General features: G+C 68.3%; 111 protein-coding genes, 1 tRNA gene and 1 pseudogene (2 of these 113 cut by a window edge). 36 read left to right on the forward strand and 77 right to left on the reverse strand.

Translation table 11 applies throughout. The annotated features are described in order from the left end of the window. Both ACH5AO_RS11910 and ACH5AO_RS11915 read left to right on the forward strand, forming a co-directional pair. On the forward strand, nucleotides 1-87 hold the 3' end of the coding sequence (locus tag ACH5AO_RS11910) for an ABC transporter ATP-binding protein (RefSeq protein ID WP_398924107.1). The gene continues 1200 nt to the left of window position 1, outside the view; only the last 87 of its 1287 coding nucleotides appear in the window; its start codon lies off the left edge, out of view; the stop codon is at nucleotides 85-87. Continuing rightward, complete coding sequence (locus ACH5AO_RS11915) at nucleotides 84-956, forward strand: ABC transporter permease subunit (protein WP_398924108.1); 873 nt, start codon at nucleotides 84-86, stop codon at nucleotides 954-956. Before ACH5AO_RS11910 ends, ACH5AO_RS11915 begins: the two co-directional genes overlap by 4 nt. A gap of 6 nt (nucleotides 957-962) precedes the next feature. Here ACH5AO_RS11915 and ACH5AO_RS11920 read toward each other — a convergent pair whose 3' ends face one another. Further along, on the reverse strand, nucleotides 963-1295 hold the full coding sequence (locus tag ACH5AO_RS11920; RefSeq protein ID WP_398924109.1) for an ATP/GTP-binding protein: 333 nt from the start codon (nucleotides 1293-1295) through the stop codon (nucleotides 963-965). A 244-nt stretch (nucleotides 1296-1539) separates the two neighbouring features. Between ACH5AO_RS11920 and ACH5AO_RS11925 the strand changes: the two genes are divergently transcribed. Beyond that, nucleotides 1540-2568, forward strand: coding sequence for an LLM class flavin-dependent oxidoreductase (locus ACH5AO_RS11925; protein WP_398924110.1), 1029 nt, complete (start codon nucleotides 1540-1542; stop codon nucleotides 2566-2568). Nucleotides 2569-2653: 85 nt separating this feature from the next. Here the strand turns inward: ACH5AO_RS11925 and ACH5AO_RS11930 are convergent, their stop codons facing one another. Further along, nucleotides 2654-3046: an SCO5389 family protein gene (locus ACH5AO_RS11930; protein ID WP_398924111.1), complete on the reverse strand. Its 393-nt coding sequence runs from the start codon at nucleotides 3044-3046 to the stop codon at nucleotides 2654-2656. 289 nt (nucleotides 3047-3335) lie between these two features. On the opposite strand from ACH5AO_RS11930, the gene nucS reads away from it, so the two are divergent. Continuing rightward, on the forward strand, nucleotides 3336-4007 hold the full coding sequence (gene nucS, locus ACH5AO_RS11935; RefSeq protein ID WP_073932513.1) for an endonuclease NucS: 672 nt from the start codon (nucleotides 3336-3338) through the stop codon (nucleotides 4005-4007). 64 nt (nucleotides 4008-4071) lie between these two features. Here nucS and ACH5AO_RS11940 read toward each other — a convergent pair whose 3' ends face one another. The 4 genes from ACH5AO_RS11940 to ACH5AO_RS11955 form a co-directional block, all read right to left on the reverse strand. Then, complete coding sequence (locus ACH5AO_RS11940; protein ID WP_398924112.1) at nucleotides 4072-6624, reverse strand: ATP-binding protein; 2553 nt, start codon at nucleotides 6622-6624, stop codon at nucleotides 4072-4074. 261 nt (nucleotides 6625-6885) lie between these two features. After that, nucleotides 6886-7209, reverse strand: coding sequence for an STAS domain-containing protein (locus ACH5AO_RS11945; RefSeq protein ID WP_217131069.1), 324 nt, complete (start codon nucleotides 7207-7209; stop codon nucleotides 6886-6888). A 155-nt stretch (nucleotides 7210-7364) separates the two neighbouring features. Further along, on the reverse strand, nucleotides 7365-8213 hold the full coding sequence (locus ACH5AO_RS11950; RefSeq protein WP_398924113.1) for a 3-hydroxyacyl-CoA dehydrogenase family protein: 849 nt from the start codon (nucleotides 8211-8213) through the stop codon (nucleotides 7365-7367). A gap of 209 nt (nucleotides 8214-8422) precedes the next feature. Beyond that, nucleotides 8423-9058, reverse strand: coding sequence for a TetR/AcrR family transcriptional regulator (locus ACH5AO_RS11955; protein ID WP_398924114.1), 636 nt, complete (start codon nucleotides 9056-9058; stop codon nucleotides 8423-8425). A 91-nt stretch (nucleotides 9059-9149) separates the two neighbouring features. On the opposite strand from ACH5AO_RS11955, the gene ACH5AO_RS11960 reads away from it, so the two are divergent. The 3 genes from ACH5AO_RS11960 (at nucleotide 9150) to ACH5AO_RS11970 (ending at nucleotide 11465) form a co-directional block, all read left to right on the forward strand. Further along, a complete protein-coding gene (locus ACH5AO_RS11960) occupies nucleotides 9150-9932 on the forward strand; it encodes an ABC transporter ATP-binding protein (RefSeq protein WP_398924115.1) in 783 nt (260 codons plus the stop codon). 10 nt (nucleotides 9933-9942) lie between these two features. Then, nucleotides 9943-10692: an ABC transporter permease gene (locus tag ACH5AO_RS11965; protein WP_398924116.1), complete on the forward strand. Its 750-nt coding sequence runs from the start codon at nucleotides 9943-9945 to the stop codon at nucleotides 10690-10692. Between the two features lie 200 nt (nucleotides 10693-10892). Beyond that, nucleotides 10893-11465, forward strand: a complete 573-nt coding sequence (locus ACH5AO_RS11970) for a cob(I)yrinic acid a,c-diamide adenosyltransferase (RefSeq protein WP_398924117.1) — start codon at nucleotides 10893-10895, stop codon at nucleotides 11463-11465. A gap of 3 nt (nucleotides 11466-11468) precedes the next feature. Here the strand turns inward: ACH5AO_RS11970 and ACH5AO_RS11975 are convergent, their stop codons facing one another. Further along, entirely contained in the window at nucleotides 11469-11666 is a 198-nt protein-coding gene (locus tag ACH5AO_RS11975) for a DUF5708 family protein (protein ID WP_398924118.1), read from the reverse strand. Further along, nucleotides 11663-12244: a hypothetical protein gene (locus ACH5AO_RS11980; RefSeq protein WP_398924119.1), complete on the reverse strand. Its 582-nt coding sequence runs from the start codon at nucleotides 12242-12244 to the stop codon at nucleotides 11663-11665. Before ACH5AO_RS11980 ends, ACH5AO_RS11975 begins: the two co-directional genes overlap by 4 nt. A gap of 151 nt (nucleotides 12245-12395) precedes the next feature. On the opposite strand from ACH5AO_RS11980, the gene ACH5AO_RS11985 reads away from it, so the two are divergent. From ACH5AO_RS11985 to ACH5AO_RS11995, 3 genes are all read left to right on the forward strand, one after another. Then, on the forward strand, nucleotides 12396-13589 hold the full coding sequence (locus tag ACH5AO_RS11985; protein ID WP_398924120.1) for a sensor histidine kinase: 1194 nt from the start codon (nucleotides 12396-12398) through the stop codon (nucleotides 13587-13589). Beyond that, nucleotides 13586-14227 (forward strand): response regulator, encoded by a 642-nt coding sequence (locus tag ACH5AO_RS11990; RefSeq protein WP_398924121.1) that lies wholly within the window; start codon nucleotides 13586-13588, stop codon nucleotides 14225-14227. Before ACH5AO_RS11985 ends, ACH5AO_RS11990 begins: the two co-directional genes overlap by 4 nt. A gap of 160 nt (nucleotides 14228-14387) precedes the next feature. After that, on the forward strand, nucleotides 14388-16211 hold the full coding sequence (locus ACH5AO_RS11995; protein WP_398924122.1) for a glycosyl hydrolase family 18 protein: 1824 nt from the start codon (nucleotides 14388-14390) through the stop codon (nucleotides 16209-16211). A 65-nt stretch (nucleotides 16212-16276) separates the two neighbouring features. Here ACH5AO_RS11995 and ACH5AO_RS12000 read toward each other — a convergent pair whose 3' ends face one another. From ACH5AO_RS12000 to ACH5AO_RS12115, 24 genes are all read right to left on the reverse strand, one after another. Continuing rightward, nucleotides 16277-16723, reverse strand: a complete 447-nt coding sequence (locus ACH5AO_RS12000; protein ID WP_030860426.1) for a DUF2550 domain-containing protein — start codon at nucleotides 16721-16723, stop codon at nucleotides 16277-16279. Between the two features lie 128 nt (nucleotides 16724-16851). After that, nucleotides 16852-17229 (reverse strand): F0F1 ATP synthase subunit epsilon, encoded by a 378-nt coding sequence (locus ACH5AO_RS12005; RefSeq protein ID WP_030860424.1) that lies wholly within the window; start codon nucleotides 17227-17229, stop codon nucleotides 16852-16854. Between the two features lie 131 nt (nucleotides 17230-17360). Further along, a complete protein-coding gene (atpD, locus tag ACH5AO_RS12010; protein ID WP_030860422.1) occupies nucleotides 17361-18797 on the reverse strand; it encodes a F0F1 ATP synthase subunit beta in 1437 nt (478 codons plus the stop codon). Continuing rightward, on the reverse strand, nucleotides 18797-19714 hold the full coding sequence (locus tag ACH5AO_RS12015) for a F0F1 ATP synthase subunit gamma (protein WP_398924123.1): 918 nt from the start codon (nucleotides 19712-19714) through the stop codon (nucleotides 18797-18799). Before ACH5AO_RS12015 ends, atpD begins: the two co-directional genes overlap by 1 nt. Before the next feature lie 21 nt (nucleotides 19715-19735). Beyond that, nucleotides 19736-21325: a F0F1 ATP synthase subunit alpha gene (gene atpA, locus ACH5AO_RS12020; protein WP_398924124.1), complete on the reverse strand. Its 1590-nt coding sequence runs from the start codon at nucleotides 21323-21325 to the stop codon at nucleotides 19736-19738. A gap of 126 nt (nucleotides 21326-21451) precedes the next feature. Next, on the reverse strand, nucleotides 21452-22267 hold the full coding sequence (locus ACH5AO_RS12025) for a F0F1 ATP synthase subunit delta (RefSeq protein ID WP_398924125.1): 816 nt from the start codon (nucleotides 22265-22267) through the stop codon (nucleotides 21452-21454). Beyond that, the gene (locus tag ACH5AO_RS12030) at nucleotides 22264-22812 is read right to left on the reverse strand and encodes a F0F1 ATP synthase subunit B (protein WP_398924126.1); all 549 of its coding nucleotides are present in this window, start codon (nucleotides 22810-22812) and stop codon (nucleotides 22264-22266) included. Before ACH5AO_RS12030 ends, ACH5AO_RS12025 begins: the two co-directional genes overlap by 4 nt. 39 nt (nucleotides 22813-22851) lie before the next feature. After that, the gene (gene atpE / locus ACH5AO_RS12035) at nucleotides 22852-23088 is read right to left on the reverse strand and encodes an ATP synthase F0 subunit C (protein ID WP_093768138.1); all 237 of its coding nucleotides are present in this window, start codon (nucleotides 23086-23088) and stop codon (nucleotides 22852-22854) included. Nucleotides 23089-23164: 76 nt separating this feature from the next. Then, nucleotides 23165-23935, reverse strand: coding sequence for a F0F1 ATP synthase subunit A (gene atpB, locus ACH5AO_RS12040; RefSeq protein ID WP_398924408.1), 771 nt, complete (start codon nucleotides 23933-23935; stop codon nucleotides 23165-23167). A 273-nt stretch (nucleotides 23936-24208) separates the two neighbouring features. Next, the gene (locus tag ACH5AO_RS12045; protein WP_398924127.1) at nucleotides 24209-24646 is read right to left on the reverse strand and encodes a hypothetical protein; all 438 of its coding nucleotides are present in this window, start codon (nucleotides 24644-24646) and stop codon (nucleotides 24209-24211) included. A 312-nt stretch (nucleotides 24647-24958) separates the two neighbouring features. After that, nucleotides 24959-26281 (reverse strand): MraY family glycosyltransferase, encoded by a 1323-nt coding sequence (locus tag ACH5AO_RS12050; protein ID WP_398924128.1) that lies wholly within the window; start codon nucleotides 26279-26281, stop codon nucleotides 24959-24961. Nucleotides 26282-26420: 139 nt separating this feature from the next. Beyond that, nucleotides 26421-27659: a serine hydroxymethyltransferase gene (gene glyA, locus ACH5AO_RS12055; protein WP_398924129.1), complete on the reverse strand. Its 1239-nt coding sequence runs from the start codon at nucleotides 27657-27659 to the stop codon at nucleotides 26421-26423. Nucleotides 27660-27814: 155 nt separating this feature from the next. Next, nucleotides 27815-28492 (reverse strand): protein-tyrosine-phosphatase, encoded by a 678-nt coding sequence (locus ACH5AO_RS12060; protein WP_398924130.1) that lies wholly within the window; start codon nucleotides 28490-28492, stop codon nucleotides 27815-27817. Beyond that, a complete protein-coding gene (locus ACH5AO_RS12065) occupies nucleotides 28489-29136 on the reverse strand; it encodes an L-threonylcarbamoyladenylate synthase (protein ID WP_398924131.1) in 648 nt (215 codons plus the stop codon). The genes ACH5AO_RS12060 and ACH5AO_RS12065 overlap by 4 nt, the downstream gene beginning before the upstream one ends. A 53-nt stretch (nucleotides 29137-29189) precedes the next feature. Further along, nucleotides 29190-30035: a peptide chain release factor N(5)-glutamine methyltransferase gene (gene prmC / locus ACH5AO_RS12070; RefSeq protein ID WP_398924133.1), complete on the reverse strand. Its 846-nt coding sequence runs from the start codon at nucleotides 30033-30035 to the stop codon at nucleotides 29190-29192. A 27-nt stretch (nucleotides 30036-30062) separates the two neighbouring features. After that, nucleotides 30063-31130, reverse strand: a complete 1068-nt coding sequence (gene prfA / locus ACH5AO_RS12075) for a peptide chain release factor 1 (protein ID WP_398924134.1) — start codon at nucleotides 31128-31130, stop codon at nucleotides 30063-30065. A gap of 106 nt (nucleotides 31131-31236) precedes the next feature. After that, a complete protein-coding gene (gene rpmE / locus ACH5AO_RS12080) occupies nucleotides 31237-31458 on the reverse strand; it encodes a 50S ribosomal protein L31 (RefSeq protein ID WP_030042685.1) in 222 nt (73 codons plus the stop codon). Between the two features lie 629 nt (nucleotides 31459-32087). Further along, nucleotides 32088-34112 carry a transcription termination factor Rho gene (rho, locus tag ACH5AO_RS12085; RefSeq protein WP_398924135.1) on the reverse strand — a complete coding sequence of 675 codons (2025 nt, stop codon included), beginning with the start codon at nucleotides 34110-34112 and terminating at the stop codon, nucleotides 32088-32090. A gap of 402 nt (nucleotides 34113-34514) precedes the next feature. Beyond that, the gene (gene thrB / locus ACH5AO_RS12090; RefSeq protein WP_398924136.1) at nucleotides 34515-35432 is read right to left on the reverse strand and encodes a homoserine kinase; all 918 of its coding nucleotides are present in this window, start codon (nucleotides 35430-35432) and stop codon (nucleotides 34515-34517) included. A 351-nt stretch (nucleotides 35433-35783) separates the two neighbouring features. Further along, entirely contained in the window at nucleotides 35784-36842 is a 1059-nt protein-coding gene (gene thrC, locus ACH5AO_RS12095) for a threonine synthase (RefSeq protein WP_398924137.1), read from the reverse strand. Nucleotides 36843-36848: 6 nt separating this feature from the next. Further along, complete coding sequence (locus ACH5AO_RS12100) at nucleotides 36849-38141, reverse strand: homoserine dehydrogenase (RefSeq protein ID WP_398924138.1); 1293 nt, start codon at nucleotides 38139-38141, stop codon at nucleotides 36849-36851. 208 nt (nucleotides 38142-38349) lie between these two features. After that, nucleotides 38350-39741, reverse strand: coding sequence for a diaminopimelate decarboxylase (gene lysA / locus ACH5AO_RS12105; protein WP_398924139.1), 1392 nt, complete (start codon nucleotides 39739-39741; stop codon nucleotides 38350-38352). A 15-nt stretch (nucleotides 39742-39756) separates the two neighbouring features. Continuing rightward, the gene (gene nrtL / locus ACH5AO_RS12110; protein WP_398924140.1) at nucleotides 39757-40728 is read right to left on the reverse strand and encodes an ArgS-related anticodon-binding protein NrtL; all 972 of its coding nucleotides are present in this window, start codon (nucleotides 40726-40728) and stop codon (nucleotides 39757-39759) included. Between the two features lie 112 nt (nucleotides 40729-40840). Next, entirely contained in the window at nucleotides 40841-41323 is a 483-nt protein-coding gene (locus ACH5AO_RS12115) for a response regulator (RefSeq protein ID WP_398924141.1), read from the reverse strand. Nucleotides 41324-41459: 136 nt separating this feature from the next. On the opposite strand from ACH5AO_RS12115, the gene ACH5AO_RS12120 reads away from it, so the two are divergent. From ACH5AO_RS12120 to ACH5AO_RS12130, 3 genes are all read left to right on the forward strand, one after another. Then, nucleotides 41460-41531, forward strand: a tRNA-Arg gene (locus tag ACH5AO_RS12120). Nucleotides 41532-41792: 261 nt separating this feature from the next. Then, the gene (locus tag ACH5AO_RS12125; RefSeq protein WP_398924142.1) at nucleotides 41793-43310 is read left to right on the forward strand and encodes a restriction endonuclease; all 1518 of its coding nucleotides are present in this window, start codon (nucleotides 41793-41795) and stop codon (nucleotides 43308-43310) included. Between the two features lie 28 nt (nucleotides 43311-43338). After that, nucleotides 43339-44382, forward strand: coding sequence for a Shedu anti-phage system protein SduA domain-containing protein (locus tag ACH5AO_RS12130; RefSeq protein WP_398924143.1), 1044 nt, complete (start codon nucleotides 43339-43341; stop codon nucleotides 44380-44382). Between the two features lie 54 nt (nucleotides 44383-44436). Here ACH5AO_RS12130 and ACH5AO_RS12135 read toward each other — a convergent pair whose 3' ends face one another. The 16 genes from ACH5AO_RS12135 to ACH5AO_RS12210 form a co-directional block, all read right to left on the reverse strand. Continuing rightward, complete coding sequence (locus tag ACH5AO_RS12135; protein WP_398924144.1) at nucleotides 44437-45900, reverse strand: tyrosine-type recombinase/integrase; 1464 nt, start codon at nucleotides 45898-45900, stop codon at nucleotides 44437-44439. Beyond that, a complete protein-coding gene (locus ACH5AO_RS12140; RefSeq protein ID WP_398924409.1) occupies nucleotides 45897-46067 on the reverse strand; it encodes a helix-turn-helix transcriptional regulator in 171 nt (56 codons plus the stop codon). The genes ACH5AO_RS12135 and ACH5AO_RS12140 overlap by 4 nt, the downstream gene beginning before the upstream one ends. A gap of 4 nt (nucleotides 46068-46071) precedes the next feature. Continuing rightward, on the reverse strand, nucleotides 46072-47247 hold the full coding sequence (locus tag ACH5AO_RS12145) for an AAA family ATPase (protein WP_398924145.1): 1176 nt from the start codon (nucleotides 47245-47247) through the stop codon (nucleotides 46072-46074). After that, the gene (locus tag ACH5AO_RS12150; RefSeq protein ID WP_398924146.1) at nucleotides 47244-48143 is read right to left on the reverse strand and encodes a bifunctional DNA primase/polymerase; all 900 of its coding nucleotides are present in this window, start codon (nucleotides 48141-48143) and stop codon (nucleotides 47244-47246) included. Before ACH5AO_RS12150 ends, ACH5AO_RS12145 begins: the two co-directional genes overlap by 4 nt. Nucleotides 48144-48229: 86 nt before the next feature. Continuing rightward, nucleotides 48230-48709: a single-stranded DNA-binding protein gene (ssb, locus tag ACH5AO_RS12155; RefSeq protein WP_398924147.1), complete on the reverse strand. Its 480-nt coding sequence runs from the start codon at nucleotides 48707-48709 to the stop codon at nucleotides 48230-48232. A gap of 5 nt (nucleotides 48710-48714) precedes the next feature. Continuing rightward, a complete protein-coding gene (locus ACH5AO_RS12160; protein WP_398924148.1) occupies nucleotides 48715-48900 on the reverse strand; it encodes a hypothetical protein in 186 nt (61 codons plus the stop codon). Nucleotides 48901-48903: 3 nt separating this feature from the next. Further along, complete coding sequence (locus tag ACH5AO_RS12165) at nucleotides 48904-49512, reverse strand: hypothetical protein (RefSeq protein WP_398924149.1); 609 nt, start codon at nucleotides 49510-49512, stop codon at nucleotides 48904-48906. 11 nt (nucleotides 49513-49523) lie between these two features. After that, nucleotides 49524-49712 carry a hypothetical protein gene (locus ACH5AO_RS12170; protein ID WP_018087415.1) on the reverse strand — a complete coding sequence of 63 codons (189 nt, stop codon included), beginning with the start codon at nucleotides 49710-49712 and terminating at the stop codon, nucleotides 49524-49526. Nucleotides 49713-49746: 34 nt separating this feature from the next. After that, nucleotides 49747-49998 (reverse strand): hypothetical protein, encoded by a 252-nt coding sequence (locus ACH5AO_RS12175; RefSeq protein ID WP_398924150.1) that lies wholly within the window; start codon nucleotides 49996-49998, stop codon nucleotides 49747-49749. Nucleotides 49999-50139: 141 nt separating this feature from the next. Continuing rightward, nucleotides 50140-52395: a cell division protein FtsK gene (locus ACH5AO_RS12180; protein ID WP_398924151.1), complete on the reverse strand. Its 2256-nt coding sequence runs from the start codon at nucleotides 52393-52395 to the stop codon at nucleotides 50140-50142. Between the two features lie 83 nt (nucleotides 52396-52478). Then, complete coding sequence (locus ACH5AO_RS12185) at nucleotides 52479-53300, reverse strand: phosphoadenosine phosphosulfate reductase (protein WP_398924152.1); 822 nt, start codon at nucleotides 53298-53300, stop codon at nucleotides 52479-52481. Next, nucleotides 53297-53653: a hypothetical protein gene (locus tag ACH5AO_RS12190; protein ID WP_398924153.1), complete on the reverse strand. Its 357-nt coding sequence runs from the start codon at nucleotides 53651-53653 to the stop codon at nucleotides 53297-53299. Before ACH5AO_RS12190 ends, ACH5AO_RS12185 begins: the two co-directional genes overlap by 4 nt. After that, entirely contained in the window at nucleotides 53650-54300 is a 651-nt protein-coding gene (locus ACH5AO_RS12195; protein ID WP_398924154.1) for a GGDEF domain-containing protein, read from the reverse strand. Before ACH5AO_RS12195 ends, ACH5AO_RS12190 begins: the two co-directional genes overlap by 4 nt. Next, on the reverse strand, nucleotides 54297-55295 hold the full coding sequence (locus ACH5AO_RS12200; protein ID WP_398924155.1) for a DUF2637 domain-containing protein: 999 nt from the start codon (nucleotides 55293-55295) through the stop codon (nucleotides 54297-54299). The genes ACH5AO_RS12195 and ACH5AO_RS12200 overlap by 4 nt, the downstream gene beginning before the upstream one ends. Beyond that, nucleotides 55292-55615: a hypothetical protein gene (locus ACH5AO_RS12205; RefSeq protein WP_398924156.1), complete on the reverse strand. Its 324-nt coding sequence runs from the start codon at nucleotides 55613-55615 to the stop codon at nucleotides 55292-55294. The genes ACH5AO_RS12200 and ACH5AO_RS12205 overlap by 4 nt, the downstream gene beginning before the upstream one ends. Next, nucleotides 55612-55908 carry a hypothetical protein gene (locus ACH5AO_RS12210; protein WP_398924157.1) on the reverse strand — a complete coding sequence of 99 codons (297 nt, stop codon included), beginning with the start codon at nucleotides 55906-55908 and terminating at the stop codon, nucleotides 55612-55614. The genes ACH5AO_RS12205 and ACH5AO_RS12210 overlap by 4 nt, the downstream gene beginning before the upstream one ends. Nucleotides 55909-56317: 409 nt before the next feature. Between ACH5AO_RS12210 and ACH5AO_RS12215 the strand changes: the two genes are divergently transcribed. Then, on the forward strand, nucleotides 56318-56713 hold the full coding sequence (locus ACH5AO_RS12215) for a GntR family transcriptional regulator (RefSeq protein ID WP_100109133.1): 396 nt from the start codon (nucleotides 56318-56320) through the stop codon (nucleotides 56711-56713). Nucleotides 56714-56929: 216 nt separating this feature from the next. On the opposite strand, the gene ACH5AO_RS12220 is transcribed toward ACH5AO_RS12215, so the two are convergent. Together ACH5AO_RS12220 and ACH5AO_RS12225 are read right to left on the reverse strand one after the other, a co-directional pair. Then, a complete protein-coding gene (locus tag ACH5AO_RS12220; RefSeq protein ID WP_398924158.1) occupies nucleotides 56930-57493 on the reverse strand; it encodes a flavoprotein in 564 nt (187 codons plus the stop codon). Next, the gene (locus ACH5AO_RS12225) at nucleotides 57490-58725 is read right to left on the reverse strand and encodes a helix-turn-helix domain-containing protein (protein ID WP_398924159.1); all 1236 of its coding nucleotides are present in this window, start codon (nucleotides 58723-58725) and stop codon (nucleotides 57490-57492) included. Before ACH5AO_RS12225 ends, ACH5AO_RS12220 begins: the two co-directional genes overlap by 4 nt. Nucleotides 58726-59030: 305 nt before the next feature. Here ACH5AO_RS12225 and ACH5AO_RS12230 point away from each other — a divergent pair, with 305 nt between their 5' ends. Then, nucleotides 59031-59702, forward strand: a complete 672-nt coding sequence (locus ACH5AO_RS12230; protein ID WP_398924160.1) for a hypothetical protein — start codon at nucleotides 59031-59033, stop codon at nucleotides 59700-59702. Between the two features lie 54 nt (nucleotides 59703-59756). Here ACH5AO_RS12230 and ACH5AO_RS12235 read toward each other — a convergent pair whose 3' ends face one another. The 3 genes from ACH5AO_RS12235 to ACH5AO_RS12245 all read right to left on the reverse strand — a co-directional run bounded on the left by ACH5AO_RS12235 (nucleotide 59757) and on the right by ACH5AO_RS12245 (nucleotide 62701). Next, a complete protein-coding gene (locus ACH5AO_RS12235) occupies nucleotides 59757-60677 on the reverse strand; it encodes a hypothetical protein (protein ID WP_398924162.1) in 921 nt (306 codons plus the stop codon). Nucleotides 60678-61661: 984 nt separating this feature from the next. Further along, nucleotides 61662-61943, reverse strand: coding sequence for a hypothetical protein (locus ACH5AO_RS12240; protein WP_398924163.1), 282 nt, complete (start codon nucleotides 61941-61943; stop codon nucleotides 61662-61664). Nucleotides 61944-62161: 218 nt separating this feature from the next. After that, a complete protein-coding gene (locus tag ACH5AO_RS12245; RefSeq protein ID WP_398924164.1) occupies nucleotides 62162-62701 on the reverse strand; it encodes a GNAT family N-acetyltransferase in 540 nt (179 codons plus the stop codon). Nucleotides 62702-62814: 113 nt separating this feature from the next. Here ACH5AO_RS12245 and ACH5AO_RS12250 point away from each other — a divergent pair, with 113 nt between their 5' ends. The 3 genes from ACH5AO_RS12250 to ACH5AO_RS12260 all read left to right on the forward strand — a co-directional run bounded on the left by ACH5AO_RS12250 (nucleotide 62815) and on the right by ACH5AO_RS12260 (nucleotide 64404). Beyond that, nucleotides 62815-63015: a hypothetical protein gene (locus ACH5AO_RS12250; protein ID WP_398924165.1), complete on the forward strand. Its 201-nt coding sequence runs from the start codon at nucleotides 62815-62817 to the stop codon at nucleotides 63013-63015. A 19-nt stretch (nucleotides 63016-63034) separates the two neighbouring features. Further along, nucleotides 63035-63760 (forward strand): 5-formyltetrahydrofolate cyclo-ligase, encoded by a 726-nt coding sequence (locus tag ACH5AO_RS12255; RefSeq protein WP_398924166.1) that lies wholly within the window; start codon nucleotides 63035-63037, stop codon nucleotides 63758-63760. A 242-nt stretch (nucleotides 63761-64002) separates the two neighbouring features. Continuing rightward, complete coding sequence (locus tag ACH5AO_RS12260) at nucleotides 64003-64404, forward strand: hypothetical protein (protein WP_398924167.1); 402 nt, start codon at nucleotides 64003-64005, stop codon at nucleotides 64402-64404. Nucleotides 64405-64423: 19 nt separating this feature from the next. Here ACH5AO_RS12260 and ACH5AO_RS12265 read toward each other — a convergent pair. The 4 genes and pseudogenes from ACH5AO_RS12265 to ACH5AO_RS12280 form a co-directional block, all read right to left on the reverse strand. Further along, nucleotides 64424-65232 (reverse strand): IS5 family transposase gene (locus ACH5AO_RS12265; RefSeq protein WP_398924168.1). Its coding sequence is split into 2 segments (ribosomal slippage): nucleotides 64424-64912 and nucleotides 64915-65232, totalling 807 coding nucleotides; the frame shifts between segments, so codons are not numbered across the junction. Between the two features lie 258 nt (nucleotides 65233-65490). Then, a complete protein-coding gene (locus tag ACH5AO_RS12270) occupies nucleotides 65491-66444 on the reverse strand; it encodes an HNH endonuclease (protein WP_398924170.1) in 954 nt (317 codons plus the stop codon). 5 nt (nucleotides 66445-66449) lie between these two features. After that, nucleotides 66450-68156, reverse strand: coding sequence for a hypothetical protein (locus ACH5AO_RS12275; RefSeq protein WP_398924171.1), 1707 nt, complete (start codon nucleotides 68154-68156; stop codon nucleotides 66450-66452). Nucleotides 68157-68643: 487 nt separating this feature from the next. Beyond that, nucleotides 68644-68888, reverse strand: a pseudogene (locus ACH5AO_RS12280) (transposase); the annotation flags it as partial. A gap of 72 nt (nucleotides 68889-68960) precedes the next feature. On the opposite strand from ACH5AO_RS12280, the gene ACH5AO_RS12285 reads away from it, so the two are divergent. From ACH5AO_RS12285 to ACH5AO_RS12300, 4 genes are all read left to right on the forward strand, one after another. After that, entirely contained in the window at nucleotides 68961-69287 is a 327-nt protein-coding gene (locus ACH5AO_RS12285; protein ID WP_398924172.1) for a transposase, read from the forward strand. Then, entirely contained in the window at nucleotides 69284-70021 is a 738-nt protein-coding gene (locus ACH5AO_RS12290; RefSeq protein WP_398924173.1) for an IS3 family transposase, read from the forward strand. The genes ACH5AO_RS12285 and ACH5AO_RS12290 overlap by 4 nt, the downstream gene beginning before the upstream one ends. A gap of 200 nt (nucleotides 70022-70221) precedes the next feature. Continuing rightward, nucleotides 70222-71301 carry an IS110 family transposase gene (locus tag ACH5AO_RS12295; protein ID WP_398924174.1) on the forward strand — a complete coding sequence of 360 codons (1080 nt, stop codon included), beginning with the start codon at nucleotides 70222-70224 and terminating at the stop codon, nucleotides 71299-71301. 31 nt (nucleotides 71302-71332) lie between these two features. Next, nucleotides 71333-71554 carry an IS3 family transposase gene (locus ACH5AO_RS12300; protein WP_398924175.1) on the forward strand — a complete coding sequence of 74 codons (222 nt, stop codon included), beginning with the start codon at nucleotides 71333-71335 and terminating at the stop codon, nucleotides 71552-71554. A gap of 102 nt (nucleotides 71555-71656) precedes the next feature. On the opposite strand, the gene ACH5AO_RS12305 is transcribed toward ACH5AO_RS12300, so the two are convergent. From ACH5AO_RS12305 to dndB, 11 genes are all read right to left on the reverse strand, one after another. Next, entirely contained in the window at nucleotides 71657-74005 is a 2349-nt protein-coding gene (locus tag ACH5AO_RS12305) for a UvrD-helicase domain-containing protein (protein WP_398924176.1), read from the reverse strand. 50 nt (nucleotides 74006-74055) lie between these two features. Next, the gene (locus tag ACH5AO_RS12310) at nucleotides 74056-76650 is read right to left on the reverse strand and encodes a hypothetical protein (protein WP_398924177.1); all 2595 of its coding nucleotides are present in this window, start codon (nucleotides 76648-76650) and stop codon (nucleotides 74056-74058) included. Between the two features lie 149 nt (nucleotides 76651-76799). Continuing rightward, nucleotides 76800-77264 (reverse strand): DNA phosphorothioation-associated protein 4, encoded by a 465-nt coding sequence (locus ACH5AO_RS12315; RefSeq protein WP_398924178.1) that lies wholly within the window; start codon nucleotides 77262-77264, stop codon nucleotides 76800-76802. Next, on the reverse strand, nucleotides 77264-79321 hold the full coding sequence (locus ACH5AO_RS12320; protein WP_398924179.1) for an AAA family ATPase: 2058 nt from the start codon (nucleotides 79319-79321) through the stop codon (nucleotides 77264-77266). The genes ACH5AO_RS12315 and ACH5AO_RS12320 overlap by 1 nt, the downstream gene beginning before the upstream one ends. Continuing rightward, nucleotides 79318-79482, reverse strand: coding sequence for a hypothetical protein (locus ACH5AO_RS12325; RefSeq protein ID WP_190152738.1), 165 nt, complete (start codon nucleotides 79480-79482; stop codon nucleotides 79318-79320). The genes ACH5AO_RS12320 and ACH5AO_RS12325 overlap by 4 nt, the downstream gene beginning before the upstream one ends. Before the next feature lie 46 nt (nucleotides 79483-79528). Beyond that, complete coding sequence (locus ACH5AO_RS12330; protein WP_398924410.1) at nucleotides 79529-81673, reverse strand: DEAD/DEAH box helicase family protein; 2145 nt, start codon at nucleotides 81671-81673, stop codon at nucleotides 79529-79531. Next, the gene (locus ACH5AO_RS12335; protein WP_398924180.1) at nucleotides 81673-83652 is read right to left on the reverse strand and encodes a hypothetical protein; all 1980 of its coding nucleotides are present in this window, start codon (nucleotides 83650-83652) and stop codon (nucleotides 81673-81675) included. Before ACH5AO_RS12335 ends, ACH5AO_RS12330 begins: the two co-directional genes overlap by 1 nt. A gap of 915 nt (nucleotides 83653-84567) precedes the next feature. Continuing rightward, nucleotides 84568-84948 carry a DNA sulfur modification protein DndE gene (gene dndE / locus ACH5AO_RS12340; RefSeq protein WP_398924181.1) on the reverse strand — a complete coding sequence of 127 codons (381 nt, stop codon included), beginning with the start codon at nucleotides 84946-84948 and terminating at the stop codon, nucleotides 84568-84570. Then, on the reverse strand, nucleotides 84938-86965 hold the full coding sequence (gene dndD, locus ACH5AO_RS12345) for a DNA sulfur modification protein DndD (protein ID WP_398924182.1): 2028 nt from the start codon (nucleotides 86963-86965) through the stop codon (nucleotides 84938-84940). The genes dndE and dndD overlap by 11 nt, the downstream gene beginning before the upstream one ends. After that, on the reverse strand, nucleotides 86952-88532 hold the full coding sequence (dndC, locus tag ACH5AO_RS12350) for a DNA phosphorothioation system sulfurtransferase DndC (RefSeq protein ID WP_398924183.1): 1581 nt from the start codon (nucleotides 88530-88532) through the stop codon (nucleotides 86952-86954). Before dndC ends, dndD begins: the two co-directional genes overlap by 14 nt. Next, nucleotides 88529-89668 carry a DNA sulfur modification protein DndB gene (dndB, locus tag ACH5AO_RS12355; protein ID WP_398924184.1) on the reverse strand — a complete coding sequence of 380 codons (1140 nt, stop codon included), beginning with the start codon at nucleotides 89666-89668 and terminating at the stop codon, nucleotides 88529-88531. Before dndB ends, dndC begins: the two co-directional genes overlap by 4 nt. Before the next feature lie 245 nt (nucleotides 89669-89913). Between dndB and dndA the strand changes: the two genes are divergently transcribed. Continuing rightward, nucleotides 89914-91068 (forward strand): cysteine desulfurase DndA, encoded by a 1155-nt coding sequence (gene dndA / locus ACH5AO_RS12360; RefSeq protein WP_398924185.1) that lies wholly within the window; start codon nucleotides 89914-89916, stop codon nucleotides 91066-91068. A gap of 6 nt (nucleotides 91069-91074) precedes the next feature. Here the strand turns inward: dndA and ACH5AO_RS12365 are convergent, their stop codons facing one another. From ACH5AO_RS12365 to ACH5AO_RS12375, 3 genes are all read right to left on the reverse strand, one after another. Continuing rightward, nucleotides 91075-92511 carry a DNA phosphorothioation-associated putative methyltransferase gene (locus tag ACH5AO_RS12365; protein WP_398924186.1) on the reverse strand — a complete coding sequence of 479 codons (1437 nt, stop codon included), beginning with the start codon at nucleotides 92509-92511 and terminating at the stop codon, nucleotides 91075-91077. Nucleotides 92512-92615: 104 nt separating this feature from the next. After that, nucleotides 92616-93272, reverse strand: a complete 657-nt coding sequence (locus ACH5AO_RS12370; protein WP_398924187.1) for a DUF6308 family protein — start codon at nucleotides 93270-93272, stop codon at nucleotides 92616-92618. A 606-nt stretch (nucleotides 93273-93878) separates the two neighbouring features. Then, the gene (locus ACH5AO_RS12375; protein ID WP_398924188.1) at nucleotides 93879-94292 is read right to left on the reverse strand and encodes an ATP-binding protein; all 414 of its coding nucleotides are present in this window, start codon (nucleotides 94290-94292) and stop codon (nucleotides 93879-93881) included. 255 nt (nucleotides 94293-94547) lie between these two features. Here ACH5AO_RS12375 and ACH5AO_RS12380 point away from each other — a divergent pair, with 255 nt between their 5' ends. Both ACH5AO_RS12380 and ACH5AO_RS12385 read left to right on the forward strand, forming a co-directional pair. Then, a complete protein-coding gene (locus ACH5AO_RS12380; protein WP_398924189.1) occupies nucleotides 94548-95399 on the forward strand; it encodes a helix-turn-helix domain-containing protein in 852 nt (283 codons plus the stop codon). Nucleotides 95400-95410: 11 nt separating this feature from the next. Then, nucleotides 95411-95602: a hypothetical protein gene (locus ACH5AO_RS12385; RefSeq protein WP_398924190.1), complete on the forward strand. Its 192-nt coding sequence runs from the start codon at nucleotides 95411-95413 to the stop codon at nucleotides 95600-95602. A 29-nt stretch (nucleotides 95603-95631) separates the two neighbouring features. Here the strand turns inward: ACH5AO_RS12385 and ACH5AO_RS12390 are convergent, their stop codons facing one another. Continuing rightward, nucleotides 95632-96282, reverse strand: a complete 651-nt coding sequence (locus ACH5AO_RS12390; RefSeq protein ID WP_398924191.1) for an HNH endonuclease — start codon at nucleotides 96280-96282, stop codon at nucleotides 95632-95634. Here ACH5AO_RS12390 and ACH5AO_RS12395 point away from each other — a divergent pair. The 4 genes from ACH5AO_RS12395 (at nucleotide 96275) to ACH5AO_RS12410 (ending at nucleotide 100832) form a co-directional block, all read left to right on the forward strand. Continuing rightward, nucleotides 96275-96892 carry a hypothetical protein gene (locus ACH5AO_RS12395; protein ID WP_398924192.1) on the forward strand — a complete coding sequence of 206 codons (618 nt, stop codon included), beginning with the start codon at nucleotides 96275-96277 and terminating at the stop codon, nucleotides 96890-96892. The two genes, ACH5AO_RS12390 and ACH5AO_RS12395, sit on opposite strands and share 8 nt — an antisense overlap. A 252-nt stretch (nucleotides 96893-97144) precedes the next feature. Continuing rightward, entirely contained in the window at nucleotides 97145-98614 is a 1470-nt protein-coding gene (locus tag ACH5AO_RS12400) for a DUF4157 domain-containing protein (protein WP_398924193.1), read from the forward strand. Nucleotides 98615-98685: 71 nt separating this feature from the next. Continuing rightward, complete coding sequence (locus ACH5AO_RS12405) at nucleotides 98686-99021, forward strand: YnfA family protein (protein WP_398924194.1); 336 nt, start codon at nucleotides 98686-98688, stop codon at nucleotides 99019-99021. A gap of 233 nt (nucleotides 99022-99254) precedes the next feature. Further along, nucleotides 99255-100832 carry an SDR family oxidoreductase gene (locus ACH5AO_RS12410; protein ID WP_398924195.1) on the forward strand — a complete coding sequence of 526 codons (1578 nt, stop codon included), beginning with the start codon at nucleotides 99255-99257 and terminating at the stop codon, nucleotides 100830-100832. Between the two features lie 146 nt (nucleotides 100833-100978). Here the strand turns inward: ACH5AO_RS12410 and ACH5AO_RS12415 are convergent, their stop codons facing one another. Beyond that, on the reverse strand, nucleotides 100979-101557 hold the full coding sequence (locus ACH5AO_RS12415) for a Dps family protein (protein ID WP_398924196.1): 579 nt from the start codon (nucleotides 101555-101557) through the stop codon (nucleotides 100979-100981). 231 nt (nucleotides 101558-101788) lie between these two features. On the opposite strand from ACH5AO_RS12415, the gene ACH5AO_RS12420 reads away from it, so the two are divergent. After that, nucleotides 101789-102010 carry a CarD family transcriptional regulator gene (locus ACH5AO_RS12420; RefSeq protein ID WP_398924197.1) on the forward strand — a complete coding sequence of 74 codons (222 nt, stop codon included), beginning with the start codon at nucleotides 101789-101791 and terminating at the stop codon, nucleotides 102008-102010. 124 nt (nucleotides 102011-102134) lie between these two features. Here the strand turns inward: ACH5AO_RS12420 and ACH5AO_RS12425 are convergent, their stop codons facing one another. Continuing rightward, complete coding sequence (locus ACH5AO_RS12425) at nucleotides 102135-102926, reverse strand: hypothetical protein (RefSeq protein ID WP_398924198.1); 792 nt, start codon at nucleotides 102924-102926, stop codon at nucleotides 102135-102137. Then, nucleotides 102916-103431, reverse strand: coding sequence for a SigE family RNA polymerase sigma factor (locus ACH5AO_RS12430; protein ID WP_398924199.1), 516 nt, complete (start codon nucleotides 103429-103431; stop codon nucleotides 102916-102918). The genes ACH5AO_RS12425 and ACH5AO_RS12430 overlap by 11 nt, the downstream gene beginning before the upstream one ends. 146 nt (nucleotides 103432-103577) lie before the next feature. Between ACH5AO_RS12430 and ACH5AO_RS12435 the strand changes: the two genes are divergently transcribed. Beyond that, nucleotides 103578-104726, forward strand: coding sequence for a sigma factor-like helix-turn-helix DNA-binding protein (locus tag ACH5AO_RS12435; protein WP_398924200.1), 1149 nt, complete (start codon nucleotides 103578-103580; stop codon nucleotides 104724-104726). After that, nucleotides 104723-106438 carry a transglycosylase domain-containing protein gene (locus ACH5AO_RS12440; RefSeq protein ID WP_398924411.1) on the forward strand — a complete coding sequence of 572 codons (1716 nt, stop codon included), beginning with the start codon at nucleotides 104723-104725 and terminating at the stop codon, nucleotides 106436-106438. Before ACH5AO_RS12435 ends, ACH5AO_RS12440 begins: the two co-directional genes overlap by 4 nt. A gap of 150 nt (nucleotides 106439-106588) precedes the next feature. Here ACH5AO_RS12440 and ACH5AO_RS12445 read toward each other — a convergent pair whose 3' ends face one another. Together ACH5AO_RS12445 and ACH5AO_RS12450 are read right to left on the reverse strand one after the other, a co-directional pair. Then, nucleotides 106589-107656 carry a Ku protein gene (locus ACH5AO_RS12445; protein WP_398924201.1) on the reverse strand — a complete coding sequence of 356 codons (1068 nt, stop codon included), beginning with the start codon at nucleotides 107654-107656 and terminating at the stop codon, nucleotides 106589-106591. A 210-nt stretch (nucleotides 107657-107866) separates the two neighbouring features. Then, nucleotides 107867-108670, reverse strand: a complete 804-nt coding sequence (locus tag ACH5AO_RS12450) for a nuclease-related domain-containing protein (protein ID WP_398924202.1) — start codon at nucleotides 108668-108670, stop codon at nucleotides 107867-107869. A 100-nt stretch (nucleotides 108671-108770) separates the two neighbouring features. Between ACH5AO_RS12450 and ACH5AO_RS12455 the strand changes: the two genes are divergently transcribed. The 4 genes from ACH5AO_RS12455 to ACH5AO_RS12470 form a co-directional block, all read left to right on the forward strand. Further along, nucleotides 108771-109277, forward strand: a complete 507-nt coding sequence (locus ACH5AO_RS12455) for a dual specificity protein phosphatase family protein (RefSeq protein ID WP_398924203.1) — start codon at nucleotides 108771-108773, stop codon at nucleotides 109275-109277. A gap of 116 nt (nucleotides 109278-109393) precedes the next feature. After that, on the forward strand, nucleotides 109394-110341 hold the full coding sequence (locus tag ACH5AO_RS12460) for an SH3 domain-containing protein (RefSeq protein ID WP_398924204.1): 948 nt from the start codon (nucleotides 109394-109396) through the stop codon (nucleotides 110339-110341). A 43-nt stretch (nucleotides 110342-110384) separates the two neighbouring features. Continuing rightward, nucleotides 110385-111746: an FtsW/RodA/SpoVE family cell cycle protein gene (locus ACH5AO_RS12465; protein WP_398924205.1), complete on the forward strand. Its 1362-nt coding sequence runs from the start codon at nucleotides 110385-110387 to the stop codon at nucleotides 111744-111746. A gap of 37 nt (nucleotides 111747-111783) precedes the next feature. Next, nucleotides 111784-111875, forward strand: the 5' end (the start) of a protein-coding gene (locus tag ACH5AO_RS12470) for a penicillin-binding transpeptidase domain-containing protein (RefSeq protein ID WP_398924206.1). 1372 nt of this gene lie beyond the right edge of the window; only the first 92 of its 1464 coding nucleotides appear in the window; it begins with the start codon at nucleotides 111784-111786; its stop codon lies off the right edge, out of view.

Here is a 111875-nt window from a genome sequence, read left to right on the forward strand (position 1 = left end):
GCCGCGCCCGCGGCCGCTCCCGCAGCGCCCGCCGCGCCCCCCACCGCTCCCGCCGCCGACCTGACCAAGCCCGAGGACGCCCGATGAGCACGCCCCCGCCCCCGATGCCGCAGACCGCCGCACCCGACTGGCAGGCGGCGCCCGGCTCCCCGTACCCGACCTACACCTCGCCGATCCCCGTGGTCCGTACGCACCTCGGGCACGCGCTCGCCTCCGAGTGGACGAAGATCAGGTCCGTGCGCTCGACGATGTGGACGCTGGGCGTGTTCGTGCTGCTCGTGGTCGGCATCGGCCTGCTGGTCGGCCTGGTGGTCTCCGGATCCGACCCCGACATGGGCGGCGAGAGCCCGCTGGCCCTCGGCTTCTTCGGGCTGCTCCTCGGCAGCATGTGCGTCATCACGCTGGGCGTGCTGACCACGGCGTCGGAGTACGGCACCGGCATGATCCGCACCACGATGGTCGCCTGCCCCTCGCGCGGGCGGGTGCTCATGGCGAAGGCCCTGGTGTTCTTCCTGCTCGCCTTCACGGTGGCCCTGGTGTGCGCGACGCTGGTCGGCTTCCTGCACGTGGCGCTGCTGGGGGACCACAACGCCAAGGACCCCTCGGGCGAGGAGTGGCTGAAGGGCACGGTCGGCGTCTCGCTCTACGTGGCGCTGCTCGGCACGCTGTCGCTGGCGCTCGGGTCGGTCGTCCGGCACTCGGCGGGCGCCATCACCCTCATGATCGGTGCCGTGCTCGCCCCGCTGGTGATCGCGCTGTTCATGTTCTCGTCCTCGCTGGCGGACGTGCAGGAGGCGCTGTTCGAGTACTCCATCCCGAACCAGATGGGCGTCTTCTATTCCAGCTCGCTGACCGAGTCCGGCCCGTCGGGCTGGGACCCGCTGTGGATCATGCTGGTCGTCACGGCGGCAGCGCTCGGCGGCGCCTTCGCCCTGCTGCGGAAGCGGGACGTGTAACGGAGTTCAGAACCTCGGCGCGTCACGGGACCGCCGCACCCGCGTGGTGCGGCGGTCCCTGGCGTTCCAGCACGCCTTGTGCCAGTGCCGGCGGTCGTCGACGCCCGCGTGCTCGGGCCAGGCCACCACGTGCGGCACCCCGTCCGGGATCAACTGGTCGCAGCCGGGGCACCGGTAGGCCTTGCCCCGGGCGCTGGAGCCGGCCACGTGCCGCACGCTCCACTCCTCGCCCTGCCAGCTCTCCGTGGACTGCCAGCCGCCGTAGCGGCCGGAGCCGTCCTCTTCGGCGCTCCGGCCGGACGGACCGGCTCCCTTGGGTCGGTTGCGACGCGGGGACACAGGACACCTCACGGGGCTATACAGGATGCTGGGGCCGTCTCCAAGCCTACGCGGCGCGCGCAGGGGTACGCGTACGGCACCAATCGTCACAAGTCCCCTCCGTGACGGTGCGGCACTCCCTTCCTGAGCAGCCGATTCTGCAGACAATCCGCAAAGTCCCTCGCCCAGCCGTGTCCTCGGCACGTGTCGGACGGTTATGCCCTGCGGGGGAGCTCCGCGTCGGAGCCAAGGAAGCAGGAAAGCAATGCGCGTTGGAAGTTTCGTGTTGGCCGCCCGGTTCCCCGGGCAGGGCGAGGGAGAGGCGCTGCACCGCGCCGTCCGCTCGGCCGAGGTCGCCGAGGAGGCGGGGCTCGACACGGTCTGGCTGGCCGAGCACCACTTCGTGCCCTACGGCACCTGCCCGTCGGCCGTCACCCTGGCCGCGTTGCTGCTCGGCCGCACCCGCCGGCTGCGGGTCGGTACGGCGGTCAGCGTGCTGCCCACCGTCCACCCCGTGGCCCTCGGCGAACAGGCCGCGCTGCTGCACGTCACGAGCGGCGGCCGGTTCTCGCTGGGTCTCGGACGCGGCGGGCCGTGGGTCGACCTGGAGGTGTTCGGGACCGGCCTGGAGGCGTACGAGAAGGGGTTCCCGGAAGCGCTCGATCTGCTGGTGCGCTGGCTGCGCGAACCGTCCGTGGGTGCCGAGGGCGAGCGGTTCCGCTTCCGCGAGGTGCCCGTCGTGCCGCGCCCGTCGGAGGCCCTGCACGAGGTCGAGGGACCGGAGGTCGTGGTCGCCTGCACCTCCCCGGCGAGCGTACGGCTGGCCGCCGAGCGCGGGCTGCCGATGCTGCTCGGCATGCACATCGGGGACGAGGAGAAGGCCGAGATGGTCGCCCTGTGGCGCGATCACGCCCGCGCCTGCGGGCGGCCGGCCCGGGAGATCCACCGCGCGGCCCATGTCTCGGCCGGTGTCTGCCAGATCGCGGACCGGCGCGCGGACGCGGCGGAGACCCTGATGAAGGCGATGCCCGGCTGGCTGAAGCAGGGGCTCGAGGCCCATGTCACGGTGGACGGGCGGCAGCGGCGGATGCGCGACCCCCTGGAGTACACCGAACTCCTGTGCGGACTGCACCCGGTGGGCCCCCCGCGGCTGTGCGCCGACCGGCTCGCCGCGACCAGCGAGCGGACCGGTATCTCCCGCTTCGCCCTGCTCGTCGAGGGCTCCGGTGACCTGGCGGCGACCGAGGAGAACGTACGGCGGCTCGGGGCCGAGGTCCTGCCCCGACTCGGCTGAGCGAGCCGGGAGTTCCGCTGAGGCTTGCCGCCCCGGTACTACCGCACCCCCCGCGTACGGAGCGGCAAGCGAACGATGGAACGCGTCAGCAGTCGCGCAGTTCCGGTGACTGGTTCAGCACCTGGGCACGCACCGAGGTGAAGCGGGCCAGCCTCTCGTCGACCGAGGAGTCAAGCGGGAACACGGCCACCCGGTGGCAGTTCTGGAAGGCCAGCCGTACACCGAAGTGCCGTTGCAGCGCGCCGCGTATCGCGTCACTCGCGAGCGCACGCAGCAGCTGACCGCGTGCGTGCTCGTCCGGCGGGGGCGTCTGGTTGTCGGCGAAGGGTCCGCCGTCCACCTTCAGCTGTGCCACCAGGGAGCTGATCATCTCCCATGCGAAGGGCAGGGAGGTCCGGACGCAGTCGACGAATTCCGCTTCGTCGACCTCGCCTCGCTCGGCCTGTTCGAGTAGGGCCGGTGAGACGTCGAGCGACATGGGTTCTCCTCTCGCACCCCCAACGATCAGGGGTTGCCTGACAGATAAGGGAGTGCGCGTTATCGGACACGCTGCGTACACAGTTCGCGACCTCCCGTTCAATACCGTAAGCATCCGACGATGGCGGCACCAGGCGAATGGCCGGATGCGGGACTTCCTGTGGGCCGGTAATCGGCCATCGCCGAAACAAGCGCTTTCCCGGAGATTCAGGACGCGCCCGGTGGGGCCCGAGATGCGTGTGTGACGGCGAATCGCGCCGACCCCGGCCGGTCGAGTAGCGTTGCCGACCATGCGTCTCGTCATTGCCCGCTGCTCCGTGGACTACGCCGGGCGGCTCACCGCGCACCTGCCGTCGGCACCCCGTCTCATCCTGGTCAAGGCGGACGGCAGCGTCTCGATCCATGCCGACGACCGGGCCTACAAGCCCCTGAACTGGATGTCGCCGCCCTGCACGCTGAAGGAGGGCACCGGCGACGAAGAGGGTGTCTGGACCGTCGTCAACAAGGCGGGTGAGAAGCTCATCATCACGATGGAGGAGATCCTCCACGACTCCTCGCACGAACTGGGCGTCGATCCCGGCCTGATCAAGGATGGCGTGGAAGCGCACCTCCAGGAACTGCTCGCCGACCGCATCGAGATCCTCGGCGAGGGCTACACCCTGATCCGCCGCGAGTACATGACGGCGATCGGCCCGGTCGACATCCTGTGCCGGGACGCCGAGGGGCGGACCGTCGCGGTGGAGATCAAGCGGCGCGGCGAGATCGACGGCGTGGAGCAGCTCACGCGCTATCTGGAACTGCTGAACCGCGATCCCCATCTCGCCCCGGTGCGGGGCGTGTTCGCCGCGCAGGAGATCAAGCCGCAGGCCCGGGTCCTCGCGACCGACCGGGGCATCGGCTGCCAGGTCCTCGACTACGACGCGATGCGCGGCATCGAGGACGACAAGCTGCGGCTGTTCTGAGCCGCGCCCGTACGGCCGAGGGCCGGGTTCCGTCGGGAACCCGGCCCTCACGCGTGCCCGCGGGTCAGATCACGTTCTCCGCACCGGCGGGCGTGTCCGCGCCGCTGCTCTGCGGGGCGCTCGCGCTCGTCTCCACGGGGGCGGAGGAGACGGAGCCGCTCGCGGAGTCGGTGGTGGACGGCTCCTCCGGAGGCGTGGGCTCCGTCTCGGTGGGCTCCGGTGTGGTCTCGGTCTCGGTCGGCTCCGGCTCGGTCGTGTCGGAGGAGGGGGGCGGCTTGGGCGTCGTGGGCTTCTCGGTCGGCGACTTCGAGGACGACGCGGAGGGGGACTCGGCCGGATCGTCCGGCTCCGTCGTCCCACTCGGTTCGTCCGACGGCTTCTCCGACTCACTGGCCGTGGGCGTCGGGTCGTCGGCGGTGCCCGGGGTGCCGTCCGGGCCCGGGTCGGTCGGCCGGCCGGGGACCTCGCCGGTGTCGCTGTCCTCCTCCTCGGCGGCCCGTTCGGCGCCGAGGCTGCCGTCGTCGACGCCCTGGCTGGCGGAGGGGTTGACGCCGACGTTCTCCGACGGGGTGCCGGCGTCGTTCTCCGAGGTGGCGCCGAGCGTGACCACCGTGCCCAGTACGGCGACGAGCAGCGCGCCCGCGCCGGCCGCCACCAGGTTGCGTTTGGCCAGTGCCTTGAGGCCGCTGACCGGCCTCGTCCGCGGTGCGGCCGGCGCGGGTGCCGCGCGGGGGACGATCAGGGCGGTGTCGGCGGGCGGTTGGAGCTCCGGGAACGCCGTGGGCGCCTTGCGGGGCGGTGGGGCCGACTCCTCGTAGTGGGCCTCGGGCACCTCCTCCCCCGCGGTCGGCACGAGCGGCAGCGGGGTTCCGGAGCGGTCGGCGACCAGGGCCAGTGCCCTGCGCCCGGCGACGGTGCCGCGCTTGTCGGCGAGGGCGCCGCGCAGCCCGATGGACGCCTCCAGTTCGGCGCGTGCCCGGTCGAGCTGTCCGGCGCACAGTGCGTGGATGCCGAGTTCGTGGTGGAAGTAGGCCTGTTCCGCCACGTCCCCGGCGAGCCGGGCGGCCTCCGCGCCGGCCCGCAGCGCCTTCTCCCAGGCGCTCCAGTGCAGTCCCGAGGCGAACGCGGGCGCGGCGGTACGGGCCAGCCGTACGGCCGTGTCCTGTTCGTCCTCGGTGGGGGCGGGGGTGAGCGGCGACAGCACCGTGAGCGCGGCGAGCACCGCGTCGGCCTCGGCGCAGACCCTCTCCGGGGTGACCGAGGGGTGCCCGGTCCACCAGGCGTAGTGCCGGGCGGCGGCGCGGGCCTGGTCCTCGGCCTCGTCGGCGTATCCGGCGGCCTCCAGCTGGGCCGGCACTCCGGCGGCGAGCCGGTAGCGGGCGCCGGCTGGGGAGACCAGTCCGCAGGCGGCCAGTTCGCCGAGCGCGGCGTCGGCGTGGGTGTCGCCCACCAGGGCGGGCAGGTGCGCCTGGTGGGGTACTTCGCCGCCGAGCGCGACGGCGAACCGCAGGGTGGCGCGGGCGGAGGCGCTGAGCCGGGAGGCGAGCAGCGGGGCGGGGGCGGCGGCCTCGCCGAGCGAGGGCAGCGGCACCTCGTCGCCGTCCACGGGGTCGTGGGAGGACGCGTCGGGCCGTACGTCCTCGAAGACGCCGAACTCGTCGACGGCGTCGGCGCCGGCCCGCAGCCGGTCGCGCTGCCGCAGCAGGGCACCGGCCTGGACGAAGCGCAGCGGCAGGCCCTCGGACTCGAACCAGAGGTCGCCGGCCCAGTTCGCCTCGTCCTCGGTGAGGGGCCGGCCGACGGCGTGCTCGAGCAGGTCGAGACCGGCCGCGCGGTCGAGGCCGGGGAGGGTGACCTCCTCGACGTCGGCGTCGGCGGACGGTTCGGGCACGTCCGGGGTGGCGCCGAACAGGAAGGCGCACTCGGGGGTGGCGTCCAGCAGCTCGTCGAGGGCGGCGCCGCCGAACTCCAGGTCGTCGAGGACGACGACGGCGCCGATCTCGCGGAGGCAGTCGGCGAGTCCGTCCCGGTCCGGACGGTGCAGGGGGGCGTCGTGGACGGCGTAGAAGAGGTCGTGCAGCAGGTCGTCGACCGAGCGGCGGTGGCCGTTCAGGCGGACGACGCCGTCGGGGGCGAGGTCCGCGCAGTCCTCGGCGACGACGTCGAGGAGCCGGGTGCGGCCGGAGCCGGCCGGGCCGGTGAGGCGCACGGAGCGGCCGCGGGCCAGCAGCCGGACCAGTTTCTCGCGCTCGTCCTGACGGGCCAGCAGCGGCAGCGGGAGCTGCGCGGGCCCCGGCGGGACGGGCGGCCTGGCCGCCCGCTCGACCTCGGCCCGCTCGGCCTCGGTCAGTTTCACGGGGCGGCCCGGCCGTTCGGCGGGCGGGCAGGCCTCGATCTCGCTGCCGTCGACGGGGTTGACGGTCAGCAGGAAGTCGCCGGAGACGAGCTGCACCGTGCGGGCGAGGGCGGGCGCGTGCTGTCCGAAGTCGGACGTGAGGGATTCCCGGGGCGGACGCTGGCGCGGCGCCGGGTCTCCCCCGGTCTCGAATGTGCTCGGCCGGGGGGTACCCCCACCCTCGTGGCCGTACTCCTCGGGTCCCGGGTTGTTCGGGTCCATAGGTCCTAGCCCCCAAAAGCGTCGTGTGGTGGAAGCCCCTCCCGACCTCGCCGCACACCGCGCTGTCGCTTCTGGTCCGGGCCCGCTCAGGGTTTGCAGGACAGCGGGCAGCCGAACCCTAAACCTTCGCTCAGTATCCACGACAGTCCGGGGTACCGCGCGGTCCGAGACGTCACAGTCTCGTGAGGATTGCGTGCGTCGCACCGTTCACCGAGGTCGGTCCGGGTTCTGCGGGGGCGTCCGCCCCGCACCCGTACGCCCTCATACGCGGGGCAGCGTGTCCACCCCGATGCCTCCCTCGATCGCCAGGATCCGGTGCAGCCGGGTGGCCACCAACAGGCGCTGCATCTGCGGCGGCACGTCCCGCAGCACCAGGCGCCGGCCGCAGCGGCCGGCCCGTCGGTGGGCCCCCATGATCACGCCGAGTCCGGTGGCGTCCCAGGAGTCCAGATCGGACAGGTCCAGCACCAGGTCGCCGACTCCGTCGTCGACGGCCGAGTGCAGGACCGTACGGGCGTCCGCCGCGCTGCGGATGTCGAGGCGGCCCTCGACGACCAGCTCGGCGTGGTCGCCCCTGATATACATATGCGCTCCCCGTGTTACGTCTCGTGCTCCGCGGTTTTCTGACGACTGGTCACGCACCCTCTGACCGCGCGGCGGCGGCCGAGGTTGCTGCCCGTGAGCGAACCGATACCGAATTCACCCCGGCGTGTGATGCGCGCCGGGGCGGGTGCTCGGTGTCAGTGCTCGTAGAAGCCCTGCCCGCTCTTGCGGCCGATGTCACCGGCGTCAACCATCCGGCGCATCAGCTCGGGAGCGGCGAATTTCTCGTCCCGGGACTCGGTGTAAATGTTGTCGGTGGCGTGCAGCAGGATGTCCACGCCGGTCAGGTCGGCGGTGGCCAGCGGTCCCATGGCGTGGCCGAAGCCCAGCTTGCAGGCGAGGTCGATGTCCTCGGCGCTCGCCACGCCCGACTCGTACAGCTTGGCGGCCTCGACGACGAGGGCGCTGATGAGGCGGGTGGTGACGAAGCCGGCGACGTCGCGGTTGACGACGATGCAGGTCTTGCCGACCGACTCGGCGAACTCCCGTGCCCTGGCGAGGGTTTCGTCGCTGGTCTTGTGACCGCGGACCAGTTCGCACAGCTGCATCAGCGGCACCGGCGAGAAGAAGTGGGTGCCGACGACCCGTTCCGGACGCTCCGTCACGGCCGCGATCTTGGTGATCGGGATGGCGGAGGTGTTGGAGGCGAGCACGGCGTCCTCGCGCACGATCGTGTCGAGGGTGCGGAAGATCTCGTGCTTGACCTCGAGCTTCTCGAACACCGCCTCGACCACGACGTCCGCGTCCGCGCAGGCGTCCAGGTCGGTGGTCGGGGTGATCCGGGCGAGGGCGGCGTCGGCGTCGTGCGCCTCCAGTTTGCCCTTGCTCACGAACTTGTCGTACGACGCCTTGATGCCGTCGGTGCCACGCGTGAGCGCCTCGTCGGTGACGTCCCTCAGGACGACCTCCCAGCCCGCCTGGGCGGAGACCTGGGCGATGCCGGACCCCATGAGGCCGGCTCCGATGACGGCGAGCTTGCGTGCCACTGTGCGACTCCCCTGATACGCGCTGTCGTTGTTCTCTACGGGCGGACATTAGCGGTCGCGAGGGGCCGTGTGAGCGACTTAGTAACGCGTTTCACGTCTCACCTGGTGAGACCCCTGTCACGTCTCCCCCTCGCGGGCCCTGCTGTCCGACGGCACGCGCACGGGGTCTGCGGGGCGTCCTGTGCGCGGCCCCGTCGGCACAGCCCGGTTCAGTCGCGTACCGCGTAATCGAGGACCCGGTCGCTCAGCAGTTCCTCGATGTCGTCGACCAGGACGAGGGCCTCGCGCGAGACCTCGGCCGGTGCGCGGCCCTTCATCATCTCCCGGCCGATGGTGACGAACACCGTGCTGTGGATCCAGCAGATCTGACCGGCCACCAGGCCCGGCAGCGGGTCGCCGGGGGCGGCGCCCGTCTCCTCGCGGAGCGCCGCCTCGAGGTTGTCCTGGGTCTCCTGCTGCATGCTCCACAGCCGGGAGCGCAGCGGCGGGGAGTCGTGGATGACGCGCATGAAGCGGTCGTAGCCCTCCATCAGGCCGACCCGGGGCGACACCGCCTCGATGTCGGCGCGCAGTTCGCGCAGGACGGCGCGGGCGGCCGACTCCCCCGCGTCCCGGGCCCGGACCCAGCGGGCGAGCTGGTCGACGACGCCCTTGGAGCGGTCGAAGAAGAGGTCCTCCTTGGCGGGGAAGTAGTTGTAGACCGTGTTCACGGAGACGTCGGCGGCCTCCGCCACCTCCGCCATCGTCACGGTCACGAAGCCGTGCTCCAGGAACAGTCCGGTGGCGATGTCCGAGATCCGCTGCCTGGTCTCGCGCTTCTTCCGCTCCCTGAGCCCCTCTGCCATGCCTCTCATCGTAGGTCGGCCCGGTGATCACTGGTGTCCCTGCATTTTTGGGGTGGTTGCAAAGTTTCAATGTCTCTGTTTTTCTGGGGTCATGGCAATCATCAGTACGGCCGGACTGGCCCGTACCTTCCAGACGAAGCGCGGCCCGGTGGAGGCCGTGCGCGGGGTCGACCTCACCGTCCGCGAGGGCGAGATCCTCGGCCTCCTCGGCCCCAACGGCGCCGGCAAGACCACCACCCTGCGGATGCTCACCACCCTGCTCGCCCCCACCGGCGGCGCGGCCACCGTCGCCGGACACGACCTGGCGACCGACCCGGCCGGGGTGCGGCGGGCCTGCGGCTACGTGGCGCAGTCCGGCGGGGTCGATCCGCAGATCACGGTGCGGGAGGAGCTGGTCACCCAGGGACGGCTCTACCGGCTCACCCGGGCGCGTGCGGTGGAGCGCGCCGAGGAGCTGGCCCGCGACCTGGACCTGACCGAGCTGCTGGACCGCAAGTGCGCCGCGCTCTCCGGCGGCCAGCGGCGCCGCCTGGACATCGCGATGGCGCTCACCCACCGCCCGAAGGTGCTGTTCCTGGACGAGCCGACGACCGGACTCGACCCCGGCAGCCGCGCCGGCCTGTGGGACCTGGTGCGGCGGCTGCGCGACGAGCACGGCACCACCGTGTTCCTGACCACCCACTACCTCGACGAGGCGGACGCGCTCGCGGACCGGCTGGTCGTCGTCGACCGGGGCACGGTCGTCGCCGAGGGCACACCGGCCGCCCTCAAGCTGGAGTACGGCGGCTCGGCCGACGCCTCGCTCCAGGACACCTTCCTCGCCATCACCGGCCGCGACGCCACCCCGGCCGACGCCGCCCCCGTAGCCGTATAGGACCCCCACGATGCTGCTCCACGACACCGCGCTCATCTACGGGCGCTATCTGCGCCAGTCCCTGCGCTCCCGCTTCGCCCTGCTCTTCGGGGTGCTGATGCCGCTGCTGTACCTGCTGTTCTTCGGCCCGCTGCTGACCGACCTGCCGCTCGGCGGACGGGGCAGCTCCTGGCAGCTGCTGGTGCCGGGGCTGCTGCTGCAACTCGGCCTGTTCGGGGCCTCGTTCGCCGGTTTCTCGATCATCATCGAGAAGGGGCAGGGGGTGGTCGAGCGGATGCGGGTCACGCCGGTCAGCCGGCTCGCCCTGCTGCTGGGCCGGGTGCTGCGGGACGCCACGCTGTTCGTCTTCCAGGCGGTGCTGCTGGTGCTGGCGGCGCTGGTGATGGGGTTGCGGGCCCCGCTGGCCGGGGTGCTGATCGGCTTCGCCTTCGTCGCCCTGCTGAGCGTGTCCCTGGCCGCGCTGTCCTACGCGCTCGCCATGAGGATGGACACCCCGCAGACGTTCGGGCCGACGATCAACGCCCTGACCATGCCGTCGATGCTGCTGTCGGGCCTGATGCTGCCGATGTCCCTGGGGCCCGCCTGGCTGGACGTCCTCTCCCACCTGATGCCGTTCCGCTATCTGGTGGACGCGGTGCGGGACGCCTACGTCGGCTCCTACGCGACGGCCTCCATGCTGTACGGCACCGTCGTCGCCGTCGGTTTCGCGGTCCTCGCCGTGGCGGTGGGCACACGCGTGTTCCGGACGGCCGGGGCCTAACCAGGGGGTGTCGTTTGGATCTTGCCGAGGTCGCGGGGCCTGGCACCGCACCTCGCCGCGTTGTCGTCGGTTGCCAGGGCTCCGCCCTGGCGCCCTCCTCCGCCTTGCGATGCACGGCACCAGACCCCGCTCGGCTTGAGCCGCAGGGCACCGCTCCCTGGAGCCGGCCTGATCCAAACGACACCCCCTAGGCTGGCCCCATGGTCAACCTGACGCGTATCTACACCCGGACCGGCGACAAGGGCACCACGAACCTCGGTGACATGTCCCGGGTCGCCAAGACCGATCTGCGGATCTCCGCCTACGCCGACGCCAACGAGGCGAACGCGGTGATCGGCACGGCGATCGCGCTGGGGGGTCTGGAGGACGAGGTCGTCCAGGTCCTCACCCGCGTCCAGAACGACCTGTTCGACGTGGGCGCCGACCTGTCGACGCCGGTCGTGGAGAACCCCGAGTACCCGCCGCTGCGGGTGGAACAGTTCTACGTCGACCGGCTGGAGGCGGACTGCGACCGCTTCAACGAGCGGCTGGAGAAGCTCCGCTCCTTCATCCTGCCCGGCGGCACGCCCGGCGCGGCCCTGCTCCACCAGGCCTGCACGGTCGTCCGCCGCGCCGAGCGCTCCACCTGGGCGGCGCTGGAGGCCCACGGCGACACCATGAACCCCCTCACCGCCACCTACCTCAACCGCCTCTCCGACCTGCTGTTCATCCTGGCCCGCGTCGCGAACAAGGAGACCGGCGACGTGCTGTGGGTGCCGGGCGGGGAACGCTGAGCCCTACCGGAGCTCCGCCCGGCCGCGCACGGCCCGGTGGAGGCCCAGCAGGGTCTCGGCGCCGCCGACGCACATCAGCACCACGCCGACCTTGACGGGGTCGACCGCCGGCAGGTCCACTCCCTGGGCGAACAGCCACAGCGCCAGGCCCGCCACCAGCGTGGCGGGCCCCGCGAGAAGGTTCCTGGACGCCCGTGTCATCGGCCGACACGCTCCTTGCCCGCGCCGACGACGTCCCGCTCGTCCGCCGGGGCCTTCTTCGGCCAGATCCAGTAGGCCAATGCCACCAGGCCGTGGATGCCGGCGATCCGCCACGCGGTGAAGCGCCAGGACTCCAGGGACGTGACGCGCCCCGGGTCGTCGACGTACCAGATGGCGAACTGGAGCAGCGCGGTCGCCACGACGGCGGCGGTCAGCGTGCCCAGCCAGACCTTGGCCTCGTGCCGGGCGCGGGCCATCCCGTAGCGGGGCGGGCCCAGCGGCTTGGGGGCGCCGCCCAGCCGGTGGGCGGCGTGGCCGTCGAGCCACTTCACCGTGCGGTGGCCGTGGCCCACGGTGTAGCCGATGTAGAGCGCGGCCAGGCCGTGCGTCCAGTTCGGCTCGGCACCGTTCTTCAGGTCCAGCGCGGTGGCGACCAGCAGGACGACCTCCAGCAGCGGCTCGCACAGCAGCAGCGCCAGGCCGGTGCGCGGCATTCTCAGCAGGTAGCGGCAGGCCAGTCCGGCGGCCAGCAGTACCCAGAAGCCGATCTCACAGGCGGCGATCAAGGCGACGATCACGGTTACTCCCTTCGGTCACCTTTTCAGGCTCCCGTGCGGAGCGGCCCCTTTCGTCGTCGCCGCCGATGAACTCGCGGTACATCGAAAGATGCAGTCCAGGACCGTCCGCGGGGATCAGGTGCCGGGTGCGCGCAGCGTGTTGGATGGTGCCATGGCCGTACGACCGCCCCGCCCCCACCGCTTCGACGTGTGGACCGCGCTGGCCGGACTCTCCGGCGGACTGCTGCTATGGGGGCTCGGGCTGGGCGTGCGCGGGGGCGACGACCCGATCGTGCTCTTCGACGGCCGCCGGCCCCTCCTCGTGCCGCTCGCCGTGATCGCCGGCTGCGAGCTGCTGCGCCGCACCGCTCCGCGCGCCGCGCTGCTGACCGGCACGCTGGCGCTGGCCGCGGACACGATGACCCGGGGCAGCATCGCCACGATCGTGATGTACACCGACCTGATGTACGCCGCCGTCCTGTACGGGACACCCGCCACGGCCCGCCGCCTGCCGTGGATCACCGGCATGCTCACGATCGCCGCGACGCTGGTGCCGTACGCCGTGTGGCGGGTGCCGGAGGCGCTGCTGGTCGGTCTCGTCGTCGGCGGTGTGGCGTTCACGCCCGCGTCGACCGGACTGATCGTGCGCAACCACCGCGACGCCGCCGAGGCGGCCCGGCTGCGGGCCGAACAGACCGCGCTGCTCGCCGAGATGGACCGCACCCAGGCGGTGAACGCGGAACGCGCCCGGATGGCGCGGGAGTTGCACGACATGGTCGCCAACCACCTCTCCGCGATCGCCATCCACTCCACGGCCGCGCTCTCCCTGGACGACGAGAAGACCTCCCGCGACGCGCTCACCGTGATCCGGGAGAACAGCGTCCAGGGACTGTCCGAGATGCGACGGCTCATCGGCATCCTGCGCGACGGAGCCGACGACCGGGAGCCCGCCGCGACCCCCACCCTCGACGGCCTCGGCGCCCTGGTCGAGGGCGCCCGCGCCAACGGCCTGGACGTCACCCTCGACGCCACCCCCACCTCCGTGCCCGCACCGGTCGAGCTCGCCGCGTACAGGATCGTGCAGGAGTCGCTGACGAACGCGCTGAAGCACGCCGCTCCGGGAAGGGTCACCGTGCTGCTGCGCCGCCTGGACGACGGCCTCGACATCCGGGTGGCCAGCCCGTACGGCGGCCGGGACACCCCGCGCGCACCGGGGTCCGGGGCCGGGCTGATCGGCATGCGGGAGCGGGTGGCCCTGCTGGACGGCACGTTCGAGGCCGGCCCGGTCAGCGGCCCGGACGGCAAGCTGTGGGTCGTCCGCGCGTCCCTTCCCGTCACCGACATCACCCAAGGAGAACTGGAATGATCCGGGTCCTGGTCGCCGAGGACCAGTCCGCCGTCCGCGCCGGACTGGTGCTGATCCTGCGCAGCGCGCCCGACATCGAGGTGGTCGGAGAGGCGGGCGACGGCGAGCGGGCGGTGGAGCTCGCCCGTGAACTCCGTCCCGACCTGGTGCTGATGGACGTACAGATGCCGCGCCTGGACGGAGTGTCGGCGACCCGGCGGGTGGTCGGGGAGGGGCTCGCCGACGTGCTGGTGCTGACCACCTTCGACCTCGACGAGTACGTGTTCGGGGCGCTGCGGGCCGGGGCGGCCGGGTTCCTGCTGAAGAACACGGACGCGAAGGACCTCATCACGGCGGTGCGTACGGTGGCGCGCGGAGAGGGCATCGTCGCCCCGGCCGTCACCCGGCGGCTGATCGCGGAGTTCGCCGCGAAGCCCGCCCCCCGGCCGGGTGCCGATCCGGCGGTCCTTGACGCCCTCACCCGGCGCGAGCGCGAGGTGCTGTCCTGTCTGGGCGAGGGGCTGTCCAACGCCGCCATCGCGGTCCGTCTCGACATGGCGGAGGCGACGGTGAAGACGCACGTCAGCCGTCTGCTGGGCAAGCTGGAGCTGCGCAGCCGGGTGCAAGCGGCGGTGCTGGCGCAAGAGTTGGGGATCTGACGGAAGTACAGGGGGGGACGGCCGGAAGCACAGGGGGACGGCGAGGACAAGTGGTCCAGACCTATTGACCCGTGGTCCAGACCTTTCTATTCTCGCGGCACTGCGGGTGTGATGGCTCAGTCACACCCCCGACGGCTTCTCCCCCCTAAGGAGGCGCAGCATGCGCTTCAGACACAGAGCCGCCGCAGGGTTCGCGACCCTGCTGCTCCCCCTCTCCGGCCTCGTCGCCCTCGCGAGCCCCGCCCAGGCCGCCACCTCGGCGACCGCCACCTACGCCAAGACCCAGGACTGGGGCACCGGCTTCGAGGGCAAGTGGACGGTGAAGAACACCGGCACCACGGCCCTCAGCTCCTGGACCGTCGAGTGGGACTTCCCCTCCGGCACCAAGGTCACCTCCGCCTGGGACGCCACCGTCACCAACTCCGGTGACCACTGGACCGCCAAGAACGTCGGCTGGAACGGCACCCTCGCCCCCGGGGCGTCCGTCTCCTTCGGCTTCAACGGCAGCGGCTCCGGCGCCCCGACCGGCTGCAAGCTCAACGGCGGCAGCTGCGACGGCGGCCCGCAGGTACCCGGCGACGCCGCCCCCTCCGCGCCGGGCACCCCCACCGCCTCGAACATCACCGACACCTCGGTGAAGCTGTCCTGGTCGGCCGCGACCGACGACAAGGGCGTCAAGAACTACGACGTGCTGCGCGACGGCGCCAAGGTCGCCACCGTGACCGGCACCTCGTACACGGACACCGGCCTCAGCAAGGGCACCGACTACTCGTACACCGTGCGGGCCCGTGACACCGCCGACCAGACCGGCCCGGCCAGCGGCGCCGTGAAGGTCCGCACCACCGGCACCACCGAAGAGCCGCCGCCCGGCGACAAGGTCAAGCTCGGTTACTTCACCGAGTGGGGCGTCTACGGCCGCAACTACCACGTCAAGAACCTGGCGACGTCCGGCTCGGCCGCCAAGATCACCCACATCAACTACTCGTTCGGCAACGTCAAGAACGGCCAGTGCACCGTCGACGACACCTTCGCCGCGTACGAGAAGGCCTACACCGCCGACCAGTCCGTCAGCGGCACCGCCGACACCTGGGACCAGTCGCTGCGCGGCAACTTCAACCAGCTGCGCCAGCTGAAGGCGAAGTACCCGCACATCAAGGTGCTGTACTCCTTCGGCGGCTGGACCTACTCCGGCGGCTTCGGCCAGGCCGCGCAGAACCCGGCCGCGTTCGCCAAGTCCTGCAAGCAGGTCGTGGAGGACCCGCGCTGGGCCGACGTCTTCGACGGCATCGACATCGACTGGGAGTACCCGAACGCCTGCGGTCTGACCTGTGACAGCAGCGGACCCGCGGCCTTCAAGAACCTCTCGCAGGCCCTGCGCGCCGAGTTCGGCAAGGACTACCTGGTCACCGCCGCCATCACCGCCGACGGCTCGAACGGCGGCAAGATCGACGCGGCCGACTACGGCGGCGCCTCGCAGTACCTCGACTGGTACAACGTGATGACGTACGACTACTTCGGCGCCTTCAACGCGCAGGGCCCGACGGCCCCGCACTCGCCGCTCACCTCGTACAACGGCATCCCGCAGGCCGGCTTCAACTCGGCCGACGCGATCGCCAAGCTGAAGTCGAAGGGCGTCCCGTCCGCCAAGCTGCTGCTCGGCATCGGCTTCTACGGCCGCGGCTGGACCGGCGTCACCCAGTCCGCCCCCGGCGGCTCGGCGACCGGCCCGGCCCCGGGCACCTACGAGCCGGGCATCGAGGACTACAAGGTCCTGAAGAACTCCTGCCCGGCCACCGGCACCATCGCCGGCACGGCGTACGCCCACTGCGGCAGCAACTGGTGGTCCTACGACACCCCGTCCACCATCAACAGCAAGATGGCCTGGGCGAAGAGCCAGGGCCTGGGCGGTGCCTTCTTCTGGGAGTTCAGCGGCGACACCACCAACGGTGAGCTCGTGACGGCCATCGACAGCGGCCTGAAGTAACCCTCGGGAAGTACCACACGACATTCGCCCTCCTCCGGACCTCGTCCGGAGGAGGGCGAATGTGTCTAGGCCACGTTCACCCGCTGCCCGGGCGGGGCCGCCTCGAGCCAGGCGAGGAAACCGGTCAGCGCGTCCTCGCTCATGGCGAGCTCCAGACGCGTGCCCCGGTGCAGACAGGCGAGGATCACCGAGTCCGACAGCAGCGCCAGCTCCTCCTCGCCCTCGGGCAGCCGGCGGCCGGCCACCTCGATCGCGGAACGCTCCAGGACGCGGCGCGGACGGGGCGCGTAGGAGAAGACGCGGAACCACTCGACCCGGTCACCGTTGTAGCGTGCCACCCCGTACGCCCAGCCCTTGCCGCCGGAGTCGCCCGACTCGGGCGCGTCCCAGCGCAGGCTGCAGTCGAACGTTCCGCCGGAACGCTGGATGAGGCGGCGGCGCAGGCCGAAGACGAAGAGCCCCACCACCACGAGGGCCACCACGATTCCGCACACAGTCAGAGCGAGGACCATCGACACCGACCTCCTCGTCTCCTAGGTAACGGAACGGAAAAATCATCCAGATCTGCCTCAGCCGCGACCGGCTCCGGATCGCTCCGGTGCCGGCCGCGGCTGAGTGACGTCATCTCACCGCGCTGGAATCAGCGCCCCGCCGACGCCGCCCGCAGACGGACGTCCGCGCGGCGCTCGGCCTCCGCGTCGTCCTCCGCCTTCGCGCGGGCGAGTTCCTGCTCCGCGCTCTGGACGTCGATCTCGTCCGACAGCTCGGCGATCTCGGCCAGCAGCGACAGCTTGTCGTCCGCGAACGAGATGAAACCGCCGTGCACCGCGGCGACGACCGTCCCGCCCTCACGCGTGCGGATGGTCACCGGGCCCGACTCCAGCACACCGAGCAGCGGCTGGTGACCGGGCATGACGCCGATGTCGCCGGACGTGGTGCGCGCGACGACCAGGGTGGCCTCGCCGGACCAGACCTCTCGGTCGGCCGCGACCAGCGCGACGTGCAGCTCAGCAGCCAAGGTGGCTCCTCGGGTCACCACCCGGCGGTTGTGCCGGGTGTTGGTTACAAGTCTAAGGGGCGTGGATGAGGGGGCGGGACGCGCCCGCCCCCTCGGGTGTGAACCTCAGGGGTTCACGGTGAGCCTGATGCTCAGGAGACGCCCAGCTCCTTGGCGTTGTTCTTCAGGTCCTCGATGCCACCGCACATGAAGAACGCCTGCTCCGGGAAGTGGTCGTACTCGCCGTCGCAGATCGCGTTGAAGGCCGCGATCGACTCGTCCAGCGGGACGTCCGACCCGTCGACGCCGGTGAACTGCTTGGCGACGTGGGTGTTCTGGGACAGGAAGCGCTCCACGCGACGGGCACGGTGGACGACGAGCTTGTCCTCCTCGCCGAGCTCGTCGATACCGAGGATCGCGATGATGTCCTGCAGGTCCTTGTACTTCTGCAGGATGTTCTTCACGCGCATGGCCGCGTTGTAGTGGTCCTGCGCGATGTAGCGCGGGTCCAGGATCCGGGACGTGGAGTCCAGCGGGTCCACGGCCGGGTAGATGCCCTTCTCCGAGATCGGACGGGAGAGCACCGTCGTCGCGTCGAGGTGGGCGAAGGTGGTGGCCGGGGCCGGGTCGGTCAGGTCGTCCGCGGGGACGTAGATCGCCTGCATCGAGGTGATCGAGTGACCACGGGTCGAGGTGATGCGCTCCTGGAGGAGACCCATCTCGTCGGCCAGGTTCGGCTGGTAGCCCACCGCGGAGGGCATGCGGCCGAGCAGGGTCGACACCTCGGAACCGGCCTGGGTGAAGCGGAAGATGTTGTCGATGAAGAACAGCACGTCCTGCTTCTGCACATCGCGGAAGTACTCCGCCATGGTCAGACCGGCCAGGGCCACGCGCAGACGGGTGCCCGGGGGCTCGTCCATCTGGCCGAAGACGAGCGCGGTCTTGTCGATGACACCGCTCTCGCTCATCTCGTCGATGAGGTCGTTGCCCTCACGGGTGCGCTCACCGACGCCGGCGAACACCGACACACCGTCGTGGTTGTTGGCGACGCGGTAGATCATCTCCTGGATGAGCACCGTCTTGCCGACGCCGGCACCGCCGAACAGACCGATCTTTCCACCCTTGACGTACGGGGTGAGAAGGTCGATGACCTTGACGCCGGTCTCGAACATCTCGGTCTTCGACTCGAGCTCGTCGAAGTTGGGCGCCTTGCGGTGGATCGGCCAGCGCTCACCGGTGTACTGCTCGTCGACGTTCAGCACCTCACCGAGGGTGTTGAACACCTTGCCGGTGGTGAAGTCGCCGACCGGCACCGAGATGGAGGAGCCCGTGTCGGTCACCGGGGCCTGGCGGACCAGACCGTCGGTGGGCTGCATGGAGATGGTACGGACCAGGCCGTCACCGAGGTGCTGCGCGACCTCGAGGGTCAGCGTCTTGAGCGCACCCTCCTGGGCCGGGTCGGCGACCTCGACGTGGAGGGCGTTGTAGATCTCCGGCATCGCGTCGACGGGGAACTCCACGTCGACGACCGGGCCGATGACCCGGGCGACACGGCCCGTGGCCGCCGCGGTCTCAACAGTGGTGGTCATTAGTTGTCACTCCCCGCGTTCGCGTCGGCCAGGGCACTGGCGCCACCGACGATCTCGCTGATTTCCTGGGTGATTTCGGCCTGGCGGGCCGCGTTGGCAAGACGGGAGAGCGTGTTGATCAGCTCGCCCGCGTTGTCGGTGGCCGACTTCATCGCGCGCCGCGTGGCGGCGTGCTTCGAAGCGGCCGACTGGAGCAGCGCGTTGTAGATCCGGCTCTCGACGTACCGCGGCAGCAGGGCGTCGAGGACGTCCTCCGCCGACGGCTCGAAGTCGTACAGCGGCAGGATCTCGCCCTTGGTGGACGTCTCCGCCGCGACCTCTTCGAGGCGCAGCGGGAGCATCCGGGAGTCGACCGCCGTCTGCGTCATCATCGACACGAACTCGGTGTAGACGATGTGGAGCTCGTCCACGCCGCCGTCCGCCGTCTCCGTCTGGAGCGCCTCGATCAGCGGGGCCGCGACCTTCTTGGCGTCCGCGTACGAGGGCTCGTCGGTGAAGCCCGTGAACGTCTCCGCGATCGTGCGCTCGCGGAAGTTGTAGTGGGCGACACCGCGCCGGCCGACGATGTACGTGACGACCTGCTTGCCCTCGCGCTCCAGGCGCTCGGTCAGCTGCTCCGCCGCCTTGATGGCGTTGGAGTTGAAGGCGCCGGCCAGGCCGCGGTCGCTCGTGAGGAGCAGGACCGCGGCACGGGTCGGGTTCTCCGCCTCCGTGGTGAGCGGGTGCTTGGTGTTCGACCCGGTGCCGACCGCCGTGACCGCGCGGGTGAGCTCCCGCGCGTACGGCGTGGAGGCCGCCACCTTGCGCTGCGCCTTGACGACGCGCGAGGCGGCGATCATCTCCATCGCCTTGGTGATCTTCTTGGTCGCGGTGACGGATCGGATGCGACGCTTGTAGACCCGGAGCTGGGCTCCCATGAGTCAGGTCCCTTCCTTACGTCACTTGGCGGCGGACGGGGCGTCCTCGCCGAGCAGCTTGCCGTCGCTCGTCTCGAACTGCTTCTTGAAGGCCGCGATCGCCTCGGCCACGGCCTGCAGGGTGTCGTCGGACATCTTGCCGCCCTCGCGGATGGAGGTCATGAGGCCCTGCTCGCTGCGGTGCAGGTACTCGAGCAGCTCCTTCTCGAAGCGGCGGATGTCGGCGACCGGCACGTCGTCCATCTTGCCGGTGGTGCCGGCCCAGACGGAGACGACCTGGTCCTCGGTGGACATCGGCTGGTACTGGTCCTGCTTCAGCAGCTCGACCATGCGCTGACCGCGCTCCAGCTGCGCCTTGGACGCGGCGTCCAGGTCGGAACCGAAGGCGGCGAACGCCTCCAGCTCACGGAACTGGGCGAGGTCCACGCGCAGACGGCCGGAGACCTGCTTCATCGCCTTGTGCTGCGCGGAACCACCGACTCGGGAGACGGAGATACCGACGTTCAGCGCGGGGCGCTGACCGGCGTTGAACAGGTCCGACTCCAGGAAGCACTGGCCGTCGGTGATGGAGATGACGTTGGTCGGGATGAACGCCGACACGTCGTTGGCCTTGGTCTCTACGATCGGCAGACCGGTCATCGAGCCCGCGCCCATGTCGTCGGAGAGCTTGGCGCAGCGCTCCAGCAGACGGGAGTGCAGGTAGAAGACGTCACCCGGGTAGGCCTCGCGGCCCGGCGGGCGGCGCAGCAGCAGGGAGACGGCGCGGTAGGCGTCGGCCTGCTTCGACAGGTCGTCGAAGATGATCAGGACGTGCTTGCCCTCGTACATCCACTGCTGGCCGATGGCCGAACCGGTGTACGGCGCCAGGTACTTGAAGCCGGCCGGGTCGGACGCCGGGGCGGCGACGATGGTCGTGTACTCCAGCGCGCCGTTCTCCTCCAGCGCGCGGCGGACCGACGCGATGGTGGAGCCCTTCTGGCCGATGGCGACGTAGATGCAGCGGACCTGCTTCTTCGGGTCGCCGGAGCGCCAGTTGTCGCGCTGGTTGATGATCGTGTCGACGGCCAGGGCGGTCTTGCCGGTCTGGCGGTCGCCGATGATCAGCTGGCGCTGACCACGGCCGATCGGGGTCATGGCGTCGACGGCCTTGTAGCCCGTCTCCATCGGCTCGTGCACCGACTTGCGCTGCATGACCGTGGGGGCCTGCAGTTCGAGGGCACGGCGGCCCTCGGTCTCGATCTCGCCGAGGCCGTCGATCGGGTTGCCGAGCGGGTCGACCACGCGGCCGAGGTAACCCTCGCCGACGGCGACGGACAGGACCTCGCCGGTGCGGGTGACCGGCTGGCCCTCCTCGATGCCGCTGAACTCACCGAGGACGATGGCACCGATCTCGCGCTCCTCGAGGTTGAGGGCGAGGCCGAGGGTGCCGTCCTCGAACTTCAGCAGCTCGTTGGCCATGGCCGAGGGGAGACCCTCGACCTTCGCGATGCCGTCGCCGGCAAGGGTGACCGTACCGACCTCCTCGCGCGAGGCCGCGTCCGGCTTGTACGACTGGACAAAGTTCTCCAGCGCGTCCCGGATCTCCTCCGGCCGGATCGTGAGCTCCGCCATCTGAGTTCCCTGCTCTCCTTGTTGGGCCCGAAGTTTCACTTGGGGGGTCTGGGGGCGACCCCCAGGAATCCTCTGCACGGCCCAACCAGGGCCGTAAGTACGTACTGCCTATTCAGAATGTGCTGCTCAGCCGGCCAGCCGACGGCTCGCGTCCTCGAGCCGGTCCGCCAGGGAGCCGTTGATGACCTCGTCACCGACCTGCACCCGGATCCCGCCGACGACCGCGGGGTCGACGTCGAGGTTGAGGTGCATCCGGCGGCCGTAGAGCTTCGCGAGGGCGTCGCCCAGGCGCTGCTTCTGCCGGTCGCTCAGCGGCACCGCGGAGGTGACGACGGCCACCGTACGGTCCCGGCGCTCGGCGGCGAGCTTGGACAGGGACTCCAGTCCCGACTCCAGGCTACGTCCCCGCGGCGCGGTCACGAGACGGGTGACCAGACGCTCGGTGGCCGTGGCCGCCCTGCCGCCGAGCAGGCTGCGCAGCAGCTCGCCCTTGGCGGAGGCGGTGGCGCTCCGGTTGGTCAGCGCGGCACGCAGCTCGGTGCTGGAGGAGACGATCCGGCCGAACCGGAACAGCTCGTCCTCGACGTCGTCGAGCGTGCCCGCCTTCTGGGCGGCGGTGAGGTCGGCGGTGTTCGCCAGCTCCTCCAGCGCGTCCACCAGGTCGCGGGACTGCGACCAGCGGGAGCGCACCATGCCGGACACCAGGTCCGCGGCCGGGCCGCTGACCTGCGAGCCGAGCAGGCGCTGGGCCAGTTCGGCCTTGGCCTCACCGGCCTGCGCCGGGTCGGTGAGGACCCGACGCAGCGACACCTCGCGGTCGAGCAGCGCGGTGACGGCCGCCAGCTCGTCGGCGAGCGAGCCCGCGTTCACGGACGTGGAGTCCGTCAGCGCGTCGAGACGCTCACGTGCGGCTGCCAGGGCCTCGCGGCTCGCTCCGTTCATCGCGCGGCCTCGGCCTTCTGGTCGAGCTCGTCGAGGAAGCGGTCGATCACGCGGCTCTGCCGGGCGTGGTCCTCGAGGGACTCGCCGACGAGCTTGCCGGCCAGGTCGGTGGCGAGCTTGCCGACGTCCTGGCGCAGCGAGGAGGCGGCGGCCTTGCGGTCGGCCTCGATCTGCGCGTGGCCGGCGGCGACGATCTCCTCGCGCTGACGCTGGCCCTCGGCCCGCATCTCGGCGATGAGCGCGGCACCCTGCTCCTGCGCCTCCTGGCGCAGACGCGCGGCCTCGTGCCGGGCCTCGGCGAGCTGAGCCTTGTACTGCTCAAGGACGCTCTGGGCCTCGACCTTCATGGCCTCGGCCTCTTCGATACCGCCTTCGATCGCCGTGCGGCGCTCCTCCAGAACCTTGTTGATGTTCGGGAGCAGCTTCTTCCAGAAGAAGAAGAACACGATGGCGAAGGCGATGGTGCCGACGAGCAGCTCGGGGCCCGGAGGAACGAGCGGGTTCTGCTCCTCCTCGGCCGCCAGCTGTACCAGGTTGGCGATCACATCAGTGCCTTTCGTCGAAACGTGCCGGGTAAGGAGTGATTACTTACCGAACACGAACGGCATAACGATGCCGATGAGGGCGAGCGCCTCACAGAAGGCGAAGCCGAGGATCTGGTTGGCACGGATCAGGCCGGCCGCCTCGGGCTGACGGGCCAGGGCCTGGGTGCCGTTGCCGAAGATGATGCCGACGCCGATGCCGGGGCCGATGGCGGCGAGGCCGTAGCCGATGGAACCGAGCGAACCGGAGACAGCGGCGAGGGTCTCAGTGGCAGCCATGCTGAATCTTCCTTCTCTTTCATGGACCGGCGGGGGTTGGCCACCGGACGTTCTGGGGCTGAAGGGCGGGAGGTGCTCAGTGGTGCTCGGCGAGCGCGCCCTGGATGTACGAGCAGGCCAGCAGTACGAAGACGTACGCCTGGACGGCCTGCACGAAAAGCTCGAAGAGGATCATGGCCATCGTCATGGCGAAGGAGACGCCGGCGGCCGGGATCATCCAGCTGTTCAGCAGGTACCAGGAGGCGACGGTGAACATCACCAGCATCAGGTGACCGGCGAACATGTTGGCGAACAGTCGCACCGCGTGCGTGAACGGCCGGACCAGCAGGTTCGAGAAGAACTCGATGACCATGACGAGCGGCAGCACGGCGCCCAGCGACTTGTCGTAGCCTGTGAAGTTCTTGAAGGCGCCCACGAAGCCGTGCCGCTTGAAGGTCAGTCCGACCCAGATGACATAGACGATCGCGGCCAGCACCATCGGGTACGCGATGATCGACGAGACCGGGAACTGGGCCAGCGGGATCACGGACCAGATGTTCATGATCCAGATGAAGAAGAACAGCGAGACCATCAGGGGGACGTACTTCTCGCCCTCCTTCTTGCCGAGGGTCTCGTAGACGATCCCGCGGCGGACGAAGTCGTAGCCCGCCTCACCGACCATCTGCAGCTTGCCCGGCACCACCTTGGCCTTGCCGAAGGCCGCGTAGAAGAAGCCGATGACGAGGACGGTGGTGATGAGCGCGAGCAGCATCACCTTGTTGAACTCGAACCCCCCGACCGTGGCGATCGGCTGGAAGAGGAACGAGTGCAGGCCCGGAGCCGGAAAACCACACCCGTTGTCGGACATGATCCGACAGCTCCAGTCAAAGGCGAGCTGGGTCTGGTCAGCACTCACCACGGGCTCCTTCGGCGTGACGCATAGGTACGGCAACCTCGTTGTGTCGGCGCGGCACAGGTCCGCGGGTCGGCACCGGACAGGTGTTACGGATGTGGGGGCGGCTGAGGGGCATCGAGCCTCGCGATCGCTCAGGCGTCAGCTCGGATGCCCGCGCCCGCGATGCCGCAGTTGGCACCGGACGATAGCAGGAGTTCTCACCGGTCTTTATCGCGCCCCTACCCGTCACGACGACGGCCCCGTCTTCTCGGACTCGTCGCTCTTCGCGGAGTCCGGGTCGACGTAGAAGAGCTTGGCCTTCATGTGCGCACGGGCCTGCGCGCCCATCCACACGAGCGTCGCCACGACGAGCGAGATCGCGAACGCCTTCGGGTCGAAGAGCGAGGTGTCCTTGAAGATCGCGACGAAGATCATCAGCAGCAGGAGCTGTGCCACGTAGAGCATCAGCCCCATGGCCTGGAACAACTGCGGCAGCGACTTCGCCGTCCACTGCAGGACGTACAGGCCGATCCCCATGAACAGGATGGCGAGCACGACCCCCACGACCGCACCGATGGCACCCTTGCCGCCGGCCACCGCGGCGCTGACGGCAACGGCGACCGCACCGGCAGCCGCTGTGGGCACAGCGCACTGCAGAAGGTTCCGGACGTCATGGGACGGCATGGCGGCAACTCCGCTTTTCGCAGGGGGCAGGGTGTCGTCATGGACGAGCGTAGACCCCCGGGCCGAGTGAGAATTCCTCGCGCCGGTGAACCGTCGCACTGCGGTTCCGTGGCTGTATCCGGGGTTCTCGTGAACGGTATCACAAACTATTTGATGCAGTCTTTACCTGTCCGGCGTGCTCACCGTCACACATGAGAGTGAATCTGCACGCCCGAGCGAGAACTCGACCTCTTTGTCTGATATTGGGGCGGTTCGCACACCCAACGATGCCCCATAGGAGCCCCACGACTTGGCAATGCTCTAGTCGGATTCTTACCTTGACCGTGATCGGTCGGCCAGGTGTGCGCGAGGGCCGACGGCGGTCGCGCCGTTGACACCGGAGACACCCGCGGCGACCGGGGTGCGGTGGCCGTCGGCGGGCTCCGGGTCCGCCGGGGCCGACGCGTCCGCGGCGGTGACCGGGACCGTCCGGCGGCGACGGCGGTAGCGCGGGGGCACGACGGCCTCCGCCCAGCGCGGGGCGCGCGGCGTGAAGCGGGGCAGCAGGAGCAGCACGAGGCCGAGCGCGGAGAGGATGACGACGCCCAGCACGATCCACATCGACGCCGAGTTCACCGAGTAGGTCAGCGCGCCGAAGCCGATCAGCGCCGACCAGAAGTACATGATCAGCACCGCCCGGCTGTGCGAGTGGCCGATCTCCAGCAGCCGGTGGTGCAGATGCCCCCGGTCCGCCGCGAACGGCGACTGGCCCCGCCAGGTGCGCCGCACGATCGCCAGGATCAGGTCGGCGGCCGGGATCGCGATGATCGTCAGCGGCATCACCAGCGGGATGTAGACCGGCACCATCTGGTGCACCGTGCTGCGCTCGGACCCGCCGAACAGGCTGTCCGGGTCGACCTGTCCCGTGATGGAGATCGCGCCCGCCGCCAGGACCAGACCGATCAGCATCGAGCCCGAGTCACCCATGAAGATCCGCGCGGGGTGCATGTTGTGCGGCAGGAAGCCCAGGCACATGCCCATCAGGATGGCCGCGAACAGCGTCGCGGGGGCGGCGGCCTCGATGCCGTACGAGTACCAGATGCGGTAGGCGTACATGAAGAACGCGGCCGCCGCGATGCACACCATGCCGGCCGCGAGGCCGTCGAGGCCGTCGACGAAGTTGACCGCGTTGATGGTGATGACGACCAGCGCCACCGTGAGCAGGGTGCCCTGCCACTGGGTCAGCGCGACCGTGCCGACGCCCGGGACGGGCAGCCACAGGATCGTCAGACCCTGCATGACCATCACGCCGGCGGCGATCATCTGGCCGCCCAGCTTGATCAGCGCGTCGATCTCGAACTTGTCGTCCAGCACGCCGATCAGCCAGATCAGCGCGGCCCCGGAGAGCAGCGCCCGCGGCTCGTTGGACTTCTCGAAGAGCTGGCCGAGGTTGGTGAGGTGGTCGGCGGCCAGCAGGCCCGCGCACAGGCCGAAGAACATGGCGATACCGCCGAGCCGCGGAGTGGGTTCCCGGTGCACGTCACGTGCCCGGATCTCCGGCATCGCCCCGGCCACGATCGCGAACTTCCGTACCGGCCCTGTCAGCAGGTACGTCACCGCGGCCGTGATGCAGAGCGTCAGCAGGTATTCACGCACGGGCTTCCCCACAGGTCTCGCTGGCCATCACAGCCCCACACCCTAGCGAGGCGCGCATACGGGTGAGGACTTCCGGGTATCCACGATGGTTGCACGCGTGACGGTGCGTCCGTGACGCCAACCCCGGAAACCGGCCCGTTCAGTGGGGGTACGGCGGGAACGCCGCGGCCAGTTCCCGTACGTCCTCCCGGGCCCGCGCGGGCTCGGTGCCGCCCCGCAGGACGCTCGCCAGCAGCCCCGCGACGAACGTCATCTCCCTCGCCCCCATGCCCTGCGTGGTCACCGCCGCCGTGCCCAGCCGCAGCCCGCGGCCGTCGTCGTGCGGGAGCGCGCAGCAGTCCAGGACGAGCCCGGCCGCCGCGAGCCTGCCGCGCGCGGTGCGCCCGTCGACGCCGAGCGGCGCCGGGTCGGCGACGATCAGGTGGGTGTCGGTGCCGCCGGTGGTGACCGCCAGCCCCTCGGCGGCCAGCGCGGCGGCCAGCGCCCGCGCGTTGGCGACCACCTGGTGCGCGTACGCGGCGAACGCCGGTGTCGCCGCCTCCCCGAACGCGACGGCCTTGGCCGCGACGGCGTTCATCTGGGCGCCGCCCTGGCTGAAGGGGAAGACGGCGCGGTCGACGCGCTCGGCCAGCTCGCCGCCGCACAGGATCATCCCGCCGCGCGGACCCCGCAGCACCTTGTGCGTCGTCGCGCACACGATGTCCGCGTACGGCACCGGGCTGGGCGCCACTCCCCCGGCGACCAGGCCGATGGGGTGCGCGGCGTCGGCGATCAGATACGCGCCCACCTCGTCGGCGACCTCGCGGAAGAACGCGTAGTCGATGTGGCGGGGGTAGGCGATGGAGCCGCAGACGATCGCCTTGGGGCGGCGGGTGTGCGCGAGGGCGCGGACCTGGTCGTGGTCGACGAGTCCGCTCTCCGCTTCCACGCCGTAGCCGACGACGTCGAACCAGCGGCCGGAGAAGTTGGCGGGCGAGCCGTGGGTGAGGTGGCCGCCGTAGGGCAGGCCGAGGGCGAGGACGGTGTCGCCGGGGCGCAGCAGGACGGCGTACGCGGCGAGCACGGCGGACGAGCCGGAGTGCGCCTGCACGTTGGCGTGCTCGGCGCCGAACAGCGCCGTGGCCCGCTCCACGGCGAGGCGCTCGGCGACGTCGACGACCTCGCAGCCGCCGTGGTGGCGGTTGCCGGGGTACCCCTCGGCGTACTTGTTGGCCAGCGGCGAGCCGAGGGCGGCCAGCACGGCCGACGACATGAAGTTCTCGGCGGCGATCAGCTGGAGCGTGCTCGACTGCCGCTCGCGTTCCGCGAGCAGCACATCGGCGAGCTCGGGATCCTGCCGCCGCACCACATCACCCTCAAGCACACGCCCGACCGTCATACCGCCCAATGTAGGACGCATCAGCCCGTACGTCGCTGTGGGCAGTCGTTCCGCAGGGCGGTGGGGGTACCTCCCGTGCCTTTCGGGCAATGGGGGAGGGTGGGCACAGCGGAACAACGCCGGAGGCCTTGAAACCCACCCCGACAGCAGCCGGCCTACGCCCGAGCAGGCACCCCGGTCAGCGCCGTCACCACAGGATCCAGCGCCTCGAATATCTCGTCCCCGATGGACCGGAAGAACGTCAGCGGCGCCCCGTACGGGTCGTACACCTCGTCCGCCTCGGCCGTCGGCGCCAGCAGCCACCCGCGTAGAGCCGCCGCAGCCCGCACCAGCGCCCGGGCGCGCATGACCAGCCCCTCGTCCAGCGGAGGCAGCGTCGCCGGATCGATCGCGTCGACCAGCCGCGTGAACTCCTTCAGCGTGAACGTCCGCAGCCCCGCCGAATGCCCCATGGAGATGACCTGCGCCCGGTGGTCCCGCGTGGCCGTCAGCACCAGGTCCGCCCGGATCACGTGCTCGTCCAGCAGCTCACGCCCCACGAACCCCGACGCGTCCGCCCCGTACTCCTCCAGCACGGCCTCCGCGTTGGCCTCCATCGGCGCGCCCTCGTGCCCCCAGGTGCCCGCGCTCTCCACGATCAGCCCGCCACCCAGGATCCCCAGCCGCTGGCTCACGAAATGCCGGGTCAGCCGCTCGGTGATGGGCGAGCGGCACACGTTTCCGGTACTGACGTGGAGGATGCGGAAGGTGTCGCGCGGAAACCCGAAGGTGGTCGTGATCTCCGCGCTGGATTCCCCGTTGCCTATGCCACGCCCCGACTCGGGGGCCGTCAATTCGCCACCTCGAGGTCGGGTACCACCTTGCGCAGCTCCTCCGGCGAGAGCGCGCCCTCGCGCAGCAGCACCGGCACGGGCCGGGTGACGTCGACGATGGAGGAGGGCACGTTGCCGGGCGTCGGGCCGCCGTCGAGGTACACGGAGACGGAGTCGCCGAGCATCTCCTGCGCGGCGTCGCAGTTCTCCGGCGCCGGGTGGCCGGTCAGGTTCGCCGAGGACACGGCCATGGGCCCGACCTCGGTGAGCAGTTCGATGGCGACCGGGTGCAGCGGCATCCGTACGGCGACCGTGCCCCGGGTGTCCCCGAGGTCCCACTGGAGCGACGGCTGGTGCCGGGCGACCAGCGTCAGCGCGCCCGGCCAGAACGCGTCGACGAGTTCCCAGGCCAGCTCGGAGAAGTCGGTGACCAGGCCGTGCAGGGTGTTCGGGGAGCCGATGAGAACGGGCGTGGGCATGTTGCGGCCCCGGCCCTTGGCCTCCAGCAGGTCGGCGACGGCCTCCGAGGTGAACGCGTCGGCGCCGATCCCGTACACGGTGTCCGTCGGCAGCACCACGAGCTCGCCCCGGCGGACGGCGGAGGCGGCTTCGCGCAGACCGGTCGTGCGGTCGGTCGCGTCGTTGGTGTCGTATCGGCGAGCCATCTAGCGGGCCTCCTCGTACGGGTGCTGCTGGGGGGATGAAGTATGCGGGACGCTCACGGCAGCGCCTTGCGGGCGGTGGCGAACCGGGGGCGGTTGTTCAGGTCGGGGTGGTCGGCCGCGTCGGCCCACCCGCGTTCCTCGGCGAAGATCCACGGGACCTGTCCGCCCTGGGTGTCGGCGTGCTCGACGACGACCACCCCGCCGGGGCGCAGCAGCCGGTGCGCGGTGCGCTCCAGGCCGCGGATCAGGTCGAGGCCGTCCTCACCGGAGAACAGGGCCAGGTCGGGATCGTAGTCGCGGGCCTCAGGGGCGACGTACTCCCACTCGGTGAGCGGGATGTACGGCGGGTTGGAGACGACCAGGTCGACCTGGCCGTCGAGGTCCGGGAAGGCCGTCCGGGCGTCTCCCTGGCGCAGTTCGACCCTGGACCCCTCCATGTTCTTGCGGGTCCACTGCAGGGCGTCCTCGGACAGCTCCACGGCGTACACGCGCGAGCGCGGCACCTCCTGGGCGAGCGCCAGCGCGATGGCGCCCGAGCCGGTGCACAGGTCGACGATGCAGGGCTCGACGACGTCCATCGCGCGGACGGCGTCTATCGCCCAGCCGACCACCGACTCGGTCTCGGGCCGCGGCACGAACACCCCGGGGCCGACCTGGAGCTCCAGGTAGCGGAAGTACGCGCGCCCGGTGATGTGCTGGAGCGGCTCGCGGGCCTCGCGGCGGGCGATGACCTCCCAGTACCGGGCGTCGAAGTCGGAGTCCTTCACGCGGTGCAGCTCGCCGCGCTTGACGCCGTGCACGAACGCGGCGAGCTCCTCCGCGTCGGTGCGCGGCGAGGGCACGCCGGCGTCGGCGAGCCGCTGGGTGGCCTGGGCCACCTCGGCGAGCAGCAGGTTCACGACGGTCCTCCGGGCTGTCTACGGGGTTTACGCGGCGGCGAGCTTGGCGGCCGAGTCAGCGTCGACACAGGCCTGGATCACCGCGGCGAGGTCGCCGTCCAGGACCTGGTCGAGGTTGTACGCCTTGAAGCCGACGCGGTGGTCCGAGATGCGGTTCTCCGGGAAGTTGTACGTGCGGATCTTCTCGGAGCGGTCGACGGTGCGGACCTGGCTGCGGCGGGCGTCGGCCGCCTCCCGCTCCGCCTCCTCCTGCGCCGCCGCGAGGAGCCTGGAGCGCAGGATGCGCATGGCCTGCTCCTTGTTCTGGAGCTGGCTCTTCTCGTTCTGGCAGGAGGCGACGACCCCGGTCGGCAGGTGCGTGATGCGCACGGCGGAGTCGGTGGTGTTGACGGACTGCCCGCCGGGCCCGGAGGACCGGTAGACGTCGATGCGCAGGTCGTTCGGGTTGATCTCGACGTCGACCTCCTCCGCCTCGGGGGTCACCAGGACACCGGCGGCGGAGGTGTGGATGCGGCCCTGCGACTCGGTGGCCGGCACGCGCTGCACGCGGTGCACGCCGCCCTCGTACTTCAGCCGCGCCCACACGCCCTGGCCGGGCTCGATCTGCCCGCGGGCCTTCACGGCCACCTGGACGTCCTTGTAGCCGCCCAGCTCGGACTCGGTGGCGTCGATGATCTCGGTCTTCCAGCCGACGCGCTCGGCGTAGCGCAGGTACATGCGCAGCAGGTCGCCGGCGAACAGGGCGGACTCGTCGCCGCCCGCGCCCGCCTTGATCTCGAGGATGACGTCCTTGTCGTCGCTGGGGTCGCGCGGGACCAGCAGCAGGCGGAGCTTCTCAGTGAGCTCCTCGCGCTGCTTCTCCAGGTCCTTGACCTCGGCGGCGAAGTCGGGGTCGTCGGCGGCCAGCTCGCGGGCGGTCTCGATGTCGTCACCCGTCTGCTTCCAGGAGCGGTACGTGGCGACGATCGGGGTGAGCTCGGCGTAGCGCTTGTTCAGCTTGCGCGCGTTGGCCTGGTCGGCGTGGACCGACGGGTCGGCGAGCTTCTTCTCCAGGTCGGCGTGCTCGGCGACGAGTTCCTCGACGGCCTCGAACATCTTGGGCTCCTGCGATTGCGTGGGTGAAGGGGCGGGCGACCAAAAACGCCGGTCCCGGCCCGCCCCCGGGTGGGGACGCGGCCGTGGACCGGCGATATGGGGCTCGCTACTTCTTGGAGCCGGCGGCCTTGCCGAAGCGGGCCTCGAAGCGGGCCACACGGCCACCGGTGTCGAGGATCTTCTGCTTGCCCGTGTAGAACGGGTGGCACTCGGAGCAGACCTCGGCACGGATGGTGCCGCTGTCGATCGTGCTACGGGTGGTGAACGACGCGCCGCAGGTGCAGCTGACCTGCGTCTCGACGTACTCGGGGTGGATGTCGCGCTTCAAGGTGTCTCCTAGGTTCGGGAGGGCACCGGGTCGCATCCGCGGGGTGCGGGAGCGTGAACCGGGGCCGACTCACCAGTCTGCCAGGACTGGGGTCCTCTCCCAAAACCGGGGGCCACCGTCATTTGTTCCCCGCGGGCCGACGGGCCTCGCCGCACCCGCGCGACGGAGCCGCACACCGCCACGGTCCCGCGCCCCCGCCCGGTGTCGACCACGCCCTTCACCTCACCGGTGACCGCGCCCTCGGCGCGGGTGTCCGGCGCCGGTGCCGACGAGGGCGACGGTGCCGGCGGCGGGCCGGGCCGCGGCCTTCAGGCCCGTGCGCCGACGCCCCTCGCCCCGGCGGCCCGGTGTGCTCTCGGCGGACCTGTGCGTGTGCTCCTCGGCTCGTCCTGGCCGGTCACCCCCGCACCCGGTGCCGGACCCGGCCCTCACGGCCGTACGGCCCCCGTCGTCCCGCCGTCGGGGCGGGCGGGGGAACGCGGGACAGGACGGAAGGGATTCCGCCCGGTCCCGGCCCGGCGGACGTCCTGGTGGCGAAGCCTCCGGGAGCGCCGTGGTGGCGAAGCCCCCGCCGTACGCGAAAGGGCCGCTCCCCGGCGGGAGCGGCCCTTTCGGCGGAAGGTGTGACGTCAGTCGCCGTTGCCCGGCGTCGGCGTCGTCTTCTGGATCTGCATCAGGAACTCGGCGTTCGACTTGGTCTGCTTCATCTTGTCGAGAAGCAGTTCGACCGCCTGCTGCTGGTCGAGGGCGTGCAGCACCCGGCGCAGCTTCCAGACGATGGCGAGCTCGTCGCTGGCGAGCAGGATCTCCTCCTTGCGGGTGCCGGACGCGTCGACGTCCACCGCGGGGAAGATGCGCTTGTCGGCGAGCTTCCGGTCGAGCTTGAGCTCCGCGTTGCCGGTGCCCTTGAACTCCTCGAAGATGACCTCGTCCATGCGGGACCCGGTGTCCACCAGGGCGGTGGCGAGGATGGTCAGCGAGCCGCCGTCCTCGATGTTGCGGGCCGCGCCGAAGAAGCGCTTCGGCGGGTACAGGGCCGTCGAGTCGACACCACCGGAGAGGATGCGGCCGGAGGCCGGGGCGGCGAGGTTGTACGCACGGCCCAGACGGGTGATCGAGTCGAGCAGCACGACGACGTCGTGACCCAGCTCCACCAGGCGCTTGGCGCGCTCGATGGCGAGCTCGGCGACCGTGGTGTGGTCCTCGGCCGGGCGGTCGAAGGTCGAGGAGATGACCTCGCCCTTGACCGACCGCTGCATGTCGGTGACCTCTTCCGGACGCTCGTCGACGAGGACGACCATCAGGTGGCACTCGGGGTTGTTGTGCGTGATCGCGTTGGCGATCGCCTGCATGATCATGGTCTTGCCGGTCTTCGGCGGGGCCACGATCAGACCGCGCTGGCCCTTGCCGATGGGCGCGACGAGGTCGATGATGCGGGTGGTGAGGACGCCGGGGTCCGTCTCCAGGCGGAGGCGGTCCTGCGGGTACAGCGGGGTGAGCTTGTTGAACTCCGGGCGGCCGCGGCCGTGTTCGGGCGCCATGCCGTTGACGGAGTCCAGGCGCACCAGCGCGTTGAACTTCTCGCGGCGCTCGCCCTCCTTGGGCTGGCGCACGGCGCCGGTGAGGTGGTCGCCCTTGCGCAGGCCGTTCTTGCGGACCTGGGCGAGGGAGACGTACACGTCGTTCGGGCCGGGCAGGTAGCCGGAGGTCCGGATGAACGCGTAGTTGTCGAGGATGTCGAGGATGCCTGCGACCGGGATCAGGACGTCGTCGTCGGTGAGCTGCGGCTCGGAGGCCATCTCGTCGCGGCCGCGACGGCCACGGCGGTCGCGGTAGCGGCCGCGACGGCCACGGCGGCCGCCCTCGAAGTCGTCGTCGTCGTGCTGCTGGCGGTCCTGCCGGCCGCCGCCCTGCTGGCTCTGCTGGCGGTTCTGGCCGCCCTGGCCCTGCTGGTCGTCGCCCTTGCCGCGACGGTCACCGCGCTCACCGCGGTCGCCACGCTCGCCGCGGTCACGGTCGCGGCCGCGCTCACGGCGGTCGCGGCGGCGGCCCTCGCCGCCGTCGTGGTCGGCCCTGGCGTCGCCCTGCGGCTGGGCCGGGGTCTCGGCCTTGGGTTCGGCCTTCGCCTCGGTGGTGACCGTCTCGGTCGCGGTGGCGGCCGGGGCACCGGCCTCGGCGGTGGCGCGACGGCGGCGGCGCTCGGCGGGAGCGGCCTCCTCGGCCGGCTCGGCCGAGCCCTTCGGGGAGGGCTGGCCCGGGATCTCGATCTGCTGCTGGGCCGTGGCCTTCTCGGCGGGGGCCTGCTCGGCCTTGGCGTCGGCCTTCTTCTCGGCGGCCTCGCCCGTACGGGTCCGGGAGGTGGCGCGGCGCTTGGGCTTGGTCTCTGCGGACTCGGCCTTGGCCGGGGCGGGGGCGCCTCCGGCGGCCTGCGCCTCCTTGATGACCTCGATCAGCTGGCTCTTGCGCATGCGCGCGGTGCCCCTGATCCCGAGGCCGGACGCGACCTGTTGCAGCTCGGCCAGCACCATGCCCTCGAGGCCGGTACCGCGGCGCCGCCGGGAGCCGGCACCGGTGGCAGGCGCGGAAGCGTCCGTGGCGGGCGCGGCAGCGGTCTCCTCGACACGTGCGCCCATCAGATCGGTGGTGTCGCTCACGAAGGGTCCTTCCCTGGAGCGGACGTCGGCCTGTCTGGCTCGGCGACCGGTTGTGCTGTCCGGCATCGGTCCTTGCTGTGTGAACCGTGCCGGGGCGGTTGTCCGCCTGAGCGGCGGAAGAGATATCTGGTGATGGCGCTTCCCCGAGCCGTGGCACCCAGTGTCACGTGGCGTGGTCGCACCGGTTCCGAAGCCTGCCCCGCGGGCCGCTCAGTGTCCGCGTGCGACGTACTGCCCGCGTACGTAGCAGAGAACACAATGCGACTTGGGGGGCTCCCGGAAGAATGTCTGTCCCGGACGGGGACACGAGGCACCTCGCCATGGTGGGGTCGGGTGCAGACTTGAGGTTAACACTACCGGATCCAACAAACATTCCCCCTCTCGAAATCCGGCGACCGTGTGTCAGGTGGCGAGCGGAAGCACGCTCGCGCCCCGCACGTCGAGACCGAGCCGGTTGGCGGCCCAGTCGGTGCCGGCCAGTGCTTCGACCTTGTCGGCGCTTTCCGCGTCGGCCAGCGCCATGACCGTGGGTCCGGCGCCGGAGATCACCGCGGGGATCCCGTCCCCCCGCAGCCGCTCCACCAGGGCGGCGCTCTCGGGCATGGCCGGGGCGCGGTACTCCTGGTGCAGTCGGTCCTCGGTGGCGGGCAGCAGCAGCTCGGGGCGCCTGGTCAGGGCCTCGACGAGCAGGGCGGCGCGGCCCGCGTTGGCGGCGGCGTCGACGTGCGGCACGGTGCGCGGGAGCAGGCCGCGCGCGGTCTCGGTGAGGACCGGCTTCCCGGGCACGAAAACCACCGGAACGATGGAATCGGCGGGCTCCATCCTGATCGCGCGGGCCGCGCCGCTCTCCATCCAGGACAGGGTGAAACCGCCCAGCAGGCAGGCCGCGACGTTGTCGGGGTGGCCCTCGATCTCGGTGGCGAGTTCGAGGAGCGCGGTGTCGTCGAGCCTGGCCTCGGCGCCTATGGTCACGGCGCGGGCGGCGACGATCCCGGCGCAGATGGCGGCGGAGGAGGAGCCCAGGCCGCGGCCGTGCGGGATGCGGTTGGCGCAGACGATCTCCAGGCCGCGCGGCTGTCCGCCGAGCAGGTCGAAGGCGGTGCGCAGGGAGCGTACGAGCAGGTGGCTCTCGTCGCGCGGGAGGGTCTCGCCGCCCTCGCCGGCGATGTCGATGTGCAGCCCGGAGTCGGCCACCCGGACGACCACGTCGTCGTAGAGCCCCAGCGCGAGGCCGAGGGCGTCGAAGCCCGGGCCGAGGTTGGCGCTGGTGGCGGGGACGCGCACCCGGACGGCGGCGGCGCGGAACGCGGGACCGGCCATCGCTCGAAGACTCTCCTTGAGCTGCGTGACTGTCGAATGACATTCGATGGACGTACGGGGGACATGTGAGGGCGTACGAAACCCCTGGGATCGCCGCCGGCCGGGGTGGCCGGCCGCTTTCCGGGCCGCTCCGGGCCGCTTTCCGGACCACGGAGACGCCGCGATACCGCGGCATATGCGGCGGGCGGGTTCGGTACAGCCTATCGAAGGAAGGTTCACTGGCGACATAGGGCGCACAGGAGGCGCACGATGCGTGTCGTAAGCCCCCTGTGCATCCACTGTAGGGAACTTCCCCAGGTGGACGCGCCCTTACGCCCGTTGCGCGGACGAGGTCGCGGGTCGCCGTCCCCGTCAGGCGAGGCCGAGCCGCTCGGCGGCGGTCGCGGCGTCCACCGGGACGGTGACCGGCTGTGGGGCGCCGGCGACGGCCCAGTCCGGGTCCTTCAGACCGTTGCCGGTGACGGTGCACACGATCGTCTGCCCCGGGTCGACCTTGCCCTGCTCGGCGGCCTTCAGCAGACCGGCGACCGACGCGGCGGACGCGGGCTCGACGAAGACGCCCTCCTGGGAGGCCAACAGCCGGTAGGCGCGCAGGATCTCACGGTCCGTCACCTCGTCGATGGCGCCGCCCGACTCGTCCCGCGCGGCGAGCGCGAAGTTCCAGGAGGCGGGGTTGCCGATGCGGATGGCGGTGGCGATGGTCGACGGGTCCTTGACGACCTCGCCGCGCACGATCGGCGCGCTGCCGGAGGCCTGGAAGCCCCACATGCGCGGCGTCCTGGTGCTGATCCCGTCGGCGGCGTACTCCTTGTACCCCTTCCAGTACGCGGTGATGTTGCCCGCGTTGCCCACCGGCAGGACGTGGATGTCGGGGGCGTCGCCCAGCATGTCCACGATCTCGAAGGCGGCGGTCTTCTGGCCTTCTATCCGTACCGGATTGACCGAATTGACCAGCGCCACCGGGTAGTTGTCGCTCAGCGCGCGGGCCAGCGTGAGGCAGTCGTCGAAGTTGCCGTCGACCTGGAGGATCTTCGCGCCGTGGACCAGCGCCTGACCCATCTTGCCGAGCGCGATCTTGCCCTGCGGCACGAGGACGGCGGACACCATCCCGGCCCGCACCCCGTACGCGGCGGCGGAGGCGGAGGTGTTGCCCGTGGAGGCGCAGATGACGGCCTTGGCGCCCTCCTCCTTCGCCTTGGAGATGGCCATGGTCATGCCCCGGTCCTTGAAGGACCCGGTCGGGTTCGCTCCCTCGACCTTGAGGTGCACCTCGCAGCCCGTGCGCTCGGAGAGCACCTGCGCGGGCACGAGCGGCGTACCGCCCTCGCGGAGCGTCACGACCGGCGTGGTGTCGGAGACCGGCAGCCGGTCCCGGTACTCCTCGATGATTCCGCGCCACTGGTGGGTCATTGCTGGTTACTCTCCTTCAACCCGCATGATGCTGGCGACACCGCGCACGGTGTCGAGCTTGCGCAACGCCTCGACGGTCCCGCCGAGGGCCGCGTCGGACGCACGGTGCGTGACGACGACGAGGGAGGCCTCACCGTCCTTGCCCTGCTGGCGCACCGTGTCGATCGAGACACCGTGCTCGGCGAACACGGTCGCGACCTGGGCGAGAACGCCCGGTTTGTCGGCCACGTCGAGGCTGATGTGGTAGCGCGTGACGACCTCGCCCATCGGGGAGACGGGCAGCGCCGCGTACGCGGACTCGCCGGGCCCGGTCGTCCCGCCGATCCGGTTGCGCCCCACGGCGACCAGGTCCCCGAGCACGGCGGAGGCGGTCGGCGCGCCGCCCGCGCCGGGCCCGTAGAACATCAGCTGCCCGGAGGCGTCCGACTCGACGAACACGGCGTTGTAGGCGCCGCGCACGGAGGCGAGCGGGTGACTGAGCGGGATCATCGCCGGATGCACCCGCGCGGTGACCGACGCGCCGTCCTCGGCCCGCTCGCAGATGGCGAGCAGCTTGATGGTGCAGCCCATCTCCTTGGCGGAGGCGAAGTCGGCGGCGGTGACCTCGGTCATGCCCTCGCGGTGCACGTCGTCGAGGCGCACCCGCGTGTGGAAGGCGATCCCGGCGAGGATGGCGGCCTTGGCGGCGGCGTCGAACCCCTCGACGTCGGCGGTGGGGTCGGCCTCGGCGTACCCCAGCGCGGTGGCCTCGTCGAGCGCCTCCTGGTAGCCGGCGCCGGTGGTGTCCATCTTGTCGAGGATGAAGTTGGTGGTCCCGTTGACGATGCCGAGCACCCGGTTCACCTTGTCGCCGGCGAGGGACTCCCGCAGCGGCCGGATCAGCGGGATGGCGCCGGCGACGGCGGCCTCGTAGTAGAGGTCCTTGCCGTGCTCCTCGGCGGCGGCGTGCAGCGCGGCGCCGTCCTGGGCGAGCAGCGCCTTGTTCGCGGAGACGACGGACGCGCCGTGCTCGAAGGCGGTGGTGATCAGCGTGCGGGCGGGCTCGATGCCGCCGATGACCTCCACGACGATGTCGATGTCGCCGCGTTTGACGAGCGCGGTGGCGTCGGTGGTGACCAGGGCGGGGTCGATGCCCTCGCGGACCCGGTCGGGCCGCCGCACGGCGACCCCGGCGAGCTCCACCGGGGCTCCGATGCGGGCGGCGAGGTCGTCGGCGTGCGTCGTCATGATGCGCGCCACCTCTGAGCCGACCACTCCACAGCCCAGCAGCGCCACCTTCAGCGGACGCGTACGCATCATCCGACCTCGATTCCTGATTACCGTCTAGGTTGCACCAGTCTCACTCACCGGACGGGGGTTTCTTCCCCTGGTCCGGATTGTGAGACATCTATTTCATTTCCATGACCGTCGCGACAGAAGATCTTCCGCCGTCGGCCCGTCCTGCGGCCGACCGCCGCTCATCCGGCCTCACCCGGCCTCCCCCGGCCCCATCTGACGTCATCCGGCGTCATCCGACGTCGAGGCGGAGGAGGTCCTCCTCCGTCTCCCGCCGCACGATCACCCGCGCCTCGCCGTCCTTGACGGCGACGACGGGCGGACGCAGCACGTGGTTGTAGTTGCTGGCCATCGACCGGCAGTACGCCCCCGTCGCGGGGACGGCGATGAGGTCACCGGGTGCCAGGTCCCCCGGCAGGAAGGCGTCCTTCACCACGATGTCCCCGCTCTCGCAGTGCTTGCCGACGACCCGGCACAGCATCGGCTCGGCGTCGGAGACCCGGGAGGCCAGGGCGACGCTGTACTTGGCGTCGTACAGCGCGGTCCGGATGTTGTCCGACATCCCGCCGTCCACGGAGACGTACGTGCGCAGCCCGTCGAGCGGCTTGACGGTGCCGACCTCGTAGAGCGTGAAGGCGGTGGGCCCGACGATGGCGCGCCCCGGCTCCACGGAGATGCGCGGCGTGGCGAGCCGGGCGGCCTCGCACTCCCGGGTGACGATCTCGGTCAGCGCCTTGGCGATCTCGTGCGGCTCGCGCGGGTCGTCGTCGCTGGTGTACGCGATGCCGAGCCCGCCCCCGAGGTCGATCTCGGGCAGCTCCACCCCGTGCTCGTCACGGATGTCCTTGAGCAGCCCCACCACCCGGTGCGCGGCGACCTCGAACCCGGACATGTCGAAGATCTGCGACCCGATGTGGGAGTGGATCCCGATGAGTTCGAGCCCGTCGAGCTGCAACGCCCGCCGTACGGCTTCCGCGGCCTGCCCGCCGGCCAGCGGGATGCCGAACTTCTGGTCCTCGTGGGCGGTGGCGATGAACTCGTGCGTGTGCGCCTCGACGCCGACGGTGATGCGGATCTGCACCCGCTGCCGCGTGCCGAGCTCCCGCGCGATGTGCGCGACCCGGACGATCTCCTGGAACGAGTCGAGCACGATCCGCCCGACCCCGGCCTCGACGGCCCGCCGGATCTCGCCGGTGGACTTGTTGTTGCCGTGGAAGGCGATCCGCTCGGCGGGCATCCCGGCGGAGAGCGCGGTGGCGAGTTCGCCCCCGGAGCAGACGTCGAGGTTCAGCCCCTCTTCGTCCAGCCACCGTACGACGGCCCGGGAGAGGAACGCCTTGCCGGCGTAGAACACGTCGGCGTCGCCGCCGAAGGCGGTGCGCCAGGCCCGCGCCCGGCTCCGGAAGTCGTCCTCGTCGAGGACGTAGGCGGGGGTGCCGTACTCCTCGGCGAGCCGCTTGACGTCGATCCCGCCGACGGTGAGCACACCGTCCGTGTCGCGGGTGACGGTCTCGGCCCACACCTTGGAGTCGAGGGCGTTGAGGTCGGTGGGCGGTGCGGAGTAGTGCCCCTCGGGGAGGACGTCGGCGTGACGGGGCCCGGCGGGGTGGGCGGAACGGCTCATTGTTCGCGTGCTCTCTCAGAGATGGTCGGGTGCGTCGATGCCGAGCAGGGCCAGGCCGCCGGCCAGCACCGTCCCGGCGGCGTCGGCGAGCGCGAGCCGGGCACGGTGGGCGGCCGAGGGTTTCTCGTCGCCGAGGGGCAGCACGGCGGGAAACAGGGGCGTCGCGGCATCGGCGACGGTGACCAGATGCCGAGCGAGCCGGTCGGGCGCGCGGTGGGTGGCGGCGGCCGCGAGAACACGGGGGTGGTCGGCGAGGACCCGGCACAACGACGTGGCCTCCGCCACGGGACCGGCCTCGGGCCCGAACCCGAGGTCGGCGGCGTTGCGCAGGAGCGCCCGGGTACGGGCGTGGGCGTACCGGACCCGGAACAGCGGATTGCCCTCCCGCTGCACCAGGTGCTCACCGTCTATGTGGGGACGGTCGTGCGGAGCGGGGTACAGCAGGGCCCAGCGGGCGGCGTCGGGGCCGAGCGGGAGGGGGTCGGCGGGCGCGGGGACGGGACGGACGACGATGCCGTCGTGATCGTCGGTGTGCACCACGGCACCCTGCGACCGCAGGATGCGGACGAGGGCCTCGACCTGGACGACGGCCCGCACCTCACGGGCCGGCCGCAGCCGGACGGTGTGCCCGTCCAGGGCGTCACCGTGCCCGTACCGGGAACCGCGCCGCAGGATCTCGCGGACGAGCCCGGCAGCCCCTTCCGCGTCGGCGAGGCTGATGTTGAGGAACCCGGGCCCGGTGACGACGACGTCACCGATGCCGGGAGTCCTCAGAAGACGGGGCCGGAGGATCTCGGCGACCCGCCGGGCCGGCTCCCCGGCCGGCCGCGCGAGCTGAAGGGCGACATTGGTCGCGTAGTCCCCGCACCCTCCGGGCCCGGGAGGCGCGACCCGCACCTTCTCCGGCAACGCCACCCTCAGCTCCCCCTCGTCGACGGCACGGCGCACCGCGTGCAGCACGGTGCGGGAGAGCTCGACGGGGGTCACGGGACAAGCGTAGGCGAGGAGGGGGTCAGGTGGACGAATGCATTAGACCGCGGTCCCGAGATATGGACGACCACCGGTCCCCCTCCCACTCCGCCCTCTCCCGCTTCCCTCTTCACCCTCCCGCGTGCCCGGCGGCGGGCTCGGCGTCCCCGGACCCGCGAAAACGCCCGAGGGGCCCCAGGATCAGCCGCTGGACGACCCGGACGAGCTCCCCGGGCTCGAAGGGCTTGGAGAGAAACGCGTCCACCCCGACGTCGAGCCCGCTCTCGATCTCGTACTGAGTACAGGCACTGACGATGACGAGCGGGAGATGACTGGTCCGAGGATCGGTACGCAGCCGACCGGCCGTCCTGAGCCCGTCGAGCCGCGGCATGACGACATCGAGGGTGACGAGATCGGGCCGCACCTGATGGACGACTTCCAGACACTCGGCACCATCGGCCGCGGTCACGACCTCGATGCCCTCCAGCTCGAGATTGACCCTGATCAGCTGCCGGATGACCTTGTTGTCGTCCACAACGAGGACCCGGCCCGACGCCCCTGGCACAACTCGAGAGTAGGTCTCCACCGGCCACCGCGTCCGGCGTTTCCCCACTTCCACCCCGCACGGGCGACACCCCGCACTCCGGACCGACCCCGGCCTACCACCACCCGCCACGGAAACGGGTTCATGACCACCCCCGGAGAACTGGTAGTGTTCTACCCGTCGCCGCGATCACCGCGACGGACACGCCCCCGTAGCTCAGGGGATAGAGCAACGGCCTCCGGAGCCGTGTGCGCAGGTTCGAATCCTGCCGGGGGCACTCGCCGAAGATCAGCAGAAATTATGCGCTGACCAGGGCGAATGCCGACAGAAGAGAGCGGGAACCAGTCTCACTGGGTCCCGCTCTTTCTCATTGCTGATCACGGTTCACGCGTGAGTGGCGTGTGAGACCGAGGGGCCTCGCGTCACCGCTCAAGTCGACCGAGGGGAACGGGCAGGACCTCGGCGGTTCACACCAAGGGCACTGTCTGTTGCCTGTGGCAAGCCACCCACTAGGATCGGCGCAGTTCCAGGGGGGGTAATGACGGAATCATTGGGGTCAGCTGCGCCAATCGGCCTCAAGGTCAGTGACGTATTTTCCGTGATGCGTGGCAGGTCCTATCGCGATCCCAAGGCTCCGCCCGGGAAGAGCGGCACCGTCCGAATTCTTAGGCTCCCCGACCTCGGCCGCAGCGGTGGTGTCGGCCCGCCCAACGACAGGACCGAGTGGGTGCCGGCAGGGCGGGAGGCTGAACTACTTCAGCCTGGCGACATCCTCGTGACGCGCACCTTCGCACCCGGTCTAGGCCGGGGGGCGGTGGTCCGCGAGGCCGATCTACCTGCCGTTGCCAACGAATACCTGCTCTACCTACGCCCGAAATCCGAGGTTCCGGAGCTATACGTTCAACTCATCCTCACCTACCTGCGATCTGGCGTGCTGGACCGCATCGCCACTCGAACGGCGAATCTGTCACGCGTGAGTGTGCCTTCGTTGGCGGATGTTCGTCTCCCGGAAAGAGACGACACTCTCACGGAGGCACTCGAAGAGATCGTTGTTGCTGGTGAGGAGCTACGGCGCTGGAGCGAGGAAGCCGGAGCCGTCGTCGGAGGGATCTTCGGCTTCGATGGCAGCACTCGCCCCCGAGCCCGAGGCAGAGTTATTGAAGCTGGACAGCTGCTACGCCTTCGAGCCGACGCTGCCAGCCAACTGGATGACTTCGGGTACACCGTACGCACGCGCTTCCCTTACCCAATCGCGCTGCGATGGCGTGAGGTGGAGGCAAGGGTCAGCTCCGAAGACCTTCGCCGGGCCTACACCGCAGTGCTGGCAGCGGCAGAGATCCTCTTGGCTTACTGCGCCCTACTCACCGCGGCGCTCGCACGGGAGGCTTCGATCGAGCTGTCGAACGTTGCTGCCCTACGCAACAAACTCATCGGCCGGGGCGGCGGAGGGCCGGGAATCGGCGAGTGGACGGTCATTCTGCAGGAGATCAGCGGAGAGAGGAAGCGTCGGGGCCTTCCCGATGAGCACCCGCTCCACGACCTCGGGCAACTGCTCAACGATGACGATGCCGAGGAGGCGCGGAAGAGGCTCGCGAAGCGTCGCAACAACGAGTCGCATGAGCGCCGGGTCGATGATGTCGACCTGCCAACAGCACTGGCCGGAGCCTTGGAGGATCTGAAGCTGCTGCTACGGCGCGCCATGTTCCTCGCAGACATGCCGCTGATCGAAGTCACCTCGGTCGACTGGAACTCATTCCGCAACGAAGCTTCACTGGGCTTCCGCCGCCTGATGGGCGATCACCCGGTCGTACCCACGGAGACAATGAAGCACGGCAGCAGTGCGGTCGAGAGACACAGCCTGTACCTCGTCGGGCGTGATCGGAGCCTGCACCTGTTGAGACCGTTCCTCGTCGGCAAGGTCTGCTCTGAGTGCCGGACTTGGTCCACCTTCCACGTCGACAAGGTTGAGGGCAAGATCGTGATGAAGACCCTGGAGCACGGACACCTTCAGCGTGAAGCTGACGAGGTATCCCTACAGGAGGCCGGACTCCTGTAGCGGAGCCCAGCGCGGCCAAAGGGGGGGCATGGAACTCACACCAGAGCCATATAACCACGACGGCACAGAGCTTGACATTCTTGAACAGTACGGAAGTTTCGAAGCCTTTTGGAATGCACAGCGTGCTGGGCTTCATCAGCATTCAACAAACAACCAACCGGACGTCGAGACGGAAAACACCGACGTTGCTGACCGCTGGAACCAGGATCGCCCACAGCCGCTGGCATGGGAAGTCTATGAGCACTGGCTTGTGCAGGAGTGGCGCCGACTGCTGGATTCAGAACCAAGTGAGCTTGAGGTTCAGAGATTTTTAGAGCAGCACCCCTCACTCCTGCCAGGAGCCAGCAACGACGTTGGGCGAGGGCACCACGGCCCATGCTGGGACGCAGTCATCACCCAGCCGTCATTGAAGGGCGTTGGTCGAGAGCGGGTACCTGACTTCATGTGGGTGAGGAGCGACACTTCTACGGTGTATGCGCTTTGCATCGAAATAGAAGCCCCGACGAAGCCGTGGTTCACTTTGGACGGTCAGTCAAGCGCCCATCTGACGCAAGCCCTTGACCAGATATTGGAATGGAAGGTCTGGTTCTCACTGCCGGAAAATATGCTGGCCTTTCGCCATGCATACATTCCCGTCGATCTCGGTTACCAAAGAATTGAAGTGCAGTTCATACTTGTCTATGGACGCGACAGAGAGTTCCGACAGGACGAGAGTCGCCACAGAGACCCTCTATATCTCAGAAGGAAACGCGATCTCATACCCCGATCCTCGGAGTACCTGTACACCTTCGATCAACTCCGGCCAGAACGGGACGCCGTAGATGCGGTCACGATCAGTGGACGACGCGACAGCTTCAACGCCGTTGCCGTGCCCCCTACTTTCACCACAGGACGAGGAACCAAGCAGCTCGCTTCCCAAATTCCTGATATCTCGTCGGCTTTGACGAAAACCCCTCTGATCTCTGAAGAGCGCAAGGTATATCTGGCCAGCCGGTGGGATTATTGGCGACGTAGCGCAGCACCCCACCCAAGTCTTCGCTTTAATAATGCTCGGGAACACTCCGGCGAGTAGCTTTTTGTCAACGGTGCGGACTTCGACGCCAAGCGGAAGTCCGCACCGCACTCACTACTTCGGGCTCCAGCCCATCGCCATCTCTATCTTCTTGTTGTTCTCCTCTTCGCTGTCGTCGATACAGCCGGCATAGCGTCGGTGGATGACCTCCGGCGAGTTACCGGCACGGCGGGCTACTTCAGCTACCGGCAGGCCAGCTCGGAGCCAGTTCGTGATGCACGTAGCCCTGAGGTGGTACGGCTTGCGGGCCAAGGGCGAGCCAACCTTGTCCGGCGGGAGCGCCAGCGGTCTCGCTTCCTGCCACACTCGCCAGTAACTGGACGTGCCGAGCAGGTCCCCCCGCTCGTTGGGGAAGAGTCGTCCATCCTTGGCCGTCCCGAATTCCTCCCGGTGTGCCCGGAGCATCGCCACGAGGACAGGCGGAATCGGTACGGGCCGGTCTGTGCCAGGATCCCTTGACTTCAGCCCCCGTTTGTCGTGACGGTCTCCTGAGTCAGTCCACTTCTTGCCTGAGATAGGACGCGTCTCGCGAAGTGTGAGAGTTCCCCACCCCTGTTCGGGAAGGTGGCAGTCCTCCAATCGGAGCCCGACTACTTCCGCCGGCCGCATCGCGGCGTACAGCATGCAGCCGAAGAAGGCGACAAGGCGCCTTCCACGATTGCGATGCACCGAGCCGATATAGGAGACGGCCGTGAGGAGTTGCCGCGCCTGCACATCGTTGACCAAGACTCGGGGGTCTACGGCGTCATTGCCTTGGGAGTTGGGCCGCTTCACTCCGGTGAGGGGGTTTTCGTCGAGGTATCCCTCTTGGATGGCGTACTCCATCGCGGTGTTGAAACCGCGGCGGCGGCGCTTGTACGTGTCCGTGGCGGCCGGAGTGTCGTCGAGCCTGAACGACAGCCGGTAGTGGATGTCTCGAACGACACGGGAGTCCCTGAAGGCCGAAAGAGGCAGAGAGTGAGCGGCGAGCCACGAGCAGGCTTTCTCCAACTCCGCAGGGGGCTCTTCGACTTTGTGAGCCGGAACGACGGCCCAGCGCACCGCCCGCCGTACGTCTTCCGGCTCCGGAGCGCCGGGGCTCTCCCCCAGCATGCCGAGGGCCACGGTGGCGAGGCTGTCAGCCAGTCCCTCACGGGTCTTCGCTGCTGCCGTGCACCAACGGACCGCCATGTACTCGCGGGAGAAGTCCCACCAGGACGGGTCTGGTCGGGTACTCGCTTGCGCCGCTGCCGCTCGGAGTTCGGACTCGGGAAGTCCTGTCTCGACGTCGAAGGCCTCACCTTTGCGCATCGCTTGCCACAACTCCGACCGGCGGCTCTCGGCAAGCGCCGACGTTGTGAACGTGGCGTGCCGCATTTTTCCGGCGACCACCCAGCGGAGTTGATAGGGAGCGGTCTTGCTGGATATCCGGCTGACCTTCCAAACCCGGACGTCCGTGGAGAGTGTGGGTTCTTCAGGCCCGGCCGGGCGCTCGCCGTTGCGAGCGCCCGGGATTGCGCTGGTCTTACGGTCGTTCACGCGGCTTCCTCCAGAGCGGCAATCCAGCGCTCCAGCTCAGAACGGCGAATCCGTACGGCACCGTTGGGGAGCTTGATTGCCCTCGGTCCCTTCTTGAGCTGTCGCCAGCGATAGAAAGTCGACAGGGGTACGCCGATTTCCTCGACCACCTCAGAGATCGTGAGCATCTCTTCACGCGCCACGGTTGGCCTCCCCCGAGTTCTCGTCAGCGGGCTGGGAGTCGGACATGTGGGACAGTCCCGATTCCGGCTGTCCCACCTGTTTGCGCAGGTCAGGTGATGGACTGGGACAGTCGGACACCTGGGACACCCCCGGCGTGCCCTCTGTCCGGGTCCCGGTGTCCGGGTAGTACCGGCCGGTGCCGTCCTTGGTGAGCTGTCCGTCCGCAGCCATGCGGGAGCAGGTGCGGCGGACGTTCTCGGCATCGAGCTGCGGCAGCGCGGCGACGATGTCCTTGGGCCGGGCGCCGGGATGGGCGCGAACGTGGCGGAGGATCGCGGCGCGGGTGTCGCCCATGGTGTGGTCGGTTACCGGGCCATCGAGCATCTGCCAGGCGCCGGAAACAGCTTGGAACTGAAGCGCGTACTCGGCTTCGTCAACGTCGCGTCCGGTGACGTGCAGGATGCCGTCCGCCTGCCCGCGTGCCCGCTTGAGGACGAGCGTGGCGTCCGCAGCTCCGGCGATGCCGTTGGTGCCGGATACCTCGGTCAGGAAGTCGTCCGAGCCTGCCTTGCGGACGTGGTGGACGAGCACCACGGCGATCCCGTAGTGGTCAGCGATCCGCTTGGCGTAGCCGACGGCGACATAGTCCGCGTCGTAGGCGGACACGCCCTGCGGAGCGGAACCACGCATCTTAGCGAACACGTCGATGACGACCATGCGCGCATCCGGGTTGCGCTCCAGCCAGTTGGCGATGGCGTCGCTGCCGCCCTGGGGGAAGGGCGGACATTCGGTGACCAGCGTCAACCCGGCCGGGGCCGGTTGGCCCCCGAGCATCTTGCCCATGCGGGTCTGGAGACGGCGCGGGGTGTCCTCCAGGGCGAGGTAGAGCACCGGGCCACCGTCGACCGGCACCGTATCGAAGGCGTGCCCGCCGGCCGCGACCGCGAGTGCCAGACCGAGGGACAACCACGACTTGCCCACCTTCGGGGGCCCGGCGAGCAGGTTGACGCCCTCAGCGAGGATGCCGGGCACGGCCCACTTCGGCTCCGGGAAGTCCGCGGCCATGAGCTGATCCGCGGTCCACGCCGTCCGTGGGCGCTCCCGCTTCGGCAGCTCCCGCGGGGCCGCCTCTGGGTCGCTGGGCACGGAGTACAGGTGCAGAGGGGGGATCGGGTTGGCGCTCATGCTGCGACCTGCCGGGGGCGGTTGGCTCCGGCACGCAGGCCGGAGGCGATAGTGCGGCGTGCCTCGCGCTCGCCCTGGCCAACGCTGAGTGCCGCTTCGACGAGCTGCTCGGTCACCGCGTACGCGTCCAGCTCTCCCCCGGCGACCAACTGCCCGAGGGCGACGGAGGCGATGTAGAGGGCGTTGTTGTGCTCGTGCGGGCCGGAGTTGGTGACGCGGGCCAACTCGCCGTTGACCGCAGCGTTCAGGAACCTGCCGCGCCGGTCGCGGGCCGTGAGCGGGACCGTGACCGGACGCTGCGGGGGCAGCGGCGCCGGGCGCAGCAACTCGGCGAGCCAGCCCGGCAGCGGGGCCGGGGGGACCATGTGAGCCACCAGGTACGACACTCCGGCGAAGGTGCTGCCCGCGCCGACGACGAGCCCGCCGACGGCGCGGGTGTCGACTTTCCAGCCGAGCCCGCGGGCGCTATCCCCGGCGGTGTTCCGCAGGGACTCGCCCGCAGGTGCGGCAAAGTACAGGTGCGTGCCGCCGCTCCAGGTGCGGACCGTGTACGTGTAGGCGGGGAAGGGCTCACTGTGGCGCTCGCAGAGCAGGGCGAGCACGTCGGCTCCGTCGGTGACGCCGTGCGCGGTCCATTCGGCCGGCGGGGTGTCGTCTGGCCCCTTGGGGGTGTCGAGGTCAACGACGACCAGGCCGGAGGGACCGGTGGCGATGCCGACGTTGTATGGGGCGTGCGTCCAGCACCGGGTGATGCGCTCGGGGTCGGTGGTGGCGCGGGTCTCCCAATCGCGGACGGCGGGACGCTTGGCGCCGGGGATGAGGGGGAAGACGTGCCAGCCGCGCGACGCTGCGTCAAGCGCCGCGGTGAGCTGGGCAGAGCCGTCCAGTTGAGGCATGCTGGAGGTTCTCCTGTTCTGTCGAAGGGACAAGGGAGCCGGGGCGGGCGCGGTCTTGTGGTGAGAGGCGCCCGCCCCGGGCGTGTCTAGAACGGGGGTTCGTCGCTGAACCCGGAACCGGAGCCCTTAGCGGCTCCGGCCGCGGCGGGGGCGGCAGTGCTCCACGCGTCGGTGGCCGGACCGGAGGCGGCACCGTTGCGCTGGACGCGTTCGACCTTGGCCGTGGCGAAGCGCAGCGAGGGGCCGATGTCGTCGACTTCCAGGGCGAGCATGGAACGGTTCTCGCCCTGCTCGTTCTGCCAGTTGTGCTGACGCAGACGGCCGGTGACGACCACGCGCGTGCCCTTGGTCAGGCTCTCAGCGACGTGGTTGGCCAGGTCGCGCCACGCGGTGCAGCGCAGGAACATCGCGGTGCCGTCCCGCCAGTGACCGGTGGCCTTGTCGTAGGTGCGCGGGGTGGAGGCGACGGAGAACCGGGCGATGGCGTCGCCCCCGGTGGTGAAGCGCAGTTCGGGGTCAGCGGCGAGGTTGCCGACGATGGTGATGGGGGTCTCTCCCACGGACATATGGATCACTCGCTTTCGGTGTGGTTCGGGTTGGTGCTGGAGTCGCGGTGGTCGGCCGTGAAGTACAGCCGGGTGCGTTTGCCGTCGCGGGTCGAGTACTGGCGTGCCGGGCCGGTGTCGAACGCGGCGGCCAAAGCGGTGCTGACGCGCTCGGCGTCGTCCTGCGTGCAGATGACGCGGATCTCGAACACGGCTCAGTGCTCCTTGCTCGTGTCGAGGGCGGGCAGCTCGGGCAGTCCCGCGCGTTCCAGGGCTGCGGGGTCGAAGCCGGGCAGCGCGGCGCGGGTGACGAGGGCCTGCGCGAGCTGTTCGGCGTAGGCGGCGCCGGTGCGGGCCACCTCGATCTGTGTCGTGCCGCGGATGGTCTCGACACGCTCGATGTGGGCGCGTTCCTCACGCCGGTCGCTCACGTGCCGCTCGTAGGCGACGCGTTCGCGCCGGTCGGTGCGCCAGTAGCGCGCGGCGAGCCCGTAGGCGACGGCGGTGGCCAGCGCCCACAGCAGCAGCGGCAGCGACCACCCGTCGGCGTATCCGGCGACCCCGGCAAGGGCGAGCCCGCCGGAGGCGGCGAACGCGGTCCCGGCAAGCACAGGATCTCCGGCGCGGCCGACGCTCGCGCACGCGCCGGCCGCGGCGGCGGCCAGAGACAGGGCGGTCATGAGCACGGCGTTGCCGACGGAGTGTTCGGCGCCGTTGGCGTTCCAGATCCGGGCCAGTGCGAGCACGGTCGTGGTGGCGATGGCGGGCGCGGCCTTGGGTGCGGCGATGGCGAGCCAGTGCCGGGCGACGATGGGTTCGTTCACGGCCGTACTCCTCACAGGTCCGGGAGCGCGTTGACGATGGCGCTCATGAGCTGGTTGACGGTGTCGGCGGCTCCGGTGGAGGCGAGGTAGAAGCCGAACATCACGGCCACGAACGCGCTGCCGGGTCCGAGGGTCTTGGAGCGCAGCAGCATGAAGAGCACGAAGCCGAAGAGCAGGGCGAGGGAGATGGTCACGGCCATGCCGCAACCTCCTTTCTGCGGGGTGGGGGTGGGGTCAGCGGGTGCCTGCGCGGTAGGTGCGGGCGGCGCGGTTGTAGAGCCAGCGGCCGACGCGTATCCGCTTGCCGTGGCCCTTGCAGCGGCGGCAGTTCTTGCCGCGCTTGGGCATGCCCTTGCGGTCGGTGGTCATGGCGAAGCCGAACCCGTTGCACTTGCGGCAGGTGCCGAACGGGCTCGCTGCACAGACCGACATGTAACCAAGCGTGACGAACAACAGGAGTGCGATAGCGAGCAGGGTCGGGGTCACGAGAGCCCTCCCAGGGCGGTTTTCGGGGGTTTCCGCATGTGGGGACCTATCGGCTAGCTTGCTGATCAGGGCCCGTATGGGGCGCTAGCGAGATCTCTAGCGCTAGAGGGTTTGGCCCCTAGCGCTAGAGGTCCCTCGGCGTCAACCCGCGTCCCGGTTTCGGTCACGCTCCGCAATCGCCGTGACGATGTGGGCGCGCTCGAAGCCGGTCCGGTTGACGGTCTTGCCGTTGATCCGCCGGGCCACCTGGCCCGTGGTGACGCCATACGGCTTAAGCGCGGTGGTGAGCTGCCGCGCCTTGTCCGCCGGGGCCATCTCGCCCCACGCGCCGTACTTCTCCGGCCGCAGCTCGGCGAGCCGGTCGACGGTGACGTCGTTCCACGGCTTGGCCTCATCCGCCGGGACGACGGCGAGGATGTCCTCAAGCAGCGGATCGACCGCCTCGCGGCGCTCCGGCGTCTGGCCTGCGGCGATGCCGCGCAGCGTGCCCGCGTCGATGCGCGTCTTGCGGGCGCGCTCGCAGATGGCGTCCGCGGCCGGGTTGTCGAGGTAGTAGCCGCGCACGATCTGCGGGTCGTCGGCGGCGCCGACCAGGTAGCCGATGCCCTTGTCCGACTTGGTGAACGACGTGGCGCGGATGCCGTTGCGGTACATCGACGTGCCCAGGATCATGTCGTTCTCGATCTGGCCCATGACCCGCAGGCAGAACCGCGTGCCCACGTTCGCGCTGATCGCGGGCGGGAGCGAGTCCTTGTCGGGGCGCTGCGTGGCCAGCAGCAGGATCACCCCGAGTGCCCGGCCGCGCTTGATGATGGCCGTGCACAGCGCCCCGGCTTCCTTGCCGTACTTGTCGTGGCTGAACAGTTCCTGGCACTCGTCAATGGCGAGCACGAGCGGGTGCAGGCCGAGGGAGCGGTTCGCGGCCAGGGGCGGGATGACCTTGTTCTCCGGGCACTTGTCCTTGGGCAGGGAGCTGATGACCTTGGCCCGGCGCTCCAGGTCCTTGTAGACGTAGCGGATCGAATCCAGCGTGGCCGCGCACGTGTCGTCGTCCGGGCCGGAGCCGTAGTCGGCCGCCACCTTCTTCAGCGGGTCCAGGTCGCCGGTGCCCTTTAGCTCCCAGATCAGCAGCTCAGCCGTGGGATCCAGGGCCGCGGCGAGCAGCGGCGTGCGCAGGCTGAACGTCTTGCCCATGCCGGGCATGGCGCCGATCAGGACGTTGTCGTACATCAGCGTCAGGTCGACGTTCCGGCCGCGCTGGTCGGTGCCGAACGGCAGCGGCTTGAACAGCGACGCGGCACCCGACTTGGCCAGCGGCCAGGCGGGAGCGGGCACCTTGTTCAGCGCCCGGTCCCCGACCCACAGCATCATCCGGCCGGCGTGCTCATCGGCCACCGGCTCCGGCCACACGCAGCCCAGCGGGCGACGCAGACCAGAGGCCAGCTTCTCCCGCCGGTCGAGGATGTCCGGCACGGTCACGCCGTAGGGCAGGTCGACGTCCGCGCGCCAGCCTGGGCCGTCGCGGGTGATCGGGGCGGGGAACTTGATGCCCTCCCCGCCCTTGGCGAGCGCCTTGTTGATCTCGGCAATGCCGAGCGCTCCCAGGGCCCGTTCCACGATGCCGCTCGTCAGCCGCTCGACTTCGGTCGTGACGACCGCGCGGGAGATGACGGGCTTGTCGGACGGCGCCCCGAGGAAGCCGAACCCGGCTGTCAGCAGTGCCAGCGTCAGGGCTTCGATCCAGGTGGGGGCGAGCACGAACAGCACCAGGGCGAGCGGCAGGCCGACGACCAGGGCGAGCAGCATCAGGATGCTGCGCAGCTTGACCCGGTTGTCGCGCTGCCGCGACAGCTTTAAGTACTCCTCGACGTTCTCGCGTCGGGCCGCGACCTGTCGCAGCGGCTCGCCCTCGGTGTCGGCCACCCACCGCATGGCGCCGCCGATGAACTTCGCGGCCCCGGCCGGGGCCTGGAAGGCGAGGCGGAGGGAGTACCAGGGCAGGCGCACCACGTGGTAGGCGGTGGTGTGCCAGGCGTAGCCCCCGAGCCAGCCGAGCGCGGTGACGAACTCCGGCTTGGACTTCGCCCATGCCGGGATCACCTCGCGTCGCTGCCCGGACCGGAGTCGGTCCATCAGGCCCGGACCGGCCGGGGCCGGATCGTCGACCATCACGGTCGATCGGTCGTCGGTGTCGTCGTCGACCGAGTCGGCCGACCGGTCGGCGCTCGGGTCGGCCGACTCGGTCGGCTCGGAGTCGGGTGCCGAGTCGGGGGCGGGGTCGGCCGACTCGCCGCGCGCCGATCGGGCTTTGTTGAGGTCGACTACCTCGGCGCCGGAGTCAGCGGCCATCTCGGCTTCGAGTCGGTTGAACAGTTCGTTGTCTTCGGGGTGGTTCACTGAGGGGTTCCTTCTCTCTGGGAGGGATACCGGGCCCGGCCGCGTGCTTTGGAAGGTGAGCGGCCGGGCCCGGTGGTGATTGCTCAGGTCATGCACCAGCCGGAGTCACAGCCGGTGTCGGTGTCGTCGAACGGCAGCGTGTCGACCCCGTCCGGGATGGCGTCGGCCAGCGGCCGGAGTAGGCGGGTGAGGTATACGTGGTCCTTGCCGAGCGCGTCCCGGCGCCGGTTGAGCAGCGCTTCGAGGTCGCACGCCTTGGCGAACAGCTCCGGCTCGTCCCGGCGCATGTCGTGCCAGTTCTCCGGCCGGTGGAACGGGCAGAACCAGCACGCCGACTTCGGTGGCACCGGAAGCCCGACGCTGCGGATGATGCGCGGGCAGTCCGCCCGGCGGATGCCGAGATCGAGCAGCGGGTATTCGATGCGCTCGTGCGGCTCGCAGCGCCGGGTGTTCGCCCGGCCGATCTCGTCCAGGCTGATGCCGATGCCGACGGTGGCCGGGTTGTCCCGGGACGCGCCGCGCCGCTTCAGCTCCTTGCCGATGACCTTGATTTTGAAGTCGCCGGTGCAGGCGCGGGTGCCCGGCGCCCCGGACGGCGAGAGCCGCACGGGGATGGGCAGCGACCGTGAGCCCTCCCGGGTGATGCGCCCGTACAAGGTCTCGCTCGTGCCGTCGCGACGTACCCGGCCGACGGTGACCAACTCCAGCCCATGGGCCTCGGCGAACGGGCGCGCGTACTCCTCAACGTAGCGCAGGGTGGCAGGCTTCTCGGAGTCGTCACCGACGTTGGCGAAGATGAACGTCCGGTAGTCCAGCTCCCCGCGCGCGGCCAGCACCAGGGCGGCCGTTGACTGCCAGCCACCGCCGAAGCTGAACGCCTTCACCGGCTCGGTTGTGGTCGTCATGCGTGGTCCTCTCCGGCGCTCAGGTCGAACAGTGCGCACTGATCCGCAGGGGCCGCGGGGAGTTGCTTCCTGGCCTGGCGTGCGGCGGCTTCGTGGCAGTCGGGGCACCATGCGCGCAGCGCGCTCGCCGGGAGGCGAGCGGCCGTCACGTTGCTGGCGAGCGGGTCGCCGGGGGCGGCCATCAGGCGCACCCGGCGCCCGTGCTTGCTGGTGTAGTGGTCGTGCTCGTGCGGGCACCGGCCGCTGCCCTTGGCGTGCGCGTTGCCGCACTCGCCGCTGCACTGGCAGCGGAACCCGGCCGCCTCCATGACCGCGGTGAACACGGCGGCGCCGACGATGGGTTGTGACCTCATGCGACCACCCCCACCGCGGGAGCGCTGGTGCGGGCGCCGGTCCGGCCGGCGCGGCGTCCGGTGACGGTGGCGAACAGCCAGCCGAGCCCGGCGCGGCGGGTTCCGGCGCGAGCTCGCTTGGCCGCGTACATCGCTTCATCCGCTCGCCGCAGCAGGCCGGAAAGGTCGTCGGCGGGGAAGTCCGCGGCACGCACCCAGCCCAGCGAGACCGTGGTGCGTACGGCCGGGTCCTGGCCATCGACCGGCCCGGCGAGCACGCTATGCAGTACGGCGAGCAGGTCCTCGGCGGTGCCGTGGTCGTCGATGAGGACGGCGGCGAACTCATCGCCCCCGAGCCGCCCGGCGACCCCCGTACGGCCGACGTGATGGGCGAGCCGATCGGCGGTCGCCTTCAGCAGCACGTCCCCGGCCGCGTGCCCGTAGGTGTCGTTGATGTGCTTGAACTTGTCGACGTCAGCCAGCACCACGACCGCGCGGGGGTCTTTGAGCAGGGCCGTGGCGCGGCGGGTGAAGCCGTCGCGGGTGCGTAACCCGGTCAGCGGGTCACGCCGGGCGGTGTTGAGGCAGCCTCGCAGCCACCACACGTGAACCGCCCAACCCGCGGCGAGCGGCAGCGCGGACAGCAGGACCGTTGCCAGGGTGTTCACGCTGCCACCCCCTCGGCTCCGTCGCCGGGCTCCGTGTCGTCGGGCGCGTCCACCGGGTGCAGGGCGCGGCCGTCGGCTCGCTCGGCAAGCAGAGCGTCACGCACCTGCCGGGCGGGGCTGGAGCCGCAGTGCAGTTCCTTGCGCAGCGCTTCGGCGTTGATCTGGCTGTCCTGCCAGTCGGCCGTGATCGTGCGTGCCTCGGCGAACAGATCGGCCGTTGTGCGCTGCGCTGCCTTGCCCTTGGCGGGCCGCTTGCGCGGCGGCTTGGTCGGCTCGCGCTTCGGCTCCTCCGGAGCCTGCGACGGCTCCGGGGCGGCGGGCACGTCGGCGCCGGCGGGGGCGAGTTCGCCCATGCGCAGCATCACGCGCTCACGCCGCGGAGTCCTCCAGCGCCACGCCACCGGGCCGAACCGCTCATGCAGGTCCGCGCGGACCAACAGGCGCTCACGCTCGCAGGCGAGGGCGTCGGTGTAGGAGGTGACCTCCCACAGCGTCATGCGCCGCCACAATGCGAACGTCGACAGCGGCGCCAGCAGCCAGCGCGACCACCGGATCTTGTCCATGCGCCGTCCGGTGACGGCACCGATGCGAACGGCGTAGACGTGGGCGCCGATCTCGGAGAACACCACCCACAGCAGCGGCATCGTGCCGTGCGCCACCTTCGCGGACAGCGAGTGCCCGGCCGCGATGTTCAGCCAGCACGTGACCAGGGTCAGCACCCAGGGCACGAACCGCACCCATGCCAACGCCATGTCCAGCCGGATCAGCAGCAGGTTGGCCAGGGTGAACACCGGGATGGCGATGTCGATGGCGATGGGCAGGGTGTGCGGGTTACTGAAGCCCCACCGGGCCGCGGCCAGGGACACCGCGTCAAACGAGGAATACAGGCCCAGGGCACCGACCGCGGCGGCGGCGAGCGCGCCGATTCCGGCAAGGCCCATCTCCGGCTTGGTCAGCGGGGGCACGGCCGGACGCTCGACGGTCTGCGTCGTCATGCCGCACCCCCATGCGTAGCAGGCCCGTCGGTGTAGCCGTGTAGGTGCACCTCGGCGCCCGCGTAGTCGGTGGTCGCCTTCAGCACGCGCGTCATGCCGTCGCCCTGTACTCCGTGTGTCACCTGCTCCGGCGGCACGGCCAGGGCCTCCCGCCATGCCTCGAACGCGTTCAGACCCTCGTGGAACCGCAGGGTCAGCCGGTCGGGGTAGATGCGGGACAGGTCGACGTCCGGGGCGGGCAGGTGCCCGAAGTCAGCGGCCAGCAGCCGCAGCACGAGCAGTGGAGCGGCCAGCCCGTCCAGCGTGAGCGGCTCGTTCATGCCGCCGCTCCCTTCCGCGAGGGCCGACGGCGCCCGGTCGCCGGGCGGGTCAGAGGGACGACGTTGAACAGCTCCGGGGCGTGCGCCTCGATCACCTCGGCGGCGATGCGGGCCACGTCGTCCGGGAGATCCGGGTTGTCGGCGAGGATGTCGCGCGCCGCGTCCTTGCGGGCGGCGCGCTCCTCTTCGGTCTCGCCCTCCTCCCCCAGCCACAGCTCCGGCGGGGTACCAAGGGCCAGTTCGATGAAGTCGTTGACGGAGACGGCCTGATGACCGCCGATGTAGGCGCGCATAGCAACGCTCCTGATGTCGAAGGGACAGAGGGGTGCCGGGCGGTCGTGGCCTTGTGGTGAGAGGCGACCGCCCGGAGAGCAGGCAGTGAAGTGCGTTCCGGCTCCCCTCGGCGTTGCTCGTACGAGACGAGCAACGGAGGCAACCGGCCGCAGTGCAGATGTATGACGCTGCGGAGCGGTTGAAGTCGCGCGGTCTTGCATCCGCGCGGCCGTCACTTCGGGGGAGACGGCTCAGAGGCCCACTTATGTGCGCCTGTGACCAGGCGTTTTTCAAGGATCAACCGCTTCCTTCAGACCCGTTTCACGGGGCCCTCCAGGCGCGAGTTCAGATTGACTTATGTCAATCTGAACTGTCAAGGAGGTCCGGCGAAAAAGCCGAGATTGACTTAGTCCGGCTACTCTCGAACCCATGGAGCACAGCTCAGAAGCGCCCAGGCAGGCGCCCACGGCCAAGGACATTGCTGCGGACTTCCGAGCGAAGATCACAGGCCCGAAGCCCGAGTACGAACCGGGAGATCGACTCCCAGCGGCTCGCACGCTCGCCAAGCAACTTGGCGTGCAGCTCCTGACTGTTCAGAGCGCGTACGGCCAGCTCCGCGACGAGGGGTTGGTCCTCACCCAGCAAGGCCGCGGGACCTTCGTCCGAGACCCCTCGATGCCGCTCGGCACCGAGCCGGGCAGTAGCCCCGCCTTCACCGCACTGGCCGCAGAGCTCAGCTCGATTCATGACGCTCTTCGTCTGCTCGGTGAGCGACTCGACCGCCTTGAACAGCTTGTCGGTGACGGGACTCCACCCTCGCCGTGAGTTCGTCCGCACGCTGCAGCAGTCGTTCAACCGTGGCGCGCGCCTCGCTCAAACTTGCTTCGATCAAGGCAAGTTCCGTGGGAGTCAGCCCTCCCAACTCGCCGCTTTGCTCATTGATCCCTGGCATGGCAATGAGCATGCGGCCGGAAATGGAAGAGGACCCGGACAGACTGTCCGGGTCCTCTTTCCCTGCAGGTCAGGCAGATTGACGATTCGTCATCGAGTGGCTTCCTCCACGGCGTCCAGCACTGCGGCCCATGGGAGTTCGCGCCCCGCCGGCGCCTCCCTCGGCTCATACAGCGGCCAGACGTCCGGGCCGTAGACGACGTGCACTCCCCCAGCACGAAGAGCATCGATGTGCCCTTGCCACGCGGGATGGCGCGCGTGCGCCGCGTTCACCCGTGGGAAGACGACGACTGGCAGACCAAGCGTGCCGATAGCCTCGCCAACCTGGGTGAGTGCCTGATTGTCCATCACGCCAGTCGCGAGCTTGGCGATCACGTTGGCGGACGCGGGAGCGACCACGTAGCAGTCAACTGGCGGATGCGGCCGGGCCTCACCAGGCAGGCGCGGTTCGTCACGTACGGGTAGGCCGGTGAGCTTCTCCAGCCGCTCAACCTCCCCGCTCATCCGAAGCCACTGACCTGCGGTCGGCGTCAGCGTGACGGCAACCTGCCATCCGCGGTCCATCGCGGGTTCGACGAGACCGGTACGCAATGCCTCTACGCCCCCGGCCGCCGACCCGACAACTCCGAGCACCCCGCGCTTGCCTGAACTCACTGCACCGCCCTGCACCGTTGCGCCATCACGAACACCTCGGACGAACGCGAGCCGCCGGTCACGGGAGACTGCTTGATCAGGTCCCGCAGCGTCTCGCGCACCCTCGGATTGTTGCGTACAAGCTGCGGCGACGTGCGCTCAGCCGTACGCAGCTCCGCAAACGCCTCGTCTCCCTGGCCGGCAAGCGACAGAGCCCGCGCGTAGTCGATGCGGTGGGAAACGCTGCGCTCCTGCGGCATGTGGTCGACATCGATCCGGCCGTGTTCCACCACGTACGAGACGTTGTCAAGGTCCAGCTCAACGGACAGGCGATGGAGTAGGACGTTCGTCGGCCCGAATCCGGTCTGCCAGTAGTTCTCATCCGACCCGAGGTCGTCCGCGAGTTCTTCGGCACGGTCCAACAGCGCCGTGGCGGTGGGCCGGTCCTGATGCCTCGCTGCCGCGACTGCGGCACGCAGGTGGATCATTCCGAGCAAGCTGAGCACGGCCGGGTCGTTCTCTGCCACCTGGGACGACAGCCACCTTGCCGCCGTGTTGCCCAGTTCGAGAGCATCGTCGTAGCGCCCGTTGGCAAGCAGAGCATGCGTGCCGGACCGGGCCGCGGAGGCCAACACGAGCGGGTCGTCCGACTCGTCAGCGGCTCGCATCGCGCGCTCGGCAGCGAGCCACGAGATGTCGGACTCACCGATCTTCGCGAGCGTCGTAGCGGCGAGATGGTGCGTACGGGCCGACACTGCCCAGCAATCGCTACGGTCGTCGCCGCGACGCGCCGCGCGATCCTCCAACTCCTGTGCGGTCTGAAGCAGCGCGGGAAGAGCGGCGATGACACTGCCAAGCCGTCCGCCCTGGTAGTCGTTCCATGCCTGCTCCACCCGTACGGCCACCGGGGCGGGTGTCGGCAGCTGAGTCTCAGCCTCGGAGCCGAAGAGCAGACGCGAGAGGCGACGCGGGCTCATGAGGGCATCGCGTACGGCGGGGACGTCGTCCTGTTGGCGCTCGTCTTCCATGAGGACGGTCTGTCCGAGTAGGTCGCCGAGGGGCACGCGCAGGATGCGAGACAGCTCAGCGAGCATGTCGATGCGGGGCGGCTTCCGGCGCCCGGTCTCGATCTTCGCGAGCCAGTCCGTGCTGCGACCGACCAGACCGGCCAGCACCTCTTGCGTGTAGCCGCGGCGCTTCCGGTAGAACGCGATGCGCTCACCGATGCTGAGGTGATCTCCAAAACCACGCATTGCGGAATTGCCTCCCGGTTGTAGGGGCGAGGTTCACGGTACCGAGCCGGTCGCCATGCTGGGCAGATGGCTTTCCTGTCCGTCGGGCCGAGCGTGAGGCACCCAAGGGCAGCGGACCCGGACGAAGTGTCCGGGTCCGGTTCGAAGAGGTTGGGATTCCGAGGTGGCGGACAGGACGTGTCCCACCTGTCCGACTGTCCCAGCAGCCAGGGTGACCTGCGCAAACAGGTGGGACAGTGAGATACCGGGCTGTCCCACCTGTCCGGCGAGAATGGCTGTAACACCCAGGGGGGTAGCGTCCGACCGTGAGCCCATCGACACTTCAGCTCCTGCTCGCGGCTCTCGGGGTGGGCGGCACCCTGGCAGCAGCGATCTTGACGCAAATACTGCAAAAGAAAGCCGAGCGAGAGAGGAGAGCTGCCGAAGACCTCCGCAGGTGGCACGCGGAACGCTTCCGCGCCGCCAAAGAGCTCCTCTACAAAATCAAGGAGACGGAACGCATCCTTTGGAGTGCATGCGCGTCTCTCCCCAACGAGGAGGAGTATGCACGGCTCCGGCGGGCCGGATACACGACACTACTCACGGTCCGTGAAACGGATGTGCCCCAGCCGACCGACGAGACGATGGTCTTCGATGCGGTGCACTTAGAGATCGTCCGGGAGGCGCTAGAGCAAGTGCACGGACTACTTGAGGAAGCAGAGCACCTGACTGCCGAGATCGCCATCCTGTCCGAGGGGGCGACACCGGAAGCCGCGTCAGCCATGTTCGAGGCCGCATGGGATGCGGCCGGCGCTCTAGAGACAACCCGCGGCTCCCAAGACGCCGCCTTCCATGCAGTCTTGGCTATGAAGGAGCCGATAGTCGTGTTCCAGGCGTCCGTACGCGAGGAACTCGGCGTAGCGTCTCCCCCAACCCCCCGGAGTGTTACAGCCACTGGTGGGCGACCACGGACGCCCACCCCGAGGACTTTGCCGTAATGGCGGAGCCAATGCCGCAACTGTTCCACACCACGCGGTTCGAAATTTCGTTGCCTAGTTTCCCACTCGGCTCTCCTTGACGGCTGCCGCAAGCTCCGGAGGGAGAAAATGAATCAGGGGCGTCGACTTACGGAATGACACGAGTCCTGTGATTACTTTAAGGGCGAGCTCCTTGTGGCCATCCGACGTTGCGGCCGACGCAAAGTCAACTACCTCACGCTCTGGGACATGCTCAATCAACGACCGAATCAATCCCTCTTGGACATCCGTCATTCGCTTATCTCCTAGCAGCCGATATAGCTGCCAGCGATGCATCCCGGAGTGGCCACTTCCATATCGAGCAACAAGATCGGGGACGCCCTGCGGATAGCCAAGCGAGCGGAACTCCTCGATCAGCAGCAGAAGAATATCCGGAGATTCAGGCCAAACCTCGTCTGAATTCCAGGTATTTCCCACTGTCCAACCATGCCCGCCTTTATGTAGCTCAACGAAGAGTGCGGCGACTTCAGCTAGGGGCCGCTCCTCCCGAACAGTCTTGACCATGATGGACGCATACCTTGCGGCTCCAGCTCTCATCATTAGGTCGACAACTTGGCAGACCTCGCGGATAGCTCGAACTTTGGCGAAGGCACCCACAAAGATGCTGCCATCCGATGGAAGCCAATCATCCGTGGGCCGAAGCAATGAGGCCAGCGCTGGAACTCGGGGAGGTTCCAAGCGCTCCCCCAACCCTACCAACAGACCTTTAGCGAACTTGGTCCAACTACGCTCATTCAGTTTGTCGAGCACCGCAACAACAAAATCTGGCGGCCTCTGCAAAGCCAGCTCCACAATGGGAGTTACATCACCTAAAGCGCTAGCTTCCTCAAAAGCTTGATCCATGGGATCTCTGGGATAGGTTTCATTCACCGCTTCCGCGAATGGTTCCTCCGCTGCAGTCCAGAGAGCAACAAATCGCGAGCTCTCAGAGCTCACTTCTGGGCTGTTAATGGCCCGACCAGCCAAAACCCGAACGAGGCTGTCCAGTTGCTTGACGGTTGGCCATCGTCGGCCAGAGAGAATCTGTGAGACCAAATCTCTGTTCATGGTCGCACTGAGATCATCTCGCTCCTGAATCTCGGCGCTTATGCTCCGGACACCTGGGGTGTCTGCCAGGCGGTAGAGCTTATGTAGCTCAATGAGTAAGTCGCGCCTCGGGCCTGGAGGCACCAGATGTGTTCCGGGCAGGGAGACCCCGCGAGCGCCCCTGGTCGACATGGCTTGCTCCGTCTGTAAGTGTCTACAAGTGTCAGCAGGTGTCGACACCCTAGAGGAATCCAACCCTCTGAGCTGCGGGAACAACCAACCTCGTCTCGAAGCTGTCAGCCAACTGCCATCCACTCCGGGCGTCGTCGCTCAATGGAGAAGCAGTCGCGGGAGTGCTCCGAACAGCGGGCTCCCTGCGTCGCACTGCGAAAACCAGCCGACTGGAGGACAGGTGACAGGACAGCGCCAGAATGAGCACCATGAGGCGGGACGTCGGATGGTAGGGAAGCAATTGCTTCTTGCAACGCTCGGTGGCCTCTGCTCTGCGGCCGGCAAGCGGATGTTGGAGTGGTGGCTCGGTTGGTGGGGCGGAGACTGATGACTCAGCCCCCTCGGTACAGCTGACGCCCCGAACTGATGGCGCTTCTTCGTGTGAGGGGCGTGTGGATCAGCGATGCGCACGTCCCTCACACCCGTTCTTCGCAGGTCAAAGCCACCGCCAGGGTCTTGGGGAGCGTGCTCTCCGGAGCCGTGTGCGCAGGTTCGAATCCTGCCGGGGGCACCCTGTATGAGGTGCCCAAAGACCCCGTCACCAGCGGAAACGCTGAGGTCGGGGTCTTCGCGTATGTGCAGGCGTACGCCGCTCGGAGCGGCCGTACGTCGGGACCCGTGGATTGGCAACGGGTGACAAACGCCCAGGCCGGCCGTCATTTCTCACGCCGTGGCACGAGCCTCCACCAGCGACCGCTGCACGTCGCCCACCAGGTCCCGGAGGCGTCCGGGCTGCACGCCCTCGTGTTCCATCCACTCGTCGAAGCGAGGACGCAGGTGCCGCACCATGCCCGTCCCGTGGCGACGCAGCACCGAGCGGTTGGTCGAGATCTCCTCCTGCACCTCTCTTCGGAGATCATCGGTCCAGCCCTGCGCCCGGTCTTCCCCGCCCAGAGGAGCCTTGAGAGCGGCCACCGCTTCGTCGAGGACCGCGAGCAAGCCCATGGCGTCTCCCGGAGATCACGAGGTGCACTGCACCGGTTCCTGTCAGTCCTTGAACGGCGAAAGCCCCGGACAGGTCCGGGCTCGAAGCCTAGCTGTATTGCCTCGTGAGATTGAGTTCGCTCTGCCCGGATGATGCATTGCCATAGGTAGGGCACCAGCGGCTACCGAGCGTGGCTGCGGACCAATTCGGTCGGACGTGGCGAAGGGGGCTGGGACGATTACCGTCCTGGTTCGCCGCCGGGTCGCTCCGTGCGGAGCATGGAGAAGATCACCTGATCGTGCCACCGGCCGCCGCGCCACTGCGCGGAGCGCAGTACGCCCTCCCTGACGAAGCCCGCCTTCTCCAACGCGCGTTGCTCGGCGAGGTTAGCGGAGTCCGTCCAGGCTTGAAGCCGTTCGGCCCTGGTGTGGTCGAAGAGGTACTCGGCCAGCAGTCGCTGCGCCTGGGTGCCTATGCCACGGCCCTGCACGGCGGGCACCAGACCGATCGCCAGACTCCAGCAGGTAGAGGTGGCGGGCCGTCCCCAGGTGCCGGCGAACCACTCGACCCGGCCCACCGTCCTGCCCGCCTCCGCAACGGAGAGCACGCCGCCATCGGGGCCGAGCAGGCCGGTTTCCGCGAATCGCCGACGCAGGCCGGCCGACGACGTGAAGCCGAACCACTGGTGCGGGCCGGTCCCCTCCGGCCCACTGAACTCGCGCTCGAACAGATCGAGATCCTCGCCGGTCACCGGGCGCAGCCTGATCTCATCGGACATGGAACGACTCCTGATCCTCTCGACCACACGGTCCGGCCTCGTCTCGTACGGCCGGCACAGCGGAGAAGTTACGGGACAGGCGAAAGTCACGCGCAACCGTGCTGGGGAACCTCATGCTCGCCCGTATCCGTCGACGCGACATCGAGGCGGGGGTGGCCGACCTCACCGAAGCCATCGCCGAGCTGGAGACCACACGCGGGGGCGGAGGCATGAGCATCGCCTTCGGAGCCGCCCACGAACTACGCCCCTGGCGACAGGAACCCCTCATCACAGAGGTCCACGACAGACTGCTCGGCCTGACGGCGGCAGCGTAGGAGAGAGAAAGAGACACCGGTGGCAGCCAACTCCCTGGACCGCGCCAAGCAGGCGGTACGTACGCAGGTCTGGGACGCCCTGACCGCCGCGGACGCCGTCCACGACCCTTCCGTTCACGGCCGTATCCCCCACTTCAAGGGCGCCGAGAAAGCTGCAGCCCGACTCGCGACACTCCCGGCCTGGCAGCGCGCGAGCGTCGTCAAAGCAGTACCGGACAAGGCCCAACTCCCGGTCCGCGCAAGAGCCCTGGAGGAAGGCAAAACCCTCTACATGGCGGTCCCGAAGCTGGCCACCCTCAAGCCCTTCTACCTCCTCGACCCGGCTGCCCTCACCGTCCCGCCCGCCGAGGCCGCAGCCAGCCGCACCGCTGCCACCATCGCCCCCACCGTCGAGGTCGACGCCCTGCGCCCCCTGGACCTGATCATCCTCGGCAGCGTCGCCGTCAACCGCAACGGCGCCCGCATCGGCAAGGGCGCCGGCTACTCCGACATCGAGTTCGCCCTGCTCACCGAAGCCGGCCTGGTGACACCGGAGACCGTCGTCATCACCACCGTCCACCCACTCCAGGTGACCGAAACCCCGATCCCCACCACCGAACACGACGTCGACGTCGACCTGATCGTGACCCCCGAGGAAACCATCACCTGCCCGAACCCCCACCGGCCGTCCGGAATCGATTGGTCAGCCCTCACCACGGAGAAGATCACCATGATCCCAGCGCTCATGGCTCGACAGGTCTCCTGAAGGCCGGAGTTCTGAGTGTCTCTCAAGGCTGATTCAAAGGCCGGTAATCATATGGCTGTATAGGTCGGGCCGTTGCAATAGAGATTGGGTGGATTGTGAGCTTGTTCCGCTTTGTCAGATACTGCACCCTTAAGAGCTCGTAACACGATCATGCGATCCAGTCCCAGTAGTTGTGTCGTGGTGGAGCGCGGGGGCGTTGTCCTGGATCGTGGGAGATGACCTGTGTGAGGAAGAGGGCTCGGATGAGCGTGGTATGGGCGGCAATGTCACCGGAATCGGGCCTGTTCCATCCGGTCGAGAAGCGTTCAGAGGTGAAGGATCTGTCAGACCGCTTCAACAACCTGCGTTCTCTTGGCCAGGGGTACGTCGAAGTTCGGTCGCCGGACAGGGAGTTCCCGAGACTGATCTTGGCCTTCCGAGATGATCACGCGGTCGTCCACCTGATGAGTGACACCGAGCGGATGTCTCTGCTCGCAGGAGACGGCACCGTGCTCTCCGGTGCCAAGGTCGAAGTCCCGATCATGGATGACCTCGCCGCGTTCACGGGCGACTTTGTCCTAGATGTCGATCGGGCGTGGGACCTACTGCACAACTTCACCCGGACGTGGGCGGCCGGCCCTCTGGGTGAGTGGTGTGAGTTGTAGCCAACAGCTCGTGACACGATCATGACCGGTGCTTCCTCAGTCGCCTCCAGCAGATAAGGCTGCAGGCCATGGACAGGAAGGCGTCGTGGAGTTCGGTGCGGCGTTCCCAGCGGACGGCGAGGCGCTTGAAGTGGTGGAGCAGGGCGAAGGTCTGCTCGACGACGTAGCGGAGCTTGCCCATGCCCTTGATGTTCGGGGCTCCCTTGCGGGAGATGACGGGCAGGATCCGGCGCTTGCGGAGCTGGTCGCGGTTGGGGTTAGAGTCGTATCCCTTGTCGCCGAGCAGGGCCTCGGGACGCTTGCGAGGACGGCCGGGGCGGCCGGCGACGGGCGGGATGCCGTCGACCAGGGCGAGTGTCTGGGTGACGTCGTTGACGTTGGCCGCGGTGGTGATGACCTTGAGCGGGGTGCCGCGTCCGTCGCAGATCAGGTGGTGTTTGCTGCCCGGCTTGCGCCGGTCGACCGGTGACGGACCGGTGTCGGCACCCCCTTTTTCGCGCGGATGTGGGAGCCGTCCACGCAGGCCCGTGACCAGTCGAGTTCCCCGGCCGCGTTCAGTTCGGCGAGCAGGATGCGGTGCAGTCGGTCGAAGACACCGGCTTGCTGCCACCTCTCCAGGCGGCGCCAGCAGGTCTGTCCGGAGCCGAACCCCAGCTCCAGCGGCAGCAGTTGCCAGGCCACATCGTTGTAGAGCACGTACAAGATGCCCTGCAGGCACAGCCGGTCGTCCACCGGCCGTGGCCCTGGCGACCGCTCGGGCCACGGCGGCAGTAACGGCTCGATCAGCGCCCACAAGTCGTCGTCCACGATCCACGGCCGAGTACTCACACCATCACGAACGGCCGAATCGTCTGACCAGTCACGCCCTACCAGGGCATCTCAACAAGATCGTGTTACGAGCTCTTACGCTCGCACTGGTGGGATCCCACCTTCACAGAAATGGAGTTGGCGCCTGCTGCTCCGGCCGACCACCGGAGCAGCGGGGTGCGGGGCGTCGGTGTTGGCCTGGTACTTGCCTGCGTCTTGCGGGCATTGCGGCTGGACCAGGAGCACCTTCTACCTCAGCGCAGACCTCTTGATGCGGTATCAGGTAGCACCGAGGAGGCGAGTGCCTACGAACCGAACGTCTCGCCAGGGATCGTGCTCGGAGCAGTATGCCGCACAGTTACTGGGGGCCAAGGCACCGGAGGGCCGCCTAGGAGCAACGAAAAGTTCCGCGTTCTCCACTTGAGCATCGCACCCTTCACGGTGCTCGCAGCGGCCTCTAAGCCCAACGACTCTGATAATCCAGAGGGGTTGCGGAACGCTAACTTCACCAAGCACTGGATGTCTGAGTCGAGCGGTGTATTTGGAGGGTACATCGTAGAGCTGCCCGTGGGACGACTTGTAGCGATTGCACCATCCGCAAGCCAGCCGCATATTCTCAACCGACGCCGCTCCGCCTGCCGCCACGGGGCGCACGTGGTCAACCTCAGGCAAAAGATCGGCCGAAACCCGCCCTCTCGGTCTAACAAAATCTACGACCAACGACGGAGAAATTTTAAGACCCTTTGCAGCCCGTCCCAAAAATTTTTTCTTAGCCAGATCTGAGAACGCATAACCGCAGAGATAGCATCGCGGAGTTGGCTCATTACTGAACCAAAGTTCCTCTTTCTCTTCAGCAGACAGGCCATCTCGCCGTATCACTCTTCGGAACAAAATTTCTTGCCACGCGGCTTTAGCTATCCTGCGCGCGAGCTCTCGAACCTCGTCATCAGGTGTATCGCTGATCTCACTTGCAAGGTTATCCTTTATTTCCTCGTAAAGATGAGCGTAGCTCAGATCCCCATTTATTTCATATTTCGCACTATCAGCGAACCCATCGATGAACCAACGAGCCCAAGTGGCATTGATATCCGCCTTCAAAAGCCAACCGAGTGGCCCCAGTACCGTGTGTGGAGTCTCACGGGCCGCGAAATCGCGTAGACCCTGAGTATCCCAATTCGATCGCAGCGCAGATTGTGCCGACTCAATCCACGATCCTAGCCCAAGAGTGTCCATTTGCGTCAGGGCTTAAATTTCTCCGGGGCAGGGAGTCGCAGCGGATTCTTCCGATACTCGACCCAAGTCTTGGCCCACTTTTCACGGACTGCCTTCTGGTCCTTTTTCAGGCCAACTTTCCACTCGCGTGCAAAATACTGCGTGTTCACACCTTTCAACCACTCATCCATTGTGAATTTGACATCATCATTGGAATTTATACTAAGTCGACGATCGGTTAGAAACTGGAAATAGTCCGCCGAGAGGATCGTGAGAGAAATCTTGTTATATAGGTTCGAGTCTGTGTTTCCCCAAGCATTACTAGCACCCGGGTCGTCATTTCCGAAACGCTCTCGAATTTCCCAAAAAAATCTAAGGGCAACGCCGCGCCATGGTCCGTCAGTGGAATTCCAAAGCTTGAACTTCTCGTCTCCAGTAGCTGCGTCTTCAACCAAGTCCGACTCCGCCAGAAGCTCACGCCTCCAGAGATCGGCATAATCAAGGCTAGAACCGAAGATTTTGCCGCCCTTCAGCTCGCGGAAGATGGTAGTCAGGCTCTTGAGTACTGTCCAAGGAAGGAGGCGATTCTGGTCGCCCGTCATTCCAGTCTGCACAAGGTTCTTGAACGGACTTTCGGGCGAGCGAGTCATGAAAGCGACTGCCTGGGAGTCATCCAGAGGGATCGCTGCTTTTCGAAGCCGATCTGCAACGGGCTCCAGTTCTTCGCGAGAGAGTGACGTGGAGACAATTGTGCCGAGCAAGGCGGACGGCATAGGAGTTGCCTTTTGGTTGACAACCACAAACTGGAATACGTGCTCAGAGGGGCTGTCGTCAAGAAGCAGAGAGATAGGAAGTTGCCTAGCGAACGATTTCAGCACATTGTCGCGAGCGGTATCTGCTTTAAGGCCTTCGTCGACCATCTCTGCCAGTAGCTCTTGACCTTGTTCACTATCGAGCTTGAGCTGTGCCGCTTTGACAGCTCCATGGAGTCGGTGCTGTCCATCCACAAGTACCACAGGGCGGAGGTAGCTTTGCATTGCCTCTGCCGAAAACCCTACGAACTCTCGTGGGCGCTCGCTCTCGGGTACGGTTCGGAGGATTTCAGCGCGAATCTTGAGTTCTTGATAGAAGTCGACTATCTGCGTCTCTTCAGCCAGGAGTGCAGAGGCAAAATCGATCGATTCTTCGCCATTCCGTTCTTCAGACTGTGACTCATCTTCTTCGATGTCATCATCAGACAGTTCCTCCTCTGCCCAGTCTTTGTCCCAGGAGTGAACTGCGCGTGCTTTTTCAATTACCGCTCGACGCCTAACTGGGTCGATACTGTGCGCGCGAAGCGAGGGGACTCGTTCCTCAAGCTGGAGACAAAGACGCTCAAGCGACTCAAGCAAGGACGCACCTTTGAGCGACTCTATACGGACAACGAGCTCGCCAAAATTAGGGTGTCCTGCAAGAGGTTGAAATGTGACTGCCTCTGCGTCTTGAAGAGCGCAAAGGAGTGGGTTCTGAATTACGTTTCGATCGTCGCTGAAGAATTTCGCCAGCTCCTTTAGACGACCTGGGTTCTCTTCCCTCTGCCAGCCGACGGTCTCCTCTCCGGCAAGGCGCCGCTTCTGCGGCACTCCAACCCAACGATCGACCTCAACTGCGTTCGCTGAGAACAAAAGCAGCTTCTTGCTGCCTTCCTCCTCCTGCAACACATAAGTCGGATAGCGGAATTCATCGACCGTCATTCTTATCCCTCACCTCACGCTGTCTTCGCACGAGTGAGGGTACAGGCCTCAAGTCCCTGCCATGAAGGGTTCCCCCATCTGTAGTCAGATAGATCCAGCTTGTCGGCGTGTCGCCCTAGCCGACGCGTCGACCTGGGCAGTTGGCCCCAGATTCGTCTGCACGGCACTGCAACCCAGGGATGGATGCATACGACCACAGCTAGTGACCTGAGTCGGAGATTCGTCGTTGGTTGGGTACGAGTCGTCCGGGTCCGAAGATTCCGCCGTTGTCGTTGACCGATGCCCAGCGGGCCGTGCTGGAGGGTTGGGTGCATCGTCGCTCGACGGCCCAGGCTCTGGCCCAACGTTCAGGGATCGTGCTGGAGTGCGCCGAGGGGCACTCGATCATGGAGGTGTCACGGCGGCTGCAGGTCAGTCCCTAACTTGATCTTTAACCTGTGCGGCGGGGCCGTGGGGTCGTCGACTTCGTTATTTGTTGTCGCGGCGGCTAGGTTTTGCGCGGTGTGTGCACGTCGTGGCGGGGTGTGGGCCGGGTGTTCTTGCGGCTTGGTGTGGTCGTCCGGGGCCGGGCCGGGAGGGTTTCGGTGCCTGGGCCGGGCAGGCGGTCGCTGGACGAATGTGCCGGAAGTCCCGGCGGACGCGGGCAGGGGTGAGCCTGTCCGGTGGGCTGGGTTTCTCCCAGGGCCGGCGCCGGTCGGCTGCCAGAGGCCGGGCAAGCCGCAACTGGGTGTAGGTGAGGTTCCCCCGAGATGCGGGAAGTGGTGACAGTAGGTCAGATGGGACTCACAGAGAGGAGCCCTGTTGATGCCTGCCCCGAGGAAGTACCCGCTGGAGTTGCGTGAGCGTGCGGTGCGGATGTACCGCGCCGCGGAGCCGAAGCCCGTGATCCGCCGCATGGCCGAGGAGATTGGTGTCCATCACGAGGCCCTGCGCGGCTGGATCCGCCAGGCCGAGGCCGACGCCAGCGAACGCGACGATCTGCTCACCAGCAACGAACGCGCCGAGCTGGCCGAGCTGGCCGAGCTGGCCGAGCTGCGCAAGGAGAACACCCAGCTCAAGCGATCGAACGAGATCCTGCGGACGGCCTCGGCTTTTTTCGCGGCACAGCTCGACCCGACCCGGCCCGGGTGACGGCGCTCTTCGACGAGCACCCTCACCTGGAGGTCGAGCCCACTCTCCGGGAACTGCACATCCCTTCCTCCACATACTACCGCTGGCGCCAGGCGAAGAAGGAGCCGTGCGAACGGCGCCGCCGGGACACCGAGCTGACCGGGCAGATCCGGCAGATCCACACCGACTCCGGCGGAATCTACGGCTCACCTCGCGTGCATGCCGTCCTGAAAAGGGAAGGCGTCCACGTCGGCCGTAAACGAGTCGAACGGCTCATGCGCGGAGCCGGCCTCGCCGGGATCAGCCCCCGCCGGACGGGTAAGGGCTTCACCCGCCGCGACCGGGACGCCGACCTCGCCCCCGACCTGGTCAGACGCGACTTCACCGCCGACAGACCGAACCGGCTGTGGGTCACCGACCTCACCATGATCCCTACCGGTGAGGGACCCTTGTGGCTGTCGGCGATCGGAGACGCGTTCTCCCGCCGGGTGGTGGCCTGGGAGACTGCCGCTCACGCGGACGCCGACCTCGTGCTTGCCACTCTCGAGTACGCTCTCGCGTCCCGCGAGGTCGAACCCGGGCAGTTGATCCATCATGCGGGCCACGGCTGCCAGTACACATTTGTGAAGCTGACAACACGCTTGACGAGAGCAGGAATTGAGGCATCCATGGGCTCCGTCGGGGACTCGTACGACTGTCAGTCTTCTCGCACCGAATCCCGCAAGGATCGGGTAGTCCCGGCTGAGGCGGTCTGACTCTTGCTTATGACTGACCCCGTGAGTGTCCTGGCGTTGATCTGTCGACCGTCCGGCCGGGCACGCAGCAAGCGCTGCCGCCGGACGGACGTGACCTGATAGGAGCCTGGAGCCGACTCACCAAAGCGTCCCCGTGACAGTCCTGTCCGTCCGACCGGCGACAGCGTGAACACCCACGTTAGCGACCGGAAGGACCAACCGTGCACCACAACGAGCAGCCCAGGTCCGGGCATGTCGTGATCGGCGTCGACACGCACAAGCACGTGCACGTCGCAGCAGTGATGGACACGATCGGCGGGATCCTGGCCACCTTGACGGTTTCTACCGACACTGGCGGCTTCCAGCAACTGGCGGACTGGGCAACCTCGTTCGGTAAGGTTCTGGCCTTCGGGATCGAGGGCACCGGCTCCTACGGCGCCACGCTGACCTCGTTCCTGCGCAGGGCCGGCCACAAGGCGGTCGAGGCCGGACGCCCGGACCGCCGGCTGCGGCGCATGAACGGAAAGTCCGACACCCTGGACGCCGAGAACGCTGCCCGCGCAGTGCTGGCCGGGTTCGCGACCGCCACGCCGAAGACCGCCGACGGCGAGGCCGAGATGATCCGCCAACTCAAGATCGCCCATGACCAGGCCGTTGAACAGCGTGCGGCAGCGATGGTCACGATGAAGGCGCTACTCGTCCACGCCCCGGACGCCCTGCGCCGGGAGACTGCCGGCAAGACCCAGATCAGCCTGGCCCGGCAGCTCGCGGCTCTGCGTCCTCGCCGTCTGGAAGGACCCGAGGACGCACTTCGCCACACCCTGCGGACGCTCGCCAAGCGATGGCAGTACCTGGACGCTGAGGCCAAGGAACTGACGAAGATGATCGGCAACCTGGTCCAGCGGGTCGCCCCGCAGCTGCTCGAGCCGTTCGGCATCGGCGTGGACACGGCCGCGGAGATCCTCGTCGTGACCGGCGACAACCCCGAACGGATCAAGTCCGAGGCCGCTCTCGCCAAGCTCGCGGGCATCGCTCCCGTGCCCACCGGCTCAGGCATGACCGGCGGCAGGCATCGCATCAACCACGGCGGCCACCGCCAGCTGAACGCCACGGTCTACCGAACCGTCATCGTCCGGATGCGTTTCCACCAGCCCACGATCGACTACGTCGCCCGCCGCACCGCCGAGGGCAAGACGAAACGGGAGATCATCCGATGCCTCAAGCGCTACGTCATCCGCGAGGTCTACCACCTGCTCCAACCCGCCCCGCGGGTGGCCTCCGCGGCGAGTCGACAACTATAGGAGCGTCAACGCCCTCGCGGAGAACCTCTGGATGCTCATCAAGACCGAGGGCCTGCGTGGACGCGCCTTCGCCACCCGGGCCGAGGCGAACCTCGCGCTCTTCGAGTACATCGACGGGTTTTACAACAGCCGGCGCATCCAGAAGCGCCTCGGCTACCTCAGCCCCGTCGAGTTCGAAGAGCAGCACTACGCCGAGCAGGCAGCGACCGAACGAGCGAACCTGAAACCCCGCCAACCCGTTCTGACCAGCTGATCAGCCCCTCCCGAGCAACGGGGGAACCTCACACTCCGCCACAAAACCAACCAAATTAGCCACACGGAAGCCGCCACGCACACCATCAACGTCACCTGATGTTCAGGACGAACGAAGTTCAGTAGCTGTCCTGGCCAAGAACGGGCTGGGATCACCGTGCCAGGTGATGGTGAGGGCGTCGCGGGCCCGGGTGGCGGCGACGAAGAGCATCGAGCGGGCCTTACGCAGCTCCCGTCGGTAACGGGCGGGATCTTCGGTGCGGTAGCGCTCGATGGCCTCCATCCTAGGCACGAGACGGTCGTTGGCGCCGACAATGGCCAGACGCTGGTACTCCAGGCCCTTGAAGCGGGGCATGGTGCCGACGTGGATGGTGCCGTCGCCGCGGGGGCCGTCGGAGGTCAGCTGTGCGTAGTCCAGGCCGGCTTTGGTGACAAGGTGGTAGATGACCTGGCTGACTTTGTCGCGGTCAGGGACGGCTACGGCGATCAGGCCGCGGGGGTCGCGTCCGCTGCCGTTGTCATGAGCGGCAAGTTCGTCGCGCCAGGTGCGCAACGTGGCAGCGAGGCCATCGAGTTCGTCCTCCCAGGTGGTGTAGCCGTGTAGGTCGGGGACGGGGCCGTGTAGGACGGAGCGGTAGCCCGCGAGAGTGTCGGTGCCTTCGTCGAGGTCGTCGTAGGTCTCACCGGACATCACCGACAGAGCCTGGGCGAGGATCTCCTTGGTGGTTCGGTAGCTCAGGGACAGGCGGGCGGAGCGGCCTCGGACATTGATACCGAGGGAGCCGAGGGAGACGTGGTTGTCGTAGACACGCTGGTGGGTGTCGCCAGCGATGAACATGTCGTTGTCGCCGGGGGCGACCATCGCTCTGAGCATCTTCCAGTGCGCAGCGCGCAGGTCTTGCGCCTCGTCAACGACGACATGCCGGTAGCGGTACCTGAGGTCATGCAGGGATGCATCGGCGTCGCGATGGATGAGGTCGCGGCCGCCAACCTGTTCCTTATATGACTGGCGGGCTTGGATACGGGCGGCACGTTCCATCTCATAGCGGGCCGCGCGCTCGGCGGCTTGGCCCCAGGTCTCGATGCCCTTGCTGTCGAGGCTGGTGGTAAAACGGTCGAGAATGGTCCAGACCGTGGCACGCTCCGGACGGGTGAGTGGGCGCCCGCGGCCAGCTCGGCGGGTCTGGAAATAGGCAGATCGACTGGTGACGGACTGGCCGAGAATGACCTGCTCCCACTCCTCTAGGAGAAACTCCGGCTCGAAGGAGCCCTCCTGCCCCAGCTCTTTGATAACGGTGCGTAGCTCGTTGAGGGCCGTACGGTCATCGGTGCGACGCTTGGTGCGGCCGCTGAGTGCGTTCTCGGTGATGACTTTGTAGGCGAGCTCGTCGATGTGGGTGATCTCAACGCGGGCCAGCAGGGCGGGATCGCCAATGAGGTCGCTGAGGCGAGCGTGCAAGTCGGCCGCGAGATTCTTGGTGAAAGTGGTCAGCAGGATGGGCTTGTCCCGGCCAGGCTTGAGCTGCCGCAGGAGGTGGTGGATGCGGTGCAGGGCGACGATGGTCTTACCCGTGCCGGGACCACCGGAGACCCGAGCAGGGCCGTTGTAGTCGTAGTTGACCAGGCGCGCCTGGGTGGGGTGGAGGAAGACTTTCCATGCCTGGAAATCCCCCGCTTCCAGGACCTTCTGTAGGGCGTCGTCAACGGTGGTGACGGTGGTGCGGGCAAGAGCCGCGCCGAAGTCGGCGAGGTCGATATGTCCCGAGGAGGCCACCGCGTCGGTGATCTCGGCACGTACTTCGTCCGGGCTCATCCCTGCGGCGAGGCCATAGAGGATGTCCTGGGACAGGAGAGGCGCTCCGGCGACCAGGCGGTCGAGGTCGGCGGTGTCGGTGAGCGTCAAGGCGACGTCGATAAGGGGTTCGGCGACGCCGAGGTCACGTAGAAGCTGGGGGGAATGGGCGGCTAGCAGGGGTGGCGCGGAGGAAGCCGGCTCCTGCATGCTAGGAGCTTCCGGCTCGGAGGACGCAGTAGAAGTGGTCTCCGTGACATTGGTGGCATCCGGCTCGGCAGGGACGAGTTGGATACCCGCACGGCGCAAGGCACTTTCGCCGACGACCGAAAGGTCTACGAACTCGAGCTCCCCGGAGACCCGGTTGATGGCAACCGAGAGTTGCTCGTAGACGTCCCGCCGGTGCCTGACCGCGATGATCAGCCAGTCTTCGTCACCGCGCTTGTCGGTTCCGGTGCGAGTGAGCAGCGCGCGGTAAGAGTCATCAATCCGTGCGGAGAAGATCTGAGAGTCGCCCTTGAGGGCTTTGAGCTGCAGGCCGTTGCTGTGCGGGTTCTGCCTGAAGCGGTGGGAGAAGTCGTAGAACTTGGCCTTCACCGAGCGGTCGAGCTTATACAGCTCCTGTTCGGCTTTCTGGTACAGGCTGAGGCGGACAGTCATCAGCGGGCGTCTTCCGGGAGTGGGAGAAATACGGTCTGGGGGCGCCGAGGTCAGTTGTCAGCCGCAGCGTCGGGGAGCCTGGCGACCAGCTCTTCGAGGTGGGTGAGCCAGTCGGCAGCAGTGTGGATGGTCCAGCCGGCGGCTTGGTAGGCGCTGTCGCGGCGTTCGGTTTCCGGGCTGGGGTCGGCGTTGAGTGAGGCGACGACTGCAACTCTGACCGTGTCTTGGGCCCAGGCGAAGTCGGCTTGCCAGCCGCCGTCACCGAGTTCGTAGCCGAAGATCGGGGCGGTCTTGCCGCGGTCGGCGACCGCCCGGGCTACATCGATCAGATCGGCTTCACTGTCTGGGTCCAGCAGAGGAATGATCTCTTCGTCCCAGGCGGCATCTCGTGCAGTGGGAGAGGACAGCACGTCCTCGGTAGGTTCGCTGGTGGGTTGCGGGGCCTGCTCGGCTGCGGTGCTGCCGGATCCCGGGATGGGCTCGTTGGATGCATCGGGCGCCGTGGCGGGAGGACCAGGGATGTCGAGCGCGGTGAAGTATTGCGGGCTGAGCAGTTCGAGAATGTCCTTGTCGCCTCGTGTGCGCAGGTGTGCGAGGACGTCATCCATCGTCGTGGCGTCATTCAGACCGATGCGCCGCCCCACCACCGCCGGCATGTCCTTATCTGGGACCTGACCGGACAGGGCCATCAGGCGCAGGGCTTGCTGCGTATCGGTGAGGTCGCGTTCGTCCTTCTCCGCCAGGCGTAGCGCCTTGAGATGCCCGTCCTTGGCTGCGAGAAACACATGGTCTCCCTCGTCGGCCTGTATGTGCTCGAGCAGGGTACGCAGAGAGCCACAGGTCGGCTGATTACGCCAGACCAACTGGGTGGTGCCGACATCGTGGAACAGCTCCAGCCGGCTTCCAGGAGTAAGGCCGAGGTACGCGGCGAAGCCGGTGGGGATGGTGAAGCCGGAGCCCCGCAGGTGCTCGCCGTTGACGTCGAGCCTGTAACACCAAGTACCGTGGCTGGTCTGGAAACAGCGCCGGGTCTGTGCGACGTCACGTCGAGGCTGATAGTCGGCGAGTGCGGAGGCTTCGAGGGTGCTCAGGCGGACCCAGCCGCGCTGGAAGCGGTCATATTCCGGGGCTGCGAGGTAGGCGCGGACGGACCTCTCCGATACGTCGAACTGCGAGCAGAGCGCGCTGACGATGTCCTCGATCGGAGCCGCTCCCCCGGCATGCTCAAGCTCTCGATTGATCATTTCCCGAATGCCGAGGTACTCGGTGCCGCCCCATCGGCGCAGTCCGTACAGGTCGCGGTCACGTCGTATGAAGCGTTCGTCGGTTTGGATCTGGTTGCGCAGACTGGCCAGGGCGGTGGTGTCGTCCAGGCGACTGTAGAGCTCTTCCATCGACAGGGGGTGGCCCACCAGCGTCAGGACGGCTTCGGCCCGATCACTGATCGAGCGGCCCCAGGGCAGTAGATGCCCGTCAAGGACGCGAAAGCCCTTGACCGTCTGCAGCCAAGCGTCGGCATCGGTGTCACGAATGCCGTGCTGGACCAGCAGACTTACGATGTCCGGCCAGGCGGGCGCCGAGGATGTGCAGCGTTTGGTGAGCTCAATGCGTGTGTGCTCCAAACGCTGATCAAGTTCGCCTTGCACCAGCCATCCGCTAGTCCAAGTGCGATCGGGCAACAGTGCGGCAATGACTTGCCACAAAGGGAGGGCAAGAGCGACAACGGTCTGCTCGTGCTCAGGGTGCAGCAGGCGCAAGGCTTCCTCGGTGGCCACCGGTCCGAGGTGGTCCTGGACCGCAAGGAGGTGACTGAGGAACGGCTGACCGTCGTCGGAGTGCAGCCATTGATGAAGATTCTTCTCAAGCTCAACCTGGATCTGTCGTGCTCGTTCGCGGCTGACTCCAAACTGCTCGCCGAGGTTTTCCAGAGAGGTTCGGTTCTGGCCGAGGGTGCGTCCGGCCGCGATGGCCAGATGCCGTTCGCTCCAGCTGTCAATGAGGGGAGCGAGTGCATCGAGCGGTTGTACGGCCAGAGCGCGCACCGTGGTACTGGCAGGTGCGGGCGGCCTCACGGCAACGGGCCGGCCTACAGGGCGGGAGGTATCACTGTCGTGCCCTGACTGCTGAGTCCATGCGCACAATGTGGCTGCGGCCGCGTGGACGGCTGCCGGTGCGTCGGCTGGCAGCAAACGGGCCAGCAGGGCGGTGAGAGCAGCGACGTCCGTGCTGAGTTCGGCGGTTTCAGTGTCGGCGGCGGGTTGCTTCAAGTCGCGTCCGCCGGTGAGGAAGGGGCGGAGCAGGGGGAGGACGAGCTGCGGGAGTGTCTCCTCGCCAACGGTGTGGGCGATGGTGCTGGTGAGGTCCGCCTGCTGGCCTTCAGGGCAGAAACACAACTGAGGCAAGGCCGTACCAAGCCTCAGGTGCGGCCAGTGGACTGAGAGTGCACGTGCGGCATGCTGGGCTACCTCTGCTGCACTGGTGGTGGCGATGACGTCGCACAGCGGTGTGCGGACCCACCAAGTGTCTGGTAGGCGAACGTCGTTCAGTACGGGACCCAATTGGTGCGGATCGCCGAAGCGGAGAGCCGGTAGCAGATCGGCGAGGACGTGGTGCCAGGGCGGCGTGGATTCGATCAAGCCAGTCACGTGTGGTCCCGCATCTCGTGCGTTCGATGGTCGGACAGCGGGAGTTACCGCCTGCTGAGGTGGAGTGCCTGGCGCGGTGCGAGGCGGCGCAGGAGGTCCTCCAGTGGGAGAACGCACCGGCCAGCGTTGTGACCGACCGGTGCGTTGGGTTACCACTCCAAGGCGTCCAGCATGTCCTTGACGGGGTCGTCGGTGGTGTCCGCGGTGGGGGTGAGCGCATCGAGCACGAGCGAGCTGACGATGGCGACAAGGTCCCTGCTGCCCCGGGTGTTGATCTCTGCCTGGAGGCAGTGCAGGCCGCCATTGGCGTACTCCTCGAAAATCCTCAACCGCTCGGCAAGCCGGTCATCAGCGAGGATCTTTGCGTCCTCGGGCACTTCGGCCGCCGCGATCAGGTCGATGAGCACGTCGCCGTATTCACGGTTCTCCACCAGTGCGTAGCGGATCCCCTCCCCGGACTTCTCAAACGGAACACGTCGTTCCTTTCGATGGCCCAGGGAGGCGGCGAACAGCAGTGCCTCGTAATTGGCGCGGAAAGGGCCATCCTTACCCGTGAGGAGAGACAACAGCTCTTCGTGTTCGGCCGGGCGGCGAAAGCGGATCTCGACGGCCATCAGATGGTCACCTCTTCCAGGACGGTGTGGTTGAAGTCGCCGTGGGAGACGTAGGGGTAGTCGCGGCCATCGATACTGATGGTGTCTTCGTCGGCGTCGGTGTTCGTGATGTAAGAACGCAGTACATACATGCGGGATGCCGCGCCTCCAAGATGGTCAAGCACCATGCCGCGGGACTGCGACTTCGACAGCAGGGTGACGATCTGAGAGGTGAGCTTGGGAAGGGATTCGGCAATGTCGTTCTGGTAGGCGACATCGAGGTTTCCGAACGGAGCATCCATGACGACCGGATACACTCCTCCGCCTCCCAGGACTGCGTCGGGTGTCTTCTGCTTGCGGTCGTGCGTCTCCTTGGCCAGTTCAGAGACGGCGCCGACGAATGACAGGCCCAGGATCTGGTTCTCGCCGGTGCTGCGGGCAGCGGCGACACCGGCCGAGTGGTTGACCAACTCCAACGCGAAGGCGGGAGTGAGGTGGGGGGTGAAAGGCTTGATGCAAATCCGCCCGAAGACGCTCTTGACCTTCTGGTCGAGCTGCTGGCGGACCTCCTCAGTCTTGACCGCCAGAATCCGTTGAAAGGCGGTGAGAACCTCGTCAACCAGGGTCACTTGCCGCTGGATGCGCTTGGACTCCTCGTCCTGCACCCGTGCGGAGTGGAACTGACGCTTGACCTTCTCAATCTGCTCGTCCAGCTCAGCCAGCTGGGACTGTGCCTCACGATGCTGCTGCAGGGCGTCCAGGCGCTTGCGATCGAACTCCTTGCGCCGCTCCTCCAGACGCTGGACGTCCATCACATTGACGCCCTTCAGCTCGCGGGCGATGTCGCTCTCTTCTGCGTCGATCTGCCGGATCGAAGACTCAATTTCTTCGATGTCGGAGACGCACTCCCGCAGTTTTGCCAGGAGGTCCGCCCGCGCCAAAGTCAGGTCGGCTGCCTTGCCACGCAAATACATCCAGCGGGTCTCGACGTCGGCAAGTCCGGCGTTGTATCGGCGTTCCTCCAGTGCCATCCGCGCTTGAGATCCTTCGGGCAGGTCGCGCCCACACATACACAGTCCGTCATCGAGGAGGCCGTCGATGTAGTCGCGCTGGATACCCGCAGGCAGCTCCCGACGCTTACGCATCCCTTCGGCGAGATCCAAGACCTGGGTATCGATGCCGCTGGTGAAGGCAAGGAAGCTGCTCCTGGCAAGCAGCTCGCGCTTCTTCTCCTGGCGTTCAACCCTCTTGGCCACTAGCTCATCCAAGCGCACCTTCAGCTTGGCACGCTGGCGTTGCAGTGGCGCCGCTTTGCCGTTGGCAAGGAGTGCCTGGTTGGCCGCCTCCACTTCACGTTCGTAGCCGCCGGCAGTCTCAGAGAGCTCCAACAACTTTTTGTGGACATCAAGCTTACGCTGGTCCAGCCGTTCTTGTTCAGCCATCAGCGCCTGCAGGCGTCCATCGCCGTTGCTGCCGATCTGCCGACTGAGCTTTCGTGAAGCATTCGGCAGGTGGGTGGCGATGGCCCGCTCAATCTCTTCAAGCCCCATCAGGGTCTTGATCGCCTGCTTGACCTCGTCCGTACGGTCTCCGGTGAACATACGCTCCATGCGCTCACCGTTGAAGAAGAAGAACTGCCGCAAACCTTCAGGGAGGATTTTCTGTATGCGGTCCTGGCCATTGGTGACGGTGGTGCTGACTCCGTGCTCGGATTCGGTGACGATGAGCTTCGCCGCCGACGCGACCTGCTCTTCGGTGTTCTTGGTTGCCGTGACCGTCCGCAGCACGGTGAACAACAGTCCCTCGTGCTCGAACTCAACCTTTACCGAGGCGCTGACCACCCCACCGAAGGGAGTCTGCATCCACGCATGGTCGTTGATCACGCGTTCCTGGTGCTCGACATCGTCAGAGAAAGCACCGTACAGCGCCCACGTGAACGCGTTCAGCAAGGTAGTCTTGCCCGCACCGTTCATGCCGAAGATGAGGATGGCCGGCTTCTCCGGAGTGACATCCAGATCAATTTGCTGAGTTCCGTAGAAAACACGGAAATTTTCCAGCGTGAGCTTGAGCAGTTTCACTTGGCCAGCTCCTTGGCGGCGCGGACAATCTCGTCCGTGAGCAGGGTCGGGTTCTTCACATGCAGGTGCTCACGCTCAAGTTGCCATACTTTCGCCACGAGCTTCCTGGCTTCCGGCGACAGGCCGTCCATGATGTCTTTCAGGCTTTCCGTAGTCCCCATGCTCTTTCTCCACATGTAGGGTTGTCCGTCGGTCTTGCACGTACTGTCAGGTGTCCATGAGCCCGTAGCGCAGACGCAGGGGGCGCAGGACGTCGAGAGTGTGTGCCTCATTGTCGGCAAGCCGGGCGAACTCCGTCACTCGCGCCAGCTCACGGGCCACCATGCGGCGCTCGGTCTCGTGCTGCAGATCACTGGCGGTGCTGGGAGGAACCACGATGAAATCGACGATGTCCGCGCGTTCCTTTCCCGGCGCCTTGCGCAGGACGCGGCCGCGGCGCTGAATGAACTGCCGCGGGTTGGAGGAGCTGGCAAGGAGGTAGGCCGTGCGTGCGGCCGGCACGTCCACTCCTTCATCGAGACACTTCATCGACAGCAAGACCTGAAGCTGCGTTCCGGTAGCGAACTGGCGCAGCAGGTGCTGGCGTTCAGGGCGTTTAGTTTCGGCGGTGTACGGGGCCGCCGGCATGCGCAACTGCGTGCCCACCAAGGCCAGGGCCTGCTGCAGCTGGGTCGGCTCGGCCGGATCACCACCCTCATAGGACAGGGGGTGACGGCCCTCGGCGCAATACAGCAGCTGATACCAGTCATTGCGACGAGCCATGATTTCGCGGTGCAGGGCAGGCAGCTTGGCACGAGTGTGCCCGAGAATGTTGGAGCGTCGCCGCAGGAGCTGCCCCAGAGGGCTGTCGTCATCGGTGTCATGGGGCATACCCTCAGCTGCGATGATCTTGGCAATTTTTTCGGTTACCTCCGCATAGAGGTAAGCCTCCTCGTCGTCCAGTTCAACCAGAACGGGTGTGTAGATGTAGCGGCAAAGGGCTCCGGCGCGGATGGCGTCGCCGATGCCCATTTCGAAGACAACATCACCGAAGTAGTCCGTCAGTGCTGCGGTGCCCTGGTCATCGAACCAGCGCTCCGGTGTGGCCGACAACCCCAGTCGGTAGGCGGCAGATGCGGGAAGTTTCTCTCGCAGCCGTTTGGCGCCGAGGTTGTGACATTCATCCGCGATTACGAGGAGGCGGCCGCGGTAGCGATCCAGGATCGACTGCAGCGGGCCGGCTGCGAAGGTGGCGTTGGTGGTGACCAGAACTCCGCCCTGGGCACTGCCCAGGGCAAGCGCATCCAGGAGCGAAGAGGCTTTGCCGTACCAACTGCTGGTGGATTCGTAGGCGCGGATGGGCTGCACACCGAACCAGGTGATGTCTTTGCACCACTGGTCGACCAGGTGCTGGTACGGGGCGATGACGAGAGTGAGCAGTCCTTCGCCGCGTTTTTGCAGCACGCGGGTCAGCTGAGCTGCGGCCGACAGCGCGGTCAAGGTTTTACCCGTACCGGTGGCCATGCGCAGGATCCCCCTGCCGCCTTGGCCAAACCAGCGTTCGACGGCTTGTTTCTGGTAGTCCCGTACAGTCAGTTCGCCAGGGATCGTCAACCGTCCGGAAGTTTCCAGGCGAGGCATGGTGATCAAGGTGCCGTCCAACACAGGCAGCTCCCCTTCGGGTGCGGTGGACCGCGCGCAGCGTTGGATCACCGTGTGAGCGGCGGCAGTGAAGTCAATCACCCGCAGCAGCGCAGTCCGGTCTTCCCAAAGGTCTTCAAAGTCTTGACTTATGCGTACAGCACGACTCTGGTCCCCGGGCTCCCAGGTACGGAAGACCTCGATGGATTCGAAGTTACCGACCAGCCCCGGCATAGTCTCGTTCGCGCTGCCTTTGAAGGAGACCAGGTCGCGACCATCACGAAAGACGCCGATCTTCTCGTGATAAATGCCGACCCGATTGTGGGAATTGATGTAGGCGAGCTTGATATCAAGGCGGCCATTAGCGATGAGCAGGCCGAGCTTGCCCAGCCCGCTCGCTGCACGCGGGTCCTGGGCCGCCTGCTCCAGATCCCGTACGGCAGCTTGTTCCAGCACAGCCCGCAGTTCGTATCCAGCGTGGATCTGCTCCACATCGTCGGCGGTGAGCTGCGGGGAGGCGATGATGCGCATTGTCCCGCCGCGAGCAGCGAAATCGTCCAGCCCCTGACCGAGTACGGCCAGCACAGAAGCACTGAAGTATCCGACAGCGCGGTCGTAGGAGGCCGCCGCCGCGAGAGCAGGGACGTAGAAGTCGCGGACGATGTCACAGCGGTCACTGCGGTAGTCGGCGTGCAGGCCCGTTGCACGCAACCCGTCGGGGTGCCGGGTCATCACAGTCCCATGAGATTGATCAGGTCCTCGGAGGACGGCCCATCGTTATCGGGGCCGGCACCACCGGCCAGAGGCTGTTCGCTTTTCTGATCGCGGCGGACATCGCTGAGCCAGCGAACCACACCATCGCGCGCGGTAAAGGGAGGCGATGAGGCGGACACCCGGACACTGGCGGCGGCGATGGTGAACTCGCGAGTCAAGATGGCGACCAGTTCATCAGTGGGAATTGAACCGCCTGACCGGTCCACCTCCTGTGCAATCAGTTCCTTGATGCTGGTGTAAGGGCGCAGTCCCCACTGCGTGAGTGCCCAAGAGTTCACGTCACTGCGCACGAACCGGTCGTCTTTGGACAGCTGAGCCTTCAGCGAGCGGACGTTCACGCCCGGGCCCATGCGTTCGACCAGGAGCGGCCAATCCAGGGGATAGCCGAGTTCCTCAAGTATGGCCAAAGCCCGGTCGGTGAGCGGTACGCGTCGCGCAGCGCCGGGTTCGACGGGCTCGTTTCCGGGACCGTCGGCAAAATCCTCGGAGACATCGGGGACAGGAGCTTCGTCAGGCAGCTGCCAGCCGTTGGGGGTAGCGACCGCGGCAAGGGCACGTGCCATCAGGGTCCGCAGCGGATCGGGCAGCTCTTCGCTGTCCCGCAGCAGGTCGGTCAGCTGTTCCCCTGGGCGCTGCTGGCAGGCATACACGCGAAGCTGCTCGAAGACCTCGTCCAGCCGTGACACTCTCTCCGGCACCCACTCAGGACGGGCATCCGTGTGTGTTGAGGAAGGAGGAGAAGAGGCGGGCTCAGTTGCAGTCGCATCGCTGAGCGGGGCAGCGGGGCGGGGTGCCGACAGTTCATAGTCGCCATCTGCCACTTCTTCTTGGTGGGACGCGGCAGAGGACTGCTGTTGAGGCGCAAGTTCAACACTCTGGCCGCCGATGACACGCAGCCCGCAGTACTGAAGCCACGGCTCGGTGGTTTTGAGGGGATGCCCCGTTTCCTTCAGTATCCGCACAGCTGCGGTCAGCGACAACACCTCCCCCGGGACCAGACCAAGTGCACTGCGGGTCAGCTTGCGGGCATGCGCCAGCGAACCGCTGAACAGCCAGTTGTCATCGCTGCTTCCCGACCAGTGCAGGGCAAGCAGGAGATCAAGCACCCGTACTTCGCTACCGGGCAGCCGGTCGGCGAGCCAGGGATGGTGGTCTATCAGGTCCGCGCGAGTAACGGGCGTCTGCGTTGCGGTCTCAAACAGCTGCAAGGCACATGCCAGCTTGGGGGATGTCAGCGCCATATCCTGCAGCTGCTTAGGCAGCTCCTCCAACAGCCGTGTCATCCACGACCGCATGGTGCGGTAGCGGACGGCCAGTTCATCGACTGGTATGGGGGCTCGTGCACATAGGTGCAGAGTGATCAGGTCCTGCTGGCGGGCGTCTAGAGAAACGAACCATCCTTGGACTGCATGGTCGGGGCTCTCCGGCTCGATGTGCGCGGGTGAACTGGGCGCGTGCGGGGGTTCGTCCTGAGGCAGGCTCAGCTGTGGGAACAGGGCTGCGGCACGCACGAGTGCGGCAAGGATGTCGCGCTTTGTGTCGGTGCGGACCTTCGCCAGGCTGGCGATGCTCGACGGTGTCAGAAGGGCGACGTCGGCTAGTACCCTGCCGCCTGCAGCCAGCAGGACGTCCAATGCCATCGTTTCCAGTTCCAGCTCTGCCGTCGGCATCTGCTGCGGCAGCGACGGAAGCAGCAGATGCAAAGGGCGCGCGTCCAGCTCGGGCTCGCCAGCCCAACCCAGGAACGACGCGAGCAGGTCGAAGACGTCGTCCATGTACGGGCGGCGCGCGCTCGTCTCTTCCGGCGTCTCGTGCAGCCACCACTGTGCCGGCCCTCCCATCCGCTGGAGTGCGAGCAATTGCTCAGGCCCCAGCTGATCCAGCCATGGCAGCACGATGCGCCACGTTGGCTTGAGCAACGAGAGCGAATCTGACATCTTTCCCACCCTGTTCGTGCCGATGAACCTGCTGTGGTGCCAGCGGCAAGGACTGCTTTGAGTCGTCGCCACTGAGCACGGCTCACTGACTCAGAAGATCGTTCCCACTGGTTACCGGCTCGTCTTCAGTCTCCTCGACGCCGGCAATGTAGGAGCCGTGGCCGCACAAGGCGGTAACGGGTAACGGTCTGTGGTAGCCCGCGTACCGTCAGGACAATCACAGGAAGCCCTCGCTCGCTTGGTCGCCCTGAGAGCTGGGCTACACCCACGCCAGCGCCCTTCATGCACCCGCATGTAGCGAACCGTTCAGCTCGGTAGGGAACCGCTGAAGACTTCGGTCTGTACTTGCACTGATGCTGGATCCTCTCCCCCGAACGCGGCGCAGGTTGCGCTTGCAGCCTTTTGTGAAAAATTAGCGTAGACGACCACACTGACACGCGGGACCCCCGGATGGTTGCCCCAGACATCAGTTTGTGATCGAACGCAGCGCCCCGGGCTGCCGACCTAGGCGCATCGGTGGCAAGGGCAAAGCATCTGCCAGAGACTCCTACCAGCAGGAACAACAGATGCCGACCCCCTTATGCCGACCACCGACTGTTCAGACCAGGCGCCGACAAGCGTCGGCTACAGCAGCATTCGAGCGTTACGACAGCCATACACTTGGTCGACACAACGGCACCTGACCGCCTACAGCCACCTCCGACCCCTATCGCTTTCACAAAGTGATCACATCTTGACCGCTTGCGTCCGACGCGGTCTTGTACAGGGCTTACACGTTTGAATGAGTACGGCATGCCCGTCGACCCTAGGAAGAAAAGGGCGGCATCCCTGCAGACCATCCGGTGCAGGGGTGCACATACGCCGATCCCCCCAGGACCCTCAGGCCTGGGGGGATCGGGCAGGTGATGTGTCAGGTCAGGTGAGCACGACGGCGCCGACCATGCCCTCAATCGTGGCCATCTTCTTGTCGGCGCCGAGGTAGCCGATGCCGCGGTGTAGGTGGACAGTCAGGACGCGCTGGATGTTGTCGTCGGTGGGCTCCATGCCTATGGCGACGCAACGCTGCTTGAGCAGGGCCAGGTAGAGGTCGCCGTGCTGGCCGGCGAAGGTCTTCCAACTCATCTCGACGTTGGAGTCGGTGACGATGTCCTTCACCAGCGGGGTGGAGGGGTCTTTCAGCGACAGCAGCAGCGCCCAGCGGCACAGGACGTTCCACTGGGTGATGCCGGTGGTGCGCTTGAGGTAGACCAACCGGTCCTTGGCCGGCTGGGACAGGCGGACGTTGTCAACCGACATGCTGTGCTCCTGCATTCCACCAGTAGCCTTCGACGACGGCAGTGGTGAACTCGGTGTCGTCGTGGACGAGCGTGTAGGTATGGGCGACGGACTTCTGCAGACGGCCCAGCAGGTACTCGTCGATCTCTTCATCGGTGGACAGAAGGAGGACCTGGTCGCTGGCGTTGGGGAAGTAGCGGTCGACGAGGTGCTCGCGGTGGCGGCTGTCGAGACGGCCCAGGGGGGTGTCGATGACGCTGGGCAGCCGGTTACCGGCAACCCGCATCAAACCCCACAGCAGCGAGACGGCCAGGAGCTGGCGCTCACCCGCGCTCAGGCGCGCGGGGTCGATGGGTTCGCCGTCGGCATCCGTCAGGGTGAGGGTGAACTTGTCGGTATCGATGCGCAGATCGTGCACGAGAGCCTGCTTGCGCATGAGGACCTTGAAGCTCTGCAGGACTGCTACTTCGAGCCGGCTGATGTGCCGCTCGAGAAGCGCGGAGCCGAAACGCTCAAGAGTCTCGCGAGCCTTCTCGGAGTACTTGATGATCCGCTCGACTTCTTCCGCCTTGACCTTGGTGCGGACGAACTCCTTGTGCGCACGCTCCAGCAGCGTGGTCACGTGCTCACGGCGCCGCTTGAGATCCTCCAGCTTGGCCACGGCGCGGTCACGGGCAGCTTCGCGGCGGGCGACCTCCACGATCTGCTCATCCCTCGCCACCTGGAGGGCTTCGACCTTGTCCTGGGCCGGAACGCCGGCGAGTTGCCTGTCCACCTGGTCCAGTTGCTCAGTCAGCTCCGTCGCACGCTCGAGCAGCTGCGCGGCGCGCTCGGTATCCCGCTTGAGCAGTTCGTCGAGGAGGGAGAGCTGGGCGAGTACGTCGTGCGGCAGGTGCAGATCCACCGGCAGCTGCGTCCGGGCAGCGCGCTCGGCGCGATCGCCTTCCAGTCGCTTGATGACCTCGGCGCGAGCGGCATCGGGAACCAGGTCCAGCAGCCACCGGTCGCGTTCCTCCAGAACCTCAAGGACCTGGGCGGACTGCTTCGCTTCCTGCTCGCTCTCGGCTTGGCGGCGTACATCCTCCAGGAGTGGCTTGGTCATCAGTAGCGGCAAGGATCCTGCGGCGAGCTGCGTGAGCTCGGTGCGGATCTGGGCCAGCTGGGAGGCAGTCTGCTTCTTGTCGTTCTCCAGCTCGACCCGCCGGGTGAACAGCTCGCCGCCCTCGCCTGCGAACGCCTTCTCTAGGCTGTCCAGCTTGCGCTGCGCCTTGCCGAGTTCGGTGCGGGATTGAGCCAGTTCCTGGTGGGCGATGTCGTACTGGGCCAGCGCCGCATCGCGTTCTGTTTCCTGAGCGCGGATGTTGTCCAGGAGGTGCTGTTCCTCGTCGGAGAGTTTCTGACGCCGCTGCAGGGCCAGAAGGTCGTTGCGCAACTGCTGGACGGTACTCACGCCCAGCAGAGAGTGCACGGCCGACTCGATGACGGATGCTGCCCGTTCAGGGTTGGCCAGTGATTCGATCTTCTCGCCGTCGAAGAAGGCGAGGGAGGCGATCTCCAGCGGGAGCAGGGACTCGACGTGGTCGGCCCAACCCTCGCTGAGCAGCCGGTTGAACTTACCCTCCGGCTCTGCGCCTCGCTGGGCCTTTACGCGTTCGCCGTAGGTCTCGTCGACGTAGACGTTAAGGAACTCTTTGAGGGTCTTGCCGCTGATGTGCCAGCTACGGACGACCCGGTAGTGCTGCTCTTGCCCGCCGACCATGACGGTGAACTCAAGAGTGATGGCGGAGCCACGGCTGGGGTCCGCCTTGCGGTTGATGCTCTCCCGCAGGTACGTCTCGTACGCCCTGGTGCCGCGGCCACTGCAGCGGGCACGGTTGCCGTAGAGCGCCAACTGGATGGCATCGAGGAGAGTCGTCTTGCCGCACCCGTTCAACCCGCCGATCAGAATGATCGGCTTGTTCTTCTTGGGGGTGAGATCAAGAGACTGTTTTCCGCGGTAGGCCCCGAATTCTTCGAGGGTGATCTTACGCAGGAGCATCGAGTTCGTTTTCGTCGTCGAAGGTCAGGTTCTCGGCGATGTCGTCGCGCCACTTTTTCTTACGTGTGGCAAATTCCACGGCGTCTTCGCGGTCTTCGTAATAGCCCTTCTGTACGGCCTGTTCCAGTGCCTGGAACAGGCCGGAGCGGCGGGCCATGGTGCGGTACTTCCGCTCAACGGCGAGGAGTTCACGGACCATGTCGTAGTGCAGATCGTCGCCGTCGCAAACCTTCTTGAGGACGTCCATCTCGTCGGAGCCCATGACGAGCTGCTCGTCGAGTGGGCCGCCAGGGAAGGCTTCCCCGGTGGTCTCCTGATAGATCCGCGGCAGGCTGTCTTCGACCTCATGCTTGTCGAACACCCAGATCCGGCGGATCTCGTGCAGTTCCTCGAGCGTGATCAATTCGATGTTCTGCACGTGCTCAGGAGCGTGAGCACGGATCCAGGTCTGGGCCTTAAGCAGTTCCTCCAGCCACTCCTCTCGGTAGGACTGCAAGTAAGGGCCATGGATAGCACCGTCGTTGAACAGCATTACTTTGCCATTCATCCGGCGGAAGTCACGAGCCGGCTTGTCCGGACGCGGGAAGGGAGCCTTGCGGCCGGGCGGGAGATCGGGGTCGCCCTCCTCGTAGTGTCCGAAGGGTGCGTCAAGCCTGTTACGCAGCTCCAGCAAAGGAAGCATCCACTCCTTTTCCTCGTCATTCTGGATCATGGCGGACATGGACTTGTCCTCTTCAACGAGGGTGCAGGTCCAGCAACCGAAGCGGCTGGAGCCGCAGGAGGGAGTGCTGGAGTCGACGACGAGCGGGCATTCGCCGTCGCCGGAGGCACCCTGGTACATGGTGAGGAGATCCTGATTGTTGTAGCCCCAGGGATTGGGCTTTTGCATCAGGAACTCCCACACATCGTCGTTGGTCCAGTCCTCAACAGGGCTGTAGACGAGGGAGTTGGGCAAGTTGGCATTGGGAGAGAGACGGTCGCGGACGCGGCGCTTCTCGTGCTTCTCCATGGCGCGGGCACGGGCTTGGCTTTCCGCCTTGCGGATGCCCAGCACCATGATCGCCTCGCCGTGGGCGGCGACCACACTGCGGATGAAGGAGTTCGACGGCTTGATCTTCAGACGTTCAGTGCACCAGCGGAACTTCGGGCGCGGAGCGGGGTAGCCCCGGCCGATCAGATTCACCCAGAAGGTGTCCTTGATTTCGGGGGTAAGCCGGTGTGGCTCGATTGGCAGGTCCTGCGCCTGCGCCGCATCCTGCATGGTGCCCAACGAGGCAGACACCCAGGCAGCGACTACCGGGTTCTCCACCAGGGTGTCAGTGCTGATGACATGCACAGTCTTGGTGCGCTGATCGGCGGGCAGGCCCTTAAGGGCCATCCACACCAGTTGCAGGACGGCGGTGGAATCCTTGCCGCCGCTGTAACCGATGACCCAGGGAACTTGGTCGGCGGTGTAGAGCTCGCGGATTTCTTCCGTCAGCTCGGTGACGACCTCGTCCAGGGAACGTCCGTCGAACGGCTTACGACGTACGGGGGTGAGCCCGAGGTTGAGGGGGATGGTGGTCATGCCTCGCCTCGCAGGTATGCGTCTTCTACACGCTGCTCTTCCGGGCTCAGCTCCAGGCCCAGATACTTACGCAGGTAATTGACGGTCAATGTCATATTTTGATGGCTTTTGGAGACGCGGCCGCCGACGATGGCGCGTCCCTCCCAATCGGTATTGGCCCGGGACCAGTCCACGTCCTTCAGCGGAGTCAGCCGCTTTTTCCATGCGGTTGTCTTGCCAGACTCCCGCAGGAGCGAGTTGCCGATGCGACCGAGCGCATGCAGAGCGATACCGTGACTATGGATGAAGTCCCGGCGCATCTCCTGAGCGGAGAGCTGCTTACTGCGCACCATTCCCCACTCCGGCAGCGCCGCATCCATAGCCTCCCAGAACGACTGCACCAGCTGGGTTGCCTCGTCCTGCTTCAGCTCGAGGCCTTGAAGCAGGGACTGGTTGCCGTAATACAGGGCACTGAGGGTGAACAGCTTGCGCGAGCGAGCGGACAGGGTGCTCTTCTCCATCTCCACGAAACCCTTGAAGATGGACGAGCGCTCGGTGAGGGCTCGGGTGATCTGAGCGTTGACGTCCCGATGGTCATACAGGACACCGATGGAGCGTGCCGGGCGGACGGCGTGCCGGTTGAGGTCGGCAAACATCTGCTGAGAGCGGGAAAGACCGGCGTCATGGAAAAAGACGACGGCGATGGTCTCGTCCCCGAGGTCGGGGTTCTCCTTCAACGCCAGTTCGATGGCAGCACGGCGATGCTGCCCATCGTTGATGAGGAAGCGAGCATCCATGGGGATGCGCAGCTGCCCCGTGCGGTGAGCGGATCCCTCTGCGCCCTGACTTTCGAACACCATGTCCCCGTCCACAGAAGCGGTCAGGGCACTGAAGACATAGTCGTCGGGATTGTCCAAAATGTAGCGGGCGAGCGCCGGCAGACGCCCCTTATTGAGCACTCGCTGGGCTCTCAGCTCCGCAGAAAGATCGTCTTCGTCGAAGAGGAAGATTTTCGGGATGAGCCGCAGCGGGCACATCGAGGCATAGAACTCCCGCCCCGCCTGAACCCCGCGGATCGCAGGGAAGGTGTATTCAAAGCCCGTTGACACCCGCGAGGCAGCCCGCCCCGCAGTCTTGCTCGCCGCTTCAGTCTGCACCCATGCACTCTAGCGCGTCCGTACGTCTCTCGAGAAACGTACGTCACTCTTACCTCGACGTACCCAGACGTGTGAGATGACGTACCGTTCCCCTGGGTGATGCTCCTGGAGACCAGGCTGTCCCCCAGGAGAGGTACCGCAGATCCAGTGTCGATGCCGCGAGGCATCGGCTTCGTACCCCGCAGTCCAGCGTGTACGTTAATCACTTGACGTACGACTTGTCATGGAAGCGTGCAAAGAGGCGGGTGAGCGCCGTGGTGGCGTATCTGGACGTGGCGGCGACGACACGGGTGGACCCCAGGGTCGCTGATGTCGTTCTGCACTGGATGACCGAAGATTTCGGCAACGCCGGCAGCCGCACTCACGAGTACGGCGCCCGCGCCAAGAAGGCGGTCCAACAAGCTCGTTCCTTCCTCGCGAGCACCGTGGGTGCCAAGACCGAGGAAGTCATCTTCACCAGCGGAGCCACGGAGTCCAACAACATCGCCCTGCTCGGCCTCGCTCCATTCGGCGAGCGCACCGGCCGGAAGCACATCATCACGTCCGCCATCGAGCACAAGGCCGTCCTCGAGCCCTTGGCGCACCTCGCGGAGACCCGCGGCTTCGCTGTGGACTTTCTTGAACCGGGCCCGTCCGGCCGCATCATCGTTGAGCAGGTAATGGAGCACCTGCGCCCCGACACGCTCGCGGTGTCTCTGATGCACGTCAACAACGAGACCGGGATCATCCAGCCGGTCGCCGAGCTAGCCGAACGCCTCCGGGCCACGCCTACCTACTTGCACGTGGACGCTGCCCAGGGATACGGCAAGATCGCCGGTGACCTGTCCGCACCAATCGACCTGATCAGCATCAGCGGCCACAAGATCGGCGCGCCGAAGGGGGTTGGAGCGCTCATCACACGACGTCGCGGCTGGGACAAGGCGCCGCTGGAACCGATCATGTTCGGCGGTGGCCAGGAGAGGAAACTGCGTCCTGGAACCCTCCCCGTCCCTCTGATCATGGGCCTCTACGAAGCCGCGAAAATTTTCCACGAGAGCCGGGACAACTGGGAGCGCGACGCGCGGGCGATGCGCGAGCAGATCTTGGAAGCGCTCGGCAAGACGCGCTTCCGCCTCAACGGAGATCAGACACACGCCGTGCCGCACATCCTGAACGTCTCCTTCGACCAGCTGAACGCGGAAGCACTGATCGTCCGGCTCAAGGACCAGGTCGCCATCGCAACAGGTTCGGCGTGCACCAGTGCCTCCTATACCCCTAGCCACGTCCTCCAGGCGATGGGCCTTCCCGACGATGTGGCCGCCAATGGGCTGCGGTTTTCCTGGTTCCCTTCGCAGGCGAGGGACTTTGACCCGCTGCCCATTGCCGAGACCATCGCCCACATGCAGCCTGAGGAAGACTGACCAGCCCTAAGCTTCGGTGCGACGCACCAGACGGTGTCCGCGTAGCTGCCGGCCGCACCTGACGAGCTCGGCCTCCCAGCCGTTCTCGGTTCCGATCAGGTGCGGCCGTTCATACAACCCGGCCCGCGTCTCCGACTCAGTCAACCGGCGGTATCGCGGCACGTCTGGATCATCCGGTGCCAGGAATTCGTGTTTGCGGTGGAGCAGGGGGCGATTGGTCGAGCTCTCATAGGAGAGATGGGATGCCTGGAGCGTCTGTAGGTCCACCATGTAGGAGGATCTGACACGCGGATGCGGGTCTTTGTCGAAGTCCGGGTAATCCAGCCACGACACCGCTCGCCCCTGATGCTTGAGCTTTGCCACCGTCCACCGCTCCGGGCGGCCGGCAGCAATCGATGCGCAGTGCTCGTACAAGCGCAATACCGTCGGGATCCGCTCCAGCGCGCGTCGATGCACATACAGCGCCGTCGGAGTCATCTTGCCGGCAACGGAGGCGTTCATGGCGTTGCGTACATAGCCATCGTCGCGGAGCTTCAACAACAGTCGGTCAGCCCGCTGACACGCCTCCTTGTAGGAACTGAAGAACGTGCGCACGTCCTGCTGCAAGCTCACTGGCAGACTCCCGAACGGCCCACGCCCGTTGAACAGCTCCACCGCCAGGTAGAGCAACGTGTTCAACGTCGATCGCTTAGCCCCCGCAGTGGCCCGCTCAGGATCAGCACCTTCCCGCACCAGGCGCTTGACGTCGCCGGGCCGCAGGTGAGCCAACAGCTCCGCAACGGTCCGCGGCATCTCCTCAATGCGCGGCGGACGTCCCCTGCGTTCGAAGAAGTCCACCACCGCACTCACCGCTGAGGCAGTGTCCTCGGAAGCAAGCCACTCGGCATCCGGGATCACCCGCTGCGCCAGATAGCTCAGACGGGCGCCCTCGTCCCGGAATGCGTAGACAACCCCGGGCGCAGCCGCCATAACCCGCGCGCCGGTCACCTGCTCCACGTACTCGCGCAACTCACTCGCGGCATACAGGTGCTGAAACGTCTGTCGGCTCGTCAGCAAGCCGTCCCCGTACTCCTGACCGTGGACCTTCGACTTCTCCCATGTCAGCCGGGCTGAGACCACCAGCAGAGTAGAGGCCAGCTCCCACGCCTGCTCCAAGGTCTGCCGACGCTCTGCCGGATCCTCGATCACGTTCAACACGTAGGTCAACAACACCACTTCGCTGACGACTAGTTGCGTGTCAGAGCGGTAATACGGATCCCATCCCACCACCCGGCAATCCAGCTGCTGCAAAGCTCTGACATCGTCACCACGGCCACAGCCATAGTCGAGGATCGTCCGTTCAGGTACCAACTGGCGATCTGCCAATGCCTGACGCGCAGGGACCGACAACGCTATCCGCCCAATAGCCGTCCGCCTACGCTCACTACCCCAGGTTTGCTGCATAAGAGACACCCGCGTCTAGGTAACGACACCATCAGCAGAGTAGAAGACACCCAGTCAGCACGCTCGTGCAACGACGAACATGCCCCAAGTGTCAGCAAGCACCGTCACGTGGTGCATCCGCTGGCCGTGTGCTCCCAGATGATGATGTCTGCTGCTCGAAGAAGGCTGAGAGGTCTCCCATCAGGCTTGCGAATGGGGACGATGAGGTCTTGGAGCCAATCTCGCTCACGGCGTAGGGCTCCTTGGAAGAGTGGCCACAAACGCCGAGGGGTGTCCTTATAGGCTCCAGCAACCGGCTTTTCGCCGACGTAGAACTGGTAGATGCTGCTGTCGAAAATTGGCACCAGGTTCGGTCGCTTGCGATGAAGAATCTTGGTGACGGCAACAGCCTTGAAGGCGGGGAGTCCCGTACCGCCGGCTTCACCTGTAGCAACCAATGCCCGGTCCACCAGTGACCAGGGGCCCGTCGACGGATCCAGCGTCACGTCCAAGAAGTCCGCCGTCATACACGCCTTGTCCGCAAGCACTGCTTCCATGGCCTGAAGGACTTCGGCCCCCGGGCCATCAGGGTGGAACAACGGGACCACCTGCTTGTAGCCGATGCGAACGCTCAGCAGGGCCGGCGCCAAGCAGTCCAACGGGCTCAGCCGTGCCGGGTCACCCTGCCAGTCATACGTATGGAAGGCTCTGAGTCCTCGGGGGTCTGTGTAGGTCTGCAGATGCTTCTCGGCACAACCACGCAGTGTTCCGATGGTCCTCACGTAGCCCCCGGCAGCCTCGATGATTAGTACGGCAGCGCCATCGCTCTGATCAGAGCAACGCTCATGCTACGAGCTGTGGGCTATGCGCGGCCCCCATACTCGCCCAACAGCCACCTATAGAGCTGTGGCCTGCGGCGATACCTGGTAGCCGAGCCCTCTCCGGAGTCATGTGCGCAGGTTCGAATCCTGTCGAGGACGCCTTGGAGAAGGTACCCAAAGACCCCGTCACCAGCGGAAACTGAGGTCGGCGTCTTCGCCTACGTGCAGACGGACGCCGCCCGAGGCGGTGGCCGGGCCAGGTGTGGACGGAATCTTGGAGATCGTCGCAGATGATACGGCTGGTAAGCCGGTTAGCGAAGAGAGCTTGTCGCACGACTGCTCTCAGTTTCGCCGTCTTGTATCGAGGCTTCCGCCCTCAGCCCCGCAGAGTCTGGAAGGCAAGGTCGAGGCAGTGTCCACTCGGGGTGAGTGCGTAGCGCACTCACGGCGGCCAGCCTGGTCGACGGCCGTGCTCGATATCCCCGACTCCGCCAAGTTGGGCCAGCCGGTCGGACAGCACCAGCAGGACCGTGCCGTCCGACCGACCCTGATGACCGCTCCGTCGGGTCACCCGCCCTGGCGGAAGGAGAGGCCCGCGACCACGGAGGTTCCGCGTGTGGGGCGAGGGCGGACGGTCCAGGCGGTGGCGAGGCTGTCGACGAGGAGAAGGCCCCGGCCGCTCTCAGAGGCCGCGTCCGGGTGGGACAGTGCGGGCTTGCCGGTGCCGGGGTCGGAGACGGCGAGCCAGTAGTGGCCGTCGGCCGGCCACAGCACGAGTTCGATGAGGTCCTCGTCCTCCCGGGAGGCTCCGTGGCGGATGGCGTTGGTGACCAGTTCGGAGGTCAGCAGGCTCAGGTCGTCGCCCAGGTGCGGGCGGAGGACGTGCGGCAGCGATTCGGTGACGGCGTGGCGGGCCCTCCGTACGGAGGCGGGGTGGGCGGGGAAGTGCCAGTGAACGGGCACCAGGGGGATTTCGGGCATGACGAACTCCAGTGCTGTTGTAGGGGGTTCGGGGCTCGCCGGTGGCCTACCGCCCTGGTCGCGGGCACACCCGTCCCAGGGCAGGCGGGCATGCTCGCGCGGTGCACTTCCGGCATCGCGTTGTGTAGCTTGCGCGATACTGACAGTAGAACAGGAGGGGCCACATTTGCCATGTGGTCCGAAATAATGGCCTTGATGCGGTGAACTTGTGCTTATAGGACTGATTCGGACACCGCATCGCACGGAAGGAACGTCGTGACCCCGAGGACGATCCTCACTCAACGTCAGAAGCGCTTGGGTAGTGAACTGCGCAGAATGCGCACCACAGCCGGCATGTCCGCGGAGTACGCCGCAGGGCTCCTCGGCGTCGACCGGAGCCGGATTTCCAACATGGAGTCCGGACTGCGCGGCATCAACGCCGAACGGCTGCGCACGCTGGCCTGCAACTGCGACTGCACCGACGAGATGTACATCAATGCCCTCGTCGCGATGGCGGAGCCGAGCCAGGCGGGATGGTGGGAGCGCTACCGGGGCAGCTTGCCCCAGGGGTTACTGGACATCTCCGAAACCGAGGCCTATGCGGTACGTCTGCGGGGTGCGAACACCGTGCACGTGCCGGGGCTGCTCCAGACGTCGGAGCACGCCATGGCCATCTTCCGCGCCGTCGTCCCGCAACTTCCCGAGCATGAGGTCGCTCTTCGTCTGGCCCATCGTTCGGAGCGCCAGAGTGTGATCACCCGTGACGATCCGGTTCCGTACGTGGCCGTGATCCACGAAGCGGCGCTTCGAATGCAGTTCGGGGGACGGGACGTCGCCCGGGGGCAGTTGGAGTACCTGCTGGAGGTCTCCGAGTGGGACAACGTCACCGTGCTCGTGCTTCCCTTCGACCGCGGCGCCTTCCCAGGCGCGGGACAGACGGTGGTCTACGCCGAGGGGCCTGTGCGGCAGCTCGACACCGTGCAGATCGACAACTCGCATGGGCCGGACTTCCTCCACACCGACGGCCAACTCGCGAAATACCGCGCCCAACTCGACTTGTTGGAAGGTCTGGCACTGTCCCCGGAGCGGTCCCGCGACTTCATCCGCGAGATCAGTCACCAACTATGAGGAGTGGCCACATGGCTGTCATCACCTGGGAAGCCCCGTTCTGTGGCGAGGGCAGCTCCTGCTTCCGTCTCGGTACCGATGCCGAAGGCAACGGGTACATAGCGGTCGCCGGTCAGGAGGAGAGCCCTCTCACCGACTCCCTCGAAGCCCTGCGCACCCTCATCACCGAGATCAAGGCCGGTAAGGCCGACCACCTGCTGTAGGGGTCGTGGCGTCCCGGTCGCAGGCCGGGTCAGTCGGTGGTGGGCTTGCGGGTGTTGAGGGTGCAGAGGTCGCGGTGGTAGCCGATGTGTGCCTCGTCGATCGGGTGTGCGGGGGCGCGGCGGAGGGGGCGGGGTTCCCTGTCGTCCCTCGTGCCTCTGACCAGGCCGTCAGGGTCGACGTAGATCTCCAGGCCGTCGAAGAGGACGTGGCAGTTGGCGCACAGGCACAGGAGGTTGTGGAGTTCGTCGGGGCCGTGGTGGGGTCTGCCCAGGCCTCTTATGTGCGCGGCCTCGCTGTACGGGCGGTTCAGGCGGCGGAGCGTCGTGTCGCAGATCTGGCACCGGTCGCCCTCGAGTTCCTTGACCTTCCTGGCCAAGGCCTCGTCGCGGACGATGACGGAGCGGGTCGCGGCACGGCGCGGTGCGGGGGTGGTCGTACGTCCGTGTTCGTCGTCCGCGCCGGTGTCGCCGTTCTCGTCCTCCGACGGGCTCAGGAGGCTGCCAGCCGTGGTGTATCCGGCGAGGCCCACGCGCTCGAAGAGGGCCTGGCGGTCGACGTCCTGGAGGTACGTCTCGCAGATCGTGGCGATGGCGTCGAGGCGGGTGACCGGGTCCTGGAGGAGGGCGGCGGCCTCCTCCGTGAAGCCTGCCTGCGGGTGGTGCGCGTCGAGGGTGCTCACCTTCGGCATCCTCTTGGCCGGCTCGGGGGGGTATGCCCTGGACCTCCCACAGTCCGCTGCCCCGGAGGTGCCAGAACGGGTACTCCGGTGTGGCCTTCGCGTTGGGGAGGCCGAACTCGACCAGGAGCGGGCCGACCTCGTCCCGGAACTGTGGCCACGGGGCCAGGCGGGGCCGCTCGTCGGCTGCGCGGGATATCGCCCACAGGAGGCTCAACGGCTGGTGTCGGCTGGGTTCGGGGTTTCCGGGGCCGCGGGAGACCTTGAGTTTCCGGAGGCGCTTCAGCAGGGTGGCGCGGTCGAGGGGTGCCTCCTCGGTCTCCACCACGAAGCCGAGCTCGCGCAGGCGTCGTGCCACCGTGGCCGCGCCGCCGCTGAAGTCCCCCGCGCGGAGGAACTCGCCTGTGGCGTGCCCGTGGGCGACACCGGTGATGGCCTTCGAGTCGTAGCGGAGACCGTCCAGGACCAGCTCGTACGACCTGGCTCGCCCGAAGCCGTACGTCTGGAGGAAGTCGTCCCGGCCCAGATCGCGGAACTCCTCGGTCGCCGCGATGACGTCTTCGTACCTGATGTCGTCAAGCCCCATACGGCGAAGATTAGTCGGACGGTATGACAATCCATGCGGCATGTGAACCGGGCCCCGTACACGACCGCGCTGAGTTCCGCCGGGACCCCTTCCCCTGTCTCATCGACGTGCGGCGACTCCGGGGTCCGCCCGCCCCGTCCGGTCGGGGCCTTCACGGCGGGGACAGGTGGGTTGCCCTAACGGCCAGGGGATTGTGCCTGAATCGCCCTTCACCGCGGCACCCCGGGCACGGTATGCAGGAACGGACACCCGATCTGCCCGCAGAGAGGCCCGCCCCGCATGCGTACGCGAGAAACCGGCACGTCGTCCGACGAGGCGAAGGCCCGCCCTCCGGCGCGCCGGGCGGACGTGGCGCCGGCCGCGCCCGTCGCGGGCCCGCTCGCGCCCATGGCGCCGCTCGCCGTGCAGCGCGGCGCGGGCAACGCCGCCGCCGTGCAGATGCTCCGCCGGGCCGGGCACTCCGGCGCGCAGGCCCCGGTGCAGCGTTCCACCGTGCCCCGCGTGCTGCGTTCCCCCGGGCGTCCACTGGACGAGGTCACCCGTGCGGACATGGAGTCCCGGCTGGGCGCGGACTTCTCCGACGTCCGGGTCCACGACGACGCCGCCGCCCGGCGCTCGGCCGCTGAGATCGGGGCCCGCGCCTACACCTCCGGCAGCCATGTCGTCATCGGCGGCGGCGGGGGCGACCGGCACACCCTCGCCCACGAACTCACCCACGTCATCCAGCAGCGCCAGGGCCCCGTGGCCGGCACCGACCACGGTGACGGGCTGCGGATCTCCGATCCCACCGACCGCTTCGAGCGCGAGGCCGAGGCGAACGCGCACCGCGCGCTGTCCGGTCGGCCCGCGGCCACGCCCACGGCCGCCTTCGCGGCGGAGGACGGGACGGAGGCGGTGCCGGCGCAGCGCAGCGTCCTCGGGGGGACCCTGCAACGGGTCCAGAGCCCCGAGAACGTCCAGGACGTGTGGACCAACCGCCACTGGGAGCAGCAGGCCGAGGGCCTCCCCGCGGTGAGACCCAAAGCGCCGGGGGGCGGCCGGAACCTCACCGAGATCCTCAAGGACGTGGCCCACCAACTCCTCACGGAGCTGGCGGCGCAGGGCGCGAAGGAGGGGCAGAAGGAACTGCGGGTGTTCCGGACCATGACCGTCGAGGAGGCCGACGCGATCCTCGAGTGGCAGGGGGCCGGCAAACGGGAGGGCACCGAGGCCTGGCTGCGCGAGAACCAGCGCGATCCGAGGATCACGGAGAAGTACCACGCGGCCAAGAACCAACCGGGCTCCACCGTCGGCGCCATGCCGGTCAAGAAGCACCTCGGCGACTGGGACCAGGCGTACGACTACTACGCGCGCAACCACAAGCAGCACTTCGAGACGGCGGAGAGGGCCCCCAACGGCAGGGTCGTCGGCGGTCCGGCGACCCGCGTACTGGAGTTCACGCTCAAGAAGGGCGCGCACGAACAGTTGTTCGACCCCAGATACATGGCGCTGGCCGGCGAGACGGGGGCACCCGCGGCCCTCCGGAGGATCCACGGGGCGCAGGGCCGCGAATTCTCCACGGCTTCCGGCAACGAGGGAAGTCTCACCGGGTACGTCGGCATGAAGCTGGAGGACATCGGGGACTTCAGCCTCAGCCTCGGCTCGGACACCGAGGCCACCCAGTTGCTGTTCCAGTTGTTCGTCCAGGACATCCAGGACGTGACGAAGCGCGCCGGCCACCGGTGGAACGACGAGACGCAGGAGTACTAGCCGCAGCGGGCGGCACGGGGCCGGCGGCCTGCTGAAGATCATCGGTGAGGACCGGCGGTAGGGTCGCCGGCATGGTTGTCGCCCGTTCCGTCGCCCTGTTCGCCGTCGCCGCCCTGTTCGAGATCGGCGGCGCCTGGCTGGTCTGGCAGGGCATCCGCGAGCACAAGGGGTGGATCTGGATCGGCGCCGGTGTCATCGCCCTCGGGCTGTACGGGGTGGTGGCCACCTTCCAGTCCGACGACGACTTCGGGCGCATCCTCGCCGCGTACGGCGGGATCTTCGTCGCGGGTTCGATCGCCTGGGGCGTGGTCGCGGACGGGTACCGGCCGGACCGCTTCGACGTCATCGGCGCCCTGGTCTGCCTGGCGGGCATGGCTGTGATCATGTATGCGCCGCGCAGCCACTGAGCCGCTTCTCCTGACCTGCTCCTTCTGAAGGTTTCCTCGGGTGCGGTGTGCGTCCGTGGGTCCGGCGGTGGGTGGCGTGGGTGGAGCGCCGGGCGTGGACGGTCGTCGGGGGAGAGCGCCCGTCGGTCGTCGGCCGGGCGGTACGACAGGCACGGTCACGCCGTCGCGCCCATCATCGGACACAGCGGAAGGTGGAAGGTCGGACCGCGCCTGTGCGCGGGAGAGGAGCACCCGTGGCGGACGAGGACGGACAGCGAACGGGCGAGCGGCTGCGCTGCCTGGTCACCGGGGCCTCCGGTTACATCGGTGGGCGGCTGGTGCCGGAGTTGCTGGAGGCCGGTCACCGGGTCCGGTGCCTGGCCCGCTCCCCCGGCAAGCTCCGCGACCATCCCTGGGCCGGGGAGGTCGAGACCGTCCGGGGCGATGTCACGGAGGCCGCCTCCGTCGCCGGGGCGATGCGCGGGGTCGACGTGGCCTACTACCTGGTGCACGCCCTCGGTTCCGGTTCCGGTTTCGAGGACACGGACCGGCGCGCCGCCCGGATTTTCGCCGAGCAGGCGCACGCCGCCGGTGTGCGGCGGATCGTCTACCTGGGCGGGCTCACCCCGAAGGGCGTGCCCGAGGGGTCCCTCTCCCCCCATCTGCGGTCCAGGGCCGAGGTGGGGCGCATCTTCCTCGACGCCCCGGTGCCGGCGACGGTGCTGCGGGCGGCGGTCGTCATCGGGTCGGGGTCGGCCTCGTTCGAGATGCTGCGCTACCTCACCGAGCGCCTGCCCGTGATGGTGACCCCCAGCTGGGTGCACACGCGGACCCAGCCGATCGGGGTCCGCGACGTCCTGCGCTACCTCGTCGGCTCGGCGACCATGCCGCCCGACGTCGACCGGGCCTTCGACATCGGCGGGCCGGACGTCCTGACCTACCGGGAGATGATGAGCCGGTACGCCGTCGTCGCCGGGCTGCGGCGGCGGTTCGTCCTGCCGGTGCCGGTGCTCACGCCGGGGCTGTCGAGCCACTGGGTGGGGCTCGTCACCCCGGTGCCCGCCTCCATCGCCCGGCCGCTGACCGAGTCCCTGCGCCACGAGGTGGTCTGCCACGAGCACGACATCGCCCGGTACGTGCCCGACCCTCCCGGCTCGCCGCTGCCCTTCGACGAGGCGCTGGCCCTCGCGCTGCGCAGGGTACGGGACGCCCAGGTGGCCACCCGTTGGTCGTCCGCCGCCGTGCCCGGCGCCCCCAGCGACCCGCTGCCCACCGACCCGGACTGGGCCGGCGGCAGCCTCTACCGGGACGAACGGCAGCTTCCGGTCGACGCGTCCCGCGCGTCGCTGTGGAAGGTCATCGAGGGCATCGGCGGCGACAACGGCTGGTACTCCTTCCCCCTGGCCTGGGCGGTCCGGGGCTGGCTGGACCGGTTCGTCGGCGGAGTCGGCCTGCGCCGCGGGCGGCGTGACGCCGAGCGCCTGCGGGCCGGTGACTCCCTGGACTTCTGGCGGGTGGAGGAGATCGAGCCGGGGCGCCTGCTGCGGCTGCGTGCCGAGATGCGGCTGCCCGGACTCGCCTGGCTGGAGATGTACGCCGAGACGGACCCCGGCGGTCGTACGCGCTACCGCCAGCGCGCCCTGTTCCATCCGCGGGGTCTGCTGGGGCACGCCTACTGGTGGAGTGTCTCGCCGTTCCACGCCGTCGTCTTCGGCGGCATGGCCCGCAACATCGCGCGGGCCGCCGCCAAGGACATGCGCGCGTACGGCGGGCGGGCGGCGCGGACCGACCCCACCGGGCACGCCGGCTCCGCCAGGGGTTTCCGTCACTAGCCGTTCCGGCCCGGGGGGCGTACGGGTCCCGCCGCGGACGCGGCGCCGGCGGTCAGCTGTCCGGAGTCGTCGATCGGTCTCGTCGACGGGCCGGCCCGCTCCGCGCACGTCCGCGGTCGCGGTGGGGAGCGGCCGGCCGGTCGCCGTCAGGGCTGGTCGCGTGCCTGGTCGGCCGCCTGGCCGGCGGCGCCGGTCTCCGTGGTGGCGCCGCGGGTGCTGAGCCTGCCGGCGCTGGACTCCAGGTGCGCGCGGACGAACCACTGGAAGAGTTCCAGGTCCCGCAGCTGCCCGATGAGCATGTCCTGGGTGACCGGGTCGGAGGTCTCGGTGGCCCGCACGGCCTCGCGGTGGTCCTCGATCACCGAGGTGTACACGAGGTCGAGCGCCCCGAGGTGCTCGATGGCCTCGGCGCGTCCGATCGAGTAGTCGTCCCAGGTGCGGCGCTCCACCAGCGCCCCGGGAGTCCCGTTGGGTTCGCCGCCGAGTGTGGAGATCCGCTCGGCGAGGTCGTCGGTCATGGCGCGCACCTTGTCGACCTGCGGGTCGATCATCTCGTGCACGGCGATGAAGTGCGGCCCGACGACGTTCCAGTGGGCGTGCTTGAGCGTCAGGTGGAGGTCGTTGAGGGAGTGCAGACGCATCTGCAGCACCTCGATGATGTTCTGGCTGTCCTGGGTGTCCATCCCCGGGACGGTGTACGAGATGTCCGCACGCTCTGACGGCACGGCAGGGCTCCTTGTCCGGTCGAATGACGGACGAGCAGACAATCACCGCTTCGCGCGAGGGCGCCGGACGCCACGGCCTTGTCGTCGCCCTCTCACCGGTTCGCAGCAGCACGGCCGGGGTGCGGCGAAGCCCCCGGCCCGTGCGGTCCGGGCCGCACCGGAAGGACGGGTTCGCGTGAGTTCCGGCGCATCTCCGGCCCCGGCCGGCGCGGAGGGCGCATACTGGGGGCAATGACAAAGTCTGCTGCGCCCAAACGCCATCTGCCCACCAGCCCCTTCAAGGCCCCGGTCGCACCGCCTCCCAAGCAGTTCGCCGTGGGCGACCAGGTCACACACGACATGTACGGCCTCGGCCGGGTCACCGGCATCGAGGAGGGGATCGCCGCGGTCGTGAATTTCGGCTCGGCGGAACTGCGGATCCTGAGCCCGTACGCCAAGATGACCAAGCTCTAGAACCGCCGCGCCCGGAGGTTTCCCCGTCGGAGGTGTACGCCGTCCTCCGTCTCGTACGCGCGGAAAACGTCGGCGGCGGCCCGCCGGGCCGTCCGCCCCGCCCGGCCGTCCGTGCGGCCGGAGGTCAGCCGTCCGTGCCTCCCCTCGTACGGGGCGCGGCTTCGAGGTCCGTGGCTCCCGGGGCGCCGGTCGCCGTCTCCGACCGCGTCGGCGTGGTGGGGGTCTCCGCCTGTGTCGGCGTGGTGGACGTCGCGGCCGTGCTCGGGGTGGCCGTCGACGTGATCTCGATGCGGTCGCCCTCCCGTACCCGGGCGTAGAACCACTTCGCGTCCGTGGCGCTCATGCCCAGCCAGCCCGTCCCGGTGGAGAGCGCGGCGAGCTCCTTGATGTCGAAGGCGGGGACGCCCGCGTAGACCGGTTGCCGGTCGGAGGTGCGCAGTTCCACCAGGTACGGGATCTCGATCTCGGTACCGGGCTTGATGCCGTTCTCGAGCCGCAGCGTCCTGAGGTCGTCCTTGGCGACCACCGTCATGCGGCTGGCGGACGGGAACCGGGGGAAGAAGTGTGACTCGACGCGCAGGACGCGCTCGCCGAACGTGAGGGTGTGACGGCCCAGGTCCAGGACGCCCGCGAGGGCGGGGCTGGGGGTGGGGGCCGGGGTCGTCGCGCTCGGGGCGGGCGCCCCGGGCACCGCCGCCGGGGGCCGGCCGTCCCGGCCGGGGTCCCCGGTGTGCAGGGTGAACGCGACGGCCGTCAGCGCGCAGACCGCCGCGGCCGCCGTGCCGAGCGCGGCGCTCGCCCTGCGGCGGCGGGAGCGGCGCCGGGCACGGTCGCGGACCTCCGCGGCGCCGACGCGCGGCGGGACCTCGTGCTGTGCGGCCAACTCGCGCAAGGCGTCGGCGAGTTCATCCGACACGGCCGCTCTCCCTCCAGGCCGGCTCCTCGGCCTCGTCCACCGCCAGGTGTCTGGCCAGTGCCGCCCGTCCGCGGGACAGTCTGGCCTTGACCGTTCCCACGGGCGCACCGGTCTCGGAGGCTACCTGTTCGACGCTGAGGTCGCACAGGTGGTGCAGGACGATCGCCATGCGCTGCTGCTCGGGCAGTTGGCGCAGCGCGGTGACCAGGGCGGTGCGGTCGGGGCCCGGTCCGGGGGTGGTCTCCTGCGGCGGGGTGCGCCGCACCAGTTCCAGCCAGCGTCTCGCGCGGCGCCAGCGGCTCACCGCGAGGCGCATGGCGACGGTGCGCACCCACGCCTCGGGCGCCTCGTCGGCGAGCAGTCCGCGACGCCGGTCCCAGGCCCGTACGAACGCCTCCTGGACCACGTCCTGGGCCTCGCCGAGGTCCCCGGTGAAGGCGTACAACTGCCCGGTCAGACGGGGGAACGCGGCCGCGTAGAAAGCGTCGAACTCTTCCTCGGTCATGCCCTCCACCGGTGTCTCGGATTTCCCGTGCAACCCGGCCGCCCCCGCCATGCGTACAGGTTCCGCAGGTCGCGCACATCGAAGCACACCCCTGGAGGAAGACGTTGAACACGGGTGCCGGGATCCATCGGCCCGCCGTCACGGACGTGGCGTACTCCCCTCTCCGCCCGGCGCGCCCGCCCGAAGTGCGGGCCGGGGACGGTGACTTCGCCGGGTACGCGCACGACCGCTGGCCGCGGCTGGTCGTCACCGCGCGGCTGCTCACCGAGGACGCGCGGGACGCCGGGGAGCTGGCGCGGCGCGCGCTGGTACGGGTGTGCGCGCGGTGGCGGCGGATCCCGCGCGACGACGTCGACTTCCACGTACGGCGGTCCCTGGTCCGGGCGCATCTGCGCGGACGGGCACGCCGTGCGGGCGGCCGGCGCCGGGTGGTACTGGTGCTGCGGTACTGGGAGGGGCTGGGCGAGGCCGAGATCGCGCAGGTGCTGGGGTGTTCGGTGGGGGCCGTGCGCGCGGTGCTGCGGCGCGAGGGGAAGCGCGTCCCGGCCGGGGACCGGCGGGCGGGGTTCGCCGCGGTGCTCGCCGGTTTCGTGCCGCCGGCCGTTCCGCTCGACGGCATCCTGCGGGACGGCGCGCTGCGCCGCCGGCGGCGGGCGGGGGCGGTCGCCGCCGGGTGCGCCCTGCTGCTCGCCCCGCCGGCCGTCCTCGCCGCCGGTCCCCTCGGGGACGACGGATCCGGCGGGGCCCCGGAGGCGCCCGACCGCTTCGAGCCCGGGCCGGTGCGGGTCGTCGCCCCCGGTGAGCGGGTGGCCGCCGCTCCCGGTGTGGAGGTCTGGCTGACGCCGGACGGGCAGCACTGGTCGTCCCCGCGGGCACGCAACCGGTTCCGTCCGGCGAGTGACGGAAAGCTCGGGCGCGCCGTGGCGGGCGGCTTCGTCCGGGACGCCTCCGTGCAGGGCGGCTCCGTCCAGGGCGGGTCCGTGCAGGACGTCTCCGTGCAGGGCGAGCGGCTGGACGACGGGACGTACTTCCGGTCCGGCGTCTACCACGGCCTGGACGCCGATCCCGCCCGCGTCGAGATCCGCGTCGGCGGCAGGACGGTCACCGCGAACGTCCTGACGCTGGCGGGCAGTCCGGGGTGGGGGGTGTGGTACGCGAGGACGCCCCCGGAGGACACCGCGGTCGGCGGTCCCGGGACCGTCACCGTGTACGACGCGTCCGGTGACGTGCTGGCGCGGTCGGACCTCGCTCCCCCGGTGGTGCGGCCGGTGTCCGTCGGGGCGTGGCGCTCATGAGGCTGCCCACGGTCGCCGGCCGGTTCCCGCTCAAGGTCCCGCGCAGGGCCCCGCGCGGGAACCCGGACCGTCCCCGCGTGCCCTTCCGCACCCGTCTGCGCCGCAACCGCGGACGCCTGCTGCGGCGGCTGCTCGTCACCTGCCTCGCGCTCGTCGTCCTCGTCTGCGGCGCCGTCGTGGTCGCGTACCGGCTGACCGTCATCCCCGAGCCGCATCCCGAGACCGTCGTGCAGAGCACGGTCTTCGTCGACGCCGGCGGCTCCTACCTGGGCCGGCGCGGTCCGGTCGACCGGCAGGAGGTGCCGCTGTCCCAGGTGCCCCGGCACGTCCAGGACGCGGTGATCGCCGCGGAGAACCGGTCGTTCCGTACGGACACCGGGGTGTCGCCGCGCGCCGTCGCCCGCGCGGTGTGGGCCACGGTGTCCGGCGGCGCCCCGCAGGGCGGTTCCACGATCACGCAGCAGTACGTGAAGAACGCGCTGCTCACCCCGGAACGGTCGCTGACGCGCAAGGCGCGCGAGGCGTTGATCGCCGTCAAGCTCGACCGTACGCGCGACAAGGACGAGATCCTGGAGGGCTACCTCAACACCGTGTACTTCGGCCGGGGCGCCGCCGGTGTCCGGGCCGCCGCCCGGAACTACTTCGACGTGGCGCCGGAGGACCTCACCGTCTCCCAGGGCGCGGCGCTGGCGTCGATCGTCAACATTCCCTCGTACTACGAGAAGGCGGGCTCCGACCCGAAGGTGACGGAGCGGCTCCGGGACCGGTGGGAGTGGGTGCTCGACGCGATGGAGGCCGCCGGTGACATCACGGGCGCGCAGCGGGCGGCCGCCCGTTTCCCGGCGTTCCGGTTCTATCCGCCGGGCGGGACGGAGGGGCAGCGGCAGTACCTGATCGACGTGGCCGCGCGGGAGGCCGCCGACCGGCTCGGGATCACCGGGGACCAGCTGGCGCGCGGCGGTTACACCGTGCACACCACCTTCGACCTGGCGTTGCAGGACGCCACCGCCGAGTCGGTGAAGGAGCGGGCGGAGGGCTCCGGCGACGGCGGCGTGCGGGTGCACACGGCGGTGGTGGGGATCGAACCGGGGGACGGGGCGGTGCGGGTGCTGTACGGCGGGGCGGACTACGCCCGGCAGCCGTTCAACGACGCGGTGAGCGGGGCGGTGGAGGCGGGCTCGGTGCTCGATCCGTTCGGCGGTGTCCGGCTCGGCGGTCCGCTGCGCGGGCTGCACGGGTCCACGGCGCCGACACCGCTGCGGCTGGCCTCGGCGTACGCGGCCGTGGCGGCGGACGGGGTGTACGCGAAGCCCCGCACGGTGGCCCGGATCACCCGTGGGGGGAAGACCGTGCACACCGCGCGCCCGGAGACCCGGCGGGTGCTGGACGGGAAGGGCGTGTTCGCGGTGACGGACCGGGCGCGGCAGGGCTTCGGCGGGCAGGCCGCTCCCGTCCTCGCGGTCGGTCCGGGTGGCGGGGAGGACGGGAACGGTGCGTTCCTCACCGCCGGGGCGGGGGGCGGGATCACCCGGCGCACCGTCTGGTCCGTGGGGTACGACTCCCGGCTCACCCTGGCGGTGGCGCTGTTCGCCGACCGGCCGGGCGCGAAGAAGAACACCACCGTGCCCGCGCAATTGCCGAACGAGCCGTCCCCGAGGGGGTACGCGGAGGAACTGGCCGGGGAGATATGGGGGCTGGCAGGAGGTTCGTGAGGTTTTGCGCGTGCGGCTCGCCGCGGCCGGGTGACCGGCGGCCGGGCAGCCCGCAGGGGCCGCACGTGGATCGCCGGGGGTGTCTCCCGTCGCCCGCCTGACGGAACGGGACACCTCGGGCACGCTCCGGGTGGCGGCCCCCGTGGCGGGTCAGGCCGAACGTTTGCGGGGCGCCGCCGTCTTCTTCGCCTTCGTCGGGGTCTTCTCCGTGTGCGCCTTCCCGGCCGTGCCCTTGGCCGTGCTCCTCGTCGTGCTCTTGGTGGTGCTCTTCACCGGGCTCCTCGCCGTCGTCCCCTGCTCGGTGCGGCTCGTCCTCGACGTCGACTTCCGCGCCGGGGACGCCGTCTTCCTCTCCGCCGTCGATGTGGACTTCCTGCCGCCGGTCTCCTTGGGGGACGAGCGGGACGTCCCGCGTCGCGGCGACCGCCCGGTCCCGGCCTCCTCCGGCTCGCCGCGGAGCGCGCGGACGCTCCGCTCCAGGGCCGTCGTCAGGTCCAGTACCTCGACGCCGCGCTCCGGTTCGGGCACCTCGGGCAGGGCCTCACCGGAGATCTTGGCGGCGACGACCTCCTCCACCGCCTCGCGGTACTCGTCGCGCAGGTCCTCCAGACCGGCCCCGCTGAGGGCGTCCACCAGGTCGTCCGCGAGGTTCAGCTCCTTGTCGTGGAGGGTGACGTCCGCGGCGGGGGCGATCCCTTCGGGCGCCCGGAGCTCGTCCGGCCAGAGCAGTCCGTGCAGGGCGATCGCCTCGCCGACCACGCGGAGCATGCCCAGGCGTTCCCTGCCCCGCAGCGCGAACTTCGCGATGGCCACCCTGTTGCCGCGTTTCAGGGCCTCCCGCAGGAGCGTGTACGGCCTGGCGGCCGGTGCCCTGCCCGCCGCCAGGTAGTACGCGGCGCCCAGCTGGAGCGGATCGATGCTGTCCTCGGGGACGAAGGTGACGATCTCGATCGTCCTGGCGGTGGGGATCGGCAGGTGGGCCAGGTCCTCGTCGGTGATCGGGATGATCGTGCCGTCCGCCTCCTCGTAGCCCCTGCTGATCTCCTGGGGGGTGACCTCGCGGTCCTCCAGCTCGCAGAACTTGCGGTGCCGGATCCGGCCGCCGTCCTCCGTGTGGATCTCGCGGAAGGGGACCGCGTGGCTCTCGGTGGCGTTCACGAGCTTGATCGGGACTCTGACCAGGCCGAACGAGATCACGCCGTTCCAGATGGATCTCATGTGCGGCACCTCCCCGGTCGCCCGCCGGTCACAGTCGGGGCGTTTGTCGCGTTCTGCGCGAGATGTCCCTCCCATGATGCCCCTCACCGGGCCGGGGGGCGACGGCTCGCGCCCCGGCGGTCCCGGGGAAGGGCCGCACCGACCGGTCCGGAGTCCGCGACCCCGGTCACTCCGTGACGCCGAGAGGAGCCGCCCCGCGGCCCCGGCCGGTCACAGCCGGGCCCAGGTGTTCCGGTCCCGGGCCATCGCGTGCAGGGCCTCCACGTCGGCCGGTTTCAGGACTCCGCCCGTACGGGCCAGGGACTCCACGTCGGCGTCCGTCAGGACGCGCACCCCGCGGGGCGGGACCGGGACCGTCACGGCCGACGCGCCGACCAGGACGAGCACCGGGCGGACCTCGGCCGTCAGGGCGTAGGAGGCACGGTCGGCGTCGGCCCGGACCCTGCGCAGCAGGGGGCGCGGTTCGTGGCGGCCCAGGCCGACCCGGGGGTCGGTGACCGTCACCCGCTGCCGGTGGGCGTACAGGGCGTGGACGGCGTACAGACCGCCGGGGCCGATCAGCAGGTGGTGGATGCGGTCGCCGCCGGGGAGCGGGACCGAGTGCAGGGTGTGCCAGCCGGCGCCGTCCATGCGGTCCAGGGCCTCGCCCACCGTCCGCTCCGCCGCGAGCGCCCTGCGGCGCGGGTCGGGGCGGAGGCGGCGGGCCGGACCGGGGACGCGGTCGAGGTCGACCAGCAGGGCCTCGCCGGGGCGGTTCGGCGCGAGGTCGTCGTCGGGGTGCAGGGACAGGCGCGCCAGCTCGGCGGGGGTGGGAACCGGGGGCGGGCCGACCGAGACCGGGCCGGTGAGGAAGGGGCCCAGCGCGGTGAGCACGTCCTCCTCGTGGTCCCCGCCGAGCAGGTTCACCCTGGCCGTCTCACGGTCGTACCAGGCGACGTTCCTGCCGTCCGGGAGGCAGACGTACAGCCTTTCGCGGCCGTACCGCCAGGTCGGTATGACGCGCAGTCGCTCCATGCACCATCACCCCATGTCCATGGGAACAGGCGGGGTGCTCCAGGGGCAAGAAGCCGGTTACCTTTGAGAGGAGTTGGGCGGTGAGGGCGGGGAGGCGCCGTTGCGTACCCACGGGAGGCAACCCGACGTACCGGCTCCGGACAGTCCGTGGAACGAGATCGTGCCCGGCCTGTGGATGGGCGGGCACGAGTTCCGGGGCCTTTCCGGCCGGCTGGAGTTCGCCGTGGTGAACCGGCAGTTCGATCTTGTGCAGACGCTGTTGCGGCTGCCCGGACACGGCCCGGATCCCGGGGTCGAGCACCACGTGTGGCCGATCCCCGACGGGCCGCTGGACGGGACGCAGCTCGCGGGCGTGATCCGGCTGGCCGAGGCGGCGTGCGAGGCACTGGAAGGCGGCCGTACGGTCCTCGTGCGCTGTTACCACGGGTACAACCGGTCGGGCCTGGTGGTCGCGCACGCGCTGATGCGGCAGGGCCGGACCGCCGAGGCGGCGATCCGGCTGATCCGCTCCCGCCGCTCGTCCTGGGCCCTGCACAACGACCTGTTCGTCGACTACCTCCGTGCCGGGCTGCCCACGGCGCGGCTGCTGGAGGAGCTGACGGAGTAGGCGGGGCGGGTGGCGCCGTCCCCGATGGCGCAGCAGGGCGGGCGTGCGCGGAGGGTCGCTTCTAGTGTGGCGATAAGTCTCCTTCGACCCGTTTCACCGCATGTGGAGGTACTGTCATGTCCCTGCGTCCCCCGCGCCCCCCGCTCGCCCGTCGCCTGCCCATAACTCTCGCCGCCGGGGCCCTCGCGGTCGCGGCCACCGTCACCCCCGCCGTCGCCGCCGACGACCCGAACCAGGGCGGCCGCCAGTGGTACTGGAACCAGCAGGGCGGCAACGGAAACGGCAACGGCAATTTCAACAACCAGGCCGGTGGCTACGGCAACCCGCCAGGCGGAAACGGCAACAACCAGGCCGGTGGCAACGGCAACCAGCAGGCCGGCAACGGCAACTTCAACCAACAGGCCGGCGGCTACGGCTACCCGCAGGGCGGAAACGGCAACTTCAACAACCAGCAGGGTGGCAACGGAAACCAGCAGGCCGGCGGCAACAACCGCCCGCAGCCGGGCGGAAACGGAAACCAGCAAGGCGGCAACGGCAACAACCAGGCCGGTGGCAACGGCAACCAGCAAGGCGGCCACGGCTACCCGCAGGGCGGCAACCCGAACCAGCAGGGCGGCAACGGCAACGGCAACAACCAGGCCGGTGGCAACGGCAACTTCAACCAACAGGTCGGAGGAAACAACCGCCCGCAGCAGGGCGGAAACGGAAACCAGCAGGGCGGAAACGGCAACTTCAACGGCAACGGCAACCAGCAAGGCGGCAACGGAAACCAGCAGGTCGGCGGCAACGGCGACTTCGACAACCTGGCCGGCGGCAACCACGGCGACCAGGGCGAGTACCGGGGTGTCGTCACGGCGGGGTCCCTGCCCCTGCGCAGCGCCCCGAACCGGGGTTCGCAGATCATCCGGTACGCCCACAAGGGCGACGTCGTCTCGATCTTCTGCAAGGTCCCGGGCGACAGGGTGGAGGGCAACCCGCTCTGGTACCTCCTCACGGACGGCACCTGGGCGTGGGGCCCGGCCGCCCACATCGACAACATCGGTCCCGCGCCACGCTGGTGCTGACGAGCAAAGCACGCAAGGCGCCCCATTCGGTTAAGTTCCGGACATGAGCAAGGCCGGTATCACCCTGGCGACGGCGGATCCGCCCGTACCCGCCGTCCGCCTCACCGGACGCCGTGGCGTCGAACTCACCCTGATCGTCCTGGCCGTCCTGCTGTCGGTGTACGGCTACTGCGCCGTCGGCCTCGCCAGGAACGGCACCGTCCCGCCCGGCGCCGCCGGTTACGGCGCCGGGCTCGGCGCGCTCGCGCTGGTCGCCCATCTGGCGGTGCGCCGGCGCGCCCCGTGCGCCGACCCGGTGCTGCTCCCCATCGGGGTGCTGCTCAACGGCCTCGGCCTGGTGCTGATCTACCGGCTCGACCTGGAGACGCCGGGCGATCCGGCGGCCCCGACCCAGCTGGTCTGGTCGACGCTGGGCGTGGCGCTGTTCATCGCGGTCGTCCTGGTGCTGCGCGACCACCGGGTGCTGCGCAAGTACACCTACGTCTGCGTCACCACCGCGCTGGTCCTGCTGACGGTACCGATCCTCTTCCCGGCGGTGAACGGGGCCCGGATCTGGATCCGGGTCGCCGGGTTCTCCATCCAGCCCGGCGAGTTCGCGAAGGTGCTGCTGGCGGTCTTCTTCGCCGCGTACCTCGCCGCGAACCGGAGCGCCCTCACCTACGCCGGCCGCCGGGTCTGGCGCCTGCAACTGCCCACCGGGCGGGTGCTCGGACCGATCGTCGCGGTCTGGCTGGTCAGCGTGGGCGTGCTGGTGCTGGAGCGGGACCTCGGCACCTCGCTGCTGTTCTTCGGTCTGTTCGTGGTCCTGCTGTACGTCGCCACCGGCCGCACGGGCTGGATCGGGGTGGGGCTGCTGCTGGCCTCGCTGGGTGCGGTGGCGGTGGGCCGGCTGGAACCGCACGTGCACCACAGGATCGAGACCTGGCTGCACCCGTTCGACTCCATCGAGGCGGGCGAGGGCCCGAACCAGATCGCCCAGTCCCTGTTCGCCTTCGCGGAGGGCGGGACGCTCGGCACCGGGCTCGGGCTCGGACACTCGGTGCTCATCGGCTTCGCGGTCAAGTCCGACTTCATCCTGGCGACGGCCGGTGAGGAGCTGGGCCTGGCCGGACTGTCCGCGATCATCCTGCTCTACGGGCTGCTGGTGGAGCGCGGCTACCGGGCGGGGCTGGCCCTGCGCGACCCCTTCGGACAACTGCTCGCGGTGGGGCTCGCCTCGCTCGTGGCGCTCCAGGTGTTCGTGATCGCGGGAGGGGTGACCGGGCTGATCCCGCTGACCGGGATGGCGATGCCGTTCCTGGCGCAGGGCGGCTCGTCGGTGGTGACCAACTGGGCGATCGTGGCGCTGCTGGTCCGGCTGAGCGACTCCGCGCGGCGGCAGGGCGGCGGGGGTGCCGTCCGGTGAACCACGACGTCCGGCGCGGCGGCGGGGGTGCGCCCCGGTGACCCGGCACATCCGGCACTCCGCGCTGTTCTGCGCCCTGCTGCTGGTGGCGCTGCTGGTGAACGCCGCCCGCGTCCAGATCCTGCGGGC

This window comes from Streptomyces sp. NPDC018964 (assembly GCF_044390325.1).
GTDB lineage: Bacteria > Actinomycetota > Actinomycetes > Streptomycetales > Streptomycetaceae > Streptomyces.

Bases quoted from the DNA above. Each gene is read 5' to 3' on its own strand.
- ACH5AO_RS11915 (WP_398924108.1), top strand. From the start codon at position 84: ATGAGCACGCCCCCGCCCCCGATGCCGCAGACCGCCGCACCCGACTGG.
- ACH5AO_RS11925 (WP_398924110.1), top strand. From the start codon at position 1,540: ATGCGCGTTGGAAGTTTCGTGTTGGCCGCCCGGTTCCCCGGGCAGGGC.
- ACH5AO_RS11930 (WP_398924111.1), bottom strand. From the start codon at position 3,046: ATGTCGCTCGACGTCTCACCGGCCCTACTCGAACAGGCCGAGCGAGGC.
- nucS (WP_073932513.1), top strand. From the start codon at position 3,336: ATGCGTCTCGTCATTGCCCGCTGCTCCGTGGACTACGCCGGGCGGCTC.
- ACH5AO_RS11940 (WP_398924112.1), bottom strand. From the start codon at position 6,624: ATGGACCCGAACAACCCGGGACCCGAGGAGTACGGCCACGAGGGTGGG.
- ACH5AO_RS11945 (WP_217131069.1), bottom strand. From the start codon at position 7,209: ATGTATATCAGGGGCGACCACGCCGAGCTGGTCGTCGAGGGCCGCCTC.
- ACH5AO_RS11955 (WP_398924114.1), bottom strand. From the start codon at position 9,058: ATGGCAGAGGGGCTCAGGGAGCGGAAGAAGCGCGAGACCAGGCAGCGG.
- ACH5AO_RS11960 (WP_398924115.1), top strand. From the start codon at position 9,150: ATGGCAATCATCAGTACGGCCGGACTGGCCCGTACCTTCCAGACGAAG.
- ACH5AO_RS11965 (WP_398924116.1), top strand. From the start codon at position 9,943: ATGCTGCTCCACGACACCGCGCTCATCTACGGGCGCTATCTGCGCCAG.
- ACH5AO_RS11970 (WP_398924117.1), top strand. From the start codon at position 10,893: ATGGTCAACCTGACGCGTATCTACACCCGGACCGGCGACAAGGGCACC.
- ACH5AO_RS11975 (WP_398924118.1), bottom strand. From the start codon at position 11,666: ATGACACGGGCGTCCAGGAACCTTCTCGCGGGGCCCGCCACGCTGGTG.
- ACH5AO_RS11985 (WP_398924120.1), top strand. From the start codon at position 12,396: ATGGCCGTACGACCGCCCCGCCCCCACCGCTTCGACGTGTGGACCGCG.
- ACH5AO_RS11990 (WP_398924121.1), top strand. From the start codon at position 13,586: ATGATCCGGGTCCTGGTCGCCGAGGACCAGTCCGCCGTCCGCGCCGGA.
- ACH5AO_RS11995 (WP_398924122.1), top strand. From the start codon at position 14,388: ATGCGCTTCAGACACAGAGCCGCCGCAGGGTTCGCGACCCTGCTGCTC.
- ACH5AO_RS12000 (WP_030860426.1), bottom strand. From the start codon at position 16,723: ATGGTCCTCGCTCTGACTGTGTGCGGAATCGTGGTGGCCCTCGTGGTG.
- atpD (WP_030860422.1), bottom strand. From the start codon at position 18,797: ATGACCACCACTGTTGAGACCGCGGCGGCCACGGGCCGTGTCGCCCGG.
- ACH5AO_RS12015 (WP_398924123.1), bottom strand. From the start codon at position 19,714: ATGGGAGCCCAGCTCCGGGTCTACAAGCGTCGCATCCGATCCGTCACC.
- atpA (WP_398924124.1), bottom strand. From the start codon at position 21,325: ATGGCGGAGCTCACGATCCGGCCGGAGGAGATCCGGGACGCGCTGGAG.
- ACH5AO_RS12025 (WP_398924125.1), bottom strand. From the start codon at position 22,267: ATGAACGGAGCGAGCCGCGAGGCCCTGGCAGCCGCACGTGAGCGTCTC.
- atpE (WP_093768138.1), bottom strand. From the start codon at position 23,088: ATGGCTGCCACTGAGACCCTCGCCGCTGTCTCCGGTTCGCTCGGTTCC.
- atpB (WP_398924408.1), bottom strand. From the start codon at position 23,935: ATGTCCGACAACGGGTGTGGTTTTCCGGCTCCGGGCCTGCACTCGTTC.
- ACH5AO_RS12045 (WP_398924127.1), bottom strand. From the start codon at position 24,646: ATGCCGTCCCATGACGTCCGGAACCTTCTGCAGTGCGCTGTGCCCACA.
- glyA (WP_398924129.1), bottom strand. From the start codon at position 27,659: ATGACGGTCGGGCGTGTGCTTGAGGGTGATGTGGTGCGGCGGCAGGAT.
- ACH5AO_RS12065 (WP_398924131.1), bottom strand. From the start codon at position 29,136: ATGGCTCGCCGATACGACACCAACGACGCGACCGACCGCACGACCGGT.
- prfA (WP_398924134.1), bottom strand. From the start codon at position 31,130: ATGTTCGAGGCCGTCGAGGAACTCGTCGCCGAGCACGCCGACCTGGAG.
- thrB (WP_398924136.1), bottom strand. From the start codon at position 35,432: ATGGCCGGTCCCGCGTTCCGCGCCGCCGCCGTCCGGGTGCGCGTCCCC.
- thrC (WP_398924137.1), bottom strand. From the start codon at position 36,842: ATGACCCACCAGTGGCGCGGAATCATCGAGGAGTACCGGGACCGGCTG.
- ACH5AO_RS12100 (WP_398924138.1), bottom strand. From the start codon at position 38,141: ATGATGCGTACGCGTCCGCTGAAGGTGGCGCTGCTGGGCTGTGGAGTG.
- lysA (WP_398924139.1), bottom strand. From the start codon at position 39,741: ATGAGCCGTTCCGCCCACCCCGCCGGGCCCCGTCACGCCGACGTCCTC.
- ACH5AO_RS12125 (WP_398924142.1), top strand. From the start codon at position 41,793: ATGACGGAATCATTGGGGTCAGCTGCGCCAATCGGCCTCAAGGTCAGT.
- ACH5AO_RS12130 (WP_398924143.1), top strand. From the start codon at position 43,339: ATGGAACTCACACCAGAGCCATATAACCACGACGGCACAGAGCTTGAC.
- ACH5AO_RS12140 (WP_398924409.1), bottom strand. From the start codon at position 46,067: ATGCTCACGATCTCTGAGGTGGTCGAGGAAATCGGCGTACCCCTGTCG.
- ACH5AO_RS12145 (WP_398924145.1), bottom strand. From the start codon at position 47,247: ATGAGCGCCAACCCGATCCCCCCTCTGCACCTGTACTCCGTGCCCAGC.
- ACH5AO_RS12150 (WP_398924146.1), bottom strand. From the start codon at position 48,143: ATGCCTCAACTGGACGGCTCTGCCCAGCTCACCGCGGCGCTTGACGCA.
- ssb (WP_398924147.1), bottom strand. From the start codon at position 48,709: ATGTCCGTGGGAGAGACCCCCATCACCATCGTCGGCAACCTCGCCGCT.
- ACH5AO_RS12170 (WP_018087415.1), bottom strand. From the start codon at position 49,712: ATGGCCGTGACCATCTCCCTCGCCCTGCTCTTCGGCTTCGTGCTCTTC.
- ACH5AO_RS12185 (WP_398924152.1), bottom strand. From the start codon at position 53,300: ATGACGACCACAACCGAGCCGGTGAAGGCGTTCAGCTTCGGCGGTGGC.
- ACH5AO_RS12190 (WP_398924153.1), bottom strand. From the start codon at position 53,653: ATGAGGTCACAACCCATCGTCGGCGCCGCCGTGTTCACCGCGGTCATG.
- ACH5AO_RS12200 (WP_398924155.1), bottom strand. From the start codon at position 55,295: ATGACGACGCAGACCGTCGAGCGTCCGGCCGTGCCCCCGCTGACCAAG.
- ACH5AO_RS12205 (WP_398924156.1), bottom strand. From the start codon at position 55,615: ATGAACGAGCCGCTCACGCTGGACGGGCTGGCCGCTCCACTGCTCGTG.
- ACH5AO_RS12210 (WP_398924157.1), bottom strand. From the start codon at position 55,908: ATGCGCGCCTACATCGGCGGTCATCAGGCCGTCTCCGTCAACGACTTC.
- ACH5AO_RS12215 (WP_100109133.1), top strand. From the start codon at position 56,318: ATGGAGCACAGCTCAGAAGCGCCCAGGCAGGCGCCCACGGCCAAGGAC.
- ACH5AO_RS12225 (WP_398924159.1), bottom strand. From the start codon at position 58,725: ATGCGTGGTTTTGGAGATCACCTCAGCATCGGTGAGCGCATCGCGTTC.
- ACH5AO_RS12240 (WP_398924163.1), bottom strand. From the start codon at position 61,943: ATGGGCTTGCTCGCGGTCCTCGACGAAGCGGTGGCCGCTCTCAAGGCT.
- ACH5AO_RS12245 (WP_398924164.1), bottom strand. From the start codon at position 62,701: ATGTCCGATGAGATCAGGCTGCGCCCGGTGACCGGCGAGGATCTCGAT.
- ACH5AO_RS12250 (WP_398924165.1), top strand. From the start codon at position 62,815: ATGCTCGCCCGTATCCGTCGACGCGACATCGAGGCGGGGGTGGCCGAC.
- ACH5AO_RS12260 (WP_398924167.1), top strand. From the start codon at position 64,003: ATGAGCGTGGTATGGGCGGCAATGTCACCGGAATCGGGCCTGTTCCAT.
- ACH5AO_RS12270 (WP_398924170.1), bottom strand. From the start codon at position 66,444: ATGGACACTCTTGGGCTAGGATCGTGGATTGAGTCGGCACAATCTGCG.
- ACH5AO_RS12275 (WP_398924171.1), bottom strand. From the start codon at position 68,156: ATGACGGTCGATGAATTCCGCTATCCGACTTATGTGTTGCAGGAGGAG.
- ACH5AO_RS12285 (WP_398924172.1), top strand. From the start codon at position 68,961: ATGCCTGCCCCGAGGAAGTACCCGCTGGAGTTGCGTGAGCGTGCGGTG.
- ACH5AO_RS12300 (WP_398924175.1), top strand. From the start codon at position 71,333: ATGCTCATCAAGACCGAGGGCCTGCGTGGACGCGCCTTCGCCACCCGG.
- ACH5AO_RS12305 (WP_398924176.1), bottom strand. From the start codon at position 74,005: ATGACTGTCCGCCTCAGCCTGTACCAGAAAGCCGAACAGGAGCTGTAT.
- ACH5AO_RS12315 (WP_398924178.1), bottom strand. From the start codon at position 77,264: ATGGCCGTCGAGATCCGCTTTCGCCGCCCGGCCGAACACGAAGAGCTG.
- ACH5AO_RS12325 (WP_190152738.1), bottom strand. From the start codon at position 79,482: ATGGGGACTACGGAAAGCCTGAAAGACATCATGGACGGCCTGTCGCCG.
- ACH5AO_RS12330 (WP_398924410.1), bottom strand. From the start codon at position 81,673: ATGACCCGGCACCCCGACGGGTTGCGTGCAACGGGCCTGCACGCCGAC.
- ACH5AO_RS12335 (WP_398924180.1), bottom strand. From the start codon at position 83,652: ATGTCAGATTCGCTCTCGTTGCTCAAGCCAACGTGGCGCATCGTGCTG.
- dndE (WP_398924181.1), bottom strand. From the start codon at position 84,948: ATGTCGGTTGACAACGTCCGCCTGTCCCAGCCGGCCAAGGACCGGTTG.
- dndD (WP_398924182.1), bottom strand. From the start codon at position 86,965: ATGCTCCTGCGTAAGATCACCCTCGAAGAATTCGGGGCCTACCGCGGA.
- dndC (WP_398924183.1), bottom strand. From the start codon at position 88,532: ATGACCACCATCCCCCTCAACCTCGGGCTCACCCCCGTACGTCGTAAG.
- ACH5AO_RS12365 (WP_398924186.1), bottom strand. From the start codon at position 92,511: ATGCAGCAAACCTGGGGTAGTGAGCGTAGGCGGACGGCTATTGGGCGG.
- ACH5AO_RS12375 (WP_398924188.1), bottom strand. From the start codon at position 94,292: ATGCCCGAAATCCCCCTGGTGCCCGTTCACTGGCACTTCCCCGCCCAC.
- ACH5AO_RS12385 (WP_398924190.1), top strand. From the start codon at position 95,411: ATGGCTGTCATCACCTGGGAAGCCCCGTTCTGTGGCGAGGGCAGCTCC.
- ACH5AO_RS12400 (WP_398924193.1), top strand. From the start codon at position 97,145: ATGCGTACGCGAGAAACCGGCACGTCGTCCGACGAGGCGAAGGCCCGC.
- ACH5AO_RS12405 (WP_398924194.1), top strand. From the start codon at position 98,686: ATGGTTGTCGCCCGTTCCGTCGCCCTGTTCGCCGTCGCCGCCCTGTTC.
- ACH5AO_RS12420 (WP_398924197.1), top strand. From the start codon at position 101,789: ATGACAAAGTCTGCTGCGCCCAAACGCCATCTGCCCACCAGCCCCTTC.
- ACH5AO_RS12430 (WP_398924199.1), bottom strand. From the start codon at position 103,431: ATGACCGAGGAAGAGTTCGACGCTTTCTACGCGGCCGCGTTCCCCCGT.
- ACH5AO_RS12440 (WP_398924411.1), top strand. From the start codon at position 104,723: ATGAGGCTGCCCACGGTCGCCGGCCGGTTCCCGCTCAAGGTCCCGCGC.
- ACH5AO_RS12445 (WP_398924201.1), bottom strand. From the start codon at position 107,656: ATGAGATCCATCTGGAACGGCGTGATCTCGTTCGGCCTGGTCAGAGTC.
- ACH5AO_RS12450 (WP_398924202.1), bottom strand. From the start codon at position 108,670: ATGGAGCGACTGCGCGTCATACCGACCTGGCGGTACGGCCGCGAAAGG.
- ACH5AO_RS12460 (WP_398924204.1), top strand. From the start codon at position 109,394: ATGTCCCTGCGTCCCCCGCGCCCCCCGCTCGCCCGTCGCCTGCCCATA.
- ACH5AO_RS12465 (WP_398924205.1), top strand. From the start codon at position 110,385: ATGAGCAAGGCCGGTATCACCCTGGCGACGGCGGATCCGCCCGTACCC.